Consider the following 115,343-nt stretch of genomic DNA (forward strand, 5'->3'; position numbering starts at 1 on the left):
CACGCCCGCCCCGGACCGCCGCCGAAGCCCGCCAAGCCGGGCGCGCTGGGCAGGCACCACGCCAAGGCGGAGGGCGCGGCCGGTCCGGTCGCCCAGCCCGCGCCGAAGCCGGTGCCGTCCGAGCCGAAGCCGGAGCCCGCGCCGCAGGCCGAGCCCGCCCCGAGCCCGAAGGCCGCCGAGCCCGGGCCCGCCAAGCCCGAGCCAAAGCCGGCCGAGGCCGCGAAGGGCAAGGCCGAGGAGGGCGAGGCCCCGGAGAAGAAGGTCGACGAGGCGGCGTTCGAGCCGAAGCCGGAGGCCAAGCCCGCCGCGCAGGCGGAGGCCGAGCACATCGCCGAGGACCTCCCGGTCCCCGACTACGACAGCGCCACGCTGCCGCAGCTGCGCGCGCGTCTGCGCGGGCTGTCCGCCGACCAGGTGAAGCTCCTGCGCGAGTACGAGCGCAAGCACGCCGGCCGCGAGGACGTCATCCGCATGTACGAGCGCCGCATCGCCAAGCTCAACGGCCTGAACTGACCGGCCCGTTCAGGCAGCAGGGAACGGAAGAAGCCCCCCGAGGAAACCTCCGGGGGGCTTCTTCCGTTCTCGTCAGCGGACGGCGGCAGACTAAGCATTCGCTGACGCTGATGTCGGCGGATCAGCTTGGTGCGGCGAGACCTGGCTCGGCGTGGCGTCCAGGTTCGCCGAGGGCTTCGCGTGCATGGGTACCTTCGTGTACGGGTTCAGGGTCCGCCGAAGAGCTTGTCGAGGGCGGGCAGCGCCGCGGCCACGGCCGCGCGCTCCTCGTCCGTCAGCTCCGCGAACCGCTCGGCGAGGAAGCCGATCCGGCGCGCGCGACCGGCGGCCAGCCGGTCGCGTCCCGCCCCGGTGAGCGAGGCGGTGACGACGCGGGCGTCGGCGCCGTTCCGGCCGCGCGCCACGAGCCCGTCGCGTTCGAGCCGGTTGATCTGCGCCGTCATGGTCGGCAGCCGGACGCCGTGCTCGGCCGCCAGCTCGGTCATCCGCCGCGACCCGTGCTCCAGGGAGCCGAGCACGGACAGCTGCTGGCTGGTGATCGGCTGGTCGGCGCTGACCCGCCGGAGCATCAGCACGACGTGGCGCAGGCACCGGTTGAGCCGCTCGGCGAGCTCGCGTTCGGATGCGGTCACGGTCTCTCCTTGAAATTACTTAGCTAGTCTAAGTTAGCTTGACTAATGTTCTGTGGCTGGGGACGTGTCTCTTCGGTCAAATGGATTCTGGCGGTGGGAGCGGCGGGCGGAACGGCGGCGCGGCCCGCGCCGTAGGCTGCCTGCATGGCGATGGAGACCACGGCCGAGTCCCCGGTTCCGGTGCGGACCGTCCTGCAGGCGGTCAGCGGGTGGATCGGCAGGCTCGGCCGGATCTGGGTGGAGGGCCAGATCACCGACCTCAACGCCCGCGGCGGGACGGTCTACATGACGCTCCGCGACCCGGTGGCGAACATGTCGGTGCGGGTCGTCGGCCCGCGCGCGGTGTTCGAGGCCGCCGGACCGGCGGTCACCGACGGGGCCCGCGTCGTCGTGCACGCCAAGCCCGACTTCTGGATCAACCGCGGAACGTTCTCGCTCAGCGTGCTGGAGATCAGGCCGGTCGGCGTCGGCGAGCTGCTGGCCCGGCTGGAGCGGCTCAAGCGGGTGCTGGCCTCCGAGGGGCTGTTCCGGCCCGAGCGCAAGCGCCCGCTGCCGTTCCTGCCCGGCCGGATCGGGCTGATCTGCGGGCGCGACTCCGACGCCGAGCACGACGTCCTGCAGAACGCGCGGCGGCGCTGGCCGGCGGTGGCGTTCCGGGTCGAGAACACCGCGGTGCAGGGCTCGTACGCGGTCGGCGAGGTCATGGAGGCGCTGCGCGCGCTGGACGCCGATCCCGAGATCGATGTGATCATCATCGCGCGCGGCGGCGGCGCGATGGAAGACCTGCTGCCGTTCTCCGACGAGGCCCTCGTCCGGGCGGTCGCCGCCGCCCGCACCCCCGTGGTCAGCGCGATCGGGCACGAGCAGGACAGCCCGCTCCTGGACCTGGTCGCCGACGTCCGCGCCTCCACCCCGACCGACGCCGCGAAGAAGGCCGTGCCGGACGTGCGGGAGCAGCTCCAGCTCGTCCGGCAGCTGCGCGACCGGGGGCGGCGGTGCCTGTCCGGCGCGGTGGAGCGGGAGCTGGCCTGGCTGCGGTCGGTGCGCTCGCGGCCCGCCCTGGCCGACCCGGTGCGGGAGATCGAGCGGCAGGCCGAGCAGGTCGCGGCGCTGCGCGACCGGACCCGGCGGTCCCTGTCGGGCGCGCTGGACCGGGCCGAGGACGAGCTGGGGCACACCCGCGCCCGGCTGCTCGCCCTCTCCCCCGCCGCGACGCTGGAGCGCGGGTACGCGATCGTCCAGCGGGAGGACGCGTCGGTCGTGCGCGAGTCGGCGGGGGTCAAGGACGGCGAGCGCCTCCACGTGCGGCTGGCCGACGGGCGGCTCGGCGTGACCGTGACCGGGCGGGAGTGAACCGTGGATGCCGACCGGGGGACGGGCCGTCTCCCCGGGGATGAGAGGGTGGGCCGGTGGCGGACGAGAAGGGGACGGCGGAGAAGCCGTCGTACGAGCAGGCACGGGACGAGCTGGCCGAGGTCGTCAAGCGGCTGGAGGCCGGCGGCCTGACGCTGGAGGAGTCGCTCGGCCTGTGGGAGCGGGGCGAGAGGCTCGCCGCCGTCTGCGAGGAGTGGCTGGAGGGCGCCCGCGCCAGGCTGGCCGCGGCCCTCGAACGGCCCGACAACGGCGACGCCGCCGCCCCGTTCTAGGGGTCAGGACGCCGGCGTGGCCGTCGCCGGAGGGGGAGGTCCGCCGGTCTTCGCCTGCTCCTTGAGCGACCCGGCCAGGACCGCCAGCTCCGCGTAGGACGCGGTGCCGGTGACGACGAGGCTCACCCCGTTCGGGAGCGTCCGGGCGAGGGTGTTCGCCTTCTTGTCCTTGCGGTGGTACTTGGTCCAGGCGACGCCGTTCACCTGCTGCGTCCCGACCGGCTGGCTGCTGTTGGCCATGCGCGGGACGAACTCCGACGCCTTCTCGTTGCTCTGCTCAAGCGCCGCGTACTGCTCGCTCGGCGTCACGAAGCCGAGGTGCCAGGCGACGGGGTCCTTGCCGCCGGAGCCCAGGCCGTGCACCCGCGAGCTGTTGGGCCGCCAGTGGATGGGGAGCCCCTCCGGGGCGTAGACGGTGTAGGGCGCGTCGTTGCGCATCGCCCACAGCTGCGAGCCGTAGTCGACGGTCGGCAGGACCTCCTTGTCGCTGCGCGGCGTGATGACGTAGATCGCCAGCACGAGCAGCAGGCAGGCGCCCATCGCCATGGTGAAGCCGCCGAGCCCCGTGGTCAGCCGCTTGTACACGCCGGGGCTCACCTCGACCACGGGCCGGCCGGCCGGCGCGCCCGTCCCGCGCGGCTCCTCGGAGGAGCCGTCGCCGGGCCGTTCCGCCGATGCCGTCCCGGGCCGCTCCGCCGGCGCGTCCGCGCCGGGCCGTTCGGCGGGCGCGTCCGGCTCGGGCCGGGCGGCCTCGGCGTCCGGGGCGGAGGATGGGGTCTTGTCGGTCACCCCTCCAGGATCCCGCACGCTCAGCGCTGCTCCGTACCGGGGTTCCTGATCGTGCCGACGATGGCCATGATCTTGTCGGCGAGCCGGCGGGCGGCGTCCTCGTCGTCCAGCAGTGAGATCTCCGACACCGCGCCCGCCATCGCGCCGGTCAGCACCGTGACCAGGGCCTCGTCCACGCCGCCGTCGGCGGTGTGGAACAGGGCCGCGTTGCGGCGTGCCCACTTGTTCAGGCGCTGGCGCATGACCCGGTCGAACCCTGGGGGGCCGTCGCCGGAGATGAACAGCCGGGCGACGTCCCGCTCGTCCAGGCATCCGTTGAGGTAGGCGCCCGCGCCGGCGATGAACTGCCGCATGGGGTCGGTCTCGCCCGCCTCCCGGACGGCGCTGATCGCCTCGCGGGTGCGTTCCTGCTGGCGTCCCTGGAAGTCCTCGAACAGCGTCAGGTACAGGTCGGCCTTGCCGTTGAAGTGGTGGTAGAGGCTGCCCACGCTGGCGCCGGCCTTGGCGACGATGTCGGTCACCGCGGCCTGGGCGAAGCCGGACTCGCAGAAGACGTCCCTGGCCGCGGCCAGCAGTGCGCCGCGCGTGGCGGCCCCGCGGTCGGAGGTCCGCGTGGGGACAGCCGCGGGCCGCGCGCCCCCGTTCTGTGTCACCCCGCCGGACGGGACGTCGATGTCGCTGCTCATGACGCCTGAGATTACGCCCTCTCCCAGGGGGAAACGATCCCTTGTCCGTGCCGTAGTGGATTCACGGCTCCGCACCGTACCCGTCGACCGTGCCCGGATACCGCTTCCATCCGTGCCCGGATGTCCGCGGCCCGGCTGGTCTGGTCCAATTTGTGGCTTGCCATCCGGTCCACGGAGAATCCGAGGCACCACCGACCGAAGGGGCTGCCCCGCATGTCCGATGAGACCACCGTTTCCTCCCCCCTCGCCACCGAGCCGGCGGCGCCGGACCGCAACCTCGCGATGGAACTGGTCCGGGTGACCGAGGCCGCCGCCATGGCCGCGGCCCGCTGGGTCGGGCGGGGCGACAAGAACGGCGCCGACGGGGCCGCCGTGAACGCGATGCGCCAGCTGATCAACACGGTCTCCATGCGGGGCGTCGTCGTGATCGGCGAGGGCGAGAAGGACAACGCGCCGATGCTGTTCAACGGCGAGGAGGTCGGGGACGGCTCCGGCGCCGAGTGCGACGTCGCGGTGGACCCGGTGGACGGGACCCGGCTGACCGCGCTCGGCATGAACAACGCCATCGCGGTGCTGTCGGTGGCGCCGCGGGGGTCGATGTTCGACCCGTCCGCGGTGTTCTACATGGAGAAGCTGGTGACGGGCCCGGAGGCGGCGGACGTCGTCGACATCGAGCGCCCGATCGCCGACAACATCCGCGCCATCGCCCGCGCCAAGGGCTCCTCGCCGCACGACGTGACGGTCTGCATCCTGGACCGGCCGCGCCACGAGGGCATCGTCAAGGAGGTCCGGGAGGCCGGGGCGCGGATCAAGTTCATCATGGACGGCGACGTGGCCGGCGCGATCATGGCGTCCCGGCCGGGGACCGGCGTGGACCTGCTGCTCGGCATCGGCGGCACCCCGGAGGGCATCATCGCCGCGTGCGCGATCAAGGCGCTCGGCGGGGTGATCCAGGGCCGGCTGTGGCCGCAGGACGACGAGGAGCGGCAGAAGGCGGCCGACGCCGGCCACGAGCTGGGCAGGGTCCTCACCACCGACGACCTGGTGACCTCCGACGACGTGTTCTTCGCCGCCACCGGCATCACCGACGGCGAGCTGGTCGACGGCGTCCGCTACAGCAAGGGCACGGCGGTCACGCACTCGCTGGTCATGCGGTCGCGCAGCGGCACCATCCGGACGGTCTCCAGCGAGCACCAGCTGAGCAAGCTGCGCGCCTACAGCGCGATCAACTTCGACACGGCGGTGTAGGCCGCGGCCCTACCGGCCGCGGTTGAGGCGGTTGCGGACGCGGGTGCGCAGCGGGAGCCTGGGGGCGCGCGCCCGCACCGAACCGAAGATCATGGTGCCGCTCACCTCGATGGTGGGGCCCTCGTCCGCGGGGCGGGCCCGCAGGTCGCGGGTGCTGAGGATGGTGCGCCCCGTGACGTCCACGCGGACGCCCTCGGGGACGAGGAGCCGGATCCGGCCGCCGAGCACCAGCGAGTCGACCACGATGTGGCGGCGCTGGAGGACGGCCTCGCGCAGGTCGAGCTCGACCGTCCCGAACAGGGCGAGGAGCGGGAGCTTGACCGGGACGACCCAGCGCCCGTCGCGGCGGGTGCGGCCGAAGAAGACCGAGACCGGGCGGTCGTCCACGAGGATGGGCTGCGCCTCCTCGGGGCTGAGGTCGCCGGTGAGCCCGGTCAGCTCGCCCAGGGTGCGGGCGGCGTAGGCGCGGGAGGTGCGCTCGGAGTGCTCCTCGATGGTGAGCCGCCCGTCCGCGAGGGCCTCGCCCAGGACGGCGGCGACGCGTTCCCGGTCGGCGTCGGACGCGCGCAGGTCGCGCACATTGGTGACCTTCTCGGCCGCCGGGCGATGGGGGACGTCCACAAGGAAGAGGGTAGCCGCCGCCGGGGACGGCCCCGCGGGAAAACCGGTGGGGATTCGTCCCTCGCCGTACCTAGTGTGAGGGGTATGACCTTGCATCGTGCCCGGACCGGGCCGACCGCGGACGCGGCCGACCGCGAGGGCGCCGCCGCGCCGGCGATCAGCCTCCGCGGCGTCGTGAAGCGGTTCGGCGACTTCACCGCCGTCGACGGGCTCGACCTGGACGTCCCCGCCGGGGTCTGCCTGGGGCTGCTCGGCCCGAACGGCGCCGGCAAGTCGACGACGATGAAGATGCTGACCGCGCAGGCGATCGCCGACGAGGGCGCCATCCGCGTGCTCGGTTTCGACGTCCCCCGGGAGTCCAAGCGCGCGCGGGCCGTGATGGGCGTCGTCCCGCAGCAGGACAACCTCGACGAGGAGCTGACCGCGCGCGAGAACCTGGAGGTGTTCGCCCACCTGTACCGGGTGCCGCGCAAGGAGCGGCGCAAGGCGGTGGACGACGCGCTGGCGATCGCGCACCTCACCGAGCGGCAGCTGACCAAGGTGGACGACCTGTCCGGCGGCATGCGGCGGCGGCTGCTGATCGCGCGGGGGCTGGTGCACCGGCCCGCGCTCGTCCTGCTGGACGAGCCGACCGTGGGCCTCGACCCGCAGGTGCGGGCCGAGCTGTGGGGGCTGATCGACGGGCTGCGCGCCGGCGGCACGACCGTGCTGATGTCGACGCACTACATCGAGGAGGCCGAGCGCCTCGCCGACGAGTGCGCGCTGATGTCGCACGGCCGCGTCATCGCGCGGGGCACGCCGTCGGCGCTGGTCGCCGAGTACGCGGGCGGGCAGGTCGTCGAGCACTACGGGCCGCCGGACCGGCTGGCGGAGGTCGAGCGGCTGGCGAGGGCGGCCGGGCTGCCCACCCGCCGGACCGGGCCGTCGGTGTCGGTGCTGAAGGCCGAGGCCATCCCGCCCTCGCTGGAGGACGATCTCGGCCCGGACGGCGTCCGCCGCGCCTCCAACCTCGAGGACGTGTTCGTCGTGCTGACCGGGGAGCGTGTGGAGTGACCGTCCAGGAGGAGACGGCCGAGGCGGTGCGGGCGCCGCGGCTGCGCCGGTTCGAGACGGCCCCGGTCCGCGGGATCTGGCGGCACGAGCTGGCCCTCTTCAAGAGGTACTGGAAGTCGACGTCGTTCGCCTCGATGGTGGAGCCGACGTTCTTCCTGCTGGCCTTCGGCTACGGGTTCGGCTCGATGGTCGCGATGATCGGCGACTACCGCTACCTGGACTTCGTCGCGACCGGCGTCGTCGGGACGGCGGCGCTGTTCACCTCGGTGTTCCCGGGGATGTTCAACGGCTACATCAGGCGCGTGTTCCAGCACACCTACGACGCGATGCTCGCCGCGCCCGTGGACGTGCACGAGCTGGTGACGGCCGAGGCGCTGTGGATCGCGGCCAAGTCGGCGGTGTACTCGTGCACGCCGCTCGTCGTGGCGCTGTTCTTCGGCCTCGACCCCTCCTTCGGGATGCTGCTGGTGCCGTTCGTGACGTTCTTCACCGCGCTCGGCTTCGGCCTGTTCGGCATGTGGACGTCGTCGGTGGTGCCGTCGATCAACTCGTTCGACTACGTGATCACCGGCGTGGTGACGCCGCTGTTCCTGATCGCCGGGACGTTCTTCCCGGTCGACGCGCTGCCCGGCTGGGCGCAGAAGGTCTCCTACCTCAACCCGCTGTACCACTGCGTGCAGCTGGTCAGGGACGCGGTGTTCGGCCTGCACCCGCTCGCCGACCTCGGGCACCTGGCCGGGCTGGTGGCGTTCGCCGCGCTGATGTGGATGATCGCCGTGCGGGGCATGCGGCGGCGCCTCATCGACTGACGCCTCCCGCCCATTGACCTGGGGCGTACCCTGTCCCTACGCTGACGCGAATCTTCTTCACATTGCGTCTTCTTACGGTGCGCAGCCAGAGAGGTCGGGGCGCATGAGCGAGGGCACCACCGCCCGGGACCGCAGGGCCCGGTTCGCCGCGTACACGGCGTTCGCCGTCCAGGGGCTCTGCTTCGCCTCACTGGTGACGCAGGTCCCCAAGATGCAGGAGGCGCACGACCTCAGCGACGCCACGCTGTCGCTGGTGCTGCTCATGGTGCCGCTGGTCGCGGGCGTGGGGAGCGTCGCCTCCGGCGCGCTGTTCCAGCGGCTCGGCAGCGGCCCGGTGCTGCGGTTCTCCCAGCCCGCCGTGGCCGTCACGATCGCCCTGATCGGCCTCACGGGCGACAACGACCTCGCCCTGTACATCACGGTCGCCGCCTTCGGCCTGTTCGTCGGCGCGGTGGACGCGTCGATGAACGCGCAGGCGATCGCCGTCGAACGCCGCTACGGGATCAGCCTGATCACCGGGTTCTACGCGGTCTGGAGCGTCGCGGGGATCCTCGGCGGCCTGTGGGCGTCCCTCGCCAACAAGCTGGACCTGTCGCTGTTCACCGGCTTCGCCATCGCCGCCGCCGTCGGCATCGCCGCCTCGCTCGCCACCGGCGGCCGCCTCTACCGCCGCGCCGAGGAGGGGGACGGCCCCACCGCCGAGGAGCTCAAGGCCGCCGGGCGCAGCGTCCCGTGGCGGCCGATCCTGGTCGTGGGCGCCGCGATGGCCGTCGCCTACCTGGCCGACTCGGCGATCTCCAGCTACGGCGCCAAGTACTTGGACGACGAGCTGTCCGCGAGCGACTGGGTCGCCCCGCTCGGCTACGTCGCCTACCAGGTCACCATGGTCGTCAGCCGCACCGTCGCCGACCTCGCCGTCCGCCGCTCCGGCGCCGTCCGGGTGGTGCGGATCGGCGGCGTGGTCGGCATCCTCGGCATGGCCGGCGTGGTCGCCGCCCCGAACGCGGCCTTCGCGATCGCCGCGTTCGCGCTCGCCGGCCTCGGCCTGAGCGTGATCGCCCCGGTGTCGTTCTCCGCCGCCGGACGGGTCGACCCGACCGGCCTCGGCGTCGCCGTCTCCCGCGTGAACATCTTCAACTACGTGGGCTTCGTCCTCGGAGCCGCGGTGGTGGGCGCCATCGCCCCGCTGAGCGCCGACCACGGCCTGCGCCTAGCCTTCATCATCCCGACCTTGCTGGTCCTGGTCGTCTTCGCCACGGCAAAGGGCTTCAACCCGACACCACTCCCAGGCGCCCGCCCCGACGCCCCAGCGATGGAACGCCCCATGGCGTGATTGGCGCTCTTGGAGTGGGCCTGAGCGAGGGCGCGGGTTGGGCGGCCGGAAGGCGCTCTAGCGCCTGGAGGCCGCCCGACCCGCCGAGCCGGGCGACCGCAGCGCCACGCAACAAACCCGCACGGGCACGAGAACCGAAACCGTGGCGTGAGGATCGCCCGGCTCGCAACGGGGGTTCCAGGGGGTCGCCCCCCTGGGCTAGCACAGCTCAGTCTTCGGCTAGGGCCGTTACGGCGCGTTCGCCTTCGGTTTGGGCTTCTTCCGGGGTCATGTCCTTCAGTGCTTGGGCCAGTGCCACCTCGGCGGCGTCGGCCGCGGCCCGGAGCGTCACGGCGTGCTCCTGCGCCCGTTCGAGGTCGCCCAGACCGACACAGTCGAAGGCCACCTGCGCGTCGTGGCCCGCCATCTTCAACTGCCGCGCGGCCTCTTCCAGACTCATGCATACCTCCTACACCGGGGAAGCTGTTCCTACCCCCCATCACCGTGAGCAACCGCTTGTCCCAGCAGTTGCGCGGCCTTGACCAGGCGGGGCTCGGTGAGGCCTGCGTAGCCCAGGACGAGCGCGGGGGGCGCCTCGTCCGCGCGGCGCGGCGACCACATCCCGCGGGCGCCCTCGACCGCCACCCCGGAGCGCGCGGCGCGGTCCACCACCGCGTCCTCGTCGCATCCGCCCGGCAGTTCCACGTAGAGGTGGATGCCCGCTGAGACGCCGTGAATCCTGGCGCCGGGCAGATTCTCGGTGAGCGCGCCGACGAGGGCGTCCCGCCGGGCGCGGTAGCGCCTGCGCATGGTGCGCAGATGCCGGTCGTAGCCCCCGCCGCGCAGGAACTCTGTCAGCGCGTACTGCTCCAGGACGGGGGCGCCGTGGTCGGTGTAGGCGCGGTGCTCCCGCAGCCGCTCGGCGAGCGGTTGCGGCGCGACGGCCCAGCCCAGGCGGAGGGCGGGGGCCAGCGACTTGCTGACCGAGCCGAGGAGGACGACCCTGTCGGGCTCGACGCCCTGGAGGCAGCCGACCGGGTCGCGGTCGTAGCGGAACTCGGCGTCGTAGTCGTCCTCCAGGATCACGCCGTCCGCGTCGCGCGCCCAGGCGATCAGCTCGGCGCGGCGCGCCGGGGACAGCACGACGCCGGTCGGGTACTGGTGCGCGGGCGTCACGAGGACGGCGCGCGCCTGGGTGCGGGCGAGCGCCGCGACGTCGATGCCCTCGCCGTCCACCGGGATGCGGACGAGGCGGACCCCGGCGGCGGCCAGCATCGGCAGCTGGCGGACGCTCGCCGGGTCCTCGACGGCGAGCGTGGTGTGGCCGTCGGCGCGCAGCAGTCCGAGCACGGCCGACAGGCCGTGCGCCACCCCACTCATGATCACTGTCCGGTCCGCGTCGGCGAGCGCGGCGCGCACCCGGCCGAGGTAGGAAGCCAGTTCGGCGCGCAGATCCGGGACGCCTGCCGGGTCGGGGTAGGCGAGCGCGTCGTGCGGCAGGGTGCGCAGCGCGGCGCGGGCGGCGGCGATCCAGCGCTCGCGGGGGAACGCCGACAGGTCGGGGCGGCCCAGGGACAGGTCGTACAGGACCTCCGGTTCCGGCGGGGGCTCGACCGGGCGGGACGCGGCGGGCGGCCGGGACGGCGGCGCCGCCTCCTCGTCGGGGCGGGCCAGCGGCGCGATGCGGGTGCCGTCGCCGCGCCGCGCGATCAGGAAGCCCTCGGCGGTGAGCTGCTCGTAGGCGGTGACGACGACGCCGCGCGAGACGTCAAGGTCACGGGCCAGATCGCGGCTCGACGGCAGCCGGGTCCCGGCGGTCAGCCGGCCGGAGCGCACCGCCGCGCGGAAGCCCGCGGCGATCTGCGCGGCCAGCCGGCCGGCGGACCGGTCGAGTGGAAGATGAAGGTCGGTCACATGACTCTCAGCGTCAAGGCATGGGGTGGACGTCACGGAGAGGCTATTGGTCCACGTTCGTGGGGATTGATTGGCACTGTCCGGTGGACCAACCGGCTTCTAGCGTTCGGTCCATGAACACCTCACAGAAGCGCGGCATGGCGGGCGCCGGGGCCGCGATGTCCCTCGTCGGCACGCTGACCGCCGTCTCGGCGACGATCTCCGCCTATCCCGTCTTCGGCGGCCAGGCGGTCCGGTACGCCGTCGCCGCGGTGGTCCTGCTGGCCGCGGCCCGCATCGCCGGAGGGCCCGCCCGCCGGCCCTCCGCGCGGGACTGGCTCCTGCTCGCGGCGCTGGCGGGGACCGGGCTGGTCGCCTTCAACGTCTGCATCGTCGCGGCCACCCGGGACACGAGCCCCGCCACCATCGGCACGGTGATCGCGACGGTCCCGATCGTGCTGGCCGTGGTCGGGCCGCTGCTGGACGGCCGCCGCCCGGCCCCGACGATCATCGTGGCGGCCTGCGTGGTGGCGGCGGGGGCGGCCCTGGCGAACGGCCTCGGCAGCGGCAGCGTCCGCGGGCTGCTGCTCTCGCTCGGCGCCCTCGGCGGGGAGGTGTGCTTCTCGCTGCTGGCCGTCCCGCTGCTGCCGCGCATCGGACCGCTGCGCGTCTCCGCCTACTCCGCCGCGCTGGCCGTCCCGATGCTCCTCGCGGTCGGCCTCGCCGCGGACGGGACGGGCCTGCTGCGCGTCCCGACCCCCGGCGAGCTGGCCGGCTTCGCCTACCTGTCGATCGTCGTGACCACGATCGCGTTCCTGCTCTGGTACGACGCGATCGGACGGCTCGGGGCCGACCGCGCCGGGCTGTGCGCGGGCCTGATCCCGATCAGCGCGGTGGTCACCACGGTCGCGCTCGGCGTCGACCGGCCGGAACCGGCCGACCTGGCGGGCGCCGCCCTGGTCGCCGCGGGCGTCGTGGTGGGCCTGCGCGCCCGGGTCGCCCCCCGTGAGGCGGCGCCAGCCGAGCCCGTAACCTGTGACTCGGCCCCCATCGGAATCGCGCGAGGATCTGCCTGAGATGCCTGAGTTCTCCTACACCGACCTGCTCCCGCTCGGCCCGGACGAGACCGACTACCGGCTCCTGACCTCCGACGGGGTCTCCACGTTCGAGGCGAACGGCCGGACGTTCCTGCAGGTCGAGCCGGAGGCTCTGCGGCTGCTCACCGAGACGGCCATGCGCGACATCGCCCACCTGCTGCGACCCGCGCACCTGGCCCAGCTCCGCCGGATCCTGGACGACCCCGAGGCGTCCCCGAACGACCGGTTCGTCGCGCTGGACCTGCTGAAGAACGCGGGCATCGCGTCCGGCGGCGTCCTGCCGATGTGCCAGGACACCGGCACCGCGATCGTCATGGGCAAGCGCGGCCAGCACGTCATGACCGACGGCGACGACGAGAAGCACATCTCGCAGGGCGTGTACGACGCCTACACGAGGCTGAACCTGCGCTACTCGCAGATGGCGCCGGTGACGATGTGGGACGAGAAGAACACCGGCTCCAACCTGCCCGCGCAGATCGAGCTGTACGCGGCGCCCGGCGACGCCTACAAGTTCCTGTTCATGGCCAAGGGCGGCGGCAGCGCCAACAAGTCGTTCCTCTACCAGGAGACCAAGGCCGTCCTGAACCCCAAGCGGATGATGTCCTTCCTGGAGGAGAAGATCCGCTCGCTCGGCACGGCCGCCTGCCCGCCTTACCACCTGGCGATCGTCGTGGGCGGCACGTCCGCCGAGTACGCGCTGAAGACCGCCAAGTACGCCTCCGCCCACTACCTGGACACGATGCCCACCGAGGGCTCGCCGCTCGGGCACGGGTTCCGCGACCTGGAGCTGGAGCTCCAGGTGTTCGAGCTGACGCAGAAGCTCGGCATCGGGGCACAGTTCGGCGGCAAGTACTTCTGCCACGACGTGCGGGTGGTCCGGCTGCCGCGGCACGGCGCGTCCTGCCCGGTCGCGATCGCGGTCTCGTGCAGCGCCGACCGGCAGGCCCTCGCCAAGATCACGGCGGAGGGCGTGTTCCTGGAGCGGCTGGAGACCGACCCCGCGCAGTACCTGCCCGACACCACCGACGAGCACCTGGACGACACCGTCGTCCGGATCGACCTGAACCGGCCGATGGACGAGATCCGCGCCGAGCTGACCAGGTACCCGGTCAAGACGCGGCTGTCGCTGACCGGCCCGCTCGTCGTGGCGCGCGACATCGCGCACGCCAAGATCAAGGAGCGGCTGGACGCGGGCGAGCCGATGCCGCAGTACCTGCGCGACCACGCCGTCTACTACGCCGGCCCGGCCAAGACGCCCGAGGGCTACGCGTCGGGCTCGTTCGGCCCGACCACGGCCGGCCGGATGGACTCCTACGTCGAGCAGTTCCAGGCCGCGGGCGGCTCCCTGGTCATGCTGGCCAAGGGCAACCGGTCCAAGCAGGTCACCGACGCCTGCAAGGAGCACGGCGGGTTCTACCTCGGCTCGATCGGCGGCCCGGCGGCGCGGCTCGCGCAGGACTGCATCAAGAAGGTCGAGGTCCTGGAGTACCCGGAGCTCGGCATGGAGGCCGTCTGGAAGATCGAGGTCGAGGACTTCCCGGCGTTCATCGTGGTCGACGACAAGGGCGAGGACTTCTTCGCCGACACCACCGGACCCGTCCTCACCATCGGCAGGCGCTGACGTCCGGCACCGGTCCGCGACCCCGGACAGGGGTCGCGGACGGGCGGTCCCCGGAAGTTTCTTGTCGGTAGGTCACAGTATTAGGCCAAAATCCGCGTTGGTGCCGAAGTCTCCCCAATGACCGCCGGGCCACTCCGGTATCTTTTCCGCCATGTCTCAGTCAGAGCGCCTCGTGCTAGCGACGCGCTACCGGCTGGTCTCGGAGATAGGTCAGGGTGCCAACGGCACCGTCTGGAGAGGGCATGACGAGCTCCTCGATCGCGCCGTGGCGATCAAGGAGCTGCGGCTCCCCGACAACCTCGCCGAGGACGACCGGGTGGTCTTCTACCGCCGTACCCTCCGGGAGGCGCGCGCGCCCGCGCAGCTGCGCACGCACTCCATCGTCGAGGTGTACGACGTGGTCATCGAGCAGGGCCGTCCCTGGATCGTGATGGAGATGATCGAGGCGCCCAGCCTCGAACAGCTCATCGAGCGCTCGGGCCCCCTGCCGCCCGAACGCGTCGCGCACATCGGCCGCGCCCTGCTGGACGCCCTCAACACCGCGCACAAGGCCGGCATCGTGCACCGCGACCTGAAGCCGAGCAACGTGCTGCTGGACGGCGACCGCGTCGTCCTCACCGACTTCGGGCTCGCGTTCTCCTCCGGTTCGGCGAGCCTCACCAAGACGGGCCACTTCATGGGGTCGCCCGCGTACGTGGCGCCCGAGGTCGCGGCCGGGGAGAAGGCGACCCCGCGCTCGGACCTCTGGTCGCTCGGCGCGACGCTGTACGCCGCCCTGGAGGGCCGCCCGCCGTTCGAGCGCGAGAACGTCATGGCGACGCTGTCGGCGCTGGCGAACGAGTCGACCCCCGCCCCGCAGAACGCCGGCGCGCTCGCGCCCGTGATCACCGGGCTGCTGGAGAAGAACCCGACCCGGCGGCTCAGCCACGCCCGCGCGGTCGACCGGCTCGAACGGGCCATGGCGGGCCCGCGCTCGGGACGCCGCGCCCCCACGCCCCGCTACCGGCTGATGGTCGTGATCGGCCTCATCGGCGCGACCGTCGCCTCGTGCGGCATCGGCGCCACCGCCCTCATCGTCGGCATGATGCGCGAGAGCCCCGGCCCCTCCCCCACCGCCGGGGCGTCCACCACCCCGGGCGGCTCCGCCGCCCAGGCCGCCGCGCCGCCCGGCGCCGCGACCAGCACGCTGGCGGTCCGGGCCCGCACCGACTCCTGCAAGATCTTCGTGTCGGTGCCGGGCACCGCGATCACCGTGCTCGCCGACGAGACGCTGCACCGGGGCGAGGCGCGCCGGTACGACCAGCCCCGCCTCAACGCGGTCGTCTACGACGCGTCCGCCTGCGACGTCTGGGTGAACGGGCAGCAGAAGCCCGCGGGCAAGCCGGGAGAGCGGCAGAACTACACGCTGAACAAGGAGTGATCCGCGCCTCACGCGGGAATGCGTGAGCCACCGACCGGGCTGCCATGGACGACGGCGGCCGCCGAAGTCGAGTGGGAGGCGTTCCATGAGCGAGCAGGAGTTCCGCGTCGAGCACGACTCGATGGGAGAGGTCCGGGTGCCGGCCGCGGCCAAGTGGCGGGCCCAGACGCAGCGCGCCGTGGAGAACTTCCCGATCTCGGGACGGACGCTGGAGGCGTCCCACATCGCCGCGCTCGGTCGGATCAAGGCCGCGGCGGCGGTCGTCAACGCGGAGCTGGGCGTCCTCGATGAGGACCTGGCCGCCGCGATCGCCGAGGCCGCCCGCGAGGTGGCGGACGGGCGGTGGGACGACCAGTTCCCGATCGACGTGTTCCAGACCGGCTCGGGGACGTCGTCCAACATGAACGCCAACGAGGTCGTGGCGACGCTGGCGCAGGAGCGGCTCGGCCGCCCCGTCCATCCCAACGACCACGTGAACGCCTCCCAGTCGTCCAACGACGTGTTCCCGTCGTCCATCCACATCGCGGCGACCGGGGCCGTCGTGAACGAGCTGATCCCCGCGCTGCGGCACCTGGAGGCCGCGCTCGCGCGCAAGGCCGAGGAGTTCGCGACCGCGGTGAAGTCCGGCCGCACCCACCTGATGGACGCGACGCCGGTGACGCTCGGGCAGGAGTTCGGCGGGTACGCAGCGCAGGCGCGGCACGGCGTGGAGCGGCTGGAGGCCGTCCTGCCGCGGCTGGCGGAGCTCCCGCTCGGCGGGACCGCGGTCGGCACCGGCATCAACACGCCGGAGGGCTTCGCCGCCCGCGTCATCGCCGAGATCGCGCGGGACACCGGGCTGCCGCTGACCGAGGCCCGCGACCACTTCGAGGCGCAGGGCGCGCGGGACGGCCTGGTGGAGGCGAGCGGGGCGCTGCGCACGATCGCGGTGAGCCTCAGCAAGATCGCGAACGATCTGCGCTGGATGGGCTCGGGGCCGCGCGCCGGGCTCGCGGAGATCCGGCTGCCCGACCTGCAGCCCGGCTCGTCGATCATGCCCGGCAAGGTGAACCCGGTGATCCCCGAGGCGGTCGCGCAGGTCGCCGCGCAGGTCATCGGCAACGACGCGGCGGTCGCGTTCGGCGGCGCGTCCGGCAGCTTCGAGCTGAACGTGATGCTGCCGATGCTGGCCCGCAACGTGCTGGAGTCGGTCACCCTGCTGGCGAACGCGTCCCGGCTGCTCGCCGACCGCTGCGTGGACGGCGTCGAGGCCGACCTGGACCGGATGCGCGAGTACGCCGAGTCGTCACCGTCGATCGTGACGCCGCTGAACCGCTACATCGGGTACGAGGAGGCGGCGAAGGTCGCCAAGCAGGCGCTCAGGGAGCGCAGGACGATCCGCGAGGTCGTGCTGGAGCGCGGCTATGTCGACGAGGGAAGGCTGACGGTCGAGCAGCTCGACGAGGCGCTCGACGTCCTGCGGATGACCGGGACGTCCCGCCGCTGAGCCGGGCGGGGCCGGTCGCGCGTCCCAGACGCCGCTCAGGGCGTCCGGGACGCGGCGGGGCCGGATCAGTACCAGCCGACGGACTGCGAATGCGACCACGCGCCGCACGGCGTGCCGTAGCGGTTCTTGATGTAGCCGAGCCCCCACTTGATCTGCGTGGTGGCGTTGTTCTGCCAGTCGGGCCCGGCGCTGCCCATCTTGGAACCGGGCAGGGCCTGCGGAATGCCGTACGCGCCCGAGGGGTTGGCCGCGTGGACGTTCCAGTGGCTCTCCTTGTTCCACAGGTTGACCAGGCAGCCGAACTGGCCGTCGCCGGTGAAGCCGTAGCTCGGCATCAGCTTCTTGGCGATCGCCTGCGCCTCGCCGGCCGGGACCGGGTCGCCGGTCGGGCCGCCGCCGGAGGAGCCGTTCTTCTTCTCCGGCGTCTTGGTCGGGATCGGCTTGCCCTTGGGCAGCAGGGACGGGCCCTTGCCGCCGTCCTGGCGCGTCGCGCGGGAGGCGCGGTCGAGCGCCAGCTTCTTACGCTGCTGCTCCAGCACCTTCGGGTCGATCTTCGGCGGCGCGGCGGCGTCGGCGAGCTGCCGCGTCGGCTTGACGGTCTGCGCGCCCTCGTCCCCGGAGCCGCCGGTCAGCGCGAACGCGGCGACCGCGCCTCCGCCGATCACGACGGCGGCGCCCGCGGCGACCACCGCGATGCGCTTGCCGCCGCGCCCGCGGGAGCCGCCCCCGCGGGCGGCACGGCGGGGCGCGCCCGGACCGGAGGAGATCTCGTCGCCGGAGACGCCGGTGCGCAGCGGCTCCTGGAGGGGCTGGAGGCCGAGCGTGTCCCCCGCAGGAGCGTTCGCGCGGGGGCGGGTGCCGGCCACGCGCACGTCGTCCTCGTGCGGCGCCTCGGGGCCCTCCGGGGAGGAGCCGGGCGCCTGGGCCGGGGCGGAGGCCATCACCGGCTGCCGGGGGTCGAAGCTCTGTCGATCGTCTCGCCTAGGGGACCCGGGGCGGTCTCCGTACAAGGCGGTCCTTCCGACGGTCGCACGCGCATGGACACGCGCACGAACTGTTTCCACCCCGGTCCGGCCCGGCCGCCGGCGTTCGGCGGCCCCGGACCCGGGTCGGCGCCGGCACGTCGCGCGCGTTCAGGGGCCGCGCTCCGGCCGGGCACCGCACTGGGGGTGCTTACGGGGAGACACAATGCCCGAGGCCGAGGGCTGGTTCGCAACCAAAACGAGACAGATGCGGCCGGACGGCCCGTTGTCAACCCGACTGCGGACGTACCGAAAACCCGGCCGGACCTGCGGCTCCTCCCATAGAAACGGACGATTGTGACCTTCGCCACATTCCTACGTTGCGAGGTTTACCGATCACCCTCCGTAGGAAGGAGAACGTCGTTCTGAGACGCGAGAACCCCGGCGGCCCGTCACGGCCCGCCGGGGTTCTCACTCGCCGGGGCTCTAGGCCCCGACGTCACCGAGCATGTCGGTCACCAGCGCCGCGATCGGCGAGCGCTCCGACCGCGTCAGCGTCACGTGCGCGAACAGCGGATGACCCTTCAGGCGCTCCACTACCGCCGCGACGCCGTCGTGCCTGCCGACGCGCAGGTTGTCGCGCTGCGCCACGTCGTGGGTCAGCACGACCCGCGACCCGGAGCCGATCCGCGACAGGACGGTGAGCAGGACGCCGCGCTCCAGCGACTGCGCCTCGTCGACGATCACGAACGAGTCGTGCAGCGACCGGCCGCGGATGTGCGTGAGCGGCAGGACCTCCAACATGTCACGGTCCACGACCTCCTCGATGACCTCCGGCGTCGTCACCGCCGAGAGGGTGTCGTAGACGGCCTGGGCCCACGGCGACATCTTCTCGTTCTCCGAACCCGGCAGGTAGCCGAGCTCCTGGCCGCCGACCGCGTACAGGGGGCGGAACACCACGACCTTGCGGTGCTGCCGCCGCTCCAGCACGGCCTCCAGCCCCGCGCAGAGGGCGAGCGCCGACTTGCCGGTGCCGGCCCGCCCGCCGAGCGAGACGATGCCGACCTCCTCGTCCATCAGCAGGTCCAGCGCGATCCGCTGCTCGGCGGACCGGCCGCGCAGCCCGAACACCTCGCGGTCGCCGCGCACCAGCCGCACCGACTTGTCCGGCTGCACCCGGCCGAGGGCCGAGCCGCGCTCCGACAGCAGCCGAAGCCCCGTGTGGCACGGCAGGTCCCGCGCCTCCTCCAGGTCGGCGCCGCCCGTCTCGTACAGCTCCTCGAGGGCTCCGGCCGGCACCTCCAGCTCGCGCATCCCGGTCCAGCCGGACTCCACGACGGCCAGTTCCGCGCGGTACTCCTCGGCGGCGAGCCCGACCGCGGACGCCTTCACCCGCATCGGCAGGTCCTTGGAGACCAGCACGACGTCGCGCCCCTCGCGGGCCAGCCACGCGGCCACCGACAGGATCCTGGTGTCGTTGTCGCCGAGCCGGAACCCGTCCGGCAGGACGCTCGGGTCGGCGTGGTTCAACTCGACGCGGAGCGTCCCGCCCTGGTCGCCGAGCGCCCCCTCGACCGAGACGGGCTCGTCCAGCCGCCCGTGCAGCAGGCGGAGGTCGTCCAGCGTGCGCAGGGCCTGCCGCGCGAAGTAGCCGAGTTCCGGGTGGTGCCGCTTGGCCTCCAGTTCGGAGATGACGACGATGGGGAGTACGACCTCGTGCTCGGCGAACCGGGTCATCGCCCCCGGATCGGCGAGCAGGACGCTGGTGTCCAGGACGTACGTGCGCCGGTCCGGTTCCCTGCCGGGGGCAGCGCCCCCGAGGTCTCCGGAGGTCTCCGGGACGGAAGCCCCAGAAGGGATCCCGGACGGACCGGGACGGCGCGCGGAGGTTGTGGCCACTCGATCTCCCTGGATATGAGGGAACTGCCGGTGGCGCGCAGGTCCGCCCGCGCAGGGGCGGTGGTCCGCGAGGGACGATCAGGTACCGTAGCGCCGGTGCCGCGCGGCGTAGGAGCGCATGGCCCGGAGGAAGTCCACCTTCCGGAAGTCCGGCCAGTGGACCTCGCAGAAGTAGAACTCCGAGTGGGCGCTCTGCCAGAGCATGAAGCCGGAGAGACGCTGCTCTCCCGAGGTGCGGATGACCAGGTCCGGGTCCGGCTGGCCGCGCGTGTAGAGATGCTCCGCGATGTGCTCCACGTCGAGGACCTCGGCGAGTTCCTCGATGCTGGTGCCACGACTCGCCTGCTCGATGAGCAGTGAGCGCACCGCATCAGCGATCTCACGCCTACCTCCATACCCAACGGCGACGTTCACAATCAGGCCGGGTGCGCCCGATGTGGCCTCTCCCGCATCTTTCAGGACGCGGGCCGTCTTATCGGGCAGGAGGTCGAGGGCGCCGACGGGCTTGACGTGCCAGCCGTCCTCGGCGAGCTTGCGGACGGTGTTCTCGATGATCGCCAGGAGCGGTTCCAGCTCGGCGGCGGGCCGGTTGAGGTTGTCGGTCGACAGCAGCCACAGCGTGACGTGCTCGACGCCGGCCTCCGCGCTCCACTGGAGCAGCTCGGAGATCTTCTGGGCGCCGCGCTGGTGGCCCGTGTTGACGTCGGCCAGCCCCATCGACCTGGCCCAGCGCCGGTTGCCGTCGAGGATCACGCCGACGTGCCGGGGGGTGACCTCGGTGGGCAACTCGGCCTCGACGCGCCGCTCGTACATCCGGTAGACGGCGTCGCGGACGGCCGCGTACGGGCCGCTGCGGCGGAGGGCGGAGACGAGCCGCCCGCCGCCCTCGGAGGGGCGCCGGCGCACGCCGTCCCTCCGCGCGCCGCGCGCCGACCTGGTGCGCGGCTCTCCCGTACGCCGAACCCGCATATGGGCTTCCCTTCGAGCGACCGACCCTGGCGGAAAGTCGCTCAATTATGGCCCGACGGCGACACTTCTCCCACCGTTCCCGTACGCCAGGCTAACGCGCGGGCCGGGCCAGGCGCGGTGGATGGCCTGCTCTGGCCCGGTCCGCCTCGGCGAGCAGATCGGCGAGAAAGCGCGCCAGCTCGGCCGAGGTGAGAACGGCGCGGACGCCGCGCCCGCCCGCGCCCCACGCCTCGACCACGGCGCGGCGCGCGACCCGCCACCGGCCCGCCGCCGACCGCTGGCGGCCGACCCACATCGAGGACGTGCGCAGCGAGCAGCGCAGCTCACCGGTGCTGACCACGTCGCCCCGGTCGCGGTAGCGGAACGCGAACAGCTCGGGCTCCCGGGCCGCGTCGGCGGGGGCGGGGTCGGGGAAGCGGTCGTCGGGGTCGGGCCAGCGTGCCGCCTGCGGGGACCCGTCGGCCCGGGCGGCGGCGACCCGGGCGGCGAGCCCGGTCAGGAAGTACCCGCACCGCTCCCCCACCGCCCCGAAGGGCTCGCCGTCGCGCCACAGCTCCAGCGTGATCTCGAACGGGGTGCCGCCGCGGTCGATCGAGGCGACCGGGACCACCGCGAGGTCGGACCCGTCCAGGCAGCGCAGCCCCGGCATCCCCGCACCTCCCGCCCGCGTCCGGCCCGCTCTCCAGGTACGTTAGGGGAGGTCGGCGCCATGATCACACCCAGTGATCACCGAGATCGGGTAATGCCCGGCCGCTCCGGGCCGGCGGTCAGGCCTTGGGGCCGGCGGCGCGGGCGCGCTCGACGTGCTGCAGGGCGGTGCGCAGCTCCGACAGCCACTCGTCGGTGTTCTTGCCGACGAGCCTGACGCACCAGGCGAGCGCGTCGCTGCGGCTGCGGGCGACCCCGGCGTCCACGAGCGTGTCCAGTACGCGGCGCTCGGGCTGCCGCAGCCGCGTCATCACCGGCACCGACAGGGTGGTGAACATCTCCCGCTCGCCGCCGCACTCCACGCCCCAGGACACCTTGCGCCCGAAGCGCTGCTCGGCCTCCCGGGCGATGGCGATCCGCCGGTCGCGGGTCTCGTCGCGGAAGCGCTGGACGTGCCCCGCGATGACGCCCGCACGCTCGGCGCCGGCCGCCTCGGCCGCGGCGGCCGGGACGGGCAGGGTGCCGACGACCGCGACCTCCTCGCGGTCGACGACGACTTCGGGCGCGCCCTCGAACCACTCCTCGGGGAGCCGTCCGATGAACCAGCCGCGCAGCTGCTCCGCCGCTTCGCTCGTACTCATGTAATCAAAATTACATGTCCTCCCGAGGCTGCGCCAGTCCCCATCTCGATTGACAATCACCATCAAATGAGAGCTACTGTCATTTCATAGTGAAACTCATATGAAGGTGGAAGTCATGACCGTGGGACACACCCGGCGCTGGCTGGGGCTGGGGGCGCTGGCGCTGAGCATGCTCGCGCTCGGGTTCGACATGACGATCCTCAACGTGGCGCTGACCACGCTGTCGGAGCGGCTGCACGCGAGCACCAGCGCGCTGCAGTGGATCGTGGACTCCTACCTGCTGGTGTTCGGGGCGCTGCTGCTCCCGGCCGGGCTGCTCGGCGACCGGTTCGGCCGCAAGCGGCTGCTGCTGGCCGGCCTCGCGGTCTTCGGCACCGCCTCGCTCGCCGGTGCGTTCGCGGACGGCTCCGGCGGAGTCATCGCGGCCCGCGCGTTCATGGGCCTCGGCGCGGCGATCGTGACCCCGCTGTCGATGTCGATGCTGCCCGCGATCTTCCCCCCGCACGAGCGCACCCGCGCGGTCGCGGTCTGGTCCTCGGCGATGGCGCTCGGGCTGCCGCTCGGCCCGCTGCTCGGCGGCTGGCTCCTGGAGAACTTCCGGTGGGGCTCCATCTTCCTGGTCAACGTGCCGGTCGTGCTGGTCGGCGGCATCGCGGTGGCGCTGCTCCTGCCCGAGACGCGGGACCCGGCCGCGCCGCGGGTCGACGGGATCGGCGCGCTGCTGTCGATGGCAGGGGTCGTCGCGCTCGTGTACGGGGTCATCGAGGCCCCCGTGCGGGGCTGGAGCGACGCGGTGGTGCTGCTCTCGTTCGCGCTCGCGGCCGTCCTGCTGGCCGGGTTCGTCCTGTGGGAGCGGCGTGCCGCCGAGCCCCTGTTGGACGTGGCCCTCTTCCGCAACCCCGCCTTCACATGGGCGATGGTCGCCGCCGTCGCCGCGAACCTGATGATGGGCGGGGCGCTGTTCGTCCTGCCGCAGTACCTGGAGGCCGTCCAGGGCAACGACGTCCTCGCCACCGGCGTGAGGCTGATGCCGATGCTGCTCGGCCTGCTCGCCGGCGGGGTCGTCACCGACCGCGTCGCGCACCGCGCCGGGCACAAGCCGATCCTCGTCACCGGGCTGCTCGTGCTCGCGGCGGGCTTCGGGTGGGGCGCGCTCACCGGGGCGGGGGACGGCTACCCCGCCACCGTCCCGTGGCTGCTCGTCGTCGGCCTCGGCTGCGGGCTGACCATCGTCCCGGCGATGGACGCGGTCCTCGCCGCCCTGCCGCCCGCCCAGGCGGGGCGCGGCTCGGGCCTCGTGCAGACGCTGCGCCAGACGGGCGGGACGCTCGGCGTCGCCGGCCTCGGCAGCCTGCTGTCGGCGCTCTACCGGGACCGCGTCTCCACCGGCGGGCTGCCTCCCGACGCGGCCGCCGCGGCGCGCGACTCCATCGGCGGGGCGGTCGCCGTCGCCGGGCGGCTGGACGACGGGGGGCTGCTCGCCTCGGCCCGCGCCGCGTACGTCCACGGCATGGACGCGGTGTTCGCCGCGTGCGGTGCCGCCGCCGTCGTGGCGGCACTGCTCCTGTGGCTCTTCCAGCCCGCGCGGGGACGCGAGGATGCGGCCTCCGCCGCGGATGCAGGACAATCGGAGCATGAGCACGCCGTCCCGTGAGCACCCGATCGACCGGCTGGAGGACCGGCTCGCCCGGCTGCCGCTGCGGGAGCGCAAGAAGCTGCGGACCCGCAGGGCGATCCAGGACCACGCCCTCCGCCTCTTCAGCGAGCGGGGGTACGACGAGACGACCGTGGAGCAGATCGCCGCGGCGGCCGAGATCTCGCCGAGCACCTTCTTCCGCTACTTCCCCACCAAGGAGGACGTGGTCGTCACCGACGAGTACGACCCGATCATGGCGGAGGTCATGCGGGGCCAGCCGGCCGGGCTGTCCCCCATCGAGGCGCTGCGCGCCACGCTCCGCGAGCTGCTCCCGCTCATGTACGAAGCCGACCTGGACACGGTCAACGCCCGGATGCGGCTCACCTCCCGGGTCCCTTCGCTGCGCGCCCGCACGTTCGAGTCGATGCGCGAGGGCACCCACGCCATGCTGACCGAGGTCGTCGGCCACCGCACGGGGCGGCGGCCCGACGACCCGGAGGTGGAGACCTTCACCTGGGCCGTCATCGGGGTGCTCCAGGCGGCCCTCTACCGGTGGATGGAAGGACGCGCGGCGACCGAGGAGCTCCCCGGGCTCATCGACCACAACCTGGAGTTCCTCGGCCGCGGCTGCCCCCTGTGAGCCGGCGGCCCGCTGCGCGGGTCAGCGGGCCAGGGAGGCGGCCATTCGGGGGCTGACTCGGACGGCGCCGCGCATGTTGCGGGTGTAGACGTTCTGCACCTGCACCACGGTGCCGGTCCGCGGGGCCGCCAGCATCTTGCCCTGGCCCAGGTAGAGGGCGATGTGGGAGATGTAGCCGGGCGCGGTCGGGTCGTTGGCCCAGATGAGCATGTCGCCCGGCTCGGCCTTGCTGTAGGGGACGACCCAGCCGGCGCGGGCCTGGTCGGCGGCGACGCGCGGGAGCCGGATGCCCGCCCTGGCGAACGCGTACTGCATCAGGCCGGAGCAGTCGTAGCCGCCCTCGGCCTCGGACTCGCCGCCCCACACGTACGGCCAGCCGAGCCGGGTGTAGGCCGCCTTGATCACCGTGCGGACCTGGCTCGCCGTCATGACCTGGCCGCCCGCGGCCGGCACGTTCCCGGCCCGCGGGAAGTCGATCTCCGGGTTCACCGCGACGGCCTTGGCGTGCTTCGGCAGCACCTTGCGCAGCTTCTTGATGAACGTCTTCGGCGCGGTCTTCGGGACGCTGATCAGCATGGCGTTGCCGGTCGGCATCCCGAGGGCCTGCGCGGTGGTGTGCGAGATGACCGCGTCGACGTCGCTGATGCCCATCGTCGCGTACGCGCCCACCCGCAGCTGCGACTGGTGCTGCTTGCCGCCGACGGGCACCTGGCTGCCGAGCTTGACGCCGCCGTCGCTGCCCATCGTGAACGAGATGGCGACGTCGCCGGAGGCCACGTTGCGCCAGAGGGCGTCCGACTTGGCGGTCGGCTTCGGGGTGTAGTTGCGGAACGTGGACGGGTCGACGCCCATCAGGCCGACACGCTTGCCCGCGACCATGCCCTGCACCGCGTCCACGACCTCGACGCCCTTCACGCCCTTGGCGCCGCGGATCTTCTGGACGAACTCCGGCGAGAGCGTGGAAGGGGCCGCCACGAGGACGTGCGGGGTGAGCCGCCTGCCGAGCGGCGCGACCGCGCCGGGCGACAGGCCGGTGCTGCCGGAGGCGGCGACGAAGCGGGCGCGCTGCTCGCCGCGCGGCCGGTCCGGCGGGCCGTCGTCGTGCGCGACGAGGACGGCGACGTTGGCCGCGAGCGTCGTCAGCACGGAGACGCCGATGATCGTCGGAAGGATCCGGCGGTTCGGCTTGCCCACTGGCACACTCCCTCGATGTCGCCTCGCGCCGGGTCCCTGACCGCGCACAGGACACGACTATGACTCAGATGGTCGGCCACCGTCCAGATACCCGGGGCGCCACCGGTCAGCCTCGTCCGCTCGGCTCCATTGGGTCAGGCACGTTCCAGTTACTCAGTAGTAACAGCCTGCCCGGCTGAGATCAAGGTCACGTTGCCATAAAGTGGATCGTCAGTCCAATTGCCCACGTAGTTCGCGGTTCAGGTCCGCCTGGGTCGTGACGGGCAGCCGGCAGACGAACCCGCGGCAGACGTACGCCGCCGGCTCTCCCTCCACCAGTCCCCGCCCCTCCAGCAGGGGAACGCCCTCGGCGTCCGGCGGGCCGACGCTCACCACCGCGCCCGGCGCGACGGCCATGAGGGCCGTGCGGTGCAGCGCGCGGGTGCGCACGTCCTCCGGATCGCCGATCACCGCGATCTCGACCGGGCCCGCCGCGCGCGCCTCCGCGACCGCGAGGCCCCAGCCCGCGAACCGCGCGTGCTCGTCGGCGAGCGTGCCCGCCGGCGCCAGCGCGTCCTCCGCCGCCTGCCGGTGCCAGTCGGACCCGGTCAGCGCGGCGAACGACAGCAGCGCCCCGGCCGCCGCGAACTGCCCCGACGGCGTCGCGTTGTCGGTCGGGTCCTGGGGGCGCCGGAACAGCCGCTCGGCGTCGTCGGCCGTGTCGTAGAAGCCGCCGGACCCGTCGGCGAACCGTTCGAGGACGGTGTTCAGCAGTTCGCCGGCCAGCCGCACGTGGTGCGGGTCGCCGGTGACCGCGTGCAGGGCGAGCAGGCCCTCGGCCACGTCGGCGTAGTCCTCCAGGACGCCGGCGTTCGCCCCGGCCGCCCCGTCCTTGGACGTGCGCGCCAGCCGCCCGTCCCGGAGGTGGACCTCCCCCAGCAGCCGCACGACCTCCTCGGCCGCCCGGACGAGATCCGGCCGGTCGAACAGCGCGCCGCACTCGGCCAGCGCCGCGACGGCGAGCCCGTTCCACGCCGCCACCACCTTGTCGTCCCGCGCCGGAGGGATCCGCTGCGCGCGCGCCGCCAGCAGCGCGGTCCGCACGCGCTCGTACCGCTCGACGTCATCGGGGTCGCTCAGGAGCTGCAGGACGGACGCGCCGTGCTCGAACGTCCCGGTCACCTCGAACAGGCGCTCGGCGAACGCGCCGTCCTCGTCCCCGAGCACCTCCCGCAACTGCTCGGGCGTCCACACGTAGTACTTGCCCTCGACGCCCTCGCTGTCGGCGTCCAGCGCCGACGCGAGCCCGCCCTGGTCGGTGCGCAGGTCGCGCAGCATCCAGTCGCACGTCTCCAGGGCGACCCGCCGCGCGGACGGGTTCCCCGTCAGCCGCCACCAGTGCGCGTAGACCCGCGCCAGCAGGGCGTTGTCGTAGAGCATCTTCTCGAAGTGCGGGACGACCCATCCCACGTCGACCGAGTACCGCGCGAACCCGCCGCCGAGCTGGTCGTACATGCCCCCGCGGGCCATCGCCTCCAGCGTGCCGGACGCCATCGCCAGCGACTCCTCGTCGCCCGTGCGCGCGTGATGGCGCAGCAGGAACTCCAGGACCATCGACGGCGGGAACTTCGGGGCGCCCCCGAACCCGCCGCGCGCCGCGTCGTAGGAGCGCGCGAGCACCTTCACCGCGTGCGCGAGCACCCGGTCGCCGGGCGCCTCCGACCCGCCGAGGCCGGACCCGCGCGAGGTCAGGGCGTCGACGACCTGCTGCCCCTGCCGGGCGACGTCGTCGCGCTGCTCCGTCCACGCCTTGTGGACGGCCTGCAACAGCGCCCGGAACTGCGCTCGCGGGAAGTACGTCCCGCAGTAGAACGGGTGCCCCTCCGGAGTCATGAACACCGTCATCGGCCAGCCGCCCTGGCCCGTCATGGCCTGGGTCGCCTCCATGTAGACGGCGTCGATGTCCGGCCGCTCCTCCCGGTCGACCTTGACGTTCACGAACAGCTCGTTCATGGCCCGGGCCGTCTCGCCGTCCTCGAAGGACTCGTGGGCCATCACGTGGCACCAGTGGCAGGCGGCGTATCCGACGGAGAGCAGGACGGGGACGTCGCGCCGCCGTGCCTCGGCGAACGCCTCGTCGCTCCACTCCCACCACTCCACCGGGTTCCCGGCGTGCTGGAGCAGGTACGGGCTGGTCGCGTCCTTGAGCCGGTTCATGCCCCCGATCCTGCCCGATCCGGCCGCCGCCTCACTCCCCCCGCGCCCGCGCGGCGAGGCCGGCGAGCGCGGACTCGACGGCGCGGTGGAAGGTGGGGTAGGCGTAGATCATCTCGCGGAGGGCGGCGGTCGGGGTCTCGGTGTGGACCGCCACGGCCAGGAAGCCGAGGACCTCCCCGCCTGACGGGCCCGCCGCAGTGGCGCCGACCAGCGTGCCCCACTCGGTGTCCTCCACGAGCTTGATGAAGCCGTCGTTGCCGGCCTTGTGGATCCAGCCGCGGGTCGACTCCGGGATCGGCGCCACCGCCGTGCGGACGGGAAGGTTCTGGTCGCGGGCCTGGGCCTCGGTGAGGCCGACCGACGCGATCTCGGGATCGGTGAAGGTGACGCGGGGCACGGCGCGGTAGGCCGCGGGCGGCCCCTCCTCGCCGAGGACGTCCCGGACGGCGACGGCCGCCTGGTACATGGAGACGTGCGTGAACGCGCCCATGCCGGTGATGTCGCCGATCGCCCACACGCCGTCGGCGGCGCGCATGCGGCCGTCCACGGCGATCCGGCGGGCGTTCTCGTCCAGGCCGACGGCGCCGAGACCGAGCCCCTTCAGGTTCGGGCGGCGGCCGGTCGCGACGAGGAGGCGGTCGGCGGCGAGCTCCCCGTCGCCGAGCCGCATCGTGAACTCGGCTCCGTCGTGGGCGACGCGGCTGACGTTCACGCCGGTGCGCACACCGATGCCCTCGCGTTCGAAGACCTCGCGCAGCAGGGCGCTCGACTCCGGCTCGTCGTTGATGAGAAGGCGGTCCGCCGCCTCGACGATGGTGACGCGGCTGCCGAAGCGGGAGAAGACCTGCGCCATCTCCACGCCGACCACGCCGCCGCCGAGGACGAGGAGCGACTCGGGGGCCTCGGGGGCCTGGACGGCTTCGCGGTTCGTCCAGTAGGGGGTGTCCGCGAGACCGTCGACCGGCGGGGCCGTGGGAGAAGTGCCGGTGTTGAGCACGATGCCGCGGCGGGCGTGGAAGACCTGGCCGCCGGCGGTGACCTCGCGGGGTGCGGTGATGCGGCCCTCGCCGCGCACCAGGCGCACGCCCTTGCCGGTGAGGCGGTCGGCGGCGGCCTTGTCGTCCCACGAGTCGGTCGCCTCGTCGCGGATCCTGGCGGCCACCGGCCCCCAGTCGGGCCGGACGGACGCCTCGCCCGCCATGCCGGGGACGCGCTCGGCCTCGGCGACCAGGCCCGCGGCGCGCACCATCATCTTGGTGGGGACGCAGGCGTAGTACGGGCACTCCCCGCCGACCAGCCGCGACTCCACGCCGACGACCGAGAGGCCCGCCTCGGCGAGCCGCCCCGCGGCGTCCTCTCCCCCGGGCCCGAGACCGATCACCACGACATCGACTTCGTCAGCCATGCCCTGGGTCCTGCCCGGCATCCCGGCCCGTCAGACGGCGCGGCGGCAGCGGAATGCGGTCCAGGTCGTGGACCAGGGTGATGTCGCCGCCGAACGCGGCGGACGCCTCGGCCAGGAAGCGGTGCTCGTCGGCGGCGGGGTACCGCTCGGAGAAGTGGGTCAGGACGAGGCGGCGGACACCCGCCTCCGCCGCCACCTCGCCCGCCTGGGCGGCGGTCAGGTGCCCGTACTCGGCGGCCAGCCCGGCGTCCTCGTGCAGGAACGTGGACTCGATGACGAGCATGTCCACCCCGTCGGCCAGTTCCCGTACGCCGTCGCAGAGCCGGGTGTCCATGACGAACGCGGCCTTCTGCCCGGGACGGGTCACGCTGCACTCGGCCAGCGTGACGGTGCGGCCGTCGGGCGTGGTGACCCGCCCGTCCTCCTGGAGGCGGCGGATCAGCGGCCCCCGGACGCCGCGCGCGGCGAGCTCGTCCGGCAGCATCGTCACGCCGTCGGGCTCCTCCAGCCGGTACCCGTACGCCTCCACCGGGTGGGACAGCCGCCGGGCGACCAGGCTGAAAGGGGCGTCGCCGGTGTCGAGCGCCATCCGCTCCCCCGACACCGGGCGCTCGCGGACGACGTCGGTGTCCCGGAAGACGGCCGCGTTCCGCAGCCGCTCCCAGTAGAGCCGGCCGCTCGCCGGGAACGCCGCGTCCACCGGGTGCGCGACGCCGTCGCGGGCGATCCGCTGGACGATGCCCGGCACGCCGAGGCAGTGGTCGCCGTGGAAGTGCGTCACGCAGATCCAGTTCACGTCGTTCGCGGAGAGGCCCGCGTGCGTCATCTGCCGCTGCGTGCCCTCCCCCGGGTCGAACAGGACGCCCTGCCCGTCCCAGCGCAGCAGGTAGCCGTTGTGGTTGCGGGTCCTGGTGGGCACCGCGCTGGCGGAGCCGAGGACGGTGAGATCGCGCACGGACATCCCCCCATGGTGCCGGGCGATGAGGCGGGCAAGCGCTTGGTTATTCTGTGCGCGATGCAGACGATCCTGGGAGGGCCCGTTGGCCGGTAGCAAGCGCGACAAGATCAAGATGTCGCCGGAGGAAGTGGCGGACTACCTGGCCGCCAACTTCAAGGTGCAGGTCGCGACCGTCGGCAAGGACGGCGAGCCCCATCTGGTGACGATGTTCTACACGCTGTACGAGGGCAAGATCGCCTTCACCACGTACAAGTCGTCGCAGAAGGTGATCAACCTCCGCCGCGACCCCACCATGACGTGCCTGGTCGAGGACGGCGTCGAGTACAACGAACTGCGCGGCGTCGCCCTGTACGGGCGGGGCCTCGTCATCGAGGACCCCGAGCCCCGGTCCAAGGTCGGCATGGTCGTCGGCTCCCGCATGGCGGGCCTGCCCGTCCCGAAGCTGGGCGAGCCGGTCGACCCGGTGATCGCCGAGGGCATCGAGCAGGCGCTGTCCAAGCGCGTCCTCATCGTCATGGAGCCCGACCGGATCGTCAGCTGGGACCACGGCAAGATCTAGGGCGCTCCGGGCAGGGCCGATCAGGCGGGGCGGATCAGTTCGGCGGCGCGGTCGAGGGCGGCGCGCTCGGCCGCGGCGTCGCCGCGGAGGCGGGCGGCGTCGGCTATGCGGACGAACATGGCGGCCTGCCCGGCGACCGCGTCCAGCCCGCGCAGGATCTCCAGGGCCTGGCCGAAGAAGTTGATGGCCGCGACGGGGCGGTGCGCGCGCAGGTGGGCCTCGCCGAGGCTCTCCAGCGCGCGGGCGCGGGCGCGCTCGTCGGGCTCCGGCAGGGCGGCGAACTCGTCCGGCAGCGGGCCGAGCAGCCCGATCGCGCGGTCGAGGTCGCCGCTGCCGATCAGCGCCCGGGCGAGGTCGTGGCGCGCCGCCAGGACCGTGTGGGCGTCCCCCTCGCGCTCGGCGAGGCGCAGGGCCTCCTCCAGCGTCTCGGCGGCCTCCGCCCAGCGTTCCCCCTCCAGCAGGGCCAGCCCCTCGGCCGCCATCTCGCCCTCACCGATGACGGCGCCGGCGAGATGGCGGTCGAGGGCACGGCGAGCCTCCGCGGGCGGGAGACCGCGGTCGGCGTCATCGGAGTTCGCGCGCACACCGAGGGTCCTCCCCGGCGCGGCGGCGTCCAACCGGCGCGGGGCCGGGTCGGGGCCGGGTCAGGCGTCGTCGTCGGAGGGCTTGGCCGCCGCCGCGGCCTTGGCCTCCTTCGCCGCCTCGGCCCGCTCCCACTCCTGCTGCCGGAGATCCGCCTCGCGGGGCGCCTGGATCTTCTTCATCTGCTTGCCCATCGAGCGGATCAGGAAGACCGTCGCGGCCAGCAGCACGAGGAACACCACGAAGCCGAGGACGCCGGGGGTGACCGTGTCGTCGTTCAGCGGCATGGCGTAGACGGCTGGCATCACAAGCACACCTTCTCCCGGACGCCGGCGAACAGGTCGTCCTCCGGCAGTTCCGTGTCGACCAGGGACCTGGCCAAATGGTAGTCCTCGGTCGGCCATGCCGCGCGCTGGACGTCGAGCGGGACGACGAACCAGAACCCGTTCGGGTCGATCTGCGTGGCGTGGGCGAGCAGGGCCTGGTCCCTGGTCTCGAAGTGGTCGGCGCAGGGGACGCGGGTGGTGACCTCCCACCTGGCGCGCTGGTCGCCCTCCTCCTCGAAGCGCTTCAGCCAGTCGCCGTAGGGCGACTCCAGGCCGGCCTTCTCCATCGCGGAGTGCAGGGCGAGGATGCGCTCCTTGCTGAAGGTCATGTGGTAGTAGAGCTTCAGCGGCTGCCAGGGGTCGCCGGCGTCGGGGTAGCGCTCCGGGTCGCCCGCGGCCTCGAACGCCTCCACCGACACCTCGTGGCACTTCACGTGGTCGGGATGGGGGTAGCCGCCGTTCTCGTCATAGGTGAGCATCACGTGCGGGCGGAACTCGCGGACCGCGCGCACCAGCGGCTCGGCGGCGGTCTCCAGCGGCTCCAGCGCGAAGCAGCCCTCCGGCAGCGGGGGCAGCGGGTCGCCCTCGGGGAAGCCGGAGTCGACGAATCCCAGCCAGCGCTGCCCGACGCCGAGGATCTCGCGGGCCCGCGCCATCTCCTCCTCGCGGACCTTGCCGATGTCGGCCTTGATCTCGGGCCGGTCCATCGCCGGGTTCAGGATGTCGCCGCGCTCACCGCCGGTGCAGGTGACGACGAGGACCTCGACTCCTTCGGCGACGTAGCGGGCCATCGTGGCCGCGCCCTTACTGGACTCGTCGTCGGGGTGCGCGTGCACCGCCATGAGCCGCAGGGGCTCGTCGCGGCCGCAGGGCCGTTCGAGCGCCGCACCGCCCATGGCGTCGGACGTACCGTCGATGACCTCGGACACTGGGGGTCTCCCTCTCCGGACTGTTGAGCGGGCCCCGGTTCGAGGCACGCGCCATGACAGACGAGAATGAATTGTCCCTGACAACGTCCGCACCCCGCACGAGGATTCCCGCCATGACGACGAGCGTGTCGAAAGCAGAGGCTCCGGCCGCGTCCCGGCGGAGCCGGCTCGGGCTGGCGGTCATCGGCCTCCTGACGGCGCTGGGGGCGGCCGGCTTCGGCATCCTCGCCGCGCACACGGGGCAGACGCCCGGAATCGTGTCGCAGACGGTCACCTACGACATCACCGACACGTCGGTCGAGCTCAACTACACGGTGGCCAAGGGGAAGGGCGACGACGTGCGCTGCACGGTGGACGCCTACGACACCGCCTTCGCCGTGCTCGCGCAGAAGGAGGTCTCCGTGCCGCCCGGGACGTCCAGCGTCAAGGGGACGGAGACGCTCCAGACGCCGCGGCGGGCCACCGGGGCGAGGATCCGCGACTGCCGCAAGGTCTGACCCGCCTGCCGCTGACGGCAGGCCTTTACGGCCGGTGAGTGGCGGGACACGATTGGCGGATTGCGGACGCCGAGTTCAGGGAACCTTTACCCGCACACACCGGATAGGCTTGAGGTTTCACCCAGCCGCACTTCATGTCGATGTGACGCCCGCCCGCGGGGGTGGACCGATCGCACCATGTGGATGAGGAGTACCCGTGACCGAGACCCGCGCTGACAACGTCACCTGGCTGACCCAGGAGGCGTACGACCGGCTCAAGGCTGAGCTGGACCACCTGTCGGGCCCGGGCCGCATCGAGATCGCTCAGAAGATCGAGGCGGCGCGGGAGGAGGGCGACCTGCGCGAGAACGGCGGCTACCACGCGGCCAAGGAGGAGCAGGGCAAGATCGAGGGCCGGATCCTCCAGCTCCAGGGCATCCTGGAGAACGCCCGCGTCGGCGAGGCGCCGCGCACCGAGGGCGTGGTCGGGCCGGGCATGACCGTCACGGTCTCGTTCGAGGGCGACGACGAGGAGGTGACGTTCCTGCTCGCCTCCCGCGAGGAGGTCGGCGCTCCCATCGACGTGTACTCGCCCAAGTCGCCGCTCGGTTCCGCGATCGACGGCAAGAAGGTCGGCGACAAGGCCACCTACAACCTCCCCAACGGCCGTTCCATGACCGTGGAGATCCTCGACGCCACCCCCTACGGCGGCGCGTAGCCGCCGGCTTCGGCACTGCGGAGGTGAAGACCGCCGGGCGGATTCCGCCCGGCGGTCCTTGCTTGCGCGCCCTCACCCCGGCACCCGTCCCCGGGGCGCGCCGCCCGGCGTCCCGCCCTCGGACGGCCCGCCCCTGGACTGCCCGGCCACCGCGCGCACCAGGGGCAGGGTTCGGTAGGGGATCTGGTTGGCGAGGGAGATGACCGACGAGGCGCGCTCCACGCCCGCGACGTCCACGATGACGTCGATGACGCGCTGGAGGTCGGTGTTGCTGCGGGCGACGATGCGGCACAGCATGTCGCCGCCGCCGGTGATGGTGTGGGCCTCGATCACCTCGGGCACCTGGGCGAGCCGGGCCGCCACCGGGTCGTGGCCGCCCGCCTGCCGCAGCTGCAGCGTGACGAAGGCCGTCACCCCGTAGCCGAGCGCGGCCGGGTCGATCTCCGGGCCGTGGCCGGCGATGACGCCGTCCCGCGCGAGCCGGTCCAGCCGGGCCTGGACGGTCCCGCGCGCGACCCCGAGCCGCCGGGACGCCTCCAGGACGCCGACCCGGGGTTCGGCGGCGAACAGCTCGATCAGCCGGCCGTCCAGTTCGTCGATCGGCACGGCACCCTCCTGTGGTCGTGGTCACCATGTACAGAGCGACCGGTCCGAACGCGGATGCGCTGTACAGATTGTCCAGTATTTCAACCCGCTCTTGCGCACCTTGCAGGCACATGTCGAGATTGGGTGGTATGGATGAGTTTCCGGTCAAGGGTATGGACGCCGTCGTCTTCGCCGTCGGCAACGCCAAACAGGCCGCCCACTACTACTCGACCGCGTTCGGCATGCGCCGGGTCGCCTACCGGGGCCCGGAGAACGGCAGCCCGGACGAGGCGGTGCACGTGCTGGAGTCGGGCGGCGCCCGGTTCGTGTTCCGCGGCCCGGTGAAGGCGGGCACCGAGCTCGGACGGCACATCGCCGAGCACGGCGACGGAGTGGTGGACCTCTCGATCGAGGTGCCCGACGTCGAGCACGCCTACCGGCACGCGCTCGCGAAGGGCGCCACCGGCCTGGAGGAGCCGCACGTCCTGGAGGACGAGTACGGCAAGGTGACGGTCGCGGCGATCGCCACATACGGCGAGACCCGGCACACGCTGGTCGACCGCTCGAACTACACCGGCCCCTACCTGCCGGGGTTCGAGCCCGCCGACCCCATCGTGGAGCCGGTGGAGAAGCGGTTCTTCCAGGCGATCGACCACTGCGTCGGCAACGTCGAGCGCATGGACGAGTGGGCCGAGTTCTACCACCGGGTCATGGGCTTCACCGACATGGCGGAGTTCGTCGGCGACGACATCGCGACCGAGTACTCGGCGCTGATGTCCAAGGTGGTCGCGGACGGCACCCGCAAGGTGAAGTTCCCCCTGAACGAGCCCGCGGAGAGCAAGCGCAAGTCGCAGATCGACGAGTACCTGGAGTTCTACGGCGGGCCGGGCGTGCAGCACATCGCGCTCGCCACCAACGACATCCTGGCCTCGGTCGACCGGATGCGGGCCGCGGGCGTGGAGTTCCTGGAGAGCCCCGACTCCTACTACGAGGACCCCGAGCTGCGCGAGCGCATCGGCCAGGTGCGGGTCCCCATCGAGGAGCTGCAGAAGCGCCGGATCCTGGTCGACCGGGACGAGGACGGCTACCTGCTGCAGATCTTCACCAAGCCCGTCCAGGACCGTCCGACCGTGTTCTTCGAACTGATCGAGCGGCACGGCTCGCTCGGCTTCGGCAAGGGCAACTTCAAGGCGCTGTTCGAGGCGATCGAGCGGGAGCAGGAGCGCCGCGGCAACCTGTGACGCTCTGACCCCTGTGACACCCCGGCACCCGTGAGGCCGCGGCGGCGCCCCCGCCGCGGCGCCTGAAGGCTCGGGGGACTCGGCCCCGGACGCGCCCGCGTCCGGGGCCGGTCGTCACCGTGGCGACGCCGTGACCTCCTGTACCGGGCACACTGTGGGGCCATGAGCGAACCACCCCAGGACACCCCGAAGCCGGACAGCGGCTGGCAGCCCCCGGACCGGCCGCGGGAGGAGGCGCAGGAGGAGGCGCCCGTCTCGCCCGAGCGCCCGCCGCCGTACCAGGGCTCGTACGGCGGGCCGCCCGCCCAGGCCGCTCCCATGGCCGGATACGGCCACCCCGGCGCCCTGCCGCAGGCGCCACCGGTTCCGGGCTACGGCCCGCCCGGCGTCCCCCACCCCGGCTTCGGAGGCGGCACGCAGGACGCGGTCGCCGGACGCGCGGCTCGGCTCGGCGCCGGGATCATCGACAGCGTCGTCCTCAGCATCGGGACGGTGCCGGCCGTCCTGTTCTCGATCCGCTGGGACCGGATGCGCGACTCCATCGAGTCCGGCGAGCCGGTCACGAACCCGCTGGACCTCTACAACATCCCTCGCCTCCTCGTCGGATACGGGATCGTTGTCCTGCTGGGCTTCGTGTACTTCACCGTCCTGCACGCCCGGTGGGGCCAGACCCTGGGCAAGAAGGCGTTCGGCATCCGGCTCGTGCGGGCCGACGACAGGTCGGCGGTGAGCTGGGGCCAGGCGCTCGGACGACAGGCGATCGTCTACGGCATCGGCGTGGCGACGGGCGCACTGAACCTCCTCTTGGCCGGCGGCGCGATCCTCGGCCTCCTCGGCCTCCTCGACAACGCCTGGATCCTGTGGGACGACCGGCGCCAGGCGCTGCACGACAAGGCGGTCAAGACGATCGTGGTGAAGGTGACGCCATGGACGCCGAACCCCTACGCCCGCGACCGGTCCGGGTCGTGAACGCGTCCCGGCAAGGGCCTGCCATGCGCACGTAAACATTCCGGCTCCACCCGGGCGCGGCAGGGTTGACCTGCGGCGACGCGGCGACCCTCTCGGCATGACGCAACCGCCGCACGACCCCGCGTCCGGGCGAGAGCCGGAGGACGACCGGCCGCACGAGGACCGGGAGCAGCCCGACCGGCCGGGCCCCTACGGCGGCGGGCAGCCGTACGGGGAGGAACCCCAGGACCGACGACCGCCCTACGGAGAGCAGCCCCCGCACGAAGAGCCGCAGCCGTACGGGGAATGGCCGCCGCCGGGCGGACGGCAACAGTACGGCGGACAGCAGCAGCCCTATGGCGAGCAGCAGCCACCCGGCGGTCAACAGCCCTACGGGGAGCAGCAGCAGTGGGGGCAACAGCCACCCGAAGGGCAGCAGCCCTATGGCGGCCGGCAGCCCTACGGGGAGCAACCGCCTTACGGCGAGCAGCATCCACAAGGCGAGCAGCCTCCGCACGGAGAGCAGCAGCCGTACGGAGAGTGGCCGCCACCGGGAGGGCAGCAGCGGCCCTACGGCGAGCAGCCGCCCGGCGGTCAGCAGCCCTATGGCGAGCGGCCGCCCTATGGCGAGCGGCAGGCCCATGGCGAGCAGCAGCAGTGGGGCCAGCAGCCGCCCGGCGGTCAGCAGCCTTACGGCGAGCAGCAGCCGTACGGCGGGCAGCAGCCGTACGGTCAGCCGCCTTACGGTGAGCAGGGGCAGTGGCAGCAGCAGCCCTACGGCGGGCAGTACGGCGCCCAGCCGGGATACGGGCAGCAGTATCCGGGGCAGGGCGCGGGCGGGTACGCGCATCCGCCGGCGGAGCTCGCGAGCCGCTGGGCGCGGCTGGGCGGGGGCCTCGTCGACCTCATCATCATCGGCATCGTGACGGGCCTGATCTCGATCCCGTTCGTCAACTGGGACAACGTCGTCAATCCCGAGCCCGGCACCACCATGTACGACGGCGCCCGGGTGGGGACGAACGCGATCAGCGTCGTGCTGGCGTTCTTCTACTTCTGGCTGATGCACGCCAAATGGGGGCAGACGCTCGGCAAGATGCTGGCGCGGACGCGGGTGGTCCGGGCCGACGACGGCCAGGCGATCACCAATGGCCAGGCCGCGGGGCGCTCCGCGTTCTACAGCGTGCTCGGCGGCATCTGCGGCTGCATCGGCCTGATCGACATCGCGTGGATCCTCTGGGACCAGCGCAAGCAGGCGCTGCACTGCAAGGTGGCGCAGACGGTCGTCGTCAAGGCCGATCCGTACCGGGCGAATCCGTACGCCAGTCGCTGAGAGCGCCCGCGCCGGCGGGGTTCCGGCGGCCGTCCGAGTTGCCGGGCGGGGTCCCGTCCGGGCAGGCTGGACGGCGTGCATATGGCCGGAAACTCCCCCAGCCCCCGTCGTACCGGCCCAAGGGCCGTCCGCGGCACCGCGTTCCGCGGCGCGGCAGGGCTGGCGGCCCTCGCCGTCGCGGGGTCGCTGACCGCAGCCTGCCAGGCCCCGTTCGGCAACCCGGGCGAGTCCGGACCGCCCAAGGGACCGGTGGTGAACGGCCCGGCGGGCCCGACGACCGCGGGCGACGACTACGTGCCGGGCAACGGCAACGGCGGCTACGACGTCCAGCACTACGGGCTGAAGCTGACCATCACGCCGGACGGCCCGAAGCAGCTCGACGGCGTCGCGACGATCACCGCGAAGGCGACCGCGAAGCTCGCCCGGTTCAACCTCGACCTCACCGGCCTGGACGTGTCCTCCATCAAGGTGGACGGCGCGCCCGCGCGGCAGCAGCGCGGCGGCGGCGAGCTGGAGGTGACGCCCGCCAAGCCCCTGGAGAAGGGCAGCACCTTCACCACGGTGGTCGCCTACTCGGGGACGCCGCGGCCGGTGTCGGACCCGGTGCTCGGCCGGTACGGCTGGATCCGCACGTCCGACGGCGTCTTCGTGGCGTGCCAGCCGAGCGGCGCGCACACCTGGTTCCCCAGCAACGACCATCCGAGCGACAAGGCCACCTTCGACTTCGAGATCACCGTCCCGCAGGGCCTGACGGCGATCGCCAACGGCGAGCCGGACACGCCGCCGCAGGACTCCGGCGGCGGGGCGACCGGAACGCCGCCGGGTCTGCCGGGCGGTCCGCCCACCGAGCCGCCGGGCACCGAGCCGACGGACGGGCCGGGGGTCGTGCCGGTCGCCCACCGCGCCGAGGCCGGCGCCACGACGACCTCGAAGTGGCGGGTCAAGGACCCGATGGCCACCTACCTGGCGACGGTCGACGTCGGCCGGTTCGCGGTGCGGACGGGCAAGACGGCGGGCGGCATCCCCAACATCACCGCCGTGGACGCGTCGACCGCCGGCGTGAGCGTCGACCAGTTCCACCAGCTGAACGGCCAGGTCATCGACGAGTGGTCCAAGCTGTTCGGCCCGTACCCGTTCTCCTCGACCGGCGGTCTGATCGACGACGCGGACGTCGGCTTCGCGCTGGAGACGCAGACGCGGCCGGTGTACGGGGCGTTCGGGCTCCAGCCGACCATCGTCGCGCACGAGCTGGCCCACCAGTGGTTCGGCGACAGCGTCAGCGTGACGCGCTGGCAGGACATCTGGCTGAACGAGGGCTTCGCGACCTACGCCGAGTGGCTGTGGGACGAGAAGACCGGCGGCCAGAGCGTGCAGGAGCACTTCGACGAGGCCTACAGCGGCATCGGCGGACGGGAGCTGTGGGACGTCCCGCCCGGCAACCCCGGCCGCAAGCAGATGTTCGGCCGGTCGGTGTACGACCGGGGCGGCATGACGCTGGTCGCGCTGCGCGGCCGGGTCGGCGAGGACGTCTTCTACAAGATCCTCAAGACCTGGACGAAGGAGCACCGGCACTCCGGCGGCACGACGAAGCAGTTCGTCGAGACGGCGAACCGGGTGTCGGGCAAGAAGCTCGACGCGTTCTTCGACGACTGGCTGTTCAAGAAGGGCCGTCCCGCCAAATGACCGGGTGACCCAGGTCCGCCGCAGGTGAACGTCCGGCAAGGACGGGGGAAAGCCCGGCGGGCCGCCAGACCGGCGAGGCGGGCGCGCCGCCACCATCGGCTTGGTGAAGGGGCCATCTCGGCGAACGACCGCGGCCTTGGCCGTCGCGATCCTGGCCGGGTCGCCCGGCGCCGCCTCCGCGTCCGCGTCCAAGGGGGCCGAGGAGGCCGGTGATCCGGCCGCCTCGGCGGGGCTGCGCGCGGTCGCGGCTTGTCCACAGCCCTCCCGGCCTGGCGCGCGGCCCGGTGACCGCGGCACGCCCTCGCCGGGAGCGGCCGGCCTGGGCGACTCCTACATCAAGGACGCGGGCAACGGCGGCTACGACGTCGCCCACTACGACGTCGCGCTGGCCTACGCGGGCGTCAGGACGGGAGCGGTCGAAGCGACGGTGACGGTCACCGCGACCGCCGCGCAGGACCTCTCCGCGTTCGACCTCGACTTCCGCGGTCCGCGGATCACCGCCGTCTCGGTGGACGGCCGGGAGGCGGGCCACCGCCGCGCCGGCCGGGAGCTCGTGGTCACGCCCGCCGAGCCGATCAGCGCCGGGCGGACGTTCCGGACCACCGTCCGGTACGCGGGCAGGCCGCAGCCGGTCCGGGACCGGACATTCGGCACCTACGGCTGGACGCCGAGCAGGGACGGCGCCGTCGTGGCCTCCCAGCCGGACGGCGCGTCCAGCTGGCTGCCGGTGAACGACCACCCCAGCGACAAGGCCACGTACGCGTTCCGCATCACGGTCCCGCAGGGCCTGCGCGCCGTGGCGAACGGGCGGCCCGGCCCCGTCCGCGCCGGCGCCGCGGCCACCACCTACGAGTGGACCGAGGACGCGCCGATGGCGAGCTACCTGGCCACCGTCGCCATCGGACGGTTCGAGGTGCGGCGCACCGAGGCGGCCGGCGTCCCGGTCATCACGGCGGTGGACCCCGCGTTCCGGTCGTCGGCGAAGCGGCTGGAGAGCACCACCGCCCAGGTGCTGAGGTGGGCGGCGCCGCTCTTCGGCCCGTACCCGTTCGCGACCGCGGGCGGCATCGTCGACGACCCGAAGCTCGGCTACGCCCTGGAGACGCAGGAGCGCCCGCTCTACGGCGGGTTCGCGCCGGACGAGGGCTTCGTCGTCCACGAGATGGCCCACCAGTGGTTCGGCGACAGCGTCGGGCTGTGCGACTGGAGCGACATCTGGCTCAACGAGGGCTTCGCGACCTACGCCGAGTGGCTGTGGCGCGAGCGCACCGGCAAGGACTCCGCCCAGAAGATCTTCAAGCGGTACTACGCGCGGGCCGCGGGTTCGCCGGTCTTCCGGCCGCCGCCGGGCGCGCCCGGGGCCGCGAAGATGTTCGGCTACTCCGTCTACATCCGGGGCGCGATGACCTTGCAGGCGCTCCGGAACCGGGTCGGCGACAGGGCGTTCTTCACGATCCTGCGGACCTGGACGGCCGAGCACCGCCACTCCACCGCCACGACGGCGCAGTTCGCCGCGCTGGCCGAGCGGGTGTCGGGCCAAAGGCTCACGACTCTGTTCCAGGCATGGCTCCGCGCGGATACCAAACCGCGGACTTGGTGACCCGAAGCCGGATCCGGCCACAAAAACCTCACGTCAAAGGCAGATTCGATATCAAATCGCGCTTGTGCGGACCCGGTTCACGAGAAAGTCTTTGAGCGCGGTTATCACGTTCCACCGAGGCTACCGAGGACGAGCTTGATGAGCAGAACCCCCAGAGCGCTGGCCGCCGTGACGCTGGGCGTCGCGGCGAGCCTCGCGGTGACCGCCGCGCCCGCGGGCGCCGCAGAGCGGTTCACGCCCGGCGCGCCCGGCGCGGGCGACCCCTACTTCCCCGACATGGGCAACGGCGGCTACGACGTCGCCCACTACGACATCGGCCTGAAGTACGACCCCGCGACGAAGGGGATCCAGGCGGTGACCCGCGTGACGGCGCGGGCGACGCAGAACCTGTCCCGCTTCGACCTGGACTTCCTCGGCCCGCTGAAGATCTCCTCGCTGAAGGTGGACGGCCGGGCCGCGTCCTACACCCGGACGGGCGCCCAGGAACTGGTCATCACCCCGCGCAAGGGGATCCGGGACCGCCGCACCTTCACGGTCACCGTGGCGTACTCCGGCGTTCCGCAGCGGATCGACGACGACACTCTCGGCACGTCCGGCTGGGTGGCGACCAACGACGGCGCGGTGATGCTCAACCAGCCGTTCGGCGCGGCCGCCGTCTACCCGGTCAACGACCACCCGACCGACAAGGCGACCTACACCTACACGCTGTCGGCCCCGAGCGGCCTCACCACGCTCGCCAACGGCGACCTGCGCGCCAAGCGGACCGCGGGCGGCTGGACGACCACCCGCTGGGACGTCCGCAACCCGATGGCCAGCGAGCTCGCAATGATCGCGATCGGCCGGTACGACGTCGTCAGCGGGCGGACCAAGGCGGGCATCCCCAACCTGACCGCGACCGACCAGGCCATGGCCGTCAAGGCCGAGGACGCGAAGAAGTTCCACGAGCAGACCGCCGAGGTCACGGACTTCCAGAACGCCCTCTACGGCCGCTACCCGTTCACCTCGACGGGCGGGATCGTCGTCAAGGCCGGGGTCGGCTACGCGCTGGAGACGCAGGGCCGTCCCGTCTACGACCTGGGCCGCCGCCCGGGCGCGATCCCGAGCACCAGCCTCCTCGCGCACGAGCTGGGCCACCAGTGGTTCGGCGACTCGGTGTCCCCGAAGAAGTGGGCCGACATCTGGCTGAACGAGGGCTTCGCGACGTACTCCGAGTGGATGTACAGCGCGGCGCACGGCGGCAAGAGCGTCCAGGCGCTGTTCGACGAGACCTACGCCACGCCCGCGAGCGACGACCTGTGGACGGGCAAGGTCGCCGACCCGGGCCGCGACCACATCTTCGACGGGCTCGTCTACGACCGCGGCGCCATGGCCGTCCACGTGCTGCGCACGAAGATCGGCGAGAAGGCGTTCCTCCGGCTGCTGAAGGCGTGGCCGGCGGCGTACCGGTACGGCAACGCCTCCACGGGCGACTTCGTCCGCTTCGCCGAGAAGCTCTCCGGCAAGGACCTGGACGCTTGGGCCAAGGCGTGGCTCTACTCCGAGGGCAAGCCCGCCCTGTAGGGCCCCACCCTCACGCCGAGCCGGCCGTGCAGCCGGGGCCTGTCTCGAACTGGCCCCGGCCACGCACGCGAACGCGTGACCTGGCCGGTGGAGCGAAGCCGGAGGCGAGCGGAACCGGGCAGATCGCGAAGCGATGCCGCGTTCGCCCAGGCACGGTCACGTAGCGAGCCGCCAGGCGAGCGAAGTGGGCCGGGACTGTTGAAACGCAGGCTAGCTCAGCGTGAGGGTGTAGCCCTTTTCGCGCAGGCGGCCTATGACGTCCTCGGAATGGTCGGCCCCGCGGGTCTCCAGGTGCATGAGCACCTCGGCCTCCTCGACATGGAGGCGCGCCGCCATGCGCTCGTGCATGACGTCCAGGACGTTGACGCCCAGTTCGGCCAGCTCGCTCAGCAGGGTCACCAGGGCGCCCGGACGGTCCTTCAGGCGGCAGCGGACCACGAGGTACCGCCCGGCGCCCGCGAGGCCGTGCCGCAGCACCTTCGACAGCAGCAGCGGGTCGATGTTGCCGCCCGACAGCAGCACCACGACGGGCGGCTCGACGGCGTACGCGTGCTCCAGCAGCGCCGCCACGCCCGCCGCCCCCGCGGGCTCGACGACCTGCTTGGCGCGTTCGAGGCAGAGCAGGAGCGCCTGGGAGATCGACTCCTCGCTCACCGTGACGACGGCGTCCACCAGTTCGGTGAACATGGCGTAGGTCAGCTCGCCGGGGCGGCCGACCGCGATACCGTCCGCCATCGTGCGCTCGATCTCGATCTGGGTGGGCTTGCCGGCCGCGAGCGACGGCGGGAACGCCGCGGCCCGCTTGGCCTGCGCGCCGACGAGCTTGACGTCGCCGCCGCCGGTCTCCTTCGCCAGCCCCTTCACCGCCGCCGCGGTCCCGGCCAGCAGCCCGCCGCCGCCCACCGGCGACACGATCGTCCGGGCCTCCGGGCACTGCTCCATGACCTCCAGGCCGATCGTGGCCTGGCCCGCGACGACGTCGGGATGGTCGAACGGGTGGATGAACACCGCGCCGCACTCGTCCGCGTACTCCTGCGCGGCGACGAGGCACTCGTCCACGGTCGGCCCCGGGAAGACGACCTCGGCGCCGTAGCCCCGGGTCGCGGCGATCTTCGGCAGCGGCGCGCCGACCGGCATGAACACGGTGGCCTTGCAGCCGAGCATCGAGGCGGCCAGCGCGACGCCCTGCGCGTGGTTGCCCGCGCTCGCCGCGACCACGCCGCCCGCCCGCTCCTCCTCGCTCAGCCGGGCGATCCGCACGTACGCGCCGCGGATCTTGAAGGAGCCGGTGCGCTGCAGGTTCTCGCACTTCAGCAGGACGGGCCCGCCGATCTGCTCCGACAGCACCCGGGAGGGGATCAGCGGCGTGGGCACGGCCACCCCGCTCAGCAGCTCCCGGGCGGCGCGGACGTCGTCGACGCCGACGGAGGTCAGACCAGTTCTGCTCATGTTCCCCTGTGAGGGGGCGACCCCCCACACCCCCCGGCTCGCTTCGCTCATTGAGTCATCCTCGCACGCCAGCCCTACCCCGCACTCCAGTAACGATCTTGGGCGTAGACCAGGGCCGCGGCGCCGACGAGCCCGGCGGTCTGCCCGAGCTCCGCCGGGACGATCCGCAGGCGGCGCGCGAACTCCATCCTGGCGTGCTCGCCGAACGCCTCCTCCAGGGGGTCGAAGAGCAGCGGCCCCGCCTGCGCCAGGCCGCCGCCGATCGCCGCGACCTCCAGATCGCACAGGTGCGTCGCGGACGCGATCGCGATGCCGAGGGCGCGGCCCGCGCGGCGCATCGCCGCGCACGCGACCGGGTCCCCGCGACGGGCGTCCTCGGTCAGCTCCACGCCGGTGGCGTAGACGCTCCCGGGCCGCCAGCCCTGCTCGCGCGCCCACGCGACCAGCCCCGGCCCGCGGGCGACCGCCTCCAGGCAGCCGCGACCGCCGCACCCGCAGGGCGGCCCGCCGGGCTCGACGATGACGTGCCCGATGTGCCCGGCGTTGCCGCTCGCGCCGTTCACCAGCCGCCCGCCCAGGATGAGCCCGCCGCCGACGCCAGTGGACACCACCATGCCGAGGACGTTGTCGTGCCCCCGCCCCGCGCCGAGCCAGTGCTCCCCGATCGCGACGCAGATCGCGTCGTTGTGGATGCGGACGGGCAGCCCCGGATACCGGGCCCGGAGCCGCTCGCGCAGCGGGAAGCCCCGCCACGCCGGGATGTTCAGCGGGGACACCTCGGCGGCGGGCCAGGTCATCGGCCCTCCGCAGCCCACGCCGACGCCCGCGAGGGGCGGATCGCCGGCGGCGGCGACGAGCGAGCCGAGCAGCGCCTCCAGCGCCCGCCACAGCTCCTCGCCGTCCACGCCCGGCGCGTTCGGGGTGGGGGCCCGGTCCTGGGCGGTGACCCGCCCGTCGGGCTCGACCAGCGCGGCGGCGAGCTTCGTCCCGCCGATGTCCACCGCGAGCACGGCGCTCAAACGGCCTCCTCGGCCCGGCCGAACGCGAGGATCGAGGCGGTGAAGCCGTGCACGTGGTTGCGCCCCGCGACCGGGCCGATCTCCCCGGCCGCGAAGAAGCCGCCGACCCCGGCCGGGCCGAAGGCGCGGTCCAGCACCTTGGCGTCGTGGTCGGAGTCGGGGAACATCGCCTGGCCGCGGCCGTTGCAGGAGAACAGCAGCGCGCCCTCGACCGGCGCGAGGTCGAACCGCTCCAGCAGCGCGGTGAGGTCCTCCTCGGCGGCGCCCGCGTCCCGGACCTGGAACCGGACGGTGCGCCCCACGTCCACCACGTCGCCGATCGCGATGGCGCCGGTGTCGGTGTCGGCCCCCACCACGCCGCGGACGAGGAAGTCGCCGTGCTCGTGCTCGTCGGCGTACTCGTCCATCGCGACCCCGATCAGCAGCCCGCGCCCGGCGAGCTCCTGCTCCTCCTCCGGAAGCCCGAGGACGATCTGCTCCAGCTTCTCCAGCGCCGGCACCCCCGCCAGCTCGTACAGGACGTTCTCCTCGGCCCTGGTCACCACCATGTCCGGGCCGATCGGGCGGGCCCCCTGGCTGACCACCGTGGCGGCGGCGACGGCCCCGCCGATCACCACGCCGACCGCGCCGTCCCGGTACACCTCGCCGCCGACGAACAGCCGGGCCTCGCCGAGCCCGGTCTCGCCGAGCCCGCTGCCCTCGGCCAGCCCGCCGACCAGCGGCAGCCCCGGCAGCGCGTCGTCCGAACGCTCCACGAACGCGTCCACGGGGAAGCTGGACGGGTCGGCCAGCAGCACGCCGACCACGTCGTCGTCCTGGGCTTCCGGCATCCCCACCACGATGAGCCGGTCGTCGCCCTTCAGCGTCTCCAGCCGGAACGCGTCGATCCGCGCGCCGGGCAGCACCGCCGCCCACGCGCTCACCGCGCCCCGCTCCTCCACTCCGCGCCCGGCCCCGATCACACCGGACGCGCTGCACCCCAGCAGCAGCGCCGCCCCGGCCGCGTGCTGCGCCGCCTGCGCCGCGGCCTCGATCTGGTCCGGGTCGTCGCCCGTGACGAACACGCACACCAGGTCGGGCGCCGCGCTCAGCGGCGCGAGCGCCTGCTCTACCGCCGCCGCGGCGGCGCTGGACAGATCGGGTCCGAGGGCCAGGCCATCACCGAATCGCGCCATCGGCGCCGCCTCCCTCACTCCGTTCGCCGGCTCCGTTCACACCTCCAGTCTCCCCCTCCGCGCCCGTTCCACCCAAACGTCGTCGGGATGGGACGGGACGGGCGAATCCCCGGCGGGGGTGCGATCGCGCGCACCGGCGACGTAGTGTCGATCGCGTGCGTTCATCCACACCACGCGAGTCCACACCCGGCGAATCCGCCCCCCGCGAATCGACCCTGGGCGCGCTGCGCGCAGGCGGCCACGTACAGCTTTCCGTCAAGGCCGAGATCCGCCGCAACCTGCTCGACCGGCTGAGATCCGGCGAGCCGCGCTTCCCGGGCATCCTCGGCTTCGACGACACCGTCCTGCCCCACCTGGAACGCGCCCTGCTCGCCGGGCACGACCTCGTGCTGCTGGGCGAGCGCGGGCAGGGCAAGACGCGGCTGATCCGCACCCTGGCCGGGCTCCTGGACGAGTGGACGCCCGTGGTGGCGGGCTGCGAGATCAACGACCACCCGTACGCGCCGGTCTGCGTGCGGTGCCGCCGCCTCGCCGACGAGCTGGGCGACGAGCTGCCGGTCGAGTGGAAGCACCGCGACGAGCGCTACGGCGAGAAGCTCGCCACGCCCGACACCAGCGTCGGCGACCTCATCGGCGACGTCGACCCGATCAAGGTGGCGGAGGGCCGCACCCTCGGCGACCCGGAGACCGTGCACTTCGGGCTCGTCCCGCGCACCAACCGCGGCGTCTTCTCCATCAACGAGCTGCCCGACCTCGCCGAGCGGATCCAGGTCGCGCTGCTGAACGTGCTTGAGGAGCGCGACGTCCAGGTCCGCGGCTACGCGCTGCGGCTGCCGCTGGACGTGCTGCTCGTCGCGTCCGCCAACCCCGAGGACTACACCAACCGGGGCCGGATCATCACCCCGCTGAAGGACCGCTTCGGCGCCGAGATCCGCACCCACTACCCGCTCGAACTGGACGCCGAGCTGGCGCTGATCCGCCAGGAGGCCGACTTCGCCGACCTCGCGGGCCTGCCCGCCGAGGTGCCGGACCACCTGATCGAGGTGATCGGGCGGTTCACCCGGCTCGTCCGCGAGTCGACGGCGGTGGACGCGCGGTCCGGGGTGTCGGCACGGTTCGCGCTGGCGGGCGCCGAGACCGTCGCGGCGGGCGCGGTGCGCCGGGCGGCGCTCACCGGGGAGGAGCACGCCGTCGCGCGGGTCTGCGACCTGCCGGCCGTCGTGCCGTCGCTGATGGGCAAGGTGGAGTTCGAGGTCAGCGAGGAGGGCCGCGAGCAGGAAGTGCTGGAGCACCTGCTGCGCCGCGCGGTCGCCGAGACCTACCGGCGGACGCTGGGCGCCGCCGACCTCACCGGGCTGCTCGACAAGTTCGACTCCGGGGAGAGCGTGGAGTCGGGCGAGCTGGTGTCGGCGCGGGAGCTGCTGCGCCGCATCGGCCAGGTGCCCGGCCTCGCCAAGGTCATGGAGAGGCTCGGCATGAGCGGGGAGTCCCCCGGTCAGGCCGCCGCGGCCCTGGAGTTCGCCCTGGAGGGGCTGTTCCTCACCCGGCGGCTGTCCAAGGACACCGCCGAGGGACGGGCCGACGGGACGGCGACGTACCGGACGTGACGCCGCGTCCCGAGGTCTCCACGCGCAAGGAGAGGCGATGAGCCGATACCGCTACGGCGCCTACGAGGACGGGCCCGACCCGCTCGCGCCGCCCTACGACGTCCGCGACGCGCTGGACGCCATGGGCGACTCGGTGCTGGACGGCACCCGCCCGAGCGACGCGCTCCGCGAGCTGCTGCGCCGCGGCCTGCCCGGGGCCCAGGGCCGCCGGGGCCTCGACGACATGCTCCGGCAGGTCCGGGAGCGGCGCCGCGCGCTGCGCGACCGGGGCCGCCTCGACGGGACCCTGGAGCAGGCCCGCGCGCTGCTGGACACCGCGATCGGGCAGGAGCGGGCCGAGCTGTTCCCCGACCCGAGCGACGACGCGCGGCTGCGCGAGGCGGAGCTCGACACACTGCCGTCCGACACCTCGCAGGCCATCCGGCGGCTGTCGGACTACGACTGGCGCTCGGACGCCGCCCGCCGCACCTTCGAGCAGCTGAAGGACCTGCTGCGCCGCGAGGTCCTCGACGCGCAGTTCCAGGGCATGAAGCAGGCCCTGGAGAACCAGGACCCGGCGGCCATGCAGCGGGTCAAGGACATGATGGCCGCGCTCAACCAGATGCTGGAGCGGGACGCGCGCGGCGAGCACACCCAGGAGGACTTCGACCGGTTCATGGGCGAGTACGGGGACATGTTCCCCGACTCCCCGCAGAACCTCGAAGAGCTGGTCGACTCGCTCGCCCGCCGCGCGGCCGCGATGGACCGGCTGCTCGCCTCGCTCAGCCCCGAGCAGCGCGCCGAGCTGGCCGGGCTCATGGAGCAGGCCATGCAGGACGCGGGCCTCGCCATGGAGATGACCCGGCTCGGCGACGCGCTGCGGGCCCGCCGCCCCGACCTCGGCTGGGGCCAGGCCGAGCAGATGACCGGCGACGACCCGCTCGGCATGGGCGACGCCACGACCGCGCTCGCGGAACTGGCCGACCTCAGCGAGCTGGAGGCGGCGCTCGGGCAGGACTACCCCGGCGCCCGGCTCGACGACATCGACGAGGAGGCCGTCCGGCGGGCCCTCGGCCGGCAGGCCGTCGACGACCTCGCCGAGCTGCGCCGCATCGAGGCCGAGCTGGAGCGGCAGGGCTACCTGCGGCGCCGGCGCGGGGAGCTGGAGCTGACGCCGAAGGCGGTGCGGCGGCTCGGCGAGACCGCGCTGCGCCGGGTGTTCTCCCAGCTGGCGTCCGGCCGCCAGGGCGACCACGACCAGCGGGACGCGGGCCAGGCGGGCGAGCTGACCGGCTCCAGCCGCGAGTGGCGGTTCGGCGACGAGCAGCCCCTCGACGTGGTCCGGACGGTGAGCAACGCGATCCGTCGCAGCGCCATGGAGCGCGGCGTCCCCGAGCACGGCACCGGCCTCGTCCCCCCGCCCGCGGGCGCGGCGCGGGTCACCGAGCCCGCGCCCGCCGCCGACGCCGTGGCGGTCGGCGGGAACGGTCCCCGGCGCCCGGACGGCGTGCGGCTCAGCGTGGACGACTTCGAGGTGCACGAGACCGAGCGCCGCACCGGCGCCGCCGTGTGCCTGCTGGTCGACCTGTCCTACTCGATGGTGCTGCGCGGGACGTGGGCGGCCGCCAAGCAAACCACGCTGGCCCTGCACACGCTCGTGACCAGCAAGTTCCCGCAGGACGCGATCCAGATCATCGGGTTCTCCAACTACGCGCGGGTCCTGCACCCGACGGAGATGGCGGGCCTCGACTGGGACATGGTGCAGGGCACCAACCTGCACCACGCCCTGATGATCGCGGGACGGCACCTGGACCGGCACCCCGACTTCGAGCCGATCGTCCTCGTCGTCACCGACGGCGAGCCGACCGCGCACCTGCGGCCGGACGGCCGCTCGCTGTTCGACTACCCGCCGTCCACCGACACGCTCGTGCTCACCCTCGCCGAGGTCGACAAGATGACCCGCCGAGGAGCCTGCATGAACTTCTTCATGCTCGCCGAGGACCGGCGCCTCGTGTCGTTCGTGGAGGAGGTAGCCCGGCGCAACGGCGGCCGCGTCTTCGCCCCCGACGCCGACCGCCTAGGCGAGTACGTAGTCAGCGACTACCTAAGAGTCCGGCGGGCTTAATCGCATTCGGCCGGCTCAGCCGTTCCAGACCATCAGCACGAGGATCACCAGCCAGATCAACGCGACGACGCCGGACATGGCGGCCAGCCGCCCCCGCTCCACCTGGGCGATCTCACCCGCCGTGACGGGCTCGGCGGTAGCGCCCCCGGCGGCCGGCTCCTCGGCCTTGGCCTCCGCCGCGCCCTCTCCCGCCTCCTCCGCGGCGGGACGGGCCGGCACCGCCGCGGGCTTCGCCCCGGCCGCCGCGACCTCCAGCAGATGCGCCGCCTTGCGCTGGTCGCGCTCGATGATCAGCAGCAGCACCAGCGCGACGACGAACAGCGTCATCGACACCGTCAGCCACACCTCGGCAAGGTCGCCCTTGGCCAGCCCGAGCCCGATCAGGAAGATCCCGAGCGAGCCGATCCCGTAGATCTGGGTGGTCCGGTGAAGGTAACGCACCACCACCACGTCGCGCTTGCGGATGTAGCGGGGCGTGGACATCGTGGCGGCGGTCAGCGGCCCCAGCGTGAAGATCGCGAACCCGATGTGGAGAAGGAGCAGGATGCGGTCCGAAGTCGACATGAGCCGACCTTAGCCCCCGCGCCCCCGCCCCTCACCGCAACCACGCGACAACCTCAGCCGGCACCACAACCATGCGACGACCTCAGCCGGCGCCGCAACCACGCAACGACCTCAATGGTCGCGATCGCGTCCGAAGGCAGATTCGAGCGAAGCAAGAATCTGATCGCGCAGCGAGCCGCAAGGCGAGCCGGAGCGATGCCAGCGATCGCCGCAGTGCCCGACGATGGAGGGCCGCCAAGGCCCGAAGGAGGAGAGCACTGCCATGTTACTGCAAGCGCTTCTTCAGCCAGGCCAGGATCGTCGGGTAGACGCCCTCGTCGCTCAGCATGTCGGAGGCGTGCATGTCGCCCTCGACGGTCTTGACGGTCGCCTGGACGCCCGCGGCGCGCAGCGCGCTCGCCAGCCCGGTGCTCTGGGTGACGGGGACGAAGTCGCCGGTGGCGTGCATCAGCAGCATCGGGGCGTCGCCCGCGGAGACGTGCGTGACGGTGCTGGCGTCGTCCAGCTTCGTCCAGCAGTCGGGGGCGGCGGTCGCGCCCGGCACGCAGTGCAGGAGGTCGACCACGGCCCGCCGCAGCTTGCGCTGGGTGAACGGGGCGTCCGGCTTCGCGCCGTCCTGGAAGGCCAGGTAGGGGTTGTTCGGCGGCGACAGCGCGATCACGCCGCGGACCTGGCGGGTGCCGGTGCCGAGCGTGCCGAGCTGCGTGGCGAGGTGGCCGCCCGCCGAGGAGCCCATGACCGCGATGCGGCTCGGGTCGACGTTCCACACCCGGGCGTGCTTCTTGATGAAGTCGAGGGCCGCCAGGGCGTCGTCGCGCTGCGCGGGCCACTGGGCCTTGGGCGCGAGCCGGTAGTTCGCCGACAGGACGACGAAGCCCTCGTCGGTCAGCCGGCGCGCGAAGTACTTCCAGCCGCCGCCCTTGTCGCCCTCCAGCCAGTAGCCGCCGTGCAGGAGCAGCACGGCCGGGCGCGGCGTGGCGCGCGGGCCCGGCTTGCGCCAGTAGGCATCGATCTTCTGGGCGGGCGCCTTGCCGTAGGCGTAGGTCCGGAACTGCGGCAGCTGCGGCGTCACCATCACCGCCTGCGCGGTGACGGTGCCGTCCGGTTCCCCGTCCGGGCCGGACGGAACGCCCTCCGTCGGCGACGTGGACGGCGCCGACGGCGAGCCGGTACCGGGGGCCCCGGTCTCCGGCCCGCCGGACGGTGTCCCCGCCGGCGACTCGGACGGGACGGACGCGCTCGGCGTCGGCGCCGGAGCGTTCGCGTGGGCGCCCACGGGAACGGTCACGGCGGAGACACACGTCGCGGCGAACGCCGCCCCACACACCAGTACTTTGCGCACCCCGGGCCCTTTCTTCACGAACCTGGCGCGCCGAGTATAGATGTTTTGATCAAGTCTGGTGGGGAACGGTCAGCCGATTCTCAGGAAAGCGCCTGCTCCAGATCGCGGAGCAGGTCGGCGACGTCCTCGATGCCGACCGACAGCCGCACCAGGTCGGAGGGCACCTCCAGCGGCGATCCGGCCGCCGAGGCGTGCGTCATCCGGCCCGGGTGCTCGATCAGCGACTCGACGCCGCCGAGCGACTCGCCGAGCGTGAACAGCTTCGTCCGCTCGCAGACTCGGACGGCGGCCTCCTCCGACTCCATCCGGAACGAGACCATGCCCCCGAACGCCTTCATCTGCTTGGCGGCGATGTCGTGCCCGGGGTGATCGGGCAGCCCCGGGTAGAGGACCTGCCGGACGGACGGGTGCCGCGTCAGCATCTCCACGATCCGCTCGGCGTTCGCGCAGTGCCGGTCCATCCGGACGCCGAGCGTCTTGATCCCGCGGAGGGTGAGCCAGGCGTCGAACGGGCCCGCGACGGCGCCCATCGCGTTCTGGTGGAACGCCAGCCGCTCCCCGACGGCGGCGTCCGCGGCGATCAGCGCGCCGCCGACCACGTCGGAGTGCCCGCCGATGTACTTGGTGGTCGAGTGGACGACGATGTCCGCACCGAGCTCCAGGGGCCGCTGCAGGTAGGGCGAGGCGAAGGTGTTGTCGACGGCCAGCAGCGCCCCCGCGTCCCGCGCGACGGCGGCGAGCGCCGCGATGTCGGCGATGCCGAGCAGCGGGTTGGTCGGCGTCTCCACCCAGATGATCTTCGTTTCGGGGCGCACCGCCGCCCGCACCGCGGCGATGTCGCCGAGCGGCACCGGGTCGAACTCGACGCCCCACGGCTGGGCGACCTTCGCGAACAGCCGGTAGGTCCCGCCGTAGGCGTCGTTCGGGACGATGACGTGGTCTCCGGGCTTGCAGACGGTGCGCAGCAGCGCGTCCTCGGCGGCGAGCCCGGAGGCGAACGCCAGCCCGCGCGCTCCGCCCTCCGTCTCGGCGAGGCATACCTCCAACGCCGTACGGGTCGGGTTGGCCGACCGGGAGTACTCGTAGCCGCCGCGCAGCCCCCCGACGCCGTCCTGCTTGTAGGTGGAGACCTGGTAGATCGGCGGGACGACCGCGCCGGTGGCGGGGTCGGGCTCCTGCCCGGCGTGGATGGCCAGGGTCTCGAAGCCCTGCTGAACCTCGTTGTCCATGGGTACGAGGCTATCCACTCCCCGACCCTCCTCAAGAAGGAGAGGCTCCCCCGGAGGTATCACCCGCTATTTCGGCGCAGCGGGTGACCCGCAAGCGGCGTCCGGTCTCTACCGTTTTACAGGTATCCCAACGACCGTGAATTAAGGAAGCCCCCATGTTCGCTCGGCTCGCGCGCTTCGTCGTGAGACACCCGTGGTGGACGATCGTGGCCTGGCTCGTGGCCGCGGTGCTCATCATCGCCTTCTCCCCCAAGCTCACCACCGAGTCCGACCAGGGCGACTTCCTGCCCTCGAAGTACGAGTCGGTGCAGGCGCTCAAGATCGCCGAAAAGGCCTTCCCGCAGCAGGAGGACACCTCCTCGCTCATCGTGGTGAAGCGCACCGACGGCAGCCCGCTGACGGCGCAGGACACCGCGAAGGTGGACGCCGCCGCCAAGTCGCTCAACGCCAAGAAGCCTCCGACGGTCCTCGGTTTCGCGACCGGACCGCAGGCCGTGGCGCCCAACAAGGCCGTCCAGGTGGTCATGGTGCCGATGAAGGGCACCTCGATGGACGACAACAAGAAGCAGGGCGAGGCGGTCAAGCAGATCCGCAAGGACCTGCCGACCCTGCTGAAGGGCAGCGGGCTGGAGGCCAAGGTCGGCGGTGACGTCGCCGGCTTCGTCGACAACGAGGACTCCTTCAACAAGTCCTTCGAGATCGTCGGCATCGCCACCTTCGTGCTGATCATCGGCCTGATCCTGCTGATCTTCCGGGCCCCGCTGGCGGCGGTGCTGCCGATCGTCATCATCAGCGTGACCATGCAGGTCGCGATGGGGTTGATCGGCGTCGCCTCGAAGATCTTCGGGTTCTCCGGCGACGACAGCCTCAGCACCATCATCCTGATCGTGCTCTTCGGCATCGGCGCCGACTACTACCTGTTCCTGATGTTCCGCTTCCGCGAGCGGCTGCGGGCCGGCGACGACAAGAAGACCGCGATGATCACCGCGGTGGAGCGGGTCGGCGAGGTGATCTCCTCGGCCGCCGCCGCCATCGCCGTCACCTTCCTGGTCCTGCTGCTCGCGACCTTCGGCGTCTTCAGCGCCTGGGGCCCGGCCCTCGCCATCGCCGTCGTCGTGATGGGCATCACCTCGCTGACGCTGTTCCCGGCGATCGTCTCGCTCCTCGGCACCGCCGTCTTCTGGCCGTCCAAGGCGTGGAAGAAGCAGCCGAAGGACAGGTTCTCCACGGCCATCGGCCGCGGCGTCGGCAAGCGCCCCGCCCTGGCCGCCGCGGCGTCCGGGCTCGTCCTGGTCGTGCTGGCGCTCGGCACCCTCGGGTTCAAGGCCGACTACGACTTCGCCGCCGGCTTCCCGCAGGACACCGAGTCCGCCCAGGCGACCAAGGACATGGAGAAGGGCTTCCCGCCCGGCCTGACCACCCCGGTCCAGGTGTTCATCAAGAGCCAGAACGGGCAGCCGGTCGACCAGCAGCAGCTCCAGGCGTTCAGCAAGGCCGTCGAGAACGCGCCCGGCGTCGGCAAGGTGCAGCCGCCCGTCCCCGGCCAGGACAAGTCCGTGGCCCGGGTCGACCTGGTGCTGAAGCTCAACCCCGCGTCCAACAAGGCGATCAGCCTGGTCAAGGACGACCTGGCGCCCGCCGTGCACAAGGCGGCGCCGGAGGGCACCCGCGCCTACGTCGGCGGGCCGACGGCGATCTTCTCCGACATCAACACGGTCAACAACCGCGACCTGTCGGTGATCCTGCCGGTCGCGGCGGTGCTGATCGCGCTGATCCTGGCGCTGCTGCTGAGGTCGGTGGTCGCGCCGCTGTACCTGGTCGTGGCCGTCCTGCTCGGCTTCGCGGCGACGCTCGGCTCCGCGGTGTACGTCTTCCAGGGCGCGATGGGCGAGCCCGGCGTCACCTTCCAGCTGCCGATCGTCCTCTACCTGTTCGTGCTGGCCATCGGGACCGACTACAACATCCTGATGACGGCGCGGCTGCGCGAGGAGGCCAAGGAGGGCCACGAGCCGCGGAAGGCGGCGGCCCTGGCCGTCCAGCACGGCGGCCCGACGGTCGCCGCGGCGGGCCTCATCCTGGCCGGCACCTTCTCGGTGATGATGCTCGCGCCGGTCTCGATGCTCCAGCAGATGGGCTTCTCGGTGGCGATCGGCATCGCGCTGTCGGCCTTCGTGATGTCCACCTTCCTGGTCCCGGGCCTCACCGCGATGCTGGGCCACAAGGCCTGGTGGCCGGGCCACGGCGACGAGCCGAAGAAGCAGCTCCGGCCGTCCGACACGCGGGAGGACTTCGCCCCGTCCGGGTTCCGCGGCTGACCGCGGCGCCCCCCGAGACGCCGGGTTGCGGGGGCCGGCCCATAACGCCGCCCACCGGCCGGACCCCGCAACCCGGCACCTGAACGGCAGAGCGCCTGGAGACCGCACGGTCTCCAGGCGCTCTGCCGTTTCGGCGGCCCTTGCGGCGCGCCGCCGCCCGGCGGGTCAGCCGGTGGAGTCGGCCAGGAAGGCGAGCAGGTCCTGCCGGGTGATCAGGCCCTTGGGCTTGCCGTCCACGAGGACGACGGCGGCGCCGGACTTCTCCAGGACTCCGACGGCCTTGCTGACCGGCTCGCCGGAGCCGAGCGTCGGCAGCGGCGCCGCCATGTGCGACTCCACCGGCTCGGTCATCTTGGCCTGCCCCTTCACCATGATGTCGAGCAGGTCGGTCTCCCCGACCGAGCCGACCACCTCGGCCGCCATGACCGGCGGCTCCTCCTTCATCACCGGCAGCTGCGACACCTCGTACTCGCGCATGATGGCGATCGCGGTCTGCACGGTCTCGTGCGGGTGGACGTGCACGAACTCCGGCAGCGTGCCGCCCTTGCGGGTGAGCACCTCGCCGACCCGCGCCTCCTCGGTGGAGGGGGTGAGGAAGCCGTAGTCCGCCATCCAGCTGTCGTTGAAGATCTTGCCGAGGTAGCCGCGGCCGCCGTCGGGCAGCAGCACCACGATCACCGCGTCCGGGTCGGCCTTCTCGGCCACGCGCAGCGCGGCGACGACGGCCATCCCGCAGGAGCCGCCGACGAGCAGCGCCTCCTCGCGGGCGAGGCGGCGGGTCATGGTGAAGGAGTCCTTGTCGGACACCGCGATGACCTCGTCGCAGATGTCGCGGTCGTAGGTCTCGGGCCAGATGTCCTCGCCGACGCCCTCGGTGAGGTAGGGGCGGCCGCTGCCGCCGGAGTAGACCGAGCCCTCCGGGTCCGCGCCGACGATCCGGACCCGCCCGCCGGAGACCTCCTTGAGGTACCGGCCGACGCCGCTGATCGTGCCGCCGGTGCCGATGCCCGCGACGAAGTGCGTGATGCGTCCCTCGGTCTGCTCCCACAGCTCCGGCCCGGTCGTCTCGTAGTGCGACCGGGGGTTCTGCGGGTTGGTGTACTGGTTCGGCTTCCACGCCCCCGGGATCTCGGTGACGAGGCGGTCCGACACCGAGTAGTAGGAGTCGGGGTGCTCGGGGTTCACCGCCGTCGGGCAGACGACGACCTCGGCGCCGTACGCGCGCAGCACGTCGATCTTGTCCTTGCCGACCTTGTCGGGGCAGACGAAGACGCAGCGGTAGCCGCGCTCCTGGGCGACGATGGCGAGCCCGACCCCGGTGTTGCCGGACGTCGGCTCGACGATCGTCCCGCCGGGCCGCAGCTCGCCGGACTCCTCGGCGGCGTCGACCATCCGGACCGCGATGCGGTCCTTCACCGACCCACCGGGGTTGAAGTACTCCACCTTGGCGAGCACCTGCGGCCGCCGGCCGCCGCCCACGCCGGCGGTCACCTTGCGCAGTCGAACGAGCGGGGTGTTGCCCATCAGTTCGAGGAGCGAGTCGTGTACGTGCACCGCGACATCCTTGTCGTTCAGTGTGGTGTTCTTGAAGTTGCGGCCCTCTTCCGCCGCCGGTCACGCGCGGAAACGGACGCGGGACCCGGAAGGTTTCCCGTTCCCGACGGTAGCCGAGATCGGCCACCGCAGGTATCGCGACCCTTTGGCGCGGGTAGGAAATCATTCACGGAGGGTCAGCGCAGCATGTTGAGGGCATTCACCGCACGCCGTATCGCGGCGGCCGCGGCCTACGGCGGCGGAGGCATCACCGCACTCGGCGGAATCACGTTCGGCCTGCTCCTCATGCAGGCCCGGCTCGCCCGCAGGACCATCCTGTCGCGGCCGAACGGCGACCCGCCCGTGGCGGACGGGCTGTACGGCGAGGCGCACGGCGGCGAGCCCCTCTCGCTCGTCATGCTGGGCGACTCCACCGCCGCCGGGCTGGGCGTGCACACTCCGGAGGAGACGCCCGCCGCGCTGCTCGCCGCCGGGCTGGCGGCGGTCGCGGGGCGTCCGGTCCGGCTGACGAACGTGGCCCGCTCCGGGTCCCGCTCGGAGGCGCTCGGCGGCCAGGTCGCCCAGGCTCTGCAGACCCGTCCCGACATCGCCGTCATCATGATCGGCGCCAACGACGTGACCGGGCGGGTGCCGGCGGTCGAGTCCGTCCGCCACCTCGGGGAGGCGGTGGAGCGGTTGCGCGGCGCCGGGAGCCATGTCGTCGTCGGCACCTGCCCCGACCTCGGCTCGGTCAGGTCGCTGATGCCGCCGCTGCGCTGGTTCGCGCGCCGGGCGAGCCGCCAGCTCGCCGCCGCCCAGACGATCGCCGTCGTCGAGCGCGGCGGCCGGTCGGTGTCGCTCGGCGACCTGCTCGGCCCCGAGTTCGCCGCCGACCCGCTCTCCATGTTCAGCGAGGACCGCTACCACCCGTCGGCCCGCGGCTACGCCGCCGCGTCCGCCGCGGTGCTGCCGTCGATGGCGTCCGCGCTGGGCCTGCGGCGCGACCTGTCCGGCCATCTGACGGCGGACGTCATCCCCGTCTACCTCGCCGCCGTCGAGGCCGCGGAGCGGGCCGGTACGGAGGTCAGCGGCGCGTCGCTGGCAGGCCGCGACCGCGGTCCCCGGGGCCGCTGGGCCACGCTCCGGTACCCGTTGCGCCGCCCCCACCTGCCCCGCCGCCGCGAAGCCGAGCGCCATGCAGATGAGGACACTGCGGGCGAGGACCGCGCCGCCCTCGCGGGGCCGGAGCCCGCCCGGTCACCGGTGGCGGGCCCCGGCGGTCCGGGACCCCGGCCGGGCCTCCGCGCGCGCCTGCGACGGCCCGGCCGGTGGCGTCGCTCCCAGCCTGCGGCGCCCGGCGTCCCGGGCACATGGGGCGGCGGTCACCGCGCCGCCGGGACTTCGCCCAGGTGAGCGAGGTAAGTCGACACTTATTGGACGCGCCGTCCACCAGGCCCGGGGGGCGGCGTGTACGCCGCGTGCGACCAGCGGCTAGATTGCTGGTGACCGGTGAGTAACACCGTTGGCCGCTGAGAAGGAGACCCGCACATGCCCGAGGCAGTCATCGTCGCAACCGCGCGCTCGCCGATCGGCCGCGCCTTCAAGGGGTCGCTCAAGGACATCCGGCCCGACGACCTCACCGCCCAGATGGTCACCGCCGCGATGGCGAAGGTCCCGCAGCTGGACCCGAGCCAGATCGACGACCTGCTGCTCGGCTGCGGCCTGCCGGGCGGCGAGCAGGGCTACAACATGGCGCGCGTCGTGTCGGTCCTGCTGGGCTGGGACAACGTGCCCGGCGCGACCATCACCCGCTACTGCTCGTCCTCCCTCCAGACGACCCGGATGGCGCTGCACGCGATCCGCGCCGGCGAGGCCGACGTCATCGTCTCGGCGGGCGTCGAGACCGTGAGCCGGTTCGCCAAGGGCAGCAGCGACGGCCTGCCCGACACGCAGAACCCGGTGTTCGAGGAGGCCCAGGCCCGCACCGCCCGGGCCGGCGAGGGCGGCGCCCCCGTGTGGCACGACCCCCGCGAGGACGGCGCGGTGCCCGACATCTACATCGCGATGGGCCAGACCGCAGAGAACGTGGCGGGCATGCGCGGCGTGTCCCGGCAGGCGCAGGACGAGTTCGGCGTCCGCTCGCAGAACCTCGCCGAGAAGGCCCTCGCCAACGGGTTCTGGGAGAAGGACATCACCCCGGTGACGCTGCCGGACGGCTCCGTCGTCGCCAAGGACGACGGCCCCCGCCCCGGCACCACCTACGAGAAGGTGTCGCAGCTCCAGCCGGTGTTCCGGCCGGACGGGACGGTCACCGCGGGCAACTGCTGCCCGCTCAACGACGGCGCCGCCGCGGTCGTCGTCATGAGCGACACCAAGGCCGCCGAGCTCGGCATCACCCCGCTGGCCCGGATCGTGTCGACCGGCGTCACCGGCCTGTCCCCCGAGATCATGGGCCTCGGCCCGGTGGAGGCGTCCCGCAAGGCCCTCGCCAAGGCCGGGATGACGATCGACGACATCGACCTCGTCGAGATCAACGAGGCGTTCGCGGCGCAGGTGCTGCCGTCCGCCGAGGACCTCGGCATCGACCTCGACAAGCTGAACGTCAACGGCGGCGCGATCGCGGTCGGTCACCCCTTCGGCATGACCGGCGCCCGGATCACCTCCACGCTGCTCAACGGCCTCCGGTTCCACGACAAGCAGTTCGGGCTGGAGACCATGTGCGTGGGCGGCGGCCAGGGCATGGCGATGGTCCTGGAGCGCCTCTCCTAGAGGTAAGGCCGAACTTACCTCGGGAAACGACGAACAAACTTTCCGGCAAGAAGCATCCGGTGGCCCGCCCGGAACCGCCCTCAGGCGGCTCCATGCGGGCCACCTGCGCGTTTCCGGGGAACATCCCCGCTACAAATGATCTACGTAACGTAAAAGATAGGTCCCCGTTAGGGGGTTGTCACATGCGCGGAGGTGTTGCAGAGTCGGCAGGAAGAGGCCCGCGACCTGGAGGTGCCAATTGTCACTGAACCACTCGCCGGAGACGCACAGCAAGCTGATCGCCCGCATCCCGCAAGTCACAGGACGTGACATCCCCGAGTGGTTCACCGCCATCGAGAACGGCCCGTCGTTCACCCGCTGCGAGGAACGCAGCACCTGGCTGGCCGAGGAGCACAACCTCTCGCATGGCTACGCCGCGGCGCTGGTCCGCGAGCACGAGCGCGCGCGCCGCGCCCGCCACTACTGAGCACGTCCCTCCCTCGGGGGGACGTACCGAGCGAACTTCATAACGGACGTTGCGGGATCCCGCCAGAGGATGCCCCCGCAGTCGCGGCGCCGTGCCGCCGCGACCTTGGCGCAGAGATCCCGCACAAAGATCAGCCCCACGCCGCCCGGCGCGGGGCTGATCCTTGCGGGACGCTAGTCGCGTCCGGAGAAGTAGCTGAGCAGCCGCAGGATCTCCAGGTAGATCCACACCAGGCTCAGCACCAGCCCGAACGCGCAGTACCACGCGAACTTCTCGGGCGCGCCCGCCCGGACGCCGTTCTCGATCGAGTCGAAGTCGAGCAGCAGGAAGAAGCAGCCGACGAGGATCGCGGCGACGCTGAAGACGTAGGCGAGCGGGCTGCCGGGGTCGCGGATGCCGATGCCGTGGTCGCCGCCGAAGAGGTGCACCACGAGGTTGACGACCATGAGCCCGATCAGCGCGAGCCCGGCGGCCATCACGAACTTGGCGAACTTGGGCGTGACCCGGACGATGCGCAGCGCGTAGACGGCGAGGGTGGCGCCGAACGCCAGCGCCGTCCCGATCACGGCCTGGAACACGACCCCGTGGTAGAGGTCGTTGTAGGAGTGGCTGATGATTCCGACGACGACGCCGTAGACCGCGGCGAACGCCAGCACCATCGCCGCGTTGGCCTTGCGGCCGAACGTGATGAACGCCCAGATGCCGATCTCGGCGACGAGCGCGAGGACGAGCACGGGCCCGGCGAGCGAGGTGGGCACGAGCGTCCAGGCCAGCGCCGCCGTGACCACCAGGGTCGCGAGCGTCAGGAACCCGCGGACGACGACGTCGTCCATGGTCATCGGCCGGGTGGCGGGCGGCGCGTACCCGGGCGCGGCGTACCCGCCCCCTCCGTAGGGCTGCGCCCCGTAGGGCTGCGCCCCGAACCCTCCGCCCCGCTGGTCGAAGGCTCCTCCCCGGAACGCGGGATTTCTACTCTCCATCAGAGTCTCCACTTCGGCCGACGTGAACCCTCAGTGTAAGCCGCACTCCCCCCGGTTGATCAGCCGAAACCCCGCCCAACCAATCCCGCATTTCCCCCCCGCCCTTGACCACTCCCCGCAAGGACACCCCCCAAAAGGCTCAGAACATCCACGTCCAACGTTCCTGGACGGGCCACGCCATAACGCTCTTGGAGTGGACCTGAACCGGTCCGCGGGGCGGGCGGCCGGAAGGCGCTCTAAGCGCCTGGAGGCCGCACGCCCCGCCGAGCCGGGCGACCGCAGCGCCACGCACAAGCCCGCACGGGCACAAGAACCTCAGCCGTGGCGTGAGGATCGCCCGGCTCGCAACGGGGGGTTCCAGGGGGGTCGCTCCCCCTGGGAAACACAGCGGGGCGGGCGGCCGGAAGGCGCTCCAGGCGCCTGGAGGCCGCACGACCCGCCGAGCCGGGCGACCGCAGCGCCACGAGACAAACCCGCACGGGCACAAGAACCTCAGCCGTGGCGTGAGGATCGCCCGGCTCGCAACGGGGGTTCCAGGGGGTCGCCCCCCTGGGCAGACACAGTGCCCCTGGTCGGACTCGAACCGACACAATGGCTCTTTTAGGGAGCCCGCCTCTGCCATTGGGCTACAGGGGCGGCGTCATCATATCGAGTCAGTGGCTGCCACCGCCTTCTCCAAGGGCCGTGGGAATGGGGCTTCGGCGGCCGGGTTCGGCCAGTGGAACGGTCCGGTCGGTCAAGAACGGTTGTCAGATGTCGTGCTGGCGGCCGGCCGCGAGCTCGAACTCCTGGCGGGGCGATTCGAGTTCCCCGAGCGAGACGATCTCGCGGCGGAAGAACGCCGAGAGCGTCCAGTCCATGGTGATCCGGAACTTGCGGTTGACGGTCGGCATGCGCGACAGGTGGTAGGTGCGGTGCATGAACCACGCGGGGAGGCCGCGGAGCTTGAGCCCGTAGACGTTGGCGACGCCCTTGTGCAGGCCGAGGCCCGCGACGGAGCCGACGTAGGCGTGCACGTACGGCTTCCTGGGCTTGCCGCGCAGGTCCGCCACGATGTTGTCGGCGAGGCGCTTGGCCTGCCGGACCGCGTGCTGGGCGTTGGGCGCGGTGAAGTCGCCGGTGTCGGTGAGGTCGGGGACGGCGGCGTTGTCGCCGGCGGCGTAGACACCGTCGAGCCCTTCCACGGTCAGGTCGGCGGTGCACTTGATGCGGGACTTGTCGTCCAGGGGCAGGTCGCTCTCCTTGACGACGGGGTGCGGCTTGACTCCGGCGGTCCAGACGAGGGTTCCGGCGTCGAACTCCTCGCCGTCGCTCAGCACGATGTGCCGCTTCTCCGTGGACTTCAGCAGCGTGTTCATCTTGACCTCGATGCCGCGCCGGCGCAGGGCCTCGGCGGTCCAGCGGCCCATCTCGGGGCCCACCTCGGGGAGGATGCGGTCGGTGGCCTCGACCATCATCCAGCGCATCTCCTCCTCGTCGATGGTCGGGTACCACTTGCAGGCGTCGCGGGCCATGTCCTCCAGCTCGGCGATGGCCTCGATGCCCGCGAATCCGGCGCCGACGAACACGAACGTGAGGGCGCGCTTGCGGACGGCCTCGTCGTTCGGGTTGGACGCGGCGATGTCGAGCTGGTGGATGACATGGTTGCGCAGGAAGATCGCCTCTTCGACGGTCTTGAAGCCGATCCCGCATTCGGCCAGGCCGGGGATGGGCAGCGTCCGGGAGATGGACCCGAGGCAGACCACGAGCATGTCGTACTCCACGTCCCGCTCCGGCACGCCGTGGTTCGACCCGGCCGGCCTGATGGTGACGCGCTTGGACGCGTTGTCGATCCGCGTCACGAACCCGTTCACGATCCGGCAGCGGTTCAGGACCTTGCGCAGCGGCGCGACGACGTGCCGGGGCTCCAGGTTCCCCGCGGCCGCCTCGGGCAGGAACGGCTGGTAGGTCATGTAGGACTGGGGATCGATGACGGTGACGGCGACCTCGCCGCGGCGCAGTTCGCCGCGCAGCCTCTTCTGCAGGCGCAGGGCCGTGTACATGCCGACGTACCCGCCGCCGACGATCACGATCTGTTTCGTGCGCTGGGATGGCATATCCGGAGCGGTACCCGGTTCTGCGGTCCGCTCACGTCTTGGCCGCAGTTGCGAACTTCCTCCCCACCGTCGGCATCTCACCCGTTGTAACGCCAGAAGGGAGACGGCGAGGCCAGGGCCCGACGGGGGCGCCAAGCGGTCGCGGGCGGCGGATCGGTGCAGGGGCCGGTCCGCCGCACCACGGCCGCTTGGCCACGGCCCTGCCTCGCCGTCGAACTCCTCGCGGAGACGGTGATCGGGGGGAAGCGATGCCGCGGTTCGTCCGGGCCGTTCCGCCGGCGCGACGGGCTCGGGCCGGCGCCCTGGACGGCGAGCGCCCGGTCCCGCTAGCGGTAGTCGCGGGCGCGGACGAAGACGGCGTCCAGCATGTCCTCGGTGACCCGGCCGGTGAAGGTGTTCTGCTGGCTCGGGTGGTAGCAGCCCAGCAGCAGGACGGGGTCGCGCCGGGGCTCGGACGGCGGCGGCGCCAGCTCGACCTCGGCGCCGTGGCCGAACTTCGGCCGGGGGCGCGGCACCCCGTACCCGGCCTGCTTCAGCGCGGGCCACACGCCCTGCCAGGCGAACCCGCCGAGGCACACCACGCAGCGGACGGTCGGGGCGACCTCCGCGACCTCGCGGGCGAGCCACGGCAGGCAGGTGGTCCGCTCCAGCGGGGTCGGCTTGTTGTCGGGCGGGGCGCAGCGGACGGTCGCCGACATCCGCGCGCCGATCAGCCGCTGCCCGTCGCCCGCGTGGACGCTGGTCGGCCGGGCCGCCAGCCCGACCCGGTGCAGGGACGCGAACAGCCAGTCGCCCGAGCGGTCGCCGGTGAAGATCCGGCCGGTGCGGTTGCCGCCGTGCGCGGCCGGGGCGAGCCCGACGATCAGGATCCGCGGGCGCTCGTCGCCCCATCCCGCGACGGGACGCCCCCAGTACCGCTCGTCCGCGAAGGCCCGGCGGCGCTGGACGGCGACCTTCTCCCGCCACTCCACGAGGCGGTCGCAGGCGCGGCACACCGACTGGCGGGCGCACAGCTCGTGCAGATCCGGCGCCCCGGCGGCCAGTTCGGCGACGTCGCCCGCGCCGTGCGCGACGGGGGTCGCGGGGACGGCGGGGTCTTCCGGCCACCCTGACCCGGGCGGCACGAACGGAGGGTTGGCGGGCGGCATACCACCGATCGTCCCACGCCACAGCCGGTGGCCGGGTTCCGCCCATGGCCGGTGGCGAGCGGGTCCGATCGGTACGATGCGTTCGCCGGTCGGGGAGGCGGTGGTCCGGCACGCGCGTTGTGCGAGGTGGGAGGCAGGAGTGTCGCAACCGGGCTGGTACCCAGACCCTTACGGGACTGGGAGCCTGCGCTGGTGGGACGGGCAGAACTGGACCGAGCGGCTGAACCCCGAACCCGACCGCCCGCCCCGGATCCCGCGCCGCGAGCAGCGCCCGGACCGCGGGACCTCCGGCGGGACGCACCACGCCGCCCCGCACGTCCCGACCTGGGACCGCGCCCCCTTCGTCCCCGCCCTCGACGTGAACGTGCGCGGCCTGCGCCTGCACGCCGACGACCAGGGCGTCGCCTACGGGAACGCGTCGCTCGCCTGGGCGCGGGTCGAGTGGGTGGCGTACTGGGCGGCCGAGCACCCGGCCGCACACGGCCGCGCCCCCGCCACTCAGTGGATCTTCCAGGCGGGGCGGTACCCGTTCCGCGGCGGCCCCCGCGTGGAGGTGGTGGTCGAGCCGGGCGTCCTGCCCGGCCGCTCGCCGGGGGCGGACGGCGAGCCCGAGCACGTCTGGGGGCGGCTGATCCAGCTCTGCCAGGAGTACGCGGAGCCGCGGATCGTCGAGGAGCTGGCCCGCCGCGTGCGCGCGGGCGAGTCGGTCGACGTGGCGCAGGGGCTGACCGTCCACCCGGGCGGCGTGCGCGGCAACCGGGTGTCGCTGAGCTGGTCGCTGATCTCCGGCGCGACCGTCGACCGGGGCCGGGTCTGGATCCAGCAGTCCGGCGGCACCGCGCCGCTGCTCTACGTCCCGCAGCAGAACCCGAACGCGGTGCTGATCCCCGCCCTGCTGACCCGCCTCAAGTACTAGGCCTGTCGCAAAGTGGCCTCGGCCACGCGCGCGAACGCGTGACCTGGCCGGTGGAGCGAAGCCGGAGGCGAGCGGAACCGGGCAGATCGCGAAGCGATGCCGCGTTCGCCCAGGCACGGTCACGCAGCGAGCCGCCAGGCGAGCGAAGTGGTCCGGGACTGTATTAACACAGCCGCAAGGCGAGCGAAGGGGGCCGGGACTGAATCAACACAGCGACCAGGCGATGCCGTCGAGGATGTCGTGCTCGCTGACGACGACCGCTCCGAACCCGTACTCGCGCATGATCCGGTCCAGGATGAGCGCGCCGGCGCCGATCACGTCGACGCGGCCGGGGTGCATGACGCCGAACTCGGCGCGCTCGGCGCGGGTGGCGTGCAGCAGCCGCCGCGTCACCTCGTGCACCTGGCCGGCGGTGATCCGCGCGAGGTGGATGCGCTCCGGCTGGTAGGTCGGCAGGTCGAGCGCGATGCCGGCGACCGTGGTGACGGACCCGGCGAGCCCCACGAGGGTGCGCGCCTCGTCCACCGGGACGCTCTCGCGGACGGCGGCGAGCGCCGCGTCGATGTCGGCGGCGGCGTTGGAGATCTGCTCGGGCGAGGGCGGGTCGTCCCGCAGGTGCCGCTCGGTCATCCGCACGCAGCCGATGTCGATGGAGCGGGCCGCGTCCGCCGATGAGCTGCCGAGCACGAACTCGGTGGACCCGCCGCCGATGTCGACGACCAGGTAGGGGCGGGCGGGGCGCAGCTTCGCCAGCTCCCGGGTGGCGCCGGTGAACGACAGCCCGGCCTCCTCGTCCCCGCTGATCACCTCGGGGACGACGCCGAAGATGTCGACGACGCCGCTGACGAAGTCGGCCCGGTTGGCGGCGTCGCGGGTCGCGCTGGTCGCCACCACCCGGGTCTTGATCGGCCCGTGCCCGTCCCCGTGCCGCTCGATCAGCTCGGCGTACCCGCGCATCGCGGTGAAGGTGCGCTCCAGCGCGGCGGGCGACAGCCGCCCGGTCCGGTCGACGCCCTCGCCCAGCCGGACGATCTCCATCCGGCGCTCGACGTCGGTCAGGCTTCCGCCGCCCTCGCCGTCGCCGCCCCCCGCCGCGATGTCGGCGATCAGCAGGCGGACCGAGTTGGTCCCGCAGTCGATGGCCGCGACGCGCGTCACCGCGCCTCCCTCGGTTCCGGTTCCGCGTGGTCGGTCTCCGTCGTGCCGCTCTCCGCCGCGCCGTTCTCCGGCGTGCCGCATTCCACCTGGGCGCAGGGCCCCGAGCGCCACCAGTCGGGCAGCGCGTCGAGGGCCTCGCGGCCGAACGGGTTGGCGCCCGGCACCGCCAGCTCGTGCGCGACGAGGGCGTGCAGGCACTTGACGCGCTCCGGCATGCCGCCGGCGCTCTGCATGCCGGGCGGGAGCGGCTCGACGCCGTCCTCGCGGGCGGCCTCGTCGCGGCGGCGCAGGTAGTCCTCGTGCGCGGCGGCGTACTCGGCCGCCAGGGACGGGTCGGCGGCGAGCCGGGCCTGCATGTCGCGCATGGCGCCGCTGCCCTCCAGCGTCCCGATGGCCGAGGCGGCTTTCGGGCACGTCAGGTAGAACAGGGTGGGGAAGGGCGTCCCGTCCGGGAGCCGCGGCGCCGTCTCGATCACGGCGGGCAGCCCGCAGGGGCAGCGGCTCGCCACCCGGCGGACGCCGCGCGGCTCGCGCCCCAGCTGGGCCGCGACCGCGGCCGTGTCACGTGCTTCGATCATCAGTCCCACCCCACGGATCCGGGGGATCCGTTCGTCGTCCGCGCCCAAGGGACGGTCAGCGGGGCCTGTCGGCGGCCTCCACCGACCGCCACAGCGTCTCGTACCAGGGCGGCCTGGTCTCCGTGCCGCCCTTGCGGGAGCGCTGCCCGTCCCCTTCACCGCCGTCCAGGACGATGTAGCACTTCACGTCAGGACGACAGTAATGCAGCCGGCGCGTCGCCTCACGTTCAATGTACGACTTGTCGCCGAGCTGCTGCTTGCGCTGGGCGAGTATCTCCACCTTGCGGCGGGACACCGCCTCCTGGCGCCGCAGGTCGGCGATCTCCTTGCGCTGGGCGATGTACTCCCGGACAGGGTAGGCGAGGCTCAGCGCGATCGCGCACACCACGACCGCGAGGATCGCGGCGCGGCTCGTCAGCGCCGGGTTCGAGCGGCGGCCCCGGCCGCCCCTCGCCCGGTGCCCTCCGGAATCGTGGTCGGTCTGCTCGTCGTCACCGTGCGCCATCGTGTCCCCTGCCTGAGCGTTTCCCCTGCCTGCGGCTCGGCTGCCGGAACCCGGTGCCCGGCGGGACGGGACGCCGCCCCGCCGGGCCGCGCGGCTCAGCCCCGCGCGTCGAAGCGCGGGAACGCCGCGGCGCCGGCGTAGCGCGCGGCGTCGTCCAGCAGCTCCTCGATGCGCAGCAGCTGGTTGTACTTGGCGACCCGGTCGCTGCGGGCGGGGGCGCCGGTCTTGATCTGGCCGCAGTTGGTCGCGACGGCGAGGTCGGCGATCGTGGTGTCCTCGGTCTCGCCGGACCGGTGGCTCATCATGCAGCGGTAGCCGCTGGTCTGCGCGAGCGAGACGGCGTCGAGGGTCTCGCTGAGCGTGCCGATCTGGTTGACCTTGACCAGCAGCGCGTTGGCGGCGCCGGACTTGATGCCGCGGCCGAGCCGCTCGGGGTTGGTGACGAACAGGTCGTCGCCGACGAGCTGGACTCGGTCGCCGACGGCGGCGGTGAGGCCCTCCCAGCCGGCCCAGTCCTCCTCGTCGAGGGGGTCCTCGATGGAGACGAGCGGGTAGCTGCCGAGCAGCTCGCCGTAGTAGGCGGCCATGTCGTCGGCGGAGCGCTTGGTGCCCTCGAACGCGTACTGGCCGTCGGCGTGGAACTCGGTGGCGGCGACGTCCAGCGCGAGCGCGATGTCGCGGCCGGGGGTGAAGCCGGCCTTGCGGATCGCCTCCAGGATGAGGTCGAGGGCGTCCCGGTTGCTCGGCAGGTCGGGGGCGAAGCCGCCCTCGTCGCCGAGGCCGGTGTTCAGGCCCTTGGACTTCAGCACCGACTTCAGCGCGTGGTAGGTCTCGGCGCCCCAGCGCAGCGCCTCGGCGAAGGTGGCCGCGCCGATCGGCGCGATCATGAACTCCTGGATGTCGACGTTGGTGTCGGCGTGCGCGCCGCCGTTCAGGATGTTCATCATCGGGACGGGCAGCAGGTGCGCGTTCGGGCCGCCCACGTACCGGAACAGCGGCAGGCCGGCGGAGTCGGCGGCGGCCTTGGCGACGGCGAGGCTGACGCCGAGGATGGCGTTGGCGCCGAGCGCGGACTTGGCGGGGGTGCCGTCGAGGTCGACCAGGAGCTGGTCGATCAGGCGCTGGTCGGAGGCGGGGTAGCCGACGAGCTTCTCGTCGATCGTCTCGTTGACGGCCTTGACGGCGTTGCGGACGCCCTTGCCGCCGTAGCGCTCACCGCCGTCCCGCAGCTCGACGGCCTCGAACTGGCCCGTGGAGGCGCCGCTCGGGACCGCCGCGTGCGCCTCGGTCCCATCGGCGAGCAGCACCTCGACCTCGACGGTCGGGTTGCCGCGGGAGTCAAGGATCTCCCGGGCGAGTACGGCCTCGATCGACGACACGGGGAACCCCCTGATGGTGCGGATGGTCTGTGCGGTCACCGAGCCTATCCGCGCGCCCCCGCCGCCGCCCAACCGCCTCGCCGTTGCCCCGGCGGTCCACGCATAGGGGACGTCTGCGACCAAACCACTTCCTGCGGCGACCGCGTCGCGGCCGGATCGTGCCAGGAGCGCGACTTGACGCGGAGATCGCCCGCCTTATCTACTATGCAGGTCAAACAGACTTGATTAGTAGGGAATTATGACAATGCATCGTGGACTCCGCGGGCGCGTCGCCGCCGTGGCACTCACCGTCCTGGCCGCGGCGGGCACGCTCACCGCCTGCGGCGACGGCGGCGGCGGGTCCGAGGGGGACGCGCCGCTCAGGCTCGGCTACTTCCCGAACATCACCCACGCGACCGCGCTGGTCGGGATCGAGAAGGGCATCTTCGCCAAGCACCTCGGCGCCGCGCCGAAGACCGCGACGTTCAATGCGGGGCCCGCCGCCGTCGAGGCGCTGTTCTCCGGCGCGATCGACGCGACGTTCGTCGGACCCAACCCGTCCATCAACGCGTGGTCCAAGTCGCACGGCAAGGCCGTCCACATCATCTCGGGCGCGGCATCGGGCGGTGTCTCGCTGGTGGTGAAGCCCGGGATCAAGGGCGCCGGGGACCTGCGGGGCAAGAAGATCGCGACCCCGCAGCTCGGCAACACGCAGGACGTCGCGCTGCGGTACTGGCTGAAGAAGAACGGCCTCACCGCCAACAAGGACGGCAGCGGAGACGTCAAGGTCGTCCCGCAGGAGAACGCCCAGACGCTCCAGACGTTCGCGCAGGGCGACATCGACGGCGCCTGGGTGCCCGAGCCCTTCGCGTCGCGGCTGATCCTGGAGAACAAGGGCGAGAGGCTGCTGGACGAGAAGTCGCTGTGGCCCGGCGGCAAGTTCGTCATCACCAACCTCCTGGTCAGCCAGGAGTACGAGAAGAAGCACCCCGAGCAGGTCGAGAAGCTGCTCCAGGGCGTCGTCGAGGCGACCGACTTCATCAACCGGAACAGGGCCGACGCCGAGAAGGTCACCAACGACGCCCTCGCGAAGCTGAGCGGCAAGCCGCTGAAGCAGGACGTGCTCGCCGCCGCCTTCAAGGAGATCGACTTCACCACAGACCCGGTCGCGTCCTCGCTGGTCGGCGGCGCGCGGCACGCCGAGGAGATCGGCCTGCTGGAGAAGACCGACCTGGCCGGGATCTACAACCTGGCCCCCCTCAACGACGTCCTCAAGGCGGGCGGGAAGGCACAGGTCAGCGACCGATGACCGCGGACACGGCGGTCCGCCTCAGCGAGGTCTCCAAGGCGTTCGGGACGGGCGGGCCCGCGCTCCTCGCGCTCGACAAGGTGTCCCTGGACGTGGCGCCGGGCGAGTTCGTGTGCCTGGTCGGCGCGTCCGGCTGCGGCAAGAGCACGCTGCTCAACCTGGTCGCCGACCTCGACCGGCCGAGCGCCGGGACGATCGACAAGGCCGGCGCCCGGGTCGCGCTGATGTTCCAGGAGCCCGCCCTGTTCCCGTGGCTGACGGTGACGGGCAACCTGGAGCTCGCCCTGAAGACGCGCGGCGTCGCGCGGGGCGAGCGGCGGGACCGGGCCGCCCGGCTGCTCGAGTCGGTGCACCTCGGCGGGTTCGCGGGCAGGCGCCCGCACCAGCTGTCGGGCGGCATGCGGCAGCGGGTCGCGCTCGCCCGCGCCCTGGCCCTCACCGAGGACGGCGCGGGCGAGGGGCAGCGGACCGTCCTGCTGATGGACGAGCCGTTCGGCGCGCTCGACGCGATGACCCGCGACCTGCTGCACGACGAGATCGAGCGGATCTGGCGGGAGCGCGCCCTGACCGTGCTGTTCGTCACCCACAACGTCAGGGAGGCGGTCCGGCTCGGCGACCGGGTGGTGCTGCTCAGCAGCCGCCCGGGCCGGGTCGTGGCGGAGTTCCCCGTCCCGATGGAGCGGCCGCGGCGGATCGACTCCCCCGAGGTCGCCTCCCTGGGCGCCTCCGTCACCGACCGGCTGCGCGAGGAGGTCGTCCGGCATGGCGCATGACGTGGTGAAGGGAGAGGCTCCGGAGGAGACGGCGCGGCTCGACCGCGAGTTGGCCGGGCTCGACGCGCTGGAGCTCGGCGGCGGGACGGCGCGCACCAGGTTCGGCCGGCGGGCGTGGTCGGCGGCGTGGCCGATGGCCGCGGCCGTGCTGATCGCGCTCGCGGCCTGGCAGCTGGTCGTGTGGAGCGGCTGGAAGGAGCCGTGGGTGCTTCCCGGCCCCCGCGACACCCTCCCGGTCTTCTGGGGCCGGCTCACCTCGGCGCGGTTCTGGGACGCGGTCGCGCTGACGATGCGGCGGGCCGCCGTCGGGTTCGCCTTCGCCGTCGCGGTCGGGGTGGGGGTCGGCGCGCTGGTGGCGCGGTTCCGGGTGCTGCGCCGCGCCTTCGGATCGCTGATCACCGGGCTGCAGACGATGCCGTCGATCGCCTGGTTCCCGCTCGCCATCCTGCTGTTCCGGCTCAGCGAGAGCGCGATCCTGTTCGTGGTGATCCTCGGGGCCGCGCCGTCGATCGCCAACGGGCTGATCGCGGGCGTCGACTACACGCCGCCGATCCTGCTGCGCGCGGGGAAGGTGATGGGGCTGCGCGGCATCCCGCTGTACCGGCACCTGATCCTGCCGGCGTCGCTGCCCTCGTTCGTGGCGGGGCTGAAGCAGGGCTGGGCGTTCGCGTGGCGCAGCCTGATGGCGGGCGAACTGCTGGTCGTGATCGGCGACACGACCTCGCTCGGCGTGCTGCTGTCGCAGGCCAGGGAGCTCAACAACACCGCCGACATGATCTCCTACATGCTGGTGATCCTGGTCCTCGGCATCGTGATCGACCAGCTGTTCGGCCTGGTGGACGGGGCGATCAGGCGCCGCTGGGGCGTCGACGAGGCCTCCGCCTGAGAATCTTTTACCCGGCGGCCAGGGTGCAGTTTGCCCTGTTCAGGCAAGAATTCCCGGTACTGACATGAGTGCAGCACCACCGGGAGGTCGTCATACGCGCCCGGCTCAGCCGGCCCTCCACGGGCCCGAGCCACTGGATCTGGCGGGCCGTCCTGCGCCACCCGGAGATCCGGTTCCGGGTGACGGTGGCGGCCTCCCTGATCGCCTTCGTGCTGTCGTCGGTGCTGAGCGCGGTACTGCTGGTCCAGGTCCACCAGGACGCCTACGACGACCTTGTCCGGCAGTTGACGCGCAACAACCGGCGGACGGCGACGGCGCTCCAGAAGGGTCAGCTGACCCTGGACATCTCGCCCACCACCGACACCCTGCAGCAGGTGGTGGACCAGCGGGGCGACATACTCGCGGCCACGCCGCGGATGCAGGGCCGCGCCAGGGTCCCGCTCCCGCCGCCGTCGCCGTTCGAGGAGCGCCGGGTCGCCCCCCTCTGCGGCATCGACGCGCCCGGCGCCCGCTGCTTCGTGGTCGTCGAGCGCCGGGTGGGGATCGGGCCGGACGCGGTGTTCATCTACTCGCTGGCTCCCCGGCCGGGGCCGCTGCCGCGCCCGCTCACGGCGGCGCTGCTCCTGTTCTTCGTCCCGTTCGTCACCGGGCTCGCCGGCTACGGGACGTGGCTGTCGGTGAGCCGGGCGCTGCGTCCGGTCGAGGACATCCGCCGGAAGCTGGACGAGATCACCGCGACGGACCTGGAGCGCCGCGTCCCGGCCCCGGCCCGCCGGGACGAGGTGGGCCGGCTCGCCGACAGCGTGAACGCCACCCTGGACCGCCTGGAGGAGGCCGTCGCGCGGCAGCGCGCGTTCGTCTCGGACGTGTCGCACGAGCTGCGCAGCCCGCTCACCGCGCTGCGCATGGAGCTGGAACTGGCGCTCTCGGCCCCCGAGGACGCCGACGTCCCCGCCACGCTGCGCGCCATCCTGCTCAACACCGAGCGGCTGTCGGCCGTGGTGGACGACCTGCTGGCGCTGGCCCGGCTCGACGCCGACCGCGGCTTCTCCCGCGAGCGGGTGGACCTGACCGAGATCACCGACCAGGAGGTGCTGCGCCGCCCCCGCCGCGTCCAGGTGACGGTGCTGGCGGAGGGGCCGGTGACGGTGCGCGGCGGGCGCAGCGAGCTGGGGCGGCTGCTCACCAACCTGATCGACAACGCCGACCGGCACGCCGTCGACGAGGTGACGGTGATCCTGCGCAACGAGCCGCCCGCCACCGCGGTGGTCGAGGTGATCGACGACGGGACGGGCGTGGCGCCGGAGGACCGCGAGCGCGTCTTCGAGCGGTTCGCGCGGCTGGCCGAGGGCCGGCACCGCGACGCCGGCGGCACCGGCCTCGGCCTCGCGATCTCCCGCGACATCGCCGAGGCGCACGGCGGCTCGCTGATCCTCACCGACCGCATCGACGGCGTCCCCGGCGCCCGGTTCGTCCTGCGCCTCCCCCGCGACGAGTCCGCGGACTGACCCGTCAGGCCAGGTCGGCGGCGGTCACGGAGACCTCGACCTGCTCCGCGGGCGCGACGCCCATGGCGCGCGCCAGCTTGCGGAACGCGCGGGCCTCGTCCGGGCGGCTCCGCCGCTCCAGGGTGCGGGCGAGGGCCTCGTGCGCCCAGCCGTTGCCGGGGTCCAGCTCGATCAGCCGGCGGAACGTCTCCTCGGCGGGGCCGAGCTGGGCGCTGTGGAAGTACGCGCGGGCGAGCAGCTCGACCGCGGCGCGGTTGCCCGGGTCGCCGTCGACGATCGGGGCCAGCATGCGCGCCGCGCCCGCGTAGTCCCGGGCGTCGAAGAACAACGTCGCGCGCTCGAACTCCTCGTAGGTGGTCATGCCCACGCAACCGGAGGCCGCCGGGGTTTGTTCCCGGCCGCCTCCGGGCCGCCTCCAGGCCGCTCAGGTCATGCCGAGATCGGCGCGGAGGCGTTCGCGTTCGGCCTCCAGCAGGTCGATCTGCCCCTGCAGTTCCTCGCGCTGGGCGAGGTACTGCCCGGAGTCCACCATGTCCGTGGGGTCGCCGGACGGCGAGGGAAGGTCGGCGCGCAGCCGCGCCAGCGATTCCTCGAGGTCGCGGAGCCGGGCGCGCCGGTCGTCTTCGGGCTCGCTCTCGTTCATGTGCCTCCTCCTCCCGGCTCTGCATGCCCGCACCGCCGCCGTCCTCACCTCCGCGAGGTGTCAGATGCGCAACACGGTCTTGCCGCGCGCGCCGCCGAGCCGGTTGTCGGCGAGGGCGTCGGCCGCCTGCTCCAGCGGTACCTCCCGCTCGACCCGGACGCGCAGCGCGCCCGCGTCGATCAGGTCGGAGAGCCGGTCCAGCAGCTCGGCGGACGGCTCGCCCTTGAAGTTGACGCCGCGCAGCTCTTTGGCCTCCATGGCGTCGGGGTTCACCGCCCAGGTGGTGGTGATGTAGGTGCCGCCCGGCCGGAGCAGCTGCGCGAGGTGCTCGGCCGCCCGGGTGTCGCTGACCATGTCGAGGACGGCGTCGATCCCGTCGGTGTGGACGCCGAGCACCTGCCGGTTGAGGTCGCCGGCCGAGTGGTCGACGGTCTCGTCCGCGCCGAGGCGCCGCATCGTGCCCGCCATGTCGTCGCGGGCGGTCGCGATGACCTTGGCTCCCGCGCGGGCCGCGAGCTGCACGACGCTCTGCCCGACGCCGCCGGTCGCGCCGACCACGAGGACGGTCTGGCCGGTGTCGATCCGCGCCTGCTCGACCATGGCGAGGGCGGTCGCGCTCGCCGTCGGCACCGCCGCCGCCTGCGTGTAGATCATGCCCTCCGGCATCTTCGCGACGGGCCCGTCCTCGCGGACGATCGCGTACTCGGCGTAGCTGCCGAGCCCCCGCTCCACCGCCGCGAAGCACCCGTACACCTGCTCACCGGCCCGCAGCCGGGTCACCCCCTCGCCGGCCTCCTCCACGACGCCCGCGCCGTCCCGGCCGAGGATCAGCGGAAACGGCACGTCGACGGAGTCCTTGAGCATGCCTTCGGCGATCTTCCAGTCCAGCGGGTTGAGCCCCGCGGCGATCACCCGCACCAGGATCTCGCCCGGTCCCGGCTCCGGGGGCGGCAGGTTCATCGGCGCCGGGGTGGCCCCGTACTCCGACACGGCGATGGCTCGCATGGCGATTCGTCCCCCGAAACGATCAGTGCGGGCGTCCGTCCCCGCTGTCGATCTCCCCGAACCGATCTACCCGGCAGCCGGACGATCACACGTCGACCCAGGTCAGGCGGGGGCCTGCTGGGCGGGGTCGCCGGGCGCCGGGACGACCGGGCCGGTGGGCAGGCCGCCTCCCCGCCGCTGCTTGTCCTGCTTGCGCTTGGCGCCCTTGCTGATGTGCAGCGTGATGGTGTCGCCGGGCTCGGCCGACGTCGGCGACATGCCGGCGACCGTCCCCTTCGGGAACCGGCGGGACTCGACGGGCGCGCCCACCCGCGCCTTGAAGCCCGCGGCGCGGAGCCGGGCCACGGCCTCGCTCGGCTTCATGCCGCGCACGTCGGGCACCTTGGCCCGGTCCTCGCCGGAGCCCCTGCTGAAGAAGTGCGACGGGGGCCGGTGGAACGAGGTCGGGTCGGTGTGCGAGAGCGCCCCGAGCATGCTCTGCTGCCAGATCGGCGCCGGGATCGTCGCCCCGAACACGGCGCCGTAGCACCGGCCGTCCATGCACAGGTTCTCCATCGGGTGCTTGTAGCCGCCGCGCGGGTCGCCGACCCACACCGCCGCCGCGAGGTCCGGGGTGTACCCGGCGAACCAGGCGGCGGAGAAGTTGTCGACGGTCCCGGTCTTGCCGGCGGCGTCGCGGCCGAGGCCCATGCCGCGCGCGGTCCCCTTGGTCAGGACGCCTCGCAGGACGTAGTTGACGGCGTCCGCGACGCCCTCGTCGAGCGCCTGCTCGCAGTGCCGGCCCGGGACCTTCAGCCGGTGGCCGGAGGCGTCGCGGATCTCCCGGATCGCGACCGGCTCGCAGTAGCGGCCGCGGGCGCCGAACGCCGCGTAGGCCGCCGCCAGCCGCAGCGGCGAGACGGGGTTGAAGCCCAGCGTGAACGACGGGTACTGCTCCAGCGCCTTGCCGTTCGCCTGCTTCATCCCGAGCCGCTCGGCCATCCTGACGGTGTCGCAGAGGCCGACCTTCTTCTCCAGGGCGAGGAAGAACGTGTTGACCGAGTGGTGCGTCCCGGTGACGAGGCTGAACTGCTTGCCGCCCTCGCCGTCGGCGGAGTTGCGCAGGGACGCCGACGGGTCGCCGACGCGGTCGCCGTCGCAGTTGCGGTAGCCGACCGGCGTGTACGCGCGCGGCGCCATCAGCCGGGTGCCGAACGGCAGCCCCTCGTCCAGCGCGGCGGCCAGCGTGAACGCCTTGAACGTCGACCCGGCCTGCATGCCGATGCTGGAGCCGTGGCTGGCGTCGGCGGCGAAGTTGATCCACGTCTTGCCGCGGTCCCGGTCGGGGCCGAGCCGGCGGTCCACGGCCATCGCCTTGATCTCGCCGGTGCCCGGCTCGACCATCGCCTCGGCGGCGGCCTTGTGCGCGGAGTTCTTCGGCGGGACGTGCCCGTCGACGGCGCGCTGCGCGGCCTTCTGCGCCCGCCTGTCCAGGGTGGTGCGGATCGTCAGGCCGCCGCGCTTGAGCAGCTTCTCGCGGTCCAGCTGCGTCTTCCCGAACACCGGGTCGGTGAGGATCTCGCGCTGGACGTAGTCGCAGAAGAACGGGGCCTTGCTGGTGACGCAGCCGCTGCGGACGTTGTCGACGTCCAGCTTGAGGGGCTCCCGCTTGGCCTCGTCCGCCTTGGCCTGGTCGATCCAGCCGAGCTCGGCCATCCGGGTCAGGACGGTGTCGCGGCGCTCCCGGGCCGCCCCGGGGTGCCGGATCGGGTCGTAGGCGTAGGGGTAGCGGACGACGCCGGCGAGCAGCGCCGCCTCGGGCAGCGTGAGCTGGGAGGCGTGCTTGGAGAAGTAGTGCCGCGACGCCGCCTCGACGCCGTAGGCGCCGTCGCCGTAGTAGGCGATGTTCAGATAGCGGCGCAGGATCTCGTCCTTGCTGAACTTCTTCTCCAGCGCCACCGCGTACTTCAGCTCGCGGATCTTGCGGGCGGCCGAGACCTCCCGCGCCTCCCGCCGCTCGGCGTCGGAGTCGGCCTGGGTGAGCAGCAGGTTCTTCACGTACTGCTGGGTGATGCCGGAGCCGCCCTGCGTCACCTGGCCGCTGCTGAGGTTGCTGGCGAGCGCCCGCAGCGTGCCCTGCGCGTCGATGGCGCCGTGCTCGTAGAACCGGCTGTCCTCGATCGCCAGCACCGCCTGGCGCACCACCGGGGCGATCTTCTCCAGCGGGACGTCGACCCGGTTCTGGTAGAAGAACGTGGCGATGGTGGTGCCGTCCGCGGCGAGGATCTTCGAGCGCTGCGGGACGCCGGAGGTCGACAGTCCGTCCGGCTCGGCCTCGAACCAGCCGGCGGCGTCGCGGGCGCCGACGCCCGCCGTGCACGCGGTCGGCAGCAGCAGGAGCGCGACGAGCAGGCCGGCCAGCCCGCCGAAGGCGCCGAGGCCGCGCACCGCGCGGGCCTTCTCGGCACGGGTCGTCGACGAGGTGAGCAGGCGTCGCGGGCGAGGGCGCCGCGCCGCCGGGACCCCGCTCCCGGTATCCCCTGCGTCGCTTCCGGGCTCGGTCGGCACGCGCTCAGAGTAGACGCGGCATCTCGCGCGGGCCACCCCATCGGCGAGGTTTCGCCCATTATCCCCCGATTCAGGGGTCGCGTCGCTCCCGCCGCTCCCACGCTCGGACACGCTCGCGGAATACCCGCGAAACGGCGCGCAACTCGGCCTCCGCGTCCACACCCCGCTCACCGGCCTCCCGGACCAGCGCGAACAGCCGTCCGCCGAACTCGGCCCCGGCCTCGTCCGCCAGGCCGTCGGCGAGGGCGGCCGGCGCGCCGATGCGCCCGGCGCGGCGCTGCAGCTGCGCCGCCAGCGACAGCGCGGGCTGGCCCATCGGCACCCCGTCGAGCGCCGAGGCGTCCGCGCCGCTCTTCTCCGCACGCTCGGCCGCCTTGATCTGCTCCCAGTTGGCGTTGACCTCGTCGGCGCCGGAGACGGTGACGTCCCCGAACACGTGCGGGTGCCGCCGGACGAGCTTGTCGACGATCGCGCCCGCCACGTCGTCGATCGTGAACGCGGTCCCGTCGTCGCGCTCGGCGGCCACCACCGAGTGGAACGCCACCTGCATCAGCACGTCGCCCAGCTCCTCGCGGAGCGCGCCGTAGTCGCCCTCCTCGACGGTGTCGAGGACCTCGTAGGCCTCCTCCAGCAGGTACGGGACGAGGGTGGCGTGCGTCTGCTTGCGGTCCCACGGGCATTCGCGGCGCAGCGTGTCCATCACCGAGACCAGGTCGAGCAGCCGCGCGCCGGGCAGGTCGTAGGAGCCGTGCAGCACCTCGACGTCCAGCGGGTCGTCGACGACGAGCGCCCCGATCTCGCGCATCAGCGCCTCGTCGCCCTCGGGCGCGGCCACCCACAGCACGTCCGCGGCGCGGGCGTCGGCGACCAGCAGGGCCGGGTCGGGGGCGTCCACGAGGTCCGGGACGACGCCCGCGTCCAGGAGCGCGGGCAGCAGCGGATGCCCGCCCCGGAGCCGGACGGCGTCCGCCGACCGGAGCGCGTCCCAGGCCCGCCACGACAGCAGGCCCGGCGCAACGCGGTGGGTGGTCGCGAGCAGGGTGAGGCTCATGCGCCTCAGATACCCGAATCGGGGCTGGACAGCCGGTACACGATCGGGGCGACCTCGAACCTGGCGGGGTCGTAGTGCCCGTAGCGCGGGTTCACCTCGATGTGCATCCCGGCGGCGGTGCGCTGGAACAGCTCGTTCCACTGCCGGCCGGCCTGCTGCGTCGCCGGGCTCAGCCGGTTGTTCAGGTCGGCGCCGAACCGCTGCATGACCGCGAGCTGCGTGGCCACGAGCCGGGCCAGGTCGCGGGCGTGCGCGCGGGGCAGCCCGCTCGCCAGCGTGATCGACTGGGCCCCGCCCTGGTGGTCCAGGGCCTGGAGGGCGCCGTCGACCTGCCCTCCGGTGACCTCCACCCCCGCCCGCCGCGCCACCCGGTCGGCGACCCGGAAGTTGATCAGCAGGGTGAGTGCGCCCTGCAGGTCGGACTCGGAGTCGCCGGCGAGCTGCGGCGCCGGGCCCGCCGGGTTCGCGCGCAGCTCGTTGGCCGCCGGGTCCGCGCGGAACTGCGCGCGCCAGTCGCGGACGGTCTGGCTGAGCGTGCTGACGGTGATGCGGTCGTCGCCGACGAGTGCGGCGGTGCCGACCTTCGGGGAGCCGCCGCAGCCGGCCAGCGCGCCGGCCGCCAGCACGGCCGCCACCGCTGCCTTCACGGACTTACCAGGCACGGATTCCTCGTCTCGTCGCTCGGTCGAATATCGCTCTGTCGGGGCGGCGCCAGCCTAGCGCCGCGCCGGGGACTCCAGGAACAGCGCGTCCACCAGGTCGGTCGCCCATTCCAGCAGCTCCTGGTCGCGCAGCGGGCGGCCGCCGAGCGGCGCGGTCTTAGGCGCGGGCACCAGCAGGGTGTCGGTCGCCGGCTTCAGGATGCTCTTCGGGTACAGCCGCTGGAGCCGCACCTGCTTGGAGTCGGGCAGGTGCACGGGCATGAACTTGACGAAGTTGCCCTGCAGGGTGACGTCGGTCAGCCCCGCCTTGCGGGCCTTGGCCCGGAAGCGGGCGACCTCCAGCAGGTTCAGCACCGGGACGGGCAGCGGCCCGAACCGGTCCTTCAGCTCCTCGTGCACGGCGCCGATCTCGTCCTCGGACGTGATCGCGGCGATCCGCCGGTAGGCGTCCAGCCGGAGCCGCTCGCCCGGCACGTACTCGTGCGGCAGGTGCGCGTCGACGGGCAGCTCGACCTTCGTCTCGACGGCCTCGGGCTCGCCGCCGCCCTCCTTCAGCTCCCGCACCGCCTCGCCGACCATCCGGACGTACAGGTCGAACCCGACGCCCGCGACGTGCCCGGACTGCTCGGCGCCGAGGATGTTGCCCGCGCCGCGGATCTCCAGGTCCTTCATCGCGACGTACATGCCGGCGCCGACCTCGGTGTGCTGCGCCAGCGTCGCGAGCCGCTCGTGCGCGGTCTCGGTGAGCGGCTGCTCCGGCTGGTAGAGGAAGTAGGAGTAGGCCCGCTCCCGGCCGCGCCCGACGCGCCCGCGCAGCTGGTGGAGCTGCGACAGCCCGTACATGTCGGCGCGGTCGACGATGAGGGTGTTGGCGTTCGGCACGTCCAGCCCGGACTCCACGATCGTGGTCGCGACGAGGACGTCGTGGTTCTTCTCCCAGAAGTCGACCATGACCTTCTCGAGCTCGTTCTCGTTCATCTGGCCGTGCGCGACCGCGATCCGCGCCTCCGGGACGAGCCGCGCCAGGTTCGCCGCCACCTTGTTGATGGACCGGACCCGGTTGTGCACGAAGAACACCTGGCCCTCGCGCAGCAGCTCGCGCCTGATCGCCGCGGCGATCTGCTTCTCCTCGTACGGGCCGACGAACGTCAGGACGGGGTGCCGCTCCTCCGGCGGGGTGAGGATCGTCGACATCTCCCGGATGCCGGTGAGGCCCATCTCCAGCGTCCGCGGGATCGGCGTCGCGGACATGGCGAGCACGTCCACCTGCGTTCGGAGCCGCTTCAGCTCCTCCTTGTGCTCGACGCCGAACCGCTGCTCCTCGTCGATGATCACAAGGCCGAGGTTCTTGAACCGGGTTTGCGCGGACAGGATCCGGTGCGTGCCGACCACGACGTCCACCGAGCCCTCCGACAGCCCGCGCAGCGTCTCCTCGATCTCCTTGTCGGACTGGAACCGGCTGATCGGCCGCACCGTGACGGGGAACGCCGCGAACCGCTCGCTGAACGTCGACATGTGCTGCTGCACCAGCAGCGTCGTCGGCACCAGCACCGCGACCTGCCGCCCGTCCTGGACGGCCTTGAACGCCGCCCGCACGGCGATCTCGGTCTTGCCGTAGCCGACGTCGCCGCAGATGAGCCGGTCCATCGGGACGGACCGCTCCATGTCGCCCTTCACCTCGTCAATGGCGGCGAGCTGGTCGGGCGTCTCGTTGTAGGGGAACGCGTCCTCCAGCTCCCGCTGCCACGGGGTGTCGGGCGCGAACGCGTGGCCGGGGCTCGCCATCCGCGCCGAGTACAGCCGGATCAGCTCCCCGGCGATCTGCTTGACCGCCTTGCGGGCGCGGGACTTGGCCTTCTGCCAGTCGGCGCCGCCGAGCCGGTGCAGGCTGGGCGCCTCGCCGCCGACGTACCGGGTGAGCTCCTCCAGCTGGTCGGTCGGGACGAACAGCCGGTCGCTCTTGGCGTACTCCAGAATCAGGTACTCGCGGGTGGCGCCCTGCACCGTCCGGCTGACCATCTCCACGTAGCGCCCGACGCCGTGCTGCTCGTGCACGACGTAGTCGCCCGGCTTGAGCTGGAGCGGGTCGATGCCGCCGCGCCGCCGCGACGGCATGCGCCGCATGTCGCGAGTGGACGACTTCTGCCCCGACAGGTCGGTCTCGGTCAGCACCGCGAGCTTGACCGACTCCCAGATGAACCCGCTCTCCAGCAGCCCGGTCGTGACGGTGACCACCGACGGCTCGGGCGGCTCGGCGAGGTCGGCGAGCCGGGCGCCGACGCCCTCCTCCCGGGCGAGCTGGACGAGGCGCTCGGCCGGCCCGTGACCGGCGGTGACCAGCGCCACGCGCCAGCCGCCGTCCGTCCAGCCCTTGAGGTCGCCGACGACGCGGGAGGTGTCGCCGCGGTACGCCTCCGCCGCCTGCACGCCGAGGCTCAACCACTCCGCGGCGCCCGGCGTCTCGCCGTCCGGGAGCTCACCGGCCGCGCCGCCCGCCGCGAGCGGGTTCAGCGCCGTCACGCTCCACCGCGGCAGCCCCAGCTCCGCGCTGTGCGCGCGGACCTCCTCCAGCGAGCGGAACGCCGCGGCGCCGAGGTCGATCGGCGCCTCTCCCCCGGCGGCGGCGTTGACCCAGCTCGCCTCCAGGAACTCCTGGCTCGTGCGGACCATCTCGACCGACCGGGTGCGGATGCGCTCCGGCTCGCAGACCAGCAGCGCCGACCCGTCCGGCAGCAGGTCGGTCAGCAGTTCCATGCTCTCGGCGAGGACGGGCGAGAACGCCTCCATGCCCTCGACGGTGTCGCCGTCGGCGATCCGGCCGAGGATCTCCTCCAGGGCGGGGTGCTCCTCGGCGAGCAGCTTCGCGCGCTCGCGCACCTTCTCCGTCAGCGGCAGCTCGCGGCACGGCGGCGCCCACAGCCCGGCCTGCGCCACCTCCAGGGAGCGCTGGTCGGCGGCCTTGAAGTAGCGGATCTCCTCGACGGTGTCGCCCCAGAACTCCACCCGCAGCGGGTGCTCCTCGGTCGGGGGGAACACGTCGAGGATCCCGCCGCGCACCGCGATCTCGCCGCGCTTCTCCACCAGGTCGACGCGGTGGTACCCGGCGTCCACCAGGCTCCGGACCGTGTCGTCCATGTCGGCGTCCTCGCCGGAGGCGAGCCGCACCGGCTCCAGGTCGGCGAGCCCGGACACGATCGGCTGGAGCACCGCGCGGACCGGCGTCACCACCACGTCCAGCACGCCGCCCTTGGCCGAGCCGTCCTCGCCGGGCGGGCCGCCCGCGCCCGGGTGGACGAGGCGGCGCAGCACCGCGAGCCGCTGCCCCACCGTGTCCGAGCGCGGCGACAGCTTCTCGTGCGGCAGCGTCTCCCACGCCGGGAAGTGCGCGACGCGGTCGGGGGCGAGCAGGCTCGACAGCGCGGCGGTCAGGTCCTCCGCCTCGCGGCCGGTCGCGGTCACCGCGAGCACGACGCCGCCGCCGTCCTCGCGGAGGCGGCGGCTCAGGGCCGCGGCCAGGATCGGCCACAGCGCCGGGGGCGCCACGATCTCGGTGTCCGAACGCGCCCGCGAGAGCGCGTGCCGCAGACCGGGGTCGGTGCACGCAAGGTCAACAAGTCCAGAAAGCGTCATTATTCGCCCGATTTTTCGCCGCTACTTCGCCGCTCACCCCGAGGCAGGGCAGCCCGAAAACCCGGAATCCCAGCGGACCCCGGTATCGCGTACCAGGGTACGCGCCCCGGACCGCACCCGTTCGACCGCCGCCGGAGCGCCCCCTGGAGGCCCCGGCGCGCGGTCAGGGCGACACGGGCGCCGCCAAGAAAAGGCAAATAGGGGACGGAGCGCATCCGGGCGATTACGCTGCGAGACTGTGACCGATCTGCGTACGCCGCCGGTCAACGACGGCGATCTCTTCTCAGAACGCGCCCGCCAGTACGCCCTAGAGAAGCCCCTGCAGCGGATCCACATCCTCGAAGCGGGCTGCGGCTGGGGGACGGGCCTGGACCTCGGCGGCCGCGAATGCGACGTCACCGGGGTCGACATGGAGTCCCCGGAGCTGCGCGCCTACACCTGCGAGCGGCCCGACCTCGACACCTGGCACCTCGGCGACCTGCGCACCGTCCCGCTGCCGCCGCGCGCCTTCGACATCGTCCACGCCACGTACCTGATCGAGCGCGTCCCGCACGCCGAACTGGTCCTCGACCGGTTCGTCGCCGCGCTGAAGCCCGGCGGGCTGCTGCTGGTGCACATGCGCGACCGCGACACCGCGTTCGGGTTCCTGGACCGCACGCTCCCACGGTGGCTGCGCGCGTCCGGCCGGAGGCGCCGCCCCCGCCCCGGGCGCCCCCCGGTCGCGGACCGCCGGGGCCGTGCCCGCGGCGCCCACGCCCGCGTCCCGTACCCGGTGGGCGCCGACGGGGCCGGGCCGGCCGGCGCCGAGCAGGCCCCGGCGGGAGAGCCCCCGCCCGTGCCCGCGGCGCGGGAGCCCGAGGGGGCCGGGCCGGCGCCGGCCGCCGCCGCGCCCCGCCCGGTGCCGGTCATCCGGACGAGCCCGCCGCCCGCCGTCTACGACCGGGTCGCGTCCCTGGCGGGCATGCGCTGGTACTGCGTCATGCGGGGGCTGGTCATCGCCGAGGAGTACACCTCCCGGCAGTCCCTCGACGCCCTGCCGCGCTTCGGGGCCGGAACCGGCCTCGCCGACCTGCTGTGCCGGCTGGTGTCGGCGGCCGGCCGGGGCCGCCTCACCGCCGACCACAGCGAGGTCACCTTCGTCATCCGCAAACCCGAGAACCGCTTCGCGCGGGTCATCTGAGCGGAGGGGACGATGCGTCCGAGCCGGGGCGGACGTGCGCGCGGTCCGGACGGGGCAGTATTTTTCCTGCGTATACCCCTGCTCGACACGGACGAGCCCGGCCCCGCGGCCGGGCGGGATCGGAGATCGCGGTGACCGTCGAAGCCGGCCTTCCCGACACGCTGCGCGACCTGCCCGCCTGGACGCCGGACCCGGTCGAGCTCGCCGACCTCGAACTGATCCTGGCGGGCGTCTACCGCCCGCTGACGGGCTTCCTCGGCTCGTTCGACACCGCCATGGTGATCGCCGGGGGGCGGCTCGCGGACGGCACCCCGTGGCCGGTCCCGGTCACGCTCACGGTCCCCAAGGACCTGACCGGCCATGAGCGGATCGTCCTGCAGGACCCCGAGGGCGTGCCGCTCGCGGTGCTGAAGGTCGGCGAGGCGTGGCAGGACCCGACCACCCAGGCGTGGCGGCTCGCCGGACCGCTGGAAGCACTCCGCGCCCCCGCGCACGGACCGTTCCACCGCCTGCGCCGCCGCCCCGACGAGCTGGACGCGTTCGAGGGCGGCGTGCTGGCGGTGGCCACCCGCGAGCCCCTGCACCGCAAGCAGCTCGGCCAGCTCCGCCAGGTCGCCGAGCGGCTCGCCGCGAAGGTGCTCGTCCTGCCGCTGCTGGGCGGCGAGCACGACGAGTCCCTCGTCCGGGCGCTGCTGGGCGTCCGCAAGGAGCTGCCGGAGGGCACCCAGATCATCCCCGTGCCGCTGCCCGCGCGCGGCGACCGGGAGCGCGACGTCCTGCTCCACGCGCACGTCGCGGCCGCCTACGGCGCCACCCACCTGCTCGCGGAGCGGGAGATGGAGGACACCGCCATCCCGCTCGTCGTGCCGGAGCCGTGGGCCTACGACGCCGACGTGGAGGTCTGGCGGCCCGTCGCGCGCATCGAGCCCGACCACGTGCAGGCCGAGCTGACCCCCGAGCGGCTGAACGAGCTGCTGGACGCGGGCGAGCCCGTCCCCGACTGGTTCACCCCGCCCGCCGTCGCAGCCGAGCTGGCGCTGGCGCGCCCGCCGAAGCGCTCGCGCGGCATCACGGTGTTCTTCACCGGCCTGTCCGGCTCCGGGAAGTCCACGGTCGCGCGCGCCCTGGCCGACGCGCTGGTGGAGCGCGGCGGCCGGACGGTCACGCTCCTGGACGGCGACGTCGTCCGGCGGATGCTGTCGGCGGGCCTCACGTTCTCGCGCGCCGACCGCGACCTCAACATCCGCCGCATCGGCTTCGTCGCCGCCGAGATCACCCGGCACGGCGGCACCGCCATCTGCGCGCCGATCGCCCCCTACGCGGCCACGCGCGCCGAGGTGCGCCGGATGGTGTCCGCCGTGGGCGACTTCATCCTCGTGCACGTGGCGACGCCGCTGGAGGAGTGCGAGCGCCGCGACCGCAAGGGCCTGTACGCCAAGGCCCGCGCCGGCCAGATCCCCGAGTTCACCGGGATCTCCGACCCCTACGAGGAGCCGGACGACGCCGACCTGACGCTCGACACCTCCCGGCTGACGCCGGACGAGGCGGTCGCCCAGGTCCTCGACCTGCTGGTCGACGGCGGCTGGGTGCGACCGGAGTAGCCTCCCCCGCCCCATTCGTCCCTTCCCACCCTGACTTACCTGATCTGGGGGGCGTCGCCTATCGTGTTAACCATATTTCCTACATGACAGGTAGGCCATGCCGATGGACTTCGATTGGACGATGGCGCTCGGCTCGTTCCTCGTCGCCATCATCGTGGGACTGACCGGTATGGGCGGTGGCGCCCTGATGACGCCCATGCTCGTGACCTTCTTCGGGGTGAGCCCGCTCGCCGCCATCTCCAGCGACCTGGTCGCCGCGGCCGTGATGAAGCCGGTGGGCAGCGCCGTCCACTACCGGCAGGGCACCATCGACATGCGGCTGGTCGGCTGGCTGTGCGCGGGCTCGGTGCCCGCCGCCTTCTCCGGCGTCCTGCTGGCCCGCGCACTCGGCCACGGGCACTCCGTCGAGAACGTCATCGGCAAGGCGATGGGCGTCGCCCTGATGATCGCCGCCGCCGGGCTCGTGCTGCGCGGCTACCTCGCCTACCGGGGGCGCTCCGGACAGGCCGAGGGCGACGGCGACCGGACCCCCGAGATCGCGGTCCGCCCCGTCCCGACCGTGCTGATCGGCGCCGTCGGCGGACTCGTCGTCGGCGTCACCTCGGTCGGCTCCGGCTCCCTCATCATCGTCGCGCTGCTCGCCCTCTACCCGACGCTCAAGGCCAACCAGCTCGTCGGCACGGACCTGCTCCAGGCCGTCCCGCTGGTCTTCGCGGCCGCCATCGGCCATCTGCTGTTCGGCGACTTCCGGATGGAGGTCACCGCCGCCCTGCTGGCCGGCTCCATCCCCGGCGTCTACCTCGGCTCCCGGATCTCCTCCCGCGCCCCGAGCGCCCTGATCCGGCGCGTGCTGACCCTCGTGCTGGTCGCCTCCTCCCTGAAGATGCTCGGCATCGGCCCCGCCCCCCTCGCCTGGACCATGACCGTCCTCACCTCCGCCACGGTCGCCGCCTGGCTCGTCCTCCGCCGCCGCGCCGCCCTGAACCGGGATACGCTGCCCTCTCCGGCCGTTTCCCCCGGCATCGCCGGCGCTTCAGGAGAGCAGAACGAGACGTGGACCAACGATGGCCGCACGACACCGTGGACGTCCTCGGCGTACGGGTCAGCCGCGCGGACGTCGTGCAGTTCCGGTCCTTCGTGGCGGCGGCCGTCAAGGAGCGGTCCAAACTGACGGTCACCTTCGCCAACCCCGACTACGTCCTCAAGGCGCAGAAGGATCCGGCGCTGCGCGACCTGATGAACGGCTTCGACCTCGACCTCCCGGACGGCTGGGGCGTCGTGCTGGCCGCGAAGGTCTTCGGCCGCCCCGTCCCCGGCCGGATGGCCAACGACGACCTCACCGACGACCTGTTCGGCCAGCCGGCCGAGGAGGGCTGGCGCGTCTTCCTGTTCGGCAACGCCCCCGGCGTCGCCGAGGCCGCCGCCGCGAACCTCCGCGCGTGGTACCCGGGCCTGGAGATCGCGGGCACCCTGCACGGCCACTGGGCGGACGGGCGGGGCCGAATCCCCGCCGAGACCGCCGAGCGCCTCGTCGCCGAGATCAACGAGGCGGCCCCGGACATCCTGCACGTCGGCCTCGGAACGCCGCTCCAGCAGCGGTTCGTCACCGAGTACCGCGACCGGCTCACCGCGCCGGTCATCATCACCTGCGGCGCCTACTTCGAACACCTCGCCGAACGGCGCGACTACTACCCGGCCTGGGTCCTGAAGCTCCGCGTCGGCTTCCTCTACCGCCTGGCGCGCGAGCCACGCCGCCTCTGGCGCCGCTACACCGTCGAACTGGGCGCCTACCTCGCACGCGTGCTCTACCATCGCCTGCGCCACGGCAAGGCGCCCTCCGGTCGAGCCGCATCGCTCTCATAACGCACTCCACCGGAAGCCCTTCTCCCAATACAGCGATGTGGTAGGACAAGATGCCATCAGACTCCCCGGCCGCACTCCGGAGAACCTTCATGCGCCCCACCCTCGCCCGCCTCACGGCCACCGCGCTCGCGGCGCTCGCCGTCCCCGCCGCCACGGGCACGGCCGCCTTCGCCGACCTCGCCCAGCCGGCGGTCGTCTCCGCCAACCCGGTGAACAACACCCCGCACGTGCTGGACGGCACCGTCCGCGCCATCACCGTCGTCGGGAACTGGGTCGTCGTCGGAGGGAACTTCGAGGAGGTCCGCGAGGCCGGCAGCGGCAAGAAGACGCTCAAGCGGCACAACCTGTTCGCCTACGACATGCGGACGGGGAAGATCAGCACGGCCTTCGTCCCGAAGGTCAACGGGACCGTCCACGCGCTCCAGCCCGGGTCCAGTGACTGGATCTACGCCGCCGGGACGTTCACGACCGTCAACGGCGTCAAGACCGGCACGGTCACCGCGCTCAAGGTCTCGACCAACAAGGTCCACACCGGCTTCAAGCCCAACGTGAACTACCGGGTGAACACCATGGTGGTGCGCGGCTCCCGGCTCTACATCGGCGGTTCCTTCACCAAGGCGGGCGGCAAGGCGCGCACCGCGCTCGCGCGGGTCGACAGGCTCACGGGCGTGGCCGACAACGGGTTCAACTTCAGCGTCACCACGCCCCGGGCGGGCGACCTCAAGGTGTACCGGATGGCGGTCGACCCCACCGACACCCGCATGGTGATCAACGGGACGTTCACCCGCGTGAACGGCCAGCGCCGGGTCCAGATCGCGATGATCAACCTCGGCAAGGGCACCGCGAAGCTGTCGACCTGGGCGACCGAGCGGTACGCCTCGCCCTGCAACCTCGCCGCGTTCGACACCTACATGCGCGGCATGGACTTCTCACCCGACGGCAAGTACTTCGTGGTCGTCACCACGGGCGGCCCCTACGGCCAGACCCAGATGTGCGACTCGGCAGCCCGCTGGGAGTCGTCCCGCACCGGGTCCGGGCAGAAGCCGACCTGGGTCAACTGGACGGGCGGCGACACGCTGCTGTCCACCTCGGTGACCGGCTCCGCCGTCTACGTCGGCGGGCACCAGCGCTGGCTGGACAACCCCTACGGGCACGACTCCGCCGGCCCCGGCGCCGTGTCGCGCCCCGGCATCGGCGCGCTCAACCCCAAGACCGGCAAGGCGCTGGCGTGGAACCCCACGCGGACGCTCGGTCACGGTGTCGAGACGCTGGTCGCCCACCCGAAGGGGCTGCTCGTCGGCAGCGACACCGACCAGCTCGGCCACGAGTACCACGGCCGCCTCGGGATGTTCCCCGCGGGCTGAGCCGCGACTCGTGGTGAGATAGGAACGGGGCCATTCTGCGGGGAGGGGGCGGGTCGGTGGGCCATCACGGACAGCGCGAGGTGTTCTCCGGCGGCCATCACCGGCCCGACGCCCGCCGTTCCCTGCCCGTCCCTCCGGACGCGCCGCGCCGGCGCCGCGGCCGGCGGCGCGGCTCGAACCCGTTCCTCTACTTCGCCACCGCGGGCACCCTGCTGGTCGTGGGCGGCTCCGCGGCCGCCATCGTCCTGTCGGGGAGCGGCACGGTCCACAACGCCCGGACGGCCGCCGCGCGCGGGCACAGCACCGTCCCCGCGTCGGCCGACACCTACGTGGTGCGCGAGATGCCGGGCACCACGTTCGGCGGGGCCAGGAAGATCACCGCCTCGCGGTGGCCCGGCTGGCACACCGAGGCCTACGTCGCGTTCGACGTACCGCCCGGAACCCCGGCGGTCGCCGGGGCCCGCGTGGAGATGACGTTCGACCGGCTGGAGAACCGGCCGCGCCAGGTCGAGCTCCGCACGCTGCCCGGCTCCTGGACGGAGGAGGGCACGTCCTGGAGCAACCGCCCGGTCGCCGGGCCCGTCGTGGCGACCGCCCCCGCCGACTCGGCCAAGGTGTCCTTCGACGTCGGCCGGGTGGTGAACGGCCCGGGCCACTACGCGTTCGCCATCACCGGCCAGGGCCGCCGGTCGGCGGTCTCGCTGCACTCCCGGGAGACCGGCGACGGGCCGCGCCTCGTCCTGCGGACCCGGCCGGGCGCGCCCGCGCCGACGCCGAGCAACTCGCCGGAGACCTCCGGCACGGCGCTTCCCGCGCCCGGGCCGGAGCCCACCTGGGAGGCACCGCAGCCGGTGAAGACCCCCACGACGTCCCCGGTCGGCGGCCGGACGCTCTGCGGGCTCTCCCTCGAACTCAAGCCGGGCGAGACCTTCCAGAAGGCCCTCGCCCGCATGGACGCCGCCTACGGCGGCCTGGAGACGGTCCGGCTGTTCTACCAGGGCGTCCCGCCCGCGTGGCCCGGCAAGCCCGACACCGGGAAGCGCCCGCCGATCATCTCGTTCAAGCTGGCGCCCAAGGACGTCATCGCCGGCAAGTACGACCAGGCGATGACCCGCTGGTTCGCCACCGCCCCGCGCGACCGCGACCTCTACTGGGTCTACTACCACGAGCCCGAGGACAACATCGCCGCCGGCGATTTCACCGCCGCCGACTACCGCGCCGCGTGGCGGCGGCTGCGGTCCCTCGCCGACAAGGCCGACAACCCCCGCATCCACGCCACCCTCGTCCTGATGGGCTGGAGCCTCGACCCGCTGTCCAAGCGCGACTGGCGCGACTACTACCCGGGCCGCGACGTGATCCAGGTCCTCGGCTGGGACGTCTACAACCTCGGCTGGAAGAAGGGCCGCTACGACGACCCGGCCACCATGTACGACCGCGTCGTGGCCGTCAGCAAGGGCGAGAACCTCCCGTTCGGCGTCGCCGAGACCGGCAGCTACCTCGTCGCCGGCGACAACGGCGACCGCCGCGCCTCCTGGCTCCGCGCCATGAACGCCTACCTCACCAAGCGCAACGCCCTCTGGGTCGCCTACTTCGACCTCGACTGGAGCACCGGCGACTTCCGCCTCTTGGACACCCAGAGCCGCCAGGCCTGGAGCGACTTCTGCTAACCCCTCGCGCCGCCTGAAGCACCCACCCCAAAGCCACACCCCACAAACCGCCACCGTACGCAGGCCGCGCCCCCACACGCCCCTGCCCGTCCCGTGGCCTCCCCTTCGCGCACCGCGTCTTCACGCGCCCCCGCCCTCCACGTAAGCCCGCCCCTCACACGACCCCGCCCGCGACGCCGCCCGCCCCTCACACGGCCCGTCCTCCACGCGGCGCGTCCTCCGCGTTGGGCCTGCCCCTCACGCGGGCGCGCCCTTCACGCAGCGCGCCCTTCACACGGCACGTCCTCCACGCGGCGCGTCCCTCACCGCGTGGGCCGTCCTTCGCGGCCTTGCCCGTGACGCGGGCTCGTCCTCCATGTGGCGCGCCCTCTATGTGAGCGCTGCCCTTCACGCGGGCCTGGCCCTCGCGCGGGCCTGCGCTGCGCGTGGGGTTCTGGTCGCGGTGGCTCGGCTTCGGGGGCGGCTTCTGCGGCGGGTGGGTTGGTGGTGCTGGTTGCTTCTCGCGCCGGGCCCTCCGTTACGTGCGACGCCCCCCGCCGGTGGTCCGGCGGGGGGCGTCGTTTGTGCGGTGGTGCTTCTTACTTGCGGGCCAGGATGATGGTCCACATCGCGGCGCGGCTGGCGGCGTCGGTCGTCGCCGTCTTGCCGCCGTAGGTGCCGGTGGCGACCGTGCCGTTGCTGTCACCGACCAGGGCCGTGATGCGGCCGCTGGCAGAGCCGATGCCGATGCCGCGGGTCTCCACGCCGGCCGGGGCCGTCCAAGACGTGGTGCTGGACGACTTGTCCGCCCAGTACGACACCGCCCACGAGCCGGCTGCGTCCACCTGCGCGGACGGGCTGGTGTGCTCGGTGACGGTGCCGGCGTCGCTGCTCTTGGCCACCGCCGCCACCGGGTCGGTGGCGTTGGTGCCCTCGTAGGCGAGCAGCCGGATGTCGGCCTTGGTGTAGGCGCTGAGCGCGATGGCGACCTGCGTGCCGGCGTCGCCGGCCTGAGCGACGCGCTTCCAGACGACGGACGTCGCGGTGCCCGCGGCCTGCGTGCCGACCTGCGTCCAGCCGGACGGCGGGGTCGTCATCGTCGCGGCGCTGCTGTTGAACGTCAGCATCAGCAGCATGCCGTCACCGGGCTGGACCGCCGGCGGCACCTGTGCGGTGGCCGTCGTGACGTTGCCGTTGCCGCCAGAGCCGCCCCGGTAGCCGATGTTCGCCTGGTTCGGGGCGACCGTGACGTCCTGGGACTTGGTGCCCTTGCCGCCGCGGTCGTCGGTCACCGTCAGCTTCACCGTGTAGGTGCCGGCCGCGGCGAACGCGTGCTGCGGCGTGGCGCCGGTGCCGTTCTGGCCGTCGCCGAAGTCCCACGCGTAGGAGGCGATGGAACCGTCGGAGTCGGACGAGCCCGCCGCGTTGAACGCGCAGTCGAGCGCGTCGCAGTTGGCGGTGAACGCGGCGTTCGGCGGCTGGTTCGGCGTGCCCGCGTACAGGAACACCGTCCGGCCGCGCCAGTCGGCGGTGCTGACCTCGGTCGACGCGCCGGACGGCACCCCGGCCGCCGAGAACGCGACGCGGTAGAGGCGGCCGTTGGAGTTGTTGACGTAGTAGAGGTTCGCGCCGTTGACGAACATGCCGCCGACGGAGCTCCAGCTCATGCCGGCCAGGTTGCCCACGGCGGTGAACTCCTGGGCGCCGACGACGTTGCTCTCCGGGTTGAACGTCCGGTAGTACAGCGCGGACTGCCCGCGCGTGTAGTAGATCCGGCCATTGGCGAAGAACATGCCGGTGATGTTCGGCACCTGCGAATGCCAGGTCGACATGCTGACGAGCTGGTCGGCGGTGTCGATGGCCGTGGTTGCGCCGAGCGCGGTGCCGTCGAACGAGCGGCGCCGGAACTGGCCGTCCGACGAGCCGTAGAAGAGCTCGCCGTTGACCATGAACGCGCCGCGCGCGGTCCGCCAGTCGACGCCCGCGGTGCCGTCGTCGACCGCGGCGCCGGTGGTGGTGCCGTCGAACGAGCGGTGCCTCAGGTAGTTGGCGGCCCCGACACCGATGCCGCCGCCGGAGTAGACGTTCCCGGGCAGCTCGCCGGTGCTGTAGGCGGGGACGGTCGTGCCGCCCGCGACCGGGAACAGCGCGAGCTTCTGGTGGAACTCGCCGCCGACGTTGTCGGTGTCGCTGCCGATCCACAGGCCCTCGTCGGTGGCCAGCATGTCGAAGACGCCGACGCCCTTGTCACGGCCCGGGTTCCAGCTGAACGGCAGGCCGCTGACCGGGTCGAGCGCGACGATGCCCTCGCGGCCGACGGCGCCCTGGCCGGGGCTGTCGCCGGCGAACGGGTTGTTCGCCCAGCGGAAGTGGCCGCCGGTGTAGACGGCCGTGTCGGTGATCTCCACGGCGTAGGTGGTGTCGCCCCCGGTGTAGTTCACCCAGGTCGGCTGCTGGCCGCCGCCGGTGGTGGCGCTCTCCCAGCGGGCCTGGGTGTCGCACAGCTTCGCCGAGCCGCCGTACGCGCCGGTGGTCGTCACCACGAAGTACGAGCCGTTCGGGGAGAACTCGACGTCGCGCATGTAGGTGTCGAACGACTGCGAGCACTGGTCGGCGTAGCGGACGGTGTCCCAGTTCGCGAGCGCCGCGGACTGGCCCGTGAGGTCCACCATGACGATCTGCCGCCGGGTGCTGCCCGCGACGGAGTTGAAGTTGCCGATGCCGACGAGCTTGGAGCCGTCCGGGCTGACGTCCATCTTGTAGATCTGGGTGACGCCGTCGCCGGTCTGGGTGCCGGCGATGTTCAGGTTCACGAAGTCGTCGCGGGCGCCCGTCTCGGGGTCGAGGGTGGCGAGCGCCGCCCGCGCGGCGCCGCCGACCGTCGCGAAGGTGCCGCCGACGTACAGCCGGCCGCCCGCCAGCCGCAGGTCCCGGACCTTGGCGTCGAGCTCGGGGTCGAACGAGGCGATGGGGGCGCCGGTCTGGGCGTTGATCCGGGCGAGCACGAAGTGCCGGACGCCGTTGATCTCGCTGAAGCTTCCCCCGACGTAGATCGACTTGCCGTCGGGGGCGGGCAGCAGCGCGCTGGCCTCACCCTTGTTGAGGTTCGGGACGAAGTCGGGGTCGATCGCGCCGGTGGCGGCGTCGAAGGCGAACAGGCGGTTGCGGACCAGCGTCGGCTTGTTGGCGCCGACCTCCTTCACCTGGGTGAACGAGCCGCCGACGTAGATCTTGCCGCCGATCTTGATGATCGACTTGACCTCGCCGTCGATGACGTTCGGCGTGTAGTTCGCCGGGTCGGCGTTGACGACCTTGCCGTGCCCCGGTTCGGACCCTCTCTGGTCCGCGCGCGCCGGGGTGCCCGCGGCGAGGCTCCCCGTAAGCGTCGCCAGTGCGAGCGCGGCCCCCGCGGCCAGAGCCCCCCACCTGCGTCTGCCCATCGACCCCTCCGTGCAGTTAGAAGTAAGCCGCCGTGTTCACCGAATGGGCACACGGCGCCGCGCAATCGTAGCCAGCGAGCCACCGAAACTGCCGTTTGATCACTAACTTTTCGGTTGCGACCACCGAACAGCACGGTGATCCGATCGCCGCGGGGCGCCGGACGGGGCCCGGCGGGCACGTCCATCGCGCCTCGCGGGGTACGCTGCGCACCTCGAAAGGACGCGTGCCGGCTCGCGCCGGAGCACCGGACCGTGTGGCCGAAGGTGGCCACCGTCCGCTGTCGTCCCTGGTAAGAAGCAGGACGTCCTCCACCAGGGGGCGGCGCGCCTCCGGGGCCGGACGGCGCGGTCCGCGGCCGAAGGCGCGTCCCAGGGGAAACGGAGCGGTGATTGTCGGGGATGCGAGGGATCGCGGGGAGCACCCCTCTCGCGACGCCGCGGCTGCTGCCCTGGCGCCTGCGGCCGGGCTGGGCGCTGAGCGTCGCGCTGCTCGGCTTCCCCGTGTGGTGGCTCCTGGGCCTGGCGAACGTCGTGCTGCTGGTCATCAGCGTGCCCATGGCCATGACGCTGTGGCGGCGGCGCGGCACCCTGGTCGCGCCCAGCGGCTTCGCGGCGTGGCTGTTCTTCCTGCTCTGGGTCGTGCTGGGCGTGCTCGTGCTGTGGGCCGACGCACCCCTCGCCGAACCGGGCGGCGGGTTCAGCCGGCTCCTGGTGTACGGCTACCGGCTCGCCTGGTACCTGTCGTCCACCATCGTGCTGCTCTACGTCGGCAACATGAGCGAGCGGGAGCTGCCGTCGGGCAAGGTCGGCAGGCTCCTCGGCTACATGTTCATCGTGACGACCGTCGGCGGGCTGATCGGGTCGTTCTTCCCGTCGATCCAGCTCACCTCGCCGGTGGAGATGGTGCTGCCGCACGGGCTGACCAGCAACTCCTTCGTCCGCGACATCGTGCACCCGAAGGTCGCCGACATCGAGTCGATCCTCGGGTTCGAGCAGTCCAGGCCCATGGCGCCGTTCGCCTACGCCAACACCTGGGGTTCGGCCTACGCGTTCTTCCTCCCGTACTTCCTGCTGACCTGGATCGTCCGCGCCAAGATGCGGCGCCGCGTGTTCGGGCTGGCCGTCCTCGCCGCGTCGCTGTGGCCGGTCGTGTACTCGCTGAACCGGGGGCTGTGGGGCGCGCTCGGCGCGATCGGCCTGTTCGGCGTCGTGAAGCTGCTCCAGGTGGGCGGGCCCCGCGTGATCGCCTGGACGGCCGGGATGGCCGCGGCGGGCGCGATCGTCGTGGCGCTGTCGCCGCTGCCCGGCCTCGTCCAGGACCGCCTCGACAACCCGCACAGCAACAACCGCCGCACCCTGCTGGCCGAGGAGACGACCCGCAGCGCCCTCACCGGCTCCCCGCTGGTCGGCTTCGGCTCCACGCGCAACGTCCAGGGCGACCTCGGCCAGGTCTCCGGCGGCGACAAGATCGGCTGCAAGGCGTGCGGCTCGCCGCCGCTCGGCACCCAGGGCCACCTGTGGCTCCTGCTGTTCGCCAACGGCATCGTCGGGACGATCGCGTTCTGCGCGTTCTTCGCCGTCCGGTTCCTCCGGCACTGCCGGGAACGCGGCGCGTACTCGCTGGCGGGCTGCTCCGTCCTGATCGCCTGCGGCCTGTTCATGATCACGTACGACATGGTGGAGGTACCGCTGTACACGGTGATGATCGCGGTCGGCCTGATGTGGCGGGCGAGCAGGGACGCCCGCGCCGAGGCGCGGCCGCGCGCCCGTGCCCGGTCCCTCGCCGAGGACGAGGCCCCGGCCGAGGAGCCGGTTCCCGCCGAGGCGGCGCCGTGAGCGCGGCGGAGGAGACGCGGGCCGCCTGGATCACGGCGGTGGAGGAGCTGTGGCCGGACGCGCGGGTCGAGGCCGTCCCGCCGGGCCGAGCCGAGGGTGCGCGCCGTGAGCTGGCCTTCCTTCCCAACGCGGAGCGGCCGCGCCTGCTCGTCCCGGCGGGGATGCCGCGCGCCGCGGCGGCCGCGCTGCGCCGCTACAGCCACGACCTCGGCCTGAAGCAGCGCGCCTCCCGCGGCCTGACGGCGGCGGCGGTGCGCACCGGGCTGCCGGAGCGGACGCTCCGCGACCGGCTCCGCGTCACCGGCGGCGGCCCCTCCATCGAGGACCGGCTGTCGGAGCTGCTCGGCCGGCCGGTCGTGGTCAGCGTGGGGCTCGGGAGCGCCCGCGCCAACCGCAAGCCGATCCTGCACGCGCTCTCGCCGCGCGGCGAGGCCGTCGCGTTCGTCAAGATCGGCGACACCGGCACGGCCCGGGGGCTGCTCGCCGGCGAGGCCGAGGCCCTGTCCTACCTGAACGACCGCCTGCCCGGCCCGGGCTCGCGCGGCGGCCTACACGTCCCCCGGCTGCTCCACCACGGAACGTGGCGCGGCCTCGACCTGCTCGTCCTCGAACCCCTCCCGACCGGTGCGCTCGGCCTGCGCCGGCGCGAGCAGGCCCCGACCGCCCAGATGCGGGCGCTGTTCGAGGTCGGCGGCATCGAGCGGGGGCCGCTGGGCGGCAGCGCCTACTGGGACGAGATGGCCGCGAGCCCCGGCAGGGTCATCGACGAGCGGCAGCGCGCCGTCTTCGGCGAGGTCGTCGAAAGCACCGGCAAGGCGCACGGCGACCTGGTCCTGGACTACGGCGCCTGGCACGGCGACTGGACGCCGTGGAACATGGCCTGGCACCGCGGCGTGCTGCGCCTGTGGGACTGGGAGCGGTTCTCGCGCGGCGTCCCGGGCGGTTTCGACCTGCTGCACTACCGGCTCCAGGAGGCGATGCGCACGGCGTCCGGGCCGCCCTACGCCGCCTGGCCGGACGGTGCCGCCGCCCTGCTGGAGCCGCTCGGGCTGACCGGCCCCGCCGCGGCGGCGACCGTCCGGCTCTACCTGCTGGAGCTGTGCCGCCGCTACCTGCTGGCCGCCCAGGAGCCGATCGGCGGGCCGCTGCGCGCCGACACCGAGCGCCTGCTCGCGCTCCTGCACACCACCCCGCCGGAACCGGCCCCTGGAGGAACCCCGTGATCTCACGTCGTGACGCCCCCCAGTGGGTCAAGGAGGCGGGACGGGCCGCGACCCGGGCCGGGGGACGGCTGACCTCCGGCACCCGGATGCTGCCGGACTTCCTCATGGTCGGCACGCAGCGCGGCGGCACCACCTCGCTGTTCCGCGCCCTGGCCGCGCACCCGGCGACCGTCCAGCCGAACTTCCACAAGGGCGTGCACTACTTCGACGTCAACTACCCGCGCGGCCTCGCCTGGTACCGGGGGCACTTCCCGGTCCGCGCCCTGGCCGAGCGCCGCACGCAGGGCACCGCCCCGCAGGCGTTCGAGTCCGCCGGCTACTACATGCACCACCCGCTGGCACCCGAGCGGATCGCACGGGACCTGCCCGGGGTGAAGCTCATCGTCCTGCTGCGCGACCCGGTGGTGCGCGCCTACTCCGCCCACAAGCACGAGCTGGCGCGGGGGTTCGAGACCGAGCCGTTCGAGCGGGCCCTGGACCTGGAGCCCGAGCGGCTCGCCGGGGAGGTCGAGAAGATCAAGGCCGATCCCTCCTACGTGAGCCACGGCCACCGGCACCACTCCTACCTGGACCGCGGCCACTACGCCGACCAGATCGAGCGGCTGTTCGCCCTCTTCGGGCGCGACAGGGTGCACGTGGCGTTCGCGGAGGACTTCTTCTCCGAGCCGGAGGCCTGCTACGACTCCATCCTGGAGTTCCTCGGGCTGCCGCCGTGGCGTCCCGAGTCGTTCGAGCGGCACAACGCCCGGCCTGGCTCCCCCCTGCCCGACGACCTGCAGCGCCGCCTGGCCGACCACTACGCCCCCTGGGACGACAAGCTCGCCGCGCTCCTCGGCGCCGAACCCGCCTGGCGGCGATGAGGCGGCGATGAGCAAACGGACCCTCGGCCCGGCCAGCGTGCAGGCGGAACCGCCGCTCGCGCCGGACTCGATCCCGGTCACCCGGTACGCGGGCGTGGTCCGCCGCCACCTGGTGGCGCTGCTGATCGCGCTGCTGGCCGGGGGCGCCGTCGGGATCGTGAAGATCGTGCTGACGCCGACGACCTACACCGCGCAGATCTACGTGCTGGCGCCGCCGGTCGCGCTGCGGCCGCCCATCGAGATCGGCTCGGCGATCGACACCGACACCCGCCGTCCCCGCGAGACGACGATGGACACCGAGGCCCAGCTCGTCTGGTCGCACGCGGTGCTGTCCAGGCTGAAGACGCGGCCGGGCTTCCGGGTGTCCGACGCCGAACTGCGCGACCGCATCGGCCTGACGGTGCCGTCCAACACCCACGTGCTCACGATCTCGGTGCGGGCCGGCACGCCGCGGACCGCCCAGGACGGCGCCCGCGTCGTCGCCGACACCTACCTGGCGCTGCGGACGCGGATCATGGGCCAGGTGCTGGAGCGCAACCGGCAGGCGCTGGAGCAGAACGCCGAGCTGCTGAAGAAGCAGCTCGCGGCTCTTCCCGGCGACGAGGAGGAGCTGCGCCGGCTCACCGCCCGCACCCGCCGCCAGGCGCTGGTGAAGCAGATCCGCGACGTGGAGAAGCAGGTCGCGGCCATCAAGAGCAAGCAGGAGCAGCCCGGCGAGGTGCTGCGCGGCGCGCCGCTCCCCCGGTTGGGCGACGACCCCGGCCGCGACGTCGCGGGCGCGACCGGTATCGGCCTCGGGCTGCTCGGCTGGCTCGGCTACGTCGCGATCCGCGAGACGCGGCCGCGCCGCATCCGCCGCCCCGCCGACCTGCGGCTGCACAGCCGGCTTCCGATCATGGTGGAGGGCTCGGCGCTCGGCGGCGGGCACCGCGAGGTCTCGCGGCGGCTGCGCAACCTGGTCTTCGACGCCGACGCCACCACCGTGCTGGTCACCGGGGTGCCGGGCTCCGCCGGGACCGAGGTGGCCTACGAGCTGGCCGAGCTGTGCACCGAGGGCGGGTCGCCGACGACGGTGCTGCGCATCGTGGCCGACGGCGAGGAGATCCGCGAGCCGCGGGCCGCGGCCGGGACCGGCCGCTCGTTCGACGTCCGGCTGGTGCGCAGCGACGACGACCGGCAGCTCACCCGCGCCGTCGACAAGGCGGGCCGCGTCTCGCGCATCGTCGTCATCACCACCCCCGACATCAACGGCGCGGACACCATCGCCGCGGCCGGGGCCAGCGACGTGGCCCTGGTCGTGGTCGAACGCGGACGGGCCCTGGACCGCGAGGTCGCGAGCGGGGTGCTGGCCCTCGACCAGGCCGCCAACCCCGCGCGCGTGATCGTGCTGACCGCGCCCGCCTTCGACGGGCCCGACTCACCGGCGCAGCGGAACGCCCCGCGCCGGCCCCCTGCCCGCGCCGGCGCCCCTGGACGAGGTTGACATGAACGGAACCGTCTTCTTGCAACGCGCGGTTAAAGTCGTGATGAACACTCCGCCTAGCACGATTCTGATCGATGAGGGAGATCGTCGTGGGAGCTGACCAGACGGCCGACCCCCAGGGAGGCCAGCTGTTCTCCCTGGTCCGGCGCTATCTGGGGGCGCTGATCGTGCTCGCCCTGCTCGGCACCGGGGCCGGCGTCGCCCTGGAGATCCTTGTTCCGCCGCCGTTCAAGGCGACGGCGACCGTGCTGGTCAGCCCGCTGGAAGGCAACCCGTACTCGCCGGAGGGCCGTGGAGACGACCTGGTGAACCTGCAGACGGAGGCGCAGCTGGTCGCCACCGACAGCGTCGCCAAGATCGTCGAGAAGAAGCTCGGGCACGAGGCGGAGGGCGACATCGGCGTCTCGGTCCCGCCCAACACCCAGGTGCTGAACCTGACCTACACCGCGAGCAGCTCCGGCAACGCCCGCGCGGGCGCGCAGGCGTTCGCCGACGCCTACCTGGAGTACCGCGCGCAGCGCGCACAGGCGGTGGTGAACAACCAGCTCGCCAAGCTGAAGGCGCAGTCGGCCCGGGTCGAGCGCCTGCTGCAGCGGGCGAACAACGAACTGGCGGCGTCCTCCGGCTCCCGGCGCGCCACCATCCAGCAGCGCGTCACCGCCTACACCAACCAGCTCGGCGTCATCGACGAGCAGTCCAACGACATCGCCAGCACCCCCATCGACCCCGGCCAGGTGATCACCCCGGCGGACGCGCCGAGCGGGCCGGGCATCATGCGGCCCGCGATGTACGGTGCGGGCGGACTGGTGCTCGGGCTGGTCGCCGGCTTCGTGATCATGCTGCTGCGGGAGCGGCTCAACCAGCGGCTGCGCAACGCCGAGACGATCGAGGGGCTCGGCGTCCGGACGCTGTCCACGATCCCGGCGGGCGGCCCGGCCGGTGACACGCTGGCCCTCGTCAGCGCGCCCAAGAGCCCGGTCGGCGAGGCGTACCGGCGGCTGCGCGCCGCGGTCGTGGCGACCGCGCCGCAGACCCCGGTGGCGCTGCTGGTCAGCAACGCCACCCCCGGCGGCAGCGCCCGGCTGGCGAGCGCCAACCTCGCGGTCTCGCTCGCCTTCGCCGGCGCGAAGACCATCATGATCGACGCGACCACCGAGGACGCCGACGTCAGCACCCTGTTCGGCGCGCGTCCCGGCGGCAAGGGGCTGTCGGACACGCTGCTCAGCGGCACCGACCCGGCGACCCTGCTGATCCACACCGACTCGCAGCTGCGGCTGCTGCCGCGCGGCCCGCGGGCCCGCGAGGCCGCGCACCGGTTCAGCGGCCCGCGGATGCGCGAGACCGTGAAGGTCCTGCGCCGCCGCAGCGAGTACCTCATCGTGAACGCGGCGAGCCTGCACGACGCCGACGCCCAGGCGCTGTGCACCTTCGTCGACGCGGTCGTGCTCGTGATCAACCAGGGCGTCACGACCCGCGAGGAGCTGCGGCAGGCGTACGTGGAGGCCGAGCGCGCCGGCGTCACGGTGCTCGGCGCCCTGCTGGAGCCGCCGGAGCCGCGGGGCGGGCGCGGGTCCCGCCAGGCTCCCGCCCGCCAGTCCCGTCCTCCGCAGGGCGGTGAGGGCCGGGGAGCCGAGACCCGCCACCCTGAGACGCGCGGGGGCGGCAAGCGCCGCGCCCCGGAGGCCCCCCTCGCGTGGGCCGACGACCAGCCGCGCGTTCCGCAGGACGAGGCCGACGAGGACCCGGCCGACCCCGGAACCCTCGTCACGCAGGCACTGCCGCAGGTCAAGCAGCCGCCCCGGCCGAGCGAGGCGCGCCCGGCGGCGGCTCCGCGGCGCGGTGCGCCGCAGCCGGAGGCGCGGCGGCGCCCCCTCCCGCCCGCGCTCGACCCCCCGTCCGGGCCGGGCAAGCCCGTCGCCCCCAAGCCCGTCTCCCCCACGGACGTCACCCAGGGCACGGGCGCGGCGCGTCCGCGCCCGGTCGCGCCGTCCGACGCCGAGCCCGCCGAGCCGGCCGACCCGGAGACCGAGGCGACGCTCGAATCCGCCTCGACGCGGACGCAGGAGGACATCTCCAAGTACATGCCGCCGGAGCTGCCGGAGGACGGCGCCGACGGGACGCCCCCGGCGGGTTCGGGGGACGCGGCCCCGGAGGTCGCGCCCCGCTACGGCAAGAAGCCGCACAGGGCCGGCCGCCATGCCGGGCCCTGAATCCGGCGGCGCCGAGGCGGACGAGCCGAAGTCCCCGGCGGCCGAAGGGCCCAAGCCCCAGGCGGCCGGGCCGAACCTGAACAGGCTGGCCAGGGGCGGCGCCCTGAACCTCGTCGGCGCGGCCGTCGCGGGCGTCCAGGGCCTCGCGCTCGTCTTCCTGGTCGCGCACCTGTACTCGCAGCGGATCGCTGGCACCTTCTTCGCCGCGACGTCGCTGTTCATCATCCTGCAGGCCGTGTCGGGCCTCGGCACGGACGCGGGCCTGCTGCGCTGGCTGCCCCGCCACCTCGCGCTCGGCGACCGCGCCGCGGCGCGGCGGACGGTGCCGGTGGCGCTGGTCCCGGTCGCCGCGACGGCGCTGCTCGCGGGTCTCGTGCTGGCCCTCACCGCGCCGTGGACGGCGGGCCACATCGGCGCCGACGACCCCCACCAGGCCGTGGGCATGGTGCGGGTGCTGGCGCTGTTCCTGCCCCTCGCCGGGGCGCACGACGCGCTGCTCGCCGCGACCCGCGGCCACGGCTCGATGCGCCCCACCGTCCTCGTCGACAAGATCCTGCGGCAGACGCTCCAGGTCGCCGGGGTCGTCGTGGCGGCGCTGCTCACCGACGACGCGGTGTGGCTCGCGCTGGCGTGGGCGGCGCCGTACCTGCCGTGCCTCGCCGTCGCCGGCCTCTGGTACCTGAAGATCAGCCGCCGGAGTCGTGCCGGGGCGCCGGTCGCCGCGGTCGACGAGCCCGCGTCCGGGTGGCGTCCGCTGGCGGGCGACTTCTGGCGGTTCACGGCGCCGCGCGCGTTCGCGCAGATCTGCCAGACGGCGTTCCAGCGCGCCGACATCGTGCTCGTCGCGGCGCTCAGCTCGCCCCGCGAGGCGGCGATCTACACCGCCGCGACCCGGTTCATCGTGATCAGCCAGCTCGTCACCCAGGCCGTGCAGAACGTCATGCAGCCCGCGGTGAGCCGGCTGATGGCGCTCGCCGACCGCGCGGGCGCGCAGCGGGTGTTCGCGGTGTGCGCGTCCTGGAACCTCGCGCTCGCCTGGCCGGTGCACCTGTCGATCGCGGTCGGCGCGCCGGTGTACGTCGGCTCCTTCGGCCCCGGCTACCGCGGGACGGGCGAGGTCGTCACGGTGATCCTCGCGATGGCGATGCTGGTCGCGACCGCGACCGGCGCCCGCGACGTGATGCTGCTGATGGCGGGCCGCAGCGGGCTCAGCCTGGTCAACCAGAGCGCCGCGCTCGGGGTGAACCTGGTGCTGAACGTGCTGCTGATCCCGCCGTTCGGGATCGCCGGGGCGGCGATGGCGCGGGCGGCCGGGCTGCTCGTGCGGACGCTGCTGGCCCTGGTCCAGGTCCGCAGGATCCTCGGCATGACCCCGGCGAGCGCGGGGCTCTTCTGGGCGGGCGGTTCCGCGCTGGTCAGCTTCGCGGCGGTGCCGCTGGCCGTCCGGCTGGCCGCCGGTTCCGGCGAGGCCGCCCTCGCCGCCGGGCTCGTCCCGGGCGCGCTCCTGTACCTCGCCCTCCTCTGGGTCGGCCGCGAGCGGCTGTCCCTCACCGCCTTCGCCTCCCTGCTGCCGGGGAGGCGCGGCCGCACCGCACCCGCGGGCGCCACCGCGTCCCCCGCCACCGACCCGACACCTGCCAGGAGCATCCATGCCCACGGGAATTGACCAAGTGCGCCGCAAGTCCCGCGCGGTGCTTCGCAAGAGCGGCCTCGCCCCCAGCGGCCCGGTCTACGGGCGGCTGGTCGACGCCGGGCGCTCGCTGCCGATCCCGGCCGCGGCCCGCGTCGCGGTGTCCACCGCCGTGCTGCGGCGCCCGTGGAAGGTGCCGGTCCGGTTCGACCAGCTGCTCGTCGGCGCGCAGGGCGGCTGGACGGCCCGCGAGTTCGCCGACCGCACCGACGACCTGCTGTGGCCGTCCACCCCGTTCCTGGAGGGCCCGCACGTCGGGCTGCTGCGGCTCGCCGACGAGCGTCCGGAGCTCACCGACGCCGACATCCTCGCCAGCGGCTACGGCCGGCTCGGGCTGCGCTGCATCGAGGCGGGCGGCGACTACTTCGGCGCCACGGACGAGGCGGGCGTCCTCGCCGCCGCCCGCGTCTTCGTCTCGCGATACCGGGGCGAGGAGGCGCCGGGCGCGGCGCCCCGCCCGCAGCAGAGCGGCCCGCAGGACCCGGTGCTCGTCGCGCCCGTCCGCGGCTCCGACCAGTACCAGATCCTCGACGGCCACCACCGGCTCGCCATCGCGGCGATGAGCGGCGCCGACGGTGCCAACGTCGTCGCCAAGTGGCTGCCCGTCACCACGCCCCTGCAGGACCTCCTGCTGAAGATGAGCTGGCTCGACGGCACCCACGAGCTCTACCAGCCGATCGACGCGCCCGAGCTCAGGACCGGCTGGACGACCGTCCGGCAGTGCACCGACCGGCTCGCGAAGATGGACGCGTTCCTCGGCGAGCGCGGCCTCACCGGAGGCCGCTACCTGGACGTCGCGAGCTGCTACGGCTGGTTCGTCGCGAAGATGGCCGAGCGCGGCTTCGACGCCGAGGGCATCGAGCGCGACCCGCTGGCCGTCCCGCTCGGCCGCGCCGTCTACGGACTTCCGGAGGGCGCGATCTCCACCGGCGACTGCGTCGAGTTCCTCGGCGGGCACGACGCCGGCCGCTGGGACGTGGTGTCCTGCTTCAGCCTCCTGCACCACTTCGTCCTCGGGCGCGGCTCGGTCAGCGCCGAGGAGCTGATCCGGCTGCTGGACCGCGCGACCGGCCGGGTGCTGTTCTTCGACACCGGCCAGGACAACGAGGCGTGGTTCGCCGAGTCCCTGCGCGGCTGGGACCCCGCCCGCGTCGCGCGGTTCCTGCGGGAGAACACCGGCTTCGACGAGATCATCGACCTCGGCCCCGACGACGACGCCCGCCCCCCGTACGAGGACAACTACGCCAGGCACCTGTTCGCCTGCGTCCGCGCGGCGTGACCCCGGCACGCCGCTCGATCGCCGCGCTCGCCGCCGTCCCGGTGCTGCTGGCCGCGGCGGCGTGCGGGGGGCCGGCGGCGCCCGCCGGGGAGCCGCTGGTGTCCCCGCCGCCCGCCGCCGGTTCGGTGGACGGGCCGAGCGGCGCCGTGTGGACGAGCGGCCTCAACGCCGACGGGCAGCTCGGCCGGACGGGAGCGGCCGCCGATCCCCGGCTCGGCCCGGTGACCGGCGCCGGCGGCCGGGGCCGGCTCGACCGCGCCGTCGCCGTCGCGGGCGGCGGCCGCCACTCGCTGGCCGTCCTCGACGGCGGCGAGGTCGTCGCGTGGGGCGCCAACGACGACGGCCAGCTCGGCGACGGCACCACGCGTGACAGCGGCGTCCCCGTCCCCGTCCGCGCGCCGGACGGGCGTCCCGGCCGGCTGGACGACGCCGTCGCGGTCAGTGCCAACAACGACTTCTCCATGGCGCTGCGCAAGGACGGCACCGTCGTGACCTGGGGCGAGTCGTCGTCCGGGCAGCGCGGCACCGGCGAGCGCGGGGCCCCGCTCGTCCCGACGACCGTACGGGCGCCGGACGGGCGCGGGCCGCTCACCGGCGTGACGGCGATCGCGGCGGACGGGCACACCGAGCTGGCGCTGCTCGGCGACGGGCGGGTGCTCGCGTGGGGCGCCAACGCCTACGGCATGGTCGGCGACGGCACCCGCGAGGACCGGGCCCTGCCCGTGCCGGTGCGCGGCCTGGACGGCGCCGCGCGGTTGGACGGCGTCGTCCGCATCGCGATCGGCGGCCAGCACGGGCTGGCGCTGCTGCGCGACGGGCGGGTCGCCTCTTGGGGGCACAACGAGCTCGGCCAGCTCGGGGACGGTTCGCGCCGGGACCGGCTCACGCCCGCCCTCGTCTCGGGCGTGGGCGGCAAGGGCGTCCTCGACGGGGTCGCCGCGGTCGCCGCGGCGGAGAAGCACAACTACGCGCTCCGCAAGGACGGCACCGTCGTCGCGTGGGGCAACAACACCGCGGGCCAGCTCGGGGACGGCACGGTGCGGCCGAGCACCGTCCCCGTCACCGTCGTCGGACGCGGCGGCCCGAAGCTGCGCCGCGCCACCCGGGTGTTCGCGGGCGAGGCCTACGGCGCTGCGATCCTCGCCGACGGGACCCTGCTGACCTGGGGCGCGGGCGGCAGCGGCCAACTCGGCTCCGGGAAGAGGACGCCCCGCAGCCGCCCCGGCACGGTGATGACGGCCGAGGGCACGCCCCCGCCCGACGCCCTGTCGGTAGGCGTCGGCGAACGCCACCTAATCCTGCTGACGAAGCCCTGAAAGCCCCTCAACTCAGCCCGGAGCCCCTTACAAGCCCTCAGGGGGTCTTGGGCGGCTCGGGGGTGGTTCCGCCGGGCTCAGAGCCGGCTGCGGGAGGCTGGGGGCCTCCCGTGGGGGGCTGGGTGCCGGGGGCGGGGGGCTGGGACGCGGCGGCGCCGGGGGCCGGGGCTCCGGTCGGGGCTCCGGCGGGTGCCGGGGTCGCGGAGCGGCGGCGCCACAGCAGGAATCCGGCCCCGGCGGCGGCCACGACCACCGCACCGCCCCCGCCGAGCAGGTACGGCATGGCCGAGCCGTCGTCCTTCTTCTGGACCTCCGCGCCGGCGGCGGGGCCGGTCGGCTGCGACTGGGCGAGCGTCCGCTCCTCCTCCTGCTCCTGCTTGACCGACGCCTCCGGGGCGGGCTTGCCGTTGTTGCCGGGCTTGCCGGGCTTCGGCGGCGCGTACTTCGACTCCGGGAGCGTCTGCACGAACTTCAGCAGCGCGAGGTCGGGCTTGCCCTTGCTGCCCTTCACGGCCCCGTCGTAGATGGTCTTCACCCGGGCGGCCGGAAGCGCCGTGGAGGACACCCGCAGCTGGTCGCCGGCCAGCACCGCGTAGGTGCCCTTCCGCTTCATCAGGCCAGGGAGCTGCCTCAGCACCTGCCCCGCGTCGTCGCCGGGGGGAAGGATCGCGATGAAGACCGCGACGGACCGGCCCTGCGCCGAGCGGAGCAGCTCCTGCGCGCCGTCCGACTGGTAGTACTTGGCGTGGGAGTCGACGTAGTAGCCGCTCTCGCTGATGCCCTCGGCGACCGCGTCGAGGTCGACGCCCGCGAAGGCGGGCGCGGCGGTCATTCCGAACGCCGGCGCCAAGGCCAGCGCCAGCGTCCCGGACGCGACGATGCGGCGCGAGAAGTGGTTCACGGAAGAGGCTCCTTCAACGCTGAGATGGCCATTGACATTACCGGCGCGACGTGGGTCAAGGTGGAGAAAGCCGGGGAATCGGCATAGCCCGTCAGATGCCGCGGCCCCGGGTGTGCAGGGCCAGCAGGACGCGCTTGCCGGACACGACCCCGGACGCCACGGCCAGCGCGAACGGGACGCGGCGCTCGGCCGGGTTCGCCTTCAGGGCACGCGCCGACCAGCGCAGCGCGTCCTTGCGGCGCCCCACGGTCGCGCAGCCGAAGGCGAGCTGCCCGTAGACGCGCCCGGCCGCGCCCGGCTCCTCGGAGATCTCCGGGTAGTGCTCCAGGAACCACTCCAGGGCGGCCACCTTCGTCTCCCACGCCTGCGCGTAGTACGACGTCAGCCCCCACAGGACCCGGACGTACGGCTCGTCGACGTTCAGCACCGGGTGGCGGCGGGCGGCGCGGAGCGCGAGGTCCCAGTCCTCGCCCTGGCTGCCGGGGATCGACTCGTCCACCATGCCGATCTCGATGAGCGGCTCGCGGCGCGCCACGTAGGTGGAGGAGTGGACGCTCATCATCCGGTCGCGGATCAGCGCGTCGTAGGTGACGCGGTCCGTGCCGGCCAGCCGGGGCAGCTCCCGCCCGTCAAAGTCGATCAGGATGCCGGAGCTGCACAGCACGGCGTCCGGCTCGCCCTCCAGGGCCTTCACCTGCGCGGCGAGCTTGCCGGGCAGCCACAGGTCGTCGTCGTCGCAGAACGCGACCAGGTCGGTCCCGAGGGCGAGGACGCCGGAGTTGCGGGCGCCCGCGAGGCCCGGCGCCCGGGTGTTGCGGATGACCTCGACGCGGTCCCCCGCGAGGGACATGTCGGGTTCGGCCCGGTCGAAGACGACGACCGCGCGCACCTCGCCCTCGTAGTCCTGCGCCAGCACCGATTCCAGCGCGCGGCGCAGCAGCTCCGGCCGGTTGTGCGTGGGGAGCACGACTCCGACGGACGGGGGCATCGAGGGCCTGCCTTGTCGTAGGGGTTCGAGGGGTCGGAGGGGATTCGGGGGGACGCGGCCGCGGGGCCGGGCGGGCCCCGCGGCGACCGGTCAGCGCGCGCCGGTGATCATCCCGGCGGCGACGGTGTTGTTGGTGGCCTCGTCGATCAGGATGAAGCCGCCGGTGAGGCGGTTGCGGCCGTAGTCGTCGACGAACAGCGGCTGCGTCACCCGCAGGGAGACGCGGCCGATCTCGTTCAGGCCGAGGGCCGCCGCCTGGTCGTCGCGGTGCAGGGTGTTGACGTCCAGCCGGTAGTGCAGCTCCTTCACCATCGCCTTCGCGGTGCGGGTCGTGTGCTTGATGACCAGCTTCGTGCGCGGGGTGAGGGTGCGGTCCGGGGTCATCCAGCAGACCATCGCGTCGATGTCCTGCGCGGTCTCGGGCCGGTTGTTCGGACGGGCGATCATGTCGCCGCGGGAGATGTCGATGTCGTCGGCGAGGCGCAGCGTCACCGACATCGGCGCGAACGCCTCCGCCACCGGCCCGCCCGGCCCGTCGATGTGGGTGATCGTCGTGGTCAGCCCGGACGGCAGGTGCACGACCTCGTCGCCCGGCTTCAGCACGCCGCCCGCGACCTGGCCCGCGTAGCCGCGGTAGTCGTGCAGCTCGGGGTCCGTGGACGCGTGCGGGCGGACCACGTACTGCACCGGGAACCGCACGTCGATCAGGTTGCGGTCGGAGGCGATGTGCACGTGCTCCAGGTGGTGCAGCAGCGACGACCCCTCGTACCACGGCATGTTCACGCTGCGCTCGACGACGTTGTCGCCGTGCAGCGCCGAGATCGGGATGAACGTCAGGTCGGTGACCTCCAGCTTGGAGGCGAACGCCGTGAACTCGTCCACGATCCGCTCGTACACGCCCCGCTCGTAGTCGACCAGGTCCATCTTGTTGATCGCCACGACCAGGTGCGGGACCTGGAGGAGCGTGGTGAGGAACGCGTGCCGGCGCGACTGCTCCAGGATGCCCTTGCGGGCGTCCACCAGGATGATCGCCAGGTCGGCGGTGGAGGCGCCCGTCACCATGTTGCGGGTGTACTGGATGTGGCCCGGGGTGTCGGCGATGATGAACTTGCGGCGCGGCGTCGCGAAGTACCGGTACGCCACGTCGATGGTGATGCCCTGCTCCCGCTCGGCCCGCAGGCCGTCGGTCAGCAGCGCCAGGTTCGTGTACTCCTCGCCGCGGTCGGCGCTGGTCTTCTCCACCGACTCCAGCTGGTCCTCGAAGATCGACTTGGAGTCGAACAGCAGCCGGCCGATCAGCGTGGACTTGCCGTCGTCGACGCTGCCGGCGGTCGCGAACCGCAGGAGGTCCATCGTCTTGGCCGACGGGGCCGTGGCCGACGAGGCCTCGGCGGGCCGGTCGTTCGCGCTGGCCATCAGAAGTAGCCCTCCTTCTTGCGGTCCTCCATGGCGGCCTCACTGGTGCGGTCGTCGGCGCGGGTCTGGCCGCGCTCGGTGATCCGCGTCGCCGCGATCTCCTCGATCACCTCGTCCAGCGTCCCCGCGTTCGACTTCACCGCGCCCGTGCAGGACGCGTCCCCGACCGTCCGGTACCGGACGGTCGCGGAGAACTCCGGCTCGTCGTCGCCGCGGTTCGCGAACCCCGTCTCGGCGTCCAGCAGCAGCCCGTCCCGCTCGAACACCCGCCGGGTGTGCGCGAAGTAGATCGGCGGGAGCTCCAGCTCCTCGCGGCGCACGTAGTCCCAGATGTCGAGCTCGGTCCAGTTCGACAGCGGGAACACCCGGACGTGCTCGCCCTGCACGATCTTGGTGTTGAACAGGTTCCACAGCTCCGGGCGCTGGTTCTTCGGGTCCCACTGGCCGAACTCGTCCCGGAAGGACACCACCCGCTCCTTGGCGCGGGCCTTCTCCTCGTCGCGCCGCGCGCCGCCGAACGCCGCGTCGAACTGGTGCTGCTCGATCGCGTCCAGCAGCGGCGTGATCTGGAGCCGGTTCCGGGACGCGCGGCGGCCCTTCTGCTCCACCACCCGGCCGCTGTCGATCGCGTCCTGCACCGAGGCCACGATCAGCCGGACGCCGAGCTCGGCCACCCGGCGGTCGCGGAACTCGATCACCTCGGGGAAGTTGTGGCCCGTGTCGACGTGCATCACCGGGAACGGGATCGGGGCGGGCCAGAAGGCCTTCTGGGCGAGGCGCAGCATGACGATGCTGTCCTTGCCGCCCGAGAACAGCAGCACCGGCCGTTCGAACTCGGCCGCCACCTCTCGGAAGATATGGATCGACTCGGCTTCGAGGATGTCCAGCTGGGACAGCAGGTAATCGTAACGCTGCATGGTCTGGGGCTCTTTCCACGCTGTTCTGGCAGATGCAACCGGTGGCACGGCGGCCGGCTCTCGCCGGTTCGGTCCCGCCCTGGGGACGGATCGTCAGGGCAGCGTGCCGCTCACTTCCCGGATGCCGGTCAGCAGCGTCGATGCCGACCCGGGATGGCACACCAGGATATCCGGGAGCCGGGGGTCCTCCCGGTTGTAGCGGAGCGGCGACCCGTCGACGCGGGACGCGTGCGCCCCAGCGCCGAGCGCCACCGCCGCCGGGGCGGCGGAGTCCCACTCGTACTGGCCGCCCGCGTGCACGTAGGCGTCCACCTCGCCGAGCAGCACCGCGGAGATCTTCGCGCCGGCCGACCCGATCGGCACCAGCTCCACGTCCGGCTCGATCGCCTCCGCGAGCCGCCGCACGAACTCCGGCGGGCGCGTGCGGCTCACCGCGATGCGGAGCTTGCCGGCGTCCGGCGCCGGGACGTTCAGCGGGACCTCGCGCGGCGGCGGCGCGGCGGCGGACCCGCTCCCGCCCGTGACCGGGTCGGAGCCGGTGAGGTCCGTCCGGACGAGCGAGGCGCCGCCCGTCGCGTCCGTGCGGAGGACGAGGCCCTGTGCGGGCAGCGCCACGGCCCCGGCGGCCAGGCGGCCGGCTCCGGAGGCGTCCCGCTCCCACAGCGCCACGTGCACGGCCCAGTCGCGGCGGCCCTCCTCGGAGAACTCGCGGGTGCCGTCCAGGGGGTCGACGATCCACACGCGGGAGGCCGTGAGCCGCTCCGCGTCGGCGGTGTTGCGGGTCGGGGCGCGGTCGTCGCCCTTGGAGCGCTTCCCCGCGACCGAGGACCGCCCCTCCTCGGACAGGACGGCGTCGCCGGGACACCGCTCGGCCAGCGCCGCCATCAGGTACTCGTGCGCGCGCAGGTCGCCGGTGTCCTTCAGGGCCTTCGCGTCGGCGAAGCCCGTCTCGTCCCGCACGCCCAGCAGCAGCCGGCCCGCCTCCCCGGCGAGCTCGGCCGCGAGCGAATGATCGTCTACCGTCCCTGACTCGGTCATCTGTAGATCACATTCCCGACTCGACTGGTCTGCTCGGTCCACTTTCTCATGCGGCGCGCCCGGTCCACCGGGCCAGGTCCCGGTCAGCGGCCGGCCCGGAACGGGCCCGGGGCCGCCTCTGGCACGGTGCGGAGGGCGGCGGGCGCGCCGCTCAGTACGCGCCGGATCCGCGGAACACCGCCGACCACGTCTTCCACATGATCTGCAGGTCCAGGGCCAGGCTCCAGTTGTCCACGTACCGCAGGTCGAGGCGGACCGACTCCTCCCACGACAGGTCCGAGCGGCCGCTCACCTGCCACAGCCCGGTCAGGCCCGGCTTGACCACCAGCCGCCGGTAGACGTCCCCGCCGTACTGGGCGACCTCCTCCGGAAGCGGCGGGCGCGGCCCCACCAGCGACATCTCGCCGCGCAGCACGTTGATCAGCTGCGGCAGCTCGTCCAGCGAGTACCGGCGCAGCCGGCGCCCCACCCGCGTCACCCGCGGGTCCTGCCGGATCTTGAACAGCACCCCGTCGTTGTCGTTCGCCGACAGCAGCTCCATCCGCCGCGCCTCGGCGTCGGCGACCATCGTGCGGAACTTCAGCAGCGTGAACTCCCGGCCCCCGCGCCCCACGCGGGTCTGCCGGAACAGCACCGGGCCCTCCCCGGACATCTTGATCAGGACGGCGATCAGCAGCAGCAGCGGGCTCAGCGCCACCAGCCCGCCGAGCGCGACCACCCGGTCGACCAGGCCCTTGAGCACCTTGCGGCCGCCGTCCAGCTCCGGGTGCTCCACGTGCAGCAGCGGCAGCCCCGACACCGGGCGGATCGAGATCCGCGGCCCGGTCACGTCCATCAGCGCGGGCGCCACGACCAGCTCGACGTCGTTGCGCTCGATCTGCCACGCCAGCCGGCGCAGCGCCACGCCGTCCATCTCCGGGCACGCCAGCACGGCCACCGAGTCGGCGCCGATCCGCTCCGCGACCGCCGCCGCCTGGCTGAAGTCGCCCAGCACCGGGACGCCCTCCACCTCGGCGACCGCGTCCTCGCCCGCCGCCAGCACCGGGGGCAGGCACACCGCGGCGATGTCCATCCCGTGGTAGCGCTTCTTCTGCAGCAACCGGATCAGGTCGGACACCGACGTGCGGTGCCCCACCGCGACGACCCGCCGCATGCACTCGCCGTGCCAGCGCTTCTTGTGCAGCCACTTGCGCAGCCGGTAGCGCGCCAGCAGTGCCAGGAACGTCCCGAGCGGCAGCGCCATCACCACGTAGCCGCGCGCGACGTCGGTCTTCGTGGCGTACGCCACGATCGCGACCACCGCCGTCAGGATGAACCCGGCGCGCAGCACCCGGTGGAACTCCTCGTACCCGACGCCCACGTACCGCGGCTGGTACGCCCGGCACAGCACCAGCGTCGGCAGCCACAGCACGGGCAGGGCCACGGTCAGGACCACGTACGGCGCGTCGAGCTCCGTCGGGACGCCCGGGAACCTGAGCACGAAGGCGATGACGCCGGCCATCAGCATGCTGGCGAAGTCGAGGCCCCGCGCGAGCCGGCGGTAGGTCCTGCTCCAGTTCGGCGACGACGCGCGCTCGTGCTCATGGCGGATCGATGACTCGGTCTGGACCTTGTCAACGACGGCCATAAACCACTCACCAATCCCCTGTAACGCGCGCCCCGTCAGCGCGATTCACACCGAAGACGGTTGAGCGCAGCCTGAGGTTCACACGAAAGCCCGAACCTCAATCGACCTGCATCTTACGGCCGCTTTGCCGTGGTCACGGGGGAAACGCGGACACCACCCCACCAATGCATACAAACGCGGGCGAACGCGTACGAATAAGCACCTCGCGTACCCTTGATCACCATACGCACGGCGACCGCCCGGTCGCGGAACGGCGTCCGGATCCGGTCATCCGGCATGAAACTCATCCGGCATGGAAGTCACCGCGCATCGCGTCATCCGGCATGGAAGGCGTTCTGCGCCGCGGCCAGTCCGTCGGACAGCAGCGCCTCGACCGCGTCGGCCGCCCGGTCCACCTCGAAGCCGAGCTCCTTGCGCTCCGTCGCGGAGAAGTCCTTCAGCACGAACGCCGCCGCGTCCATCCGCCCCGGCGGCCGCCCCACCCCGAACCGCACGCGCAGGTAGTCCTTCGCGCCCAGCGACTTGGTGACGGACCGCAGCCCGTTGTGGCCGTTGTCGCCGCCGCCCTGCTTCAACCGCACCGCGCCGAACGGGATGTCCAGCTCGTCGTGGACGACGACCAGCCGCTCCACCGGCACCTTGTAGAAGTCCCGCAGCCCCTTCACCGGACCGCCCGACTCGTTCATGAACGAACGCGGCTTCGCCAGCACCACCCGCGCCCCGGCGAGACGGCCCTCCAGCACGTCCGCCCGCGCCCGGTGCGACTTGAACCGGCCCCCGGCGCGCTCCGCGAGCACGTCCAGCACCATGAACCCCGCGTTGTGCCGGTTCTTCGCATACGACGGCCCCGGGTTGCCCAGCCCCACGACGAGCCAGAGATCCGCGTCCACCCGCACTCCTCACACACGCGAACACGGCCTCCGCCGGTGCGCACACCCGCGGAGGCCGTGGAAGTACCGTGCGGCCCGCCATCCGACGCGGCCGCGCGCCGGGCCGCGAGGGCCCGGCGGCGCCGCCGTCACTCGGCGGCGGCCTCGCCCTCGGCCTCGGAAGCCGCGGCCGCGGCCTCGGCCGCCTCGGCCGCCTCGGCCTCGGTCTCCGTCGCGCCCGCCGACGCCGTCGCGTCGGCGATCTGCAGGACGAGGGCCTCGGCGTCGACCTGCAGCGTCACGCCCGACGGCAGCTTCAGGTCGCCGGCCAGCACCTGCGTGCCGACCTCGAGGCCCTCGATGGACAGGTCCACGGCCTCGGGGATCTTCGTCGCCTCCGCCTCGACCGACACCTGGACCAGCTCCTGCTGGACGACGCCGCCCGGGACGACGTCGCCGACCAGGTTGACCGGCAGATCGATGACGACCTTCTCGCCGCGCTTCACCAGCAGCAGGTCGACGTGCTCCAGGAACCCCTTGACCGGGTCGCGCTGGACGTCCTTCGGCAGCGCCAGCTCGGCGCCGCCGCCGAGGCCCTCGATGGTCAGCAGCACGTTCGGCGTCTTCAGGGCCAGCATCAGGTCGTGGCCCGGCAGCGAGATGTGCTGCGGGTCGGTGCCGTGACCGTAGAGGACGGCGGGCACCTTGCCGGCCCGGCGGGTGCGCCGCGCGGCACCCTTACCGAACTCGGTGCGCGGCTCGGCGGCAATGCGTACCTCGGACACGGCGAAAACTCCTCGTTGTTGCGATCCACGGCCGTCCGCCATCGGACGTCCGCTACGGACAGAGCGTTGCGATCCTCGCGCGCCGTCGAAGGCGGGCGCGCTCAAAGATTCGTTTGCGTTCCCCGGGGAGTGCGGCCCCTGCGCCGGCACCGCACTTGAACGTCCTGGGGCATACGCGGTTGCACAAGTCTAGCCCAACACGGCAACGCCCAACGCCAAGGCCCTGCCTGCGCCATGGGCGCCGCCGCGCCCATCGCGCCCATGCCGGGACCGATCCCGGTGCCTCGCGCCGCGCCGGACGACGCGGCCGGAACGAAGACCTAGCTGTGGCCGCCGAAGAGGCTCGTGACCGAGCCGTCGGAGAACACCTCGTTGATCGCCCGCGCGACCAGCGGCGCGATCGACAGCACCGTGAGCTTGTCGAACTGCTTCTCCTCCGGGATCGGCAGCGTGTTCGTCAGCACCACCTCGGAGATCCGGGAGTTCTTCAGCCGGTCCACCGCCGGACCCGACAGCACGCCGTGCGTCGCCGCCACGACCACCTTCGTCGCGCCCTGGTCGAACAGCGCGTCCGCCGCCTTCACGATCGTCCCGCCGGTGTCGATCATGTCGTCCACCACGACGCAGGTGCGGCCCGCGACCTCGCCGACCACGTCGAACACCTTGACCTCGTTCGCCACGTCCGGGTCGCGCTTCTTGTGGATGATCGCCATCGGGACGCCGCCCAGCCGGTCGCTCCACCGCTCGGTGACCCGCACCCGGCCCGCATCCGGCGCGACCACCGTGACCTGGGAGGTGTCCAGCCGGCTCTCGAAGTGCCTGGCCAGCAGGTCCAGCGCGAACAGGTGGTCCACCGGGCCGTCGAAGAAGCCCTGGATCTGCGCGGTGTGCAGGTCCACCGTGATCAGCCGGTCGGCGCCCGCCGTCTTGAACAGGTCGGCCATCAGCCGCGCCGAGATCGGCTCGCGGCCGCGG

At 73.0% G+C, this 115,343-nt stretch carries 97 protein-coding genes and 1 tRNA gene (2 of these 98 cut by a window edge); 47 read left to right on the plus strand and 51 right to left on the minus strand.

Features of this window, described 5'->3' with window-relative positions:
- Positions 1-513, plus strand: the 3' portion of a protein-coding gene (locus tag K4S16_RS21995; protein WP_149260898.1) for a hypothetical protein. Its footprint begins 411 nt before the window's first position; 513 of the gene's 924 nt are visible here — the last part of the coding sequence; its start codon lies off the left edge, out of view; the stop codon is at positions 511-513.
- Positions 514-719: 206 nt separating this feature from the next.
- Here the strand turns inward: K4S16_RS21995 and K4S16_RS22000 are convergent, their stop codons facing one another.
- A complete protein-coding gene (locus K4S16_RS22000) occupies positions 720-1,145 on the minus strand; it encodes a MarR family transcriptional regulator (RefSeq protein ID WP_308800808.1) in 426 nt (141 codons plus the stop codon).
- Positions 1,146-1,289: 144 nt separating this feature from the next.
- On the opposite strand from K4S16_RS22000, the gene xseA reads away from it, so the two are divergent.
- A complete protein-coding gene (xseA, locus tag K4S16_RS22005) occupies positions 1,290-2,498 on the plus strand; it encodes an exodeoxyribonuclease VII large subunit (protein ID WP_149260899.1) in 1,209 nt (402 codons plus the stop codon).
- 56 nt (positions 2,499-2,554) lie between these two features.
- Positions 2,555-2,791, plus strand: a complete 237-nt coding sequence (locus K4S16_RS22010; RefSeq protein ID WP_149260900.1) for an exodeoxyribonuclease VII small subunit — start codon at positions 2,555-2,557, stop codon at positions 2,789-2,791.
- A 3-nt stretch (positions 2,792-2,794) separates the two neighbouring features.
- Here K4S16_RS22010 and K4S16_RS22015 read toward each other — a convergent pair whose 3' ends face one another.
- Together K4S16_RS22015 and K4S16_RS22020 are read right to left on the minus strand one after the other, a co-directional pair.
- A complete protein-coding gene (locus K4S16_RS22015; RefSeq protein ID WP_235036979.1) occupies positions 2,795-3,580 on the minus strand; it encodes a DUF4245 domain-containing protein in 786 nt (261 codons plus the stop codon).
- A gap of 20 nt (positions 3,581-3,600) precedes the next feature.
- Entirely contained in the window at positions 3,601-4,266 is a 666-nt protein-coding gene (locus tag K4S16_RS22020; protein ID WP_149260902.1) for a TetR/AcrR family transcriptional regulator, read from the minus strand.
- A gap of 213 nt (positions 4,267-4,479) precedes the next feature.
- Here K4S16_RS22020 and glpX point away from each other — a divergent pair, with 213 nt between their 5' ends.
- Complete coding sequence (gene glpX / locus K4S16_RS22025; RefSeq protein WP_149260903.1) at positions 4,480-5,514, plus strand: class II fructose-bisphosphatase; 1,035 nt, start codon at positions 4,480-4,482, stop codon at positions 5,512-5,514.
- 9 nt (positions 5,515-5,523) lie between these two features.
- Here glpX and K4S16_RS22030 read toward each other — a convergent pair whose 3' ends face one another.
- Positions 5,524-6,135: a DUF1707 domain-containing protein gene (locus K4S16_RS22030; protein WP_235036980.1), complete on the minus strand. Its 612-nt coding sequence runs from the start codon at positions 6,133-6,135 to the stop codon at positions 5,524-5,526.
- Between the two features lie 84 nt (positions 6,136-6,219).
- On the opposite strand from K4S16_RS22030, the gene K4S16_RS22035 reads away from it, so the two are divergent.
- From K4S16_RS22035 to K4S16_RS22045, 3 genes are all read left to right on the plus strand, one after another.
- The gene (locus K4S16_RS22035) at positions 6,220-7,188 is read left to right on the plus strand and encodes an ABC transporter ATP-binding protein (protein WP_149260905.1); all 969 of its coding nucleotides are present in this window, start codon (positions 6,220-6,222) and stop codon (positions 7,186-7,188) included.
- Positions 7,185-7,997 (plus strand): ABC transporter permease, encoded by an 813-nt coding sequence (locus K4S16_RS22040; protein ID WP_149260906.1) that lies wholly within the window; start codon positions 7,185-7,187, stop codon positions 7,995-7,997. Before K4S16_RS22035 ends, K4S16_RS22040 begins: the two co-directional genes overlap by 4 nt.
- Positions 7,998-8,100: 103 nt before the next feature.
- Positions 8,101-9,330: an MFS transporter gene (locus tag K4S16_RS22045; protein ID WP_149260907.1), complete on the plus strand. Its 1,230-nt coding sequence runs from the start codon at positions 8,101-8,103 to the stop codon at positions 9,328-9,330.
- 208 nt (positions 9,331-9,538) lie between these two features.
- On the opposite strand, the gene K4S16_RS22050 is transcribed toward K4S16_RS22045, so the two are convergent.
- Together K4S16_RS22050 and K4S16_RS22055 are read right to left on the minus strand one after the other, a co-directional pair.
- Positions 9,539-9,769: a hypothetical protein gene (locus K4S16_RS22050; protein ID WP_149260908.1), complete on the minus strand. Its 231-nt coding sequence runs from the start codon at positions 9,767-9,769 to the stop codon at positions 9,539-9,541.
- Between the two features lie 29 nt (positions 9,770-9,798).
- Positions 9,799-11,223 (minus strand): PLP-dependent aminotransferase family protein, encoded by a 1,425-nt coding sequence (locus tag K4S16_RS22055; RefSeq protein ID WP_149260909.1) that lies wholly within the window; start codon positions 11,221-11,223, stop codon positions 9,799-9,801.
- A 113-nt stretch (positions 11,224-11,336) separates the two neighbouring features.
- On the opposite strand from K4S16_RS22055, the gene K4S16_RS22060 reads away from it, so the two are divergent.
- The 4 genes from K4S16_RS22060 (at position 11,337) to K4S16_RS22075 (ending at position 16,826) form a co-directional block, all read left to right on the plus strand.
- Positions 11,337-12,278 (plus strand): DMT family transporter, encoded by a 942-nt coding sequence (locus K4S16_RS22060; protein ID WP_149260910.1) that lies wholly within the window; start codon positions 11,337-11,339, stop codon positions 12,276-12,278.
- Position 12,279: 1 nt separating this feature from the next.
- A complete protein-coding gene (locus K4S16_RS22065; RefSeq protein WP_149260911.1) occupies positions 12,280-13,920 on the plus strand; it encodes a fumarate hydratase in 1,641 nt (546 codons plus the stop codon).
- Positions 13,921-14,071: 151 nt separating this feature from the next.
- Positions 14,072-15,340 (plus strand): serine/threonine-protein kinase, encoded by a 1,269-nt coding sequence (locus K4S16_RS22070; protein WP_149260912.1) that lies wholly within the window; start codon positions 14,072-14,074, stop codon positions 15,338-15,340.
- 85 nt (positions 15,341-15,425) lie between these two features.
- Positions 15,426-16,826, plus strand: coding sequence for an aspartate ammonia-lyase (locus tag K4S16_RS22075; protein WP_149260913.1), 1,401 nt, complete (start codon positions 15,426-15,428; stop codon positions 16,824-16,826).
- Positions 16,827-16,891: 65 nt separating this feature from the next.
- Here the strand turns inward: K4S16_RS22075 and K4S16_RS22080 are convergent, their stop codons facing one another.
- From K4S16_RS22080 to K4S16_RS22100, 5 genes are all read right to left on the minus strand, one after another.
- Positions 16,892-17,767: a lytic transglycosylase domain-containing protein gene (locus K4S16_RS22080; protein WP_235036981.1), complete on the minus strand. Its 876-nt coding sequence runs from the start codon at positions 17,765-17,767 to the stop codon at positions 16,892-16,894.
- A 507-nt stretch (positions 17,768-18,274) separates the two neighbouring features.
- The gene (locus K4S16_RS22085) at positions 18,275-19,561 is read right to left on the minus strand and encodes a PhoH family protein (protein WP_149261230.1); all 1,287 of its coding nucleotides are present in this window, start codon (positions 19,559-19,561) and stop codon (positions 18,275-18,277) included.
- 204 nt (positions 19,562-19,765) lie between these two features.
- A complete protein-coding gene (locus tag K4S16_RS22090) occupies positions 19,766-20,656 on the minus strand; it encodes an isoprenyl transferase (RefSeq protein WP_149260914.1) in 891 nt (296 codons plus the stop codon).
- Between the two features lie 91 nt (positions 20,657-20,747).
- On the minus strand, positions 20,748-21,305 hold the full coding sequence (locus K4S16_RS22095; protein WP_149260915.1) for a hypothetical protein: 558 nt from the start codon (positions 21,303-21,305) through the stop codon (positions 20,748-20,750).
- A 118-nt stretch (positions 21,306-21,423) separates the two neighbouring features.
- Positions 21,424-21,945, minus strand: coding sequence for a hypothetical protein (locus K4S16_RS22100; protein ID WP_149260916.1), 522 nt, complete (start codon positions 21,943-21,945; stop codon positions 21,424-21,426).
- Positions 21,946-22,060: 115 nt separating this feature from the next.
- On the opposite strand from K4S16_RS22100, the gene K4S16_RS22105 reads away from it, so the two are divergent.
- Complete coding sequence (locus K4S16_RS22105) at positions 22,061-23,599, plus strand: DHA2 family efflux MFS transporter permease subunit (RefSeq protein WP_149260917.1); 1,539 nt, start codon at positions 22,061-22,063, stop codon at positions 23,597-23,599.
- Positions 23,580-24,221 (plus strand): TetR family transcriptional regulator, encoded by a 642-nt coding sequence (locus K4S16_RS22110; RefSeq protein ID WP_149260918.1) that lies wholly within the window; start codon positions 23,580-23,582, stop codon positions 24,219-24,221. The genes K4S16_RS22105 and K4S16_RS22110 overlap by 20 nt, the downstream gene beginning before the upstream one ends.
- Before the next feature lie 21 nt (positions 24,222-24,242).
- Here K4S16_RS22110 and K4S16_RS22115 read toward each other — a convergent pair whose 3' ends face one another.
- The 4 genes from K4S16_RS22115 to K4S16_RS22130 all read right to left on the minus strand — a co-directional run bounded on the left by K4S16_RS22115 (position 24,243) and on the right by K4S16_RS22130 (position 29,977).
- Positions 24,243-25,415, minus strand: coding sequence for a C40 family peptidase (locus K4S16_RS22115; RefSeq protein ID WP_149260919.1), 1,173 nt, complete (start codon positions 25,413-25,415; stop codon positions 24,243-24,245).
- Between the two features lie 210 nt (positions 25,416-25,625).
- Positions 25,626-27,611 (minus strand): thioredoxin domain-containing protein, encoded by a 1,986-nt coding sequence (locus K4S16_RS22120; RefSeq protein WP_149260920.1) that lies wholly within the window; start codon positions 27,609-27,611, stop codon positions 25,626-25,628.
- A 31-nt stretch (positions 27,612-27,642) separates the two neighbouring features.
- Positions 27,643-29,016 carry an NAD(P)/FAD-dependent oxidoreductase gene (locus K4S16_RS22125; RefSeq protein ID WP_149260921.1) on the minus strand — a complete coding sequence of 458 codons (1,374 nt, stop codon included), beginning with the start codon at positions 29,014-29,016 and terminating at the stop codon, positions 27,643-27,645.
- On the minus strand, positions 29,009-29,977 hold the full coding sequence (locus K4S16_RS22130; RefSeq protein ID WP_149260922.1) for a ribonuclease Z: 969 nt from the start codon (positions 29,975-29,977) through the stop codon (positions 29,009-29,011). Before K4S16_RS22130 ends, K4S16_RS22125 begins: the two co-directional genes overlap by 8 nt.
- A gap of 79 nt (positions 29,978-30,056) precedes the next feature.
- Between K4S16_RS22130 and K4S16_RS22135 the strand changes: the two genes are divergently transcribed.
- Complete coding sequence (locus tag K4S16_RS22135; RefSeq protein WP_149260923.1) at positions 30,057-30,533, plus strand: pyridoxamine 5'-phosphate oxidase family protein; 477 nt, start codon at positions 30,057-30,059, stop codon at positions 30,531-30,533.
- A gap of 20 nt (positions 30,534-30,553) precedes the next feature.
- On the opposite strand, the gene K4S16_RS22140 is transcribed toward K4S16_RS22135, so the two are convergent.
- From K4S16_RS22140 to mca, 3 genes are read right to left on the minus strand one after another with little or no spacing between them, the layout of a single operon-like run.
- Positions 30,554-31,117, minus strand: coding sequence for a tetratricopeptide repeat protein (locus K4S16_RS22140; RefSeq protein WP_149260924.1), 564 nt, complete (start codon positions 31,115-31,117; stop codon positions 30,554-30,556).
- Positions 31,118-31,177: 60 nt separating this feature from the next.
- Positions 31,178-31,420 carry a hypothetical protein gene (locus K4S16_RS22145; RefSeq protein WP_235036982.1) on the minus strand — a complete coding sequence of 81 codons (243 nt, stop codon included), beginning with the start codon at positions 31,418-31,420 and terminating at the stop codon, positions 31,178-31,180.
- The gene (mca, locus tag K4S16_RS22150) at positions 31,420-32,337 is read right to left on the minus strand and encodes a mycothiol conjugate amidase Mca (protein WP_149261231.1); all 918 of its coding nucleotides are present in this window, start codon (positions 32,335-32,337) and stop codon (positions 31,420-31,422) included. Before mca ends, K4S16_RS22145 begins: the two co-directional genes overlap by 1 nt.
- Positions 32,338-32,483: 146 nt before the next feature.
- Here mca and K4S16_RS22155 point away from each other — a divergent pair, with 146 nt between their 5' ends.
- Both K4S16_RS22155 and greA read left to right on the plus strand, forming a co-directional pair.
- A complete protein-coding gene (locus tag K4S16_RS22155; protein WP_149260926.1) occupies positions 32,484-32,867 on the plus strand; it encodes a DUF4307 domain-containing protein in 384 nt (127 codons plus the stop codon).
- A gap of 196 nt (positions 32,868-33,063) precedes the next feature.
- Positions 33,064-33,564: a transcription elongation factor GreA gene (gene greA / locus K4S16_RS22160; RefSeq protein WP_149260927.1), complete on the plus strand. Its 501-nt coding sequence runs from the start codon at positions 33,064-33,066 to the stop codon at positions 33,562-33,564.
- A 72-nt stretch (positions 33,565-33,636) separates the two neighbouring features.
- On the opposite strand, the gene K4S16_RS22165 is transcribed toward greA, so the two are convergent.
- Complete coding sequence (locus K4S16_RS22165) at positions 33,637-34,170, minus strand: Lrp/AsnC family transcriptional regulator (protein WP_149260928.1); 534 nt, start codon at positions 34,168-34,170, stop codon at positions 33,637-33,639.
- 128 nt (positions 34,171-34,298) lie between these two features.
- Between K4S16_RS22165 and hppD the strand changes: the two genes are divergently transcribed.
- The 6 genes from hppD to K4S16_RS22195 all read left to right on the plus strand — a co-directional run bounded on the left by hppD (position 34,299) and on the right by K4S16_RS22195 (position 42,511).
- Entirely contained in the window at positions 34,299-35,390 is a 1,092-nt protein-coding gene (hppD, locus tag K4S16_RS22170; protein ID WP_200842031.1) for a 4-hydroxyphenylpyruvate dioxygenase, read from the plus strand.
- A 162-nt stretch (positions 35,391-35,552) separates the two neighbouring features.
- The gene (locus K4S16_RS22175; RefSeq protein WP_149260930.1) at positions 35,553-36,359 is read left to right on the plus strand and encodes an RDD family protein; all 807 of its coding nucleotides are present in this window, start codon (positions 35,553-35,555) and stop codon (positions 36,357-36,359) included.
- A gap of 97 nt (positions 36,360-36,456) precedes the next feature.
- Positions 36,457-37,668: an RDD family protein gene (locus K4S16_RS22180; protein WP_149260931.1), complete on the plus strand. Its 1,212-nt coding sequence runs from the start codon at positions 36,457-36,459 to the stop codon at positions 37,666-37,668.
- A gap of 81 nt (positions 37,669-37,749) precedes the next feature.
- Entirely contained in the window at positions 37,750-39,351 is a 1,602-nt protein-coding gene (locus K4S16_RS22185; RefSeq protein WP_149260932.1) for a M1 family metallopeptidase, read from the plus strand.
- 136 nt (positions 39,352-39,487) lie between these two features.
- A complete protein-coding gene (locus K4S16_RS22190) occupies positions 39,488-40,951 on the plus strand; it encodes a M1 family metallopeptidase (RefSeq protein WP_235036983.1) in 1,464 nt (487 codons plus the stop codon).
- 138 nt (positions 40,952-41,089) lie between these two features.
- The gene (locus K4S16_RS22195; RefSeq protein WP_149260933.1) at positions 41,090-42,511 is read left to right on the plus strand and encodes a M1 family metallopeptidase; all 1,422 of its coding nucleotides are present in this window, start codon (positions 41,090-41,092) and stop codon (positions 42,509-42,511) included.
- A 210-nt stretch (positions 42,512-42,721) separates the two neighbouring features.
- On the opposite strand, the gene ilvA is transcribed toward K4S16_RS22195, so the two are convergent.
- The 3 genes from ilvA to K4S16_RS22210 all read right to left on the minus strand — a co-directional run bounded on the left by ilvA (position 42,722) and on the right by K4S16_RS22210 (position 46,154).
- Positions 42,722-43,960 (minus strand): threonine ammonia-lyase, encoded by a 1,239-nt coding sequence (gene ilvA, locus K4S16_RS22200; RefSeq protein WP_235036984.1) that lies wholly within the window; start codon positions 43,958-43,960, stop codon positions 42,722-42,724.
- Between the two features lie 74 nt (positions 43,961-44,034).
- Positions 44,035-44,970, minus strand: coding sequence for an ROK family protein (locus K4S16_RS22205; RefSeq protein WP_308800812.1), 936 nt, complete (start codon positions 44,968-44,970; stop codon positions 44,035-44,037).
- Positions 44,971-44,975: 5 nt separating this feature from the next.
- Positions 44,976-46,154: an FIST N-terminal domain-containing protein gene (locus K4S16_RS22210; RefSeq protein ID WP_149260935.1), complete on the minus strand. Its 1,179-nt coding sequence runs from the start codon at positions 46,152-46,154 to the stop codon at positions 44,976-44,978.
- A 155-nt stretch (positions 46,155-46,309) separates the two neighbouring features.
- On the opposite strand from K4S16_RS22210, the gene K4S16_RS22215 reads away from it, so the two are divergent.
- Positions 46,310-47,761: a sigma 54-interacting transcriptional regulator gene (locus K4S16_RS22215; protein WP_149260936.1), complete on the plus strand. Its 1,452-nt coding sequence runs from the start codon at positions 46,310-46,312 to the stop codon at positions 47,759-47,761.
- A gap of 37 nt (positions 47,762-47,798) precedes the next feature.
- Positions 47,799-49,865, plus strand: a complete 2,067-nt coding sequence (locus K4S16_RS22220; protein WP_149260937.1) for a VWA domain-containing protein — start codon at positions 47,799-47,801, stop codon at positions 49,863-49,865.
- Positions 49,866-49,880: 15 nt separating this feature from the next.
- Here the strand turns inward: K4S16_RS22220 and K4S16_RS22225 are convergent, their stop codons facing one another.
- From K4S16_RS22225 to K4S16_RS22235, 3 genes are all read right to left on the minus strand, one after another.
- On the minus strand, positions 49,881-50,429 hold the full coding sequence (locus tag K4S16_RS22225) for a hypothetical protein (protein ID WP_149260938.1): 549 nt from the start codon (positions 50,427-50,429) through the stop codon (positions 49,881-49,883).
- Positions 50,430-50,694: 265 nt separating this feature from the next.
- Entirely contained in the window at positions 50,695-51,717 is a 1,023-nt protein-coding gene (locus tag K4S16_RS22230) for an alpha/beta hydrolase (RefSeq protein ID WP_235036985.1), read from the minus strand.
- Positions 51,718-51,851: 134 nt separating this feature from the next.
- Positions 51,852-53,000 (minus strand): cystathionine gamma-synthase, encoded by a 1,149-nt coding sequence (locus K4S16_RS22235; protein ID WP_149260939.1) that lies wholly within the window; start codon positions 52,998-53,000, stop codon positions 51,852-51,854.
- Positions 53,001-53,155: 155 nt separating this feature from the next.
- Between K4S16_RS22235 and K4S16_RS22240 the strand changes: the two genes are divergently transcribed.
- Positions 53,156-55,315 carry an MMPL family transporter gene (locus tag K4S16_RS22240; protein ID WP_149260940.1) on the plus strand — a complete coding sequence of 720 codons (2,160 nt, stop codon included), beginning with the start codon at positions 53,156-53,158 and terminating at the stop codon, positions 55,313-55,315.
- A gap of 165 nt (positions 55,316-55,480) precedes the next feature.
- Here the strand turns inward: K4S16_RS22240 and K4S16_RS22245 are convergent, their stop codons facing one another.
- Positions 55,481-56,869 (minus strand): cystathionine beta-synthase, encoded by a 1,389-nt coding sequence (locus tag K4S16_RS22245; protein ID WP_149260941.1) that lies wholly within the window; start codon positions 56,867-56,869, stop codon positions 55,481-55,483.
- A gap of 186 nt (positions 56,870-57,055) precedes the next feature.
- On the opposite strand from K4S16_RS22245, the gene K4S16_RS22250 reads away from it, so the two are divergent.
- From K4S16_RS22250 to K4S16_RS22260, 3 genes are all read left to right on the plus strand, one after another.
- A complete protein-coding gene (locus K4S16_RS22250) occupies positions 57,056-58,261 on the plus strand; it encodes an SGNH/GDSL hydrolase family protein (RefSeq protein ID WP_200842032.1) in 1,206 nt (401 codons plus the stop codon).
- 135 nt (positions 58,262-58,396) lie between these two features.
- Complete coding sequence (locus K4S16_RS22255; RefSeq protein ID WP_149260942.1) at positions 58,397-59,617, plus strand: acetyl-CoA C-acetyltransferase; 1,221 nt, start codon at positions 58,397-58,399, stop codon at positions 59,615-59,617.
- Positions 59,618-59,855: 238 nt separating this feature from the next.
- Positions 59,856-60,083, plus strand: a complete 228-nt coding sequence (locus K4S16_RS22260; protein ID WP_149260943.1) for a DUF4287 domain-containing protein — start codon at positions 59,856-59,858, stop codon at positions 60,081-60,083.
- A gap of 173 nt (positions 60,084-60,256) precedes the next feature.
- On the opposite strand, the gene K4S16_RS22265 is transcribed toward K4S16_RS22260, so the two are convergent.
- The 4 genes from K4S16_RS22265 to K4S16_RS22280 form a co-directional block, all read right to left on the minus strand.
- Complete coding sequence (locus K4S16_RS22265) at positions 60,257-61,063, minus strand: Bax inhibitor-1/YccA family protein (protein WP_149260944.1); 807 nt, start codon at positions 61,061-61,063, stop codon at positions 60,257-60,259.
- 563 nt (positions 61,064-61,626) lie between these two features.
- Positions 61,627-61,699: transfer RNA gene (locus tag K4S16_RS22270), tRNA-Leu, on the minus strand.
- Positions 61,700-61,812: 113 nt separating this feature from the next.
- The gene (locus tag K4S16_RS22275; protein ID WP_149260945.1) at positions 61,813-63,159 is read right to left on the minus strand and encodes an NAD(P)/FAD-dependent oxidoreductase; all 1,347 of its coding nucleotides are present in this window, start codon (positions 63,157-63,159) and stop codon (positions 61,813-61,815) included.
- 326 nt (positions 63,160-63,485) lie between these two features.
- Positions 63,486-64,307, minus strand: coding sequence for a uracil-DNA glycosylase (locus K4S16_RS22280; protein ID WP_149260946.1), 822 nt, complete (start codon positions 64,305-64,307; stop codon positions 63,486-63,488).
- Between the two features lie 139 nt (positions 64,308-64,446).
- Between K4S16_RS22280 and K4S16_RS22285 the strand changes: the two genes are divergently transcribed.
- On the plus strand, positions 64,447-65,223 hold the full coding sequence (locus K4S16_RS22285) for a DUF2510 domain-containing protein (RefSeq protein WP_160160988.1): 777 nt from the start codon (positions 64,447-64,449) through the stop codon (positions 65,221-65,223).
- 204 nt (positions 65,224-65,427) lie between these two features.
- Here K4S16_RS22285 and K4S16_RS22290 read toward each other — a convergent pair whose 3' ends face one another.
- The 4 genes from K4S16_RS22290 to eno all read right to left on the minus strand — a co-directional run bounded on the left by K4S16_RS22290 (position 65,428) and on the right by eno (position 68,843).
- Positions 65,428-66,381 carry a Ppx/GppA phosphatase family protein gene (locus tag K4S16_RS22290; RefSeq protein ID WP_149260948.1) on the minus strand — a complete coding sequence of 318 codons (954 nt, stop codon included), beginning with the start codon at positions 66,379-66,381 and terminating at the stop codon, positions 65,428-65,430.
- Entirely contained in the window at positions 66,378-66,959 is a 582-nt protein-coding gene (locus K4S16_RS22295) for a DUF501 domain-containing protein (protein WP_149260949.1), read from the minus strand. Before K4S16_RS22295 ends, K4S16_RS22290 begins: the two co-directional genes overlap by 4 nt.
- Before the next feature lie 55 nt (positions 66,960-67,014).
- The gene (locus K4S16_RS22300) at positions 67,015-67,464 is read right to left on the minus strand and encodes a septum formation initiator family protein (RefSeq protein ID WP_149260950.1); all 450 of its coding nucleotides are present in this window, start codon (positions 67,462-67,464) and stop codon (positions 67,015-67,017) included.
- Between the two features lie 95 nt (positions 67,465-67,559).
- Positions 67,560-68,843, minus strand: a complete 1,284-nt coding sequence (eno, locus tag K4S16_RS22305) for a phosphopyruvate hydratase (protein WP_149261235.1) — start codon at positions 68,841-68,843, stop codon at positions 67,560-67,562.
- A gap of 244 nt (positions 68,844-69,087) precedes the next feature.
- Here eno and K4S16_RS22310 point away from each other — a divergent pair, with 244 nt between their 5' ends.
- From K4S16_RS22310 to K4S16_RS22325, 4 genes are all read left to right on the plus strand, one after another.
- Entirely contained in the window at positions 69,088-70,131 is a 1,044-nt protein-coding gene (locus tag K4S16_RS22310; RefSeq protein ID WP_149260951.1) for an ABC transporter substrate-binding protein, read from the plus strand.
- Positions 70,128-70,904 (plus strand): ABC transporter ATP-binding protein, encoded by a 777-nt coding sequence (locus tag K4S16_RS22315; RefSeq protein WP_149260952.1) that lies wholly within the window; start codon positions 70,128-70,130, stop codon positions 70,902-70,904. Before K4S16_RS22310 ends, K4S16_RS22315 begins: the two co-directional genes overlap by 4 nt.
- Positions 70,894-71,790: an ABC transporter permease gene (locus K4S16_RS22320; RefSeq protein WP_149260953.1), complete on the plus strand. Its 897-nt coding sequence runs from the start codon at positions 70,894-70,896 to the stop codon at positions 71,788-71,790. The genes K4S16_RS22315 and K4S16_RS22320 overlap by 11 nt, the downstream gene beginning before the upstream one ends.
- A gap of 68 nt (positions 71,791-71,858) precedes the next feature.
- On the plus strand, positions 71,859-73,298 hold the full coding sequence (locus K4S16_RS22325; RefSeq protein ID WP_235036986.1) for a cell wall metabolism sensor histidine kinase WalK: 1,440 nt from the start codon (positions 71,859-71,861) through the stop codon (positions 73,296-73,298).
- A gap of 4 nt (positions 73,299-73,302) precedes the next feature.
- On the opposite strand, the gene K4S16_RS22330 is transcribed toward K4S16_RS22325, so the two are convergent.
- From K4S16_RS22330 to mfd, 7 genes are all read right to left on the minus strand, one after another.
- Positions 73,303-73,659, minus strand: a complete 357-nt coding sequence (locus tag K4S16_RS22330) for a M48 family metallopeptidase (protein WP_149260954.1) — start codon at positions 73,657-73,659, stop codon at positions 73,303-73,305.
- A gap of 63 nt (positions 73,660-73,722) precedes the next feature.
- Positions 73,723-73,941 carry a hypothetical protein gene (locus tag K4S16_RS22335; RefSeq protein ID WP_149260955.1) on the minus strand — a complete coding sequence of 73 codons (219 nt, stop codon included), beginning with the start codon at positions 73,939-73,941 and terminating at the stop codon, positions 73,723-73,725.
- A gap of 60 nt (positions 73,942-74,001) precedes the next feature.
- Positions 74,002-74,946 carry an NADP-dependent oxidoreductase gene (locus tag K4S16_RS22340; protein ID WP_200842034.1) on the minus strand — a complete coding sequence of 315 codons (945 nt, stop codon included), beginning with the start codon at positions 74,944-74,946 and terminating at the stop codon, positions 74,002-74,004.
- Positions 74,947-75,048: 102 nt separating this feature from the next.
- The gene (locus K4S16_RS22345; RefSeq protein ID WP_160160989.1) at positions 75,049-77,493 is read right to left on the minus strand and encodes a transglycosylase domain-containing protein; all 2,445 of its coding nucleotides are present in this window, start codon (positions 77,491-77,493) and stop codon (positions 75,049-75,051) included.
- A 70-nt stretch (positions 77,494-77,563) separates the two neighbouring features.
- A complete protein-coding gene (locus K4S16_RS22350; protein WP_149260956.1) occupies positions 77,564-78,544 on the minus strand; it encodes a YabN family protein in 981 nt (326 codons plus the stop codon).
- A gap of 5 nt (positions 78,545-78,549) precedes the next feature.
- Positions 78,550-79,206 carry a hypothetical protein gene (locus tag K4S16_RS22355; protein WP_149260957.1) on the minus strand — a complete coding sequence of 219 codons (657 nt, stop codon included), beginning with the start codon at positions 79,204-79,206 and terminating at the stop codon, positions 78,550-78,552.
- 54 nt (positions 79,207-79,260) lie between these two features.
- Positions 79,261-82,836 (minus strand): transcription-repair coupling factor, encoded by a 3,576-nt coding sequence (gene mfd / locus K4S16_RS22360; RefSeq protein ID WP_149260958.1) that lies wholly within the window; start codon positions 82,834-82,836, stop codon positions 79,261-79,263.
- 238 nt (positions 82,837-83,074) lie between these two features.
- Here mfd and K4S16_RS45830 point away from each other — a divergent pair, with 238 nt between their 5' ends.
- The 6 genes from K4S16_RS45830 to K4S16_RS22395 all read left to right on the plus strand — a co-directional run bounded on the left by K4S16_RS45830 (position 83,075) and on the right by K4S16_RS22395 (position 90,511).
- Positions 83,075-84,016, plus strand: coding sequence for a bifunctional 2-polyprenyl-6-hydroxyphenol methylase/3-demethylubiquinol 3-O-methyltransferase UbiG (locus tag K4S16_RS45830; protein ID WP_235036987.1), 942 nt, complete (start codon positions 83,075-83,077; stop codon positions 84,014-84,016).
- A 131-nt stretch (positions 84,017-84,147) separates the two neighbouring features.
- Positions 84,148-85,617, plus strand: a complete 1,470-nt coding sequence (gene cysC, locus K4S16_RS22375; protein ID WP_149260959.1) for an adenylyl-sulfate kinase — start codon at positions 84,148-84,150, stop codon at positions 85,615-85,617.
- A gap of 103 nt (positions 85,618-85,720) precedes the next feature.
- On the plus strand, positions 85,721-86,788 hold the full coding sequence (locus K4S16_RS22380) for a sulfite exporter TauE/SafE family protein (protein WP_200842035.1): 1,068 nt from the start codon (positions 85,721-85,723) through the stop codon (positions 86,786-86,788).
- On the plus strand, positions 86,671-87,480 hold the full coding sequence (locus tag K4S16_RS22385) for a WecB/TagA/CpsF family glycosyltransferase (protein ID WP_149260960.1): 810 nt from the start codon (positions 86,671-86,673) through the stop codon (positions 87,478-87,480). Before K4S16_RS22380 ends, K4S16_RS22385 begins: the two co-directional genes overlap by 118 nt.
- Positions 87,481-87,569: 89 nt before the next feature.
- The gene (locus K4S16_RS22390; protein WP_149260961.1) at positions 87,570-88,844 is read left to right on the plus strand and encodes a hypothetical protein; all 1,275 of its coding nucleotides are present in this window, start codon (positions 87,570-87,572) and stop codon (positions 88,842-88,844) included.
- 56 nt (positions 88,845-88,900) lie between these two features.
- Complete coding sequence (locus K4S16_RS22395; protein ID WP_149260962.1) at positions 88,901-90,511, plus strand: DNRLRE domain-containing protein; 1,611 nt, start codon at positions 88,901-88,903, stop codon at positions 90,509-90,511.
- 578 nt (positions 90,512-91,089) lie between these two features.
- On the opposite strand, the gene K4S16_RS22400 is transcribed toward K4S16_RS22395, so the two are convergent.
- The gene (locus tag K4S16_RS22400) at positions 91,090-93,930 is read right to left on the minus strand and encodes a PKD domain-containing protein (protein ID WP_149260963.1); all 2,841 of its coding nucleotides are present in this window, start codon (positions 93,928-93,930) and stop codon (positions 91,090-91,092) included.
- A 399-nt stretch (positions 93,931-94,329) separates the two neighbouring features.
- Here K4S16_RS22400 and K4S16_RS22405 point away from each other — a divergent pair, with 399 nt between their 5' ends.
- From K4S16_RS22405 to K4S16_RS22440, 8 genes are all read left to right on the plus strand, one after another.
- Positions 94,330-95,766, plus strand: coding sequence for a hypothetical protein (locus tag K4S16_RS22405; protein ID WP_235037028.1), 1,437 nt, complete (start codon positions 94,330-94,332; stop codon positions 95,764-95,766).
- Positions 95,763-96,989 carry a hypothetical protein gene (locus tag K4S16_RS22410; protein WP_149260964.1) on the plus strand — a complete coding sequence of 409 codons (1,227 nt, stop codon included), beginning with the start codon at positions 95,763-95,765 and terminating at the stop codon, positions 96,987-96,989. The genes K4S16_RS22405 and K4S16_RS22410 overlap by 4 nt, the downstream gene beginning before the upstream one ends.
- Complete coding sequence (locus K4S16_RS22415; protein ID WP_149260965.1) at positions 96,986-97,849, plus strand: sulfotransferase domain-containing protein; 864 nt, start codon at positions 96,986-96,988, stop codon at positions 97,847-97,849. The genes K4S16_RS22410 and K4S16_RS22415 overlap by 4 nt, the downstream gene beginning before the upstream one ends.
- Positions 97,850-97,856: 7 nt before the next feature.
- A complete protein-coding gene (locus tag K4S16_RS22420) occupies positions 97,857-99,332 on the plus strand; it encodes a hypothetical protein (protein WP_149260966.1) in 1,476 nt (491 codons plus the stop codon).
- A gap of 89 nt (positions 99,333-99,421) precedes the next feature.
- A complete protein-coding gene (locus tag K4S16_RS22425; protein WP_160160990.1) occupies positions 99,422-101,542 on the plus strand; it encodes a tyrosine-protein kinase domain-containing protein in 2,121 nt (706 codons plus the stop codon).
- A complete protein-coding gene (locus K4S16_RS22430; RefSeq protein ID WP_149260968.1) occupies positions 101,529-103,208 on the plus strand; it encodes an oligosaccharide flippase family protein in 1,680 nt (559 codons plus the stop codon). The genes K4S16_RS22425 and K4S16_RS22430 overlap by 14 nt, the downstream gene beginning before the upstream one ends.
- Positions 103,192-104,511 (plus strand): ParB N-terminal domain-containing protein, encoded by a 1,320-nt coding sequence (locus K4S16_RS22435; RefSeq protein ID WP_200842036.1) that lies wholly within the window; start codon positions 103,192-103,194, stop codon positions 104,509-104,511. Before K4S16_RS22430 ends, K4S16_RS22435 begins: the two co-directional genes overlap by 17 nt.
- Positions 104,508-105,827 carry a chromosome condensation regulator RCC1 gene (locus K4S16_RS22440; RefSeq protein WP_149260969.1) on the plus strand — a complete coding sequence of 440 codons (1,320 nt, stop codon included), beginning with the start codon at positions 104,508-104,510 and terminating at the stop codon, positions 105,825-105,827. Before K4S16_RS22435 ends, K4S16_RS22440 begins: the two co-directional genes overlap by 4 nt.
- Before the next feature lie 37 nt (positions 105,828-105,864).
- On the opposite strand, the gene K4S16_RS44415 is transcribed toward K4S16_RS22440, so the two are convergent.
- The 9 genes from K4S16_RS44415 to K4S16_RS22485 form a co-directional block, all read right to left on the minus strand.
- The gene (locus K4S16_RS44415) at positions 105,865-106,728 is read right to left on the minus strand and encodes a hypothetical protein (protein WP_160160991.1); all 864 of its coding nucleotides are present in this window, start codon (positions 106,726-106,728) and stop codon (positions 105,865-105,867) included.
- Between the two features lie 91 nt (positions 106,729-106,819).
- Positions 106,820-107,716 carry a glycosyltransferase family A protein gene (locus K4S16_RS22450; RefSeq protein ID WP_149260970.1) on the minus strand — a complete coding sequence of 299 codons (897 nt, stop codon included), beginning with the start codon at positions 107,714-107,716 and terminating at the stop codon, positions 106,820-106,822.
- A gap of 90 nt (positions 107,717-107,806) precedes the next feature.
- Entirely contained in the window at positions 107,807-109,069 is a 1,263-nt protein-coding gene (locus K4S16_RS22455; RefSeq protein ID WP_149261241.1) for a sulfate adenylyltransferase subunit 1, read from the minus strand.
- Between the two features lie 62 nt (positions 109,070-109,131).
- Positions 109,132-110,049 (minus strand): sulfate adenylyltransferase subunit CysD, encoded by a 918-nt coding sequence (gene cysD / locus K4S16_RS22460; RefSeq protein ID WP_149260971.1) that lies wholly within the window; start codon positions 110,047-110,049, stop codon positions 109,132-109,134.
- A gap of 93 nt (positions 110,050-110,142) precedes the next feature.
- A complete protein-coding gene (locus tag K4S16_RS22465; protein WP_149260972.1) occupies positions 110,143-111,087 on the minus strand; it encodes a 3'(2'),5'-bisphosphate nucleotidase CysQ in 945 nt (314 codons plus the stop codon).
- 151 nt (positions 111,088-111,238) lie between these two features.
- Positions 111,239-112,714, minus strand: coding sequence for a sugar transferase (locus K4S16_RS22470; protein ID WP_149260973.1), 1,476 nt, complete (start codon positions 112,712-112,714; stop codon positions 111,239-111,241).
- Between the two features lie 314 nt (positions 112,715-113,028).
- On the minus strand, positions 113,029-113,604 hold the full coding sequence (gene pth / locus K4S16_RS22475; RefSeq protein ID WP_149260974.1) for an aminoacyl-tRNA hydrolase: 576 nt from the start codon (positions 113,602-113,604) through the stop codon (positions 113,029-113,031).
- A 128-nt stretch (positions 113,605-113,732) separates the two neighbouring features.
- A complete protein-coding gene (locus K4S16_RS22480) occupies positions 113,733-114,368 on the minus strand; it encodes a 50S ribosomal protein L25/general stress protein Ctc (RefSeq protein ID WP_149260975.1) in 636 nt (211 codons plus the stop codon).
- 320 nt (positions 114,369-114,688) lie between these two features.
- Positions 114,689-115,343: the 3' portion of a ribose-phosphate diphosphokinase gene (locus K4S16_RS22485; RefSeq protein WP_141578287.1), read on the minus strand. Its footprint extends 326 nt past the window's final position; the window shows 655 of its 981 coding nt (coding positions 327-981); its start codon lies off the right edge, out of view; it ends in the stop codon at positions 114,689-114,691.

Source organism: Actinomadura sp. K4S16 (genome assembly GCF_008327685.1).
Classification (GTDB): Bacteria; Actinomycetota; Actinomycetes; order Streptosporangiales; family Streptosporangiaceae; genus Spirillospora.

Bases quoted from the DNA above. Each gene is read 5' to 3' on its own strand.
- K4S16_RS22300 (WP_149260950.1), bottom strand. From the start codon at position 67,464: ATGGCGCACGGTGACGACGAGCAGACCGACCACGATTCCGGAGGGCAC.
- K4S16_RS22280 (WP_149260946.1), bottom strand. From the start codon at position 64,307: ATGCCGCCCGCCAACCCTCCGTTCGTGCCGCCCGGGTCAGGGTGGCCG.
- K4S16_RS22225 (WP_149260938.1), bottom strand. From the start codon at position 50,429: ATGTCGACTTCGGACCGCATCCTGCTCCTTCTCCACATCGGGTTCGCG.
- ilvA (WP_235036984.1), bottom strand. From the start codon at position 43,960: ATGAGCAGAACTGGTCTGACCTCCGTCGGCGTCGACGACGTCCGCGCC.
- K4S16_RS22045 (WP_149260907.1), top strand. From the start codon at position 8,101: ATGAGCGAGGGCACCACCGCCCGGGACCGCAGGGCCCGGTTCGCCGCG.
- mca (WP_149261231.1), bottom strand. From the start codon at position 32,337: ATGGGCGGTGCGGCGCTCGAACGGCCCTGCGGCCGCGACGAGCCCCTG.
- K4S16_RS22050 (WP_149260908.1), bottom strand. From the start codon at position 9,769: ATGAGTCTGGAAGAGGCCGCGCGGCAGTTGAAGATGGCGGGCCACGAC.
- K4S16_RS22110 (WP_149260918.1), top strand. From the start codon at position 23,580: ATGAGCACGCCGTCCCGTGAGCACCCGATCGACCGGCTGGAGGACCGG.
- K4S16_RS22255 (WP_149260942.1), top strand. From the start codon at position 58,397: ATGCCCGAGGCAGTCATCGTCGCAACCGCGCGCTCGCCGATCGGCCGC.
- K4S16_RS22295 (WP_149260949.1), bottom strand. From the start codon at position 66,959: ATGATCGAAGCACGTGACACGGCCGCGGTCGCGGCCCAGCTGGGGCGC.
- K4S16_RS22470 (WP_149260973.1), bottom strand. From the start codon at position 112,714: ATGGCCGTCGTTGACAAGGTCCAGACCGAGTCATCGATCCGCCATGAG.
- K4S16_RS22380 (WP_200842035.1), top strand. From the start codon at position 85,721: ATGGACTTCGATTGGACGATGGCGCTCGGCTCGTTCCTCGTCGCCATC.
- K4S16_RS22390 (WP_149260961.1), top strand. From the start codon at position 87,570: ATGCGCCCCACCCTCGCCCGCCTCACGGCCACCGCGCTCGCGGCGCTC.
- K4S16_RS22455 (WP_149261241.1), bottom strand. From the start codon at position 109,069: ATGGACCTCCTGCGGTTCGCGACCGCCGGCAGCGTCGACGACGGCAAG.
- K4S16_RS22145 (WP_235036982.1), bottom strand. From the start codon at position 31,420: ATGCCAGCCGTCTACGCCATGCCGCTGAACGACGACACGGTCACCCCC.
- K4S16_RS22070 (WP_149260912.1), top strand. From the start codon at position 14,072: ATGTCTCAGTCAGAGCGCCTCGTGCTAGCGACGCGCTACCGGCTGGTC.
- cysD (WP_149260971.1), bottom strand. From the start codon at position 110,049: ATGCAGCGTTACGATTACCTGCTGTCCCAGCTGGACATCCTCGAAGCC.
- K4S16_RS22060 (WP_149260910.1), top strand. From the start codon at position 11,337: ATGAACACCTCACAGAAGCGCGGCATGGCGGGCGCCGGGGCCGCGATG.
- K4S16_RS22250 (WP_200842032.1), top strand. From the start codon at position 57,056: ATGTTGAGGGCATTCACCGCACGCCGTATCGCGGCGGCCGCGGCCTAC.
- K4S16_RS22235 (WP_149260939.1), bottom strand. From the start codon at position 53,000: ATGGACAACGAGGTTCAGCAGGGCTTCGAGACCCTGGCCATCCACGCC.
- mfd (WP_149260958.1), bottom strand. From the start codon at position 82,836: ATGACGCTTTCTGGACTTGTTGACCTTGCGTGCACCGACCCCGGTCTG.
- K4S16_RS22435 (WP_200842036.1), top strand. From the start codon at position 103,192: ATGCCCACGGGAATTGACCAAGTGCGCCGCAAGTCCCGCGCGGTGCTT.
- K4S16_RS22075 (WP_149260913.1), top strand. From the start codon at position 15,426: ATGAGCGAGCAGGAGTTCCGCGTCGAGCACGACTCGATGGGAGAGGTC.
- K4S16_RS22125 (WP_149260921.1), bottom strand. From the start codon at position 29,016: ATGGCTGACGAAGTCGATGTCGTGGTGATCGGTCTCGGGCCCGGGGGA.
- xseA (WP_149260899.1), top strand. From the start codon at position 1,290: ATGGCGATGGAGACCACGGCCGAGTCCCCGGTTCCGGTGCGGACCGTC.
- K4S16_RS22220 (WP_149260937.1), top strand. From the start codon at position 47,799: ATGAGCCGATACCGCTACGGCGCCTACGAGGACGGGCCCGACCCGCTC.
- K4S16_RS22105 (WP_149260917.1), top strand. From the start codon at position 22,061: ATGACCGTGGGACACACCCGGCGCTGGCTGGGGCTGGGGGCGCTGGCG.
- K4S16_RS22320 (WP_149260953.1), top strand. From the start codon at position 70,894: ATGGCGCATGACGTGGTGAAGGGAGAGGCTCCGGAGGAGACGGCGCGG.
- K4S16_RS22130 (WP_149260922.1), bottom strand. From the start codon at position 29,977: ATGTCCGTGCGCGATCTCACCGTCCTCGGCTCCGCCAGCGCGGTGCCC.
- glpX (WP_149260903.1), top strand. From the start codon at position 4,480: ATGTCCGATGAGACCACCGTTTCCTCCCCCCTCGCCACCGAGCCGGCG.
- K4S16_RS22185 (WP_149260932.1), top strand. From the start codon at position 37,750: ATGGCCGGAAACTCCCCCAGCCCCCGTCGTACCGGCCCAAGGGCCGTC.
- K4S16_RS22265 (WP_149260944.1), bottom strand. From the start codon at position 61,063: ATGGAGAGTAGAAATCCCGCGTTCCGGGGAGGAGCCTTCGACCAGCGG.
- K4S16_RS22175 (WP_149260930.1), top strand. From the start codon at position 35,553: ATGAGCGAACCACCCCAGGACACCCCGAAGCCGGACAGCGGCTGGCAG.
- K4S16_RS22210 (WP_149260935.1), bottom strand. From the start codon at position 46,154: ATGGCGCGATTCGGTGATGGCCTGGCCCTCGGACCCGATCTGTCCAGC.
- K4S16_RS22155 (WP_149260926.1), top strand. From the start codon at position 32,484: ATGACGACGAGCGTGTCGAAAGCAGAGGCTCCGGCCGCGTCCCGGCGG.
- K4S16_RS22100 (WP_149260916.1), bottom strand. From the start codon at position 21,945: ATGAGTACGAGCGAAGCGGCGGAGCAGCTGCGCGGCTGGTTCATCGGA.
- hppD (WP_200842031.1), top strand. From the start codon at position 34,299: ATGGATGAGTTTCCGGTCAAGGGTATGGACGCCGTCGTCTTCGCCGTC.
- K4S16_RS22275 (WP_149260945.1), bottom strand. From the start codon at position 63,159: ATGCCATCCCAGCGCACGAAACAGATCGTGATCGTCGGCGGCGGGTAC.
- K4S16_RS22405 (WP_235037028.1), top strand. From the start codon at position 94,330: ATGCGAGGGATCGCGGGGAGCACCCCTCTCGCGACGCCGCGGCTGCTG.
- K4S16_RS22430 (WP_149260968.1), top strand. From the start codon at position 101,529: ATGCCGGGCCCTGAATCCGGCGGCGCCGAGGCGGACGAGCCGAAGTCC.
- K4S16_RS22465 (WP_149260972.1), bottom strand. From the start codon at position 111,087: ATGACCGAGTCAGGGACGGTAGACGATCATTCGCTCGCGGCCGAGCTC.
- K4S16_RS22120 (WP_149260920.1), bottom strand. From the start codon at position 27,611: ATGAACCGGCTCAAGGACGCGACCAGCCCGTACCTGCTCCAGCACGCC.
- K4S16_RS22340 (WP_200842034.1), bottom strand. From the start codon at position 74,946: ATGCGAGCCATCGCCGTGTCGGAGTACGGGGCCACCCCGGCGCCGATG.
- K4S16_RS22020 (WP_149260902.1), bottom strand. From the start codon at position 4,266: ATGAGCAGCGACATCGACGTCCCGTCCGGCGGGGTGACACAGAACGGG.
- K4S16_RS22310 (WP_149260951.1), top strand. From the start codon at position 69,088: ATGCATCGTGGACTCCGCGGGCGCGTCGCCGCCGTGGCACTCACCGTC.
- K4S16_RS22350 (WP_149260956.1), bottom strand. From the start codon at position 78,544: ATGAGCCTCACCCTGCTCGCGACCACCCACCGCGTTGCGCCGGGCCTG.
- K4S16_RS22180 (WP_149260931.1), top strand. From the start codon at position 36,457: ATGACGCAACCGCCGCACGACCCCGCGTCCGGGCGAGAGCCGGAGGAC.
- K4S16_RS22080 (WP_235036981.1), bottom strand. From the start codon at position 17,767: ATGGCCTCCGCCCCGGCCCAGGCGCCCGGCTCCTCCCCGGAGGGCCCC.
- K4S16_RS22195 (WP_149260933.1), top strand. From the start codon at position 41,090: ATGAGCAGAACCCCCAGAGCGCTGGCCGCCGTGACGCTGGGCGTCGCG.
- K4S16_RS22315 (WP_149260952.1), top strand. From the start codon at position 70,128: ATGACCGCGGACACGGCGGTCCGCCTCAGCGAGGTCTCCAAGGCGTTC.
- K4S16_RS22035 (WP_149260905.1), top strand. From the start codon at position 6,220: ATGACCTTGCATCGTGCCCGGACCGGGCCGACCGCGGACGCGGCCGAC.
- K4S16_RS22450 (WP_149260970.1), bottom strand. From the start codon at position 107,716: ATGCCCCCGTCCGTCGGAGTCGTGCTCCCCACGCACAACCGGCCGGAG.
- K4S16_RS22240 (WP_149260940.1), top strand. From the start codon at position 53,156: ATGTTCGCTCGGCTCGCGCGCTTCGTCGTGAGACACCCGTGGTGGACG.
- K4S16_RS22330 (WP_149260954.1), bottom strand. From the start codon at position 73,659: ATGACCACCTACGAGGAGTTCGAGCGCGCGACGTTGTTCTTCGACGCC.
- K4S16_RS22065 (WP_149260911.1), top strand. From the start codon at position 12,280: ATGCCTGAGTTCTCCTACACCGACCTGCTCCCGCTCGGCCCGGACGAG.
- K4S16_RS22090 (WP_149260914.1), bottom strand. From the start codon at position 20,656: ATGCGGGTTCGGCGTACGGGAGAGCCGCGCACCAGGTCGGCGCGCGGC.
- K4S16_RS22335 (WP_149260955.1), bottom strand. From the start codon at position 73,941: ATGAACGAGAGCGAGCCCGAAGACGACCGGCGCGCCCGGCTCCGCGAC.
- K4S16_RS22400 (WP_149260963.1), bottom strand. From the start codon at position 93,930: ATGGGCAGACGCAGGTGGGGGGCTCTGGCCGCGGGGGCCGCGCTCGCA.
- K4S16_RS22095 (WP_149260915.1), bottom strand. From the start codon at position 21,305: ATGCCGGGGCTGCGCTGCCTGGACGGGTCCGACCTCGCGGTGGTCCCG.
- K4S16_RS22420 (WP_149260966.1), top strand. From the start codon at position 97,857: ATGAGCAAACGGACCCTCGGCCCGGCCAGCGTGCAGGCGGAACCGCCG.